Genomic DNA, 106,247 nt, shown 5'->3' on the forward strand with positions numbered 1-106,247 from the left:
CGGCGTCCGGCGTCCGGCGTCCTTAGCCTTCTCAATGGAACCCCGATGAGCCAAGTCATTATCCTGGTGGACGATCCGGCGGATTGGGCGGCGTACTATCCCGCCCGTAATCTGCTGTCCGCCCGTGATTACCTGCAAGCCACCGAGCCGGTCTGCACCGACAAGAAAGTGCAGGTGATCAATCTGTGCCGCAGTTATAAATACCTGTCCCCCGGCTACTACTGTTCGTTGCTGGCGGAAGCCCGTGGTCAACGTGTCATGCCCTCGGTGCGCACCGTCAATGATCTCAGCCACAAGGCGTTGTACGGCCTGCACTTCGAGCGCTTCGAATCGGCGCTGGACAAGGCGATGAAGAAGCAGGGCGGCGATGCCACCAAGGTGACGTTCAATATCTACTTCGGGCAAACCGAACAGGAAGGGCTGACGGAACTGGCGCGGCAGATCTTTGATCAGTTGCCATGCCCGATTCTGCGGGTGTCGTTCCGGCGTCGCGACCAGTGGGTCCTGGAGGCGATCAGAACGCCGAGTCTGAAACAGGTGAAGGGCGCCGAGGAGGACCAGTTCGCTCGGGCCCTGGAGCAGTTCAACGCGAGAGTCTGGCGCGGCCCACGCCGGCGCCGTGGCGAGCGCTACGATCTGGCCATGCTGGTGAACGAGCAGGAGGCCATGCCGCCAAGCAATCGCACCGCGTTGAAGCGCTTCAGGCAGGCCGGTCGCCAACTCGGCATCAAGGTGGAGCAGGTCGGCCGGGACGCCTATGCCCGCCTGGGCGAATACGATGGCCTGTTCATTCGCGAAACCACCGCCATCGATCATCACACCTATCAGTTCGCCCGCAAGGCTGAGCAGGAAGGCCTGGTGGTGATCGACGATCCGCGCTCGATCCTGCGCTGCACCAACAAGATTTATCTGGCCGAGCTGATGCAATCCAATGGCGTGCCGGTGCCGCCCACCGCCTTTGTGTTCAGCGCCAGCGCGGAGCAGGTGGACGGCCTGATCGGGGAATTGGGCTTGCCGATGGTGCTGAAGATCCCGGACGGCAGTTTTTCCCGGGGCATCAGCAAGGTGGAGGACCGCGAGACGCTGGCAACCGCGCTGCACGGCTACTTGAAGCAATCCGCCGTGGTGCTGGCCCAGGCTTTTATGTACACCGATTACGACTGGCGTATTGGCGTGCTCAACAACCGGCCGTTGTTTGCCTGCCAGTACTTCATGAGCAAGGGGCATTGGCAGATTTATCATCACAAGGACAGCGGCAAAACCGCCTCCGGCAACGCGCGCACGGTACCGATCCGCGAAGTGCCGCCGAAGGTGCTGAGAGTGGCGCTGAAAGCCGCCCGGCTGATGGGTAATGGGTTGTACGGCGTGGACCTGAAGCAATCCGGCGATCAGGTGGTAGTGATGGAGGTGAACGACAATCCCAACATCGACGCCGGTGTCGAGGACCTGTGGCTGGGTGAGGATCTGTACCGGCAGGTGATGCTGGAATTCCTGCGCCGCATGGAGGCGCGGCGGCTGGGGCTGCCGCTTTGACGGCTTGAAAAGGTCGCGGTCCGTGGGTCAGACGCCGTATTCGCTGCCCAGGCAGCTTCCCACGGAAGTGCCACGGAGCCGCTGTGGGAAGCTGCCTGGGCAGCGAATGGGCGCGGGGATTGAACGATCACGGTAAGGCTGCGCACCCAGCGTGCTAGCATGCTCTGGAAGCCCGCACCGAAAGGATTGGGAAGAACGTGATACGCAAAGACGCTCTGCGCCGGGAGCTGCGACAGTGGTTGGCCGAGGGGCTGATCGAGGAGGATCAGGCCCGGCGTATTCTGTCCCGTTATGGCACGGGACTGGAAACCAGCGGCGACTCCCTGGGGACGAGGGTGTTGACCGCCTGCGCGCTGCTGTTCATCGGCCTGGCACTGCTGCTGGTGGTGTCCGCCCACTGGGACGGCCTGCCCCGGGGCGTGCGCTTCGCCGGTCTGCTGGCCCTCACCGTGGCCGCCAACGGAGTCGGGTTGTGGCGCTGGGGGCGTCATGGCGAAGGGGGCGGCTGGCTGTTTCTCGGCGCCGTCTGCTATGGCGCCTCGATCATGCTGGTGGGGCAGATGTACCATCTCGGCGAGCATTTTCCCAACGGCGTGCTGCTGTGGATGATCGGCACGCTGCCGGTGGCGTTTTTCTCCCGGCGTTTGCTGGTGACGCTGCTGCTGGTGGCGCTCACTGCCGTATGGATGGTGATGGAAACCCCGTTCTCGCCGCCCTGGGCCGGGATCCTGTTTCTCGGCGTGGCGGGTTGGCTGGCCTGGCGCCGTCATGCCAATGTGGTGATGCTGCCGGTGCTGGCGACGCTGGCGCTGTGGCTCAATCTGATGCTGTCCTGGGTGTTCCATACCGATTTCGGGCCTCATTGGCGGGCCGGCCACCTGACGTTCAACCTTGCCCTGCTGGTGCTCGCCCAGGTGCTCTGCCAACGGCTGGAACGGCGTCACGATTCCCGCTGGGCCCCTTTGCCGTGGCTGGGACGGTTGTCGTTGCTGGTGTTGCTGCCGCTGACGTTCGAGGGGCTCTGGAAAGACTATTTGCACAGCCATTGGGGCTGGCTGGATCCGGGATTGTGGGCGGCGCTGCCGTTGCTGTTGGCGGCGATCGCGCTCAACCCCCGGGGCATCCTGCCCTGGCTGGCGCTGGCCGGGCTGGTACTGGGGCATGGTTGGGGGCGGCCGGAGCAGAGCCTGTACTGGACCGTGGCCGCCAATCTGGTGGTCCTGCTGGTGGCCATGGCCTGGATACGTGAGGGGCTGCTGCGCACCGACCCGCGCCGGTTCTTTGCCGGTCTGGGCACGCTGGCGGTGTTGGCGATACTGCGTTACCTCGATCTGATCGGGGATTACCTGGGCGCGGCTTTGTTGTTCCTGGTCATGGCCGCCATTCTCTACGGCGGTGCCCGTTATTGGCGCCGGCGCGGTCCGGAGGTGGCCCATGACTAGGCGCTGGCGGTTACGCGCCCTGGTGGCGGCGGTTTTGTTGCAGGTAGTGGTGCTGCTGGGCCTGCTGGGCTACGCGCGCTATCCGGTCTGGTTTGGCAAGGAGGTGGTGCTGCGTACCGTGCCGGTGGATCCCCGCGATCTGTTGCGCGGTAACTATGCCCGGTTGCGCTATGACATCAGCGAGGCGCCGATGCCGGAGGTGGGGGTGCCGAAAGTAGGGCGGGAGGTGTATGTGCAACTGCACCGGAAAGGTCAGGTATGGAAAGCGGTGGAGACCCGTTACTCACCGCCGCCGGGGGATTTCATTCGTGGCCGCATCCGCGCCGTGCGGGTGGGCTCGGTGACGGTGGAATACGGCATTGAAGCCTATTTCGCGCCCAAGGATAAGGCGCTGGAACTGGAACGGCGGCTGCGCCAGGGAGGTCTGGCGCGGGTGCGTATTGCCACTGACGGGCGCGCCGCCCTGGTATCCGTGGAGGACACCGGAGCGGACTCTGTTCAGGGAGCCGGAGAGCGGCCCTGATCAGCCGCCGAGGACCTTGGTGAGGAAGCCGCTTTCCTTGGCGATGGTCTGGGTGAACGGGTCCAGCGCGTGCAGGCGTTCCTTATGGGCGGCCAGGTTCGGGTAGGACTCGACGCCTTCGCCGGCATGCTGGAAATTCACCAGCTGACTGGCCACCGCGATGTCGGCGATGGTCAGACGTTCACCAACGAAGTAGGTCTTGCCTTCCAGTTCACGGTCCAGGTATTCGAGCAGTGGCGGAACCGCTCCCTGCAACGCTTTTTGTGCCGCGGCTTCATCCGCGTCCTTGCCCATCAGACGCCGTACCACCCGATTGAAGAACACACCGAAGGTGCAGTTGACCCCCAGCTCGTAGTCGCCGAATTTCTCGAACCACAGGGCGCGGGCGTACTCGTAGGGATCCTCCGGGTAGAGAGACGGTTCCGGGTGTGTCTTTTCCAGGAAAGCGCAGATCACCCCGGAGTCGGCGAGAATCTGGCCGTCGTAATCCAGTGCCGGGATGCGCCCCAGCGGGTTGAGATCCCGATACCAGTCCGGCGCGTTGCGCGGGTCCACGTTGACGGTCTCATGTTCCACGCCTTTGAGGGCCAGTACCACGCGGGTTTTGCGCACGAACGGCGACAGCATGGCGCCATACAGTTTGATGGTCATTGGGGTCTCCCGGTTTTCGTTGTCGGATTGGGTGGGCCGGAGCCCGTGCCTGCCGCCGCGGGCGGAGTTGAAAAAGTCCCGCGGCCGGCTGCAACAGGCATATAGCAGTGTCGAGGAAGGGTCAACAGGGGACCGCCCGGTCAGGTGAAAACCGTCGGAATCGCCGAGATTGGACGGATTATGAACGAACGGTGTCGACCAGGGGAATTTCTCCTTGACGCTACCGGCCCGGGTTTCTAGACTACGCGCCGCTTGACAGGGCAGTCCCGCAAGGGGATTGGCCAGCAAGTCCGGGTCCCCTTCGTCTAGTGGCCTAGGACACCGCCCTTTCACGGCGGTAACAGTGGTTCGACTCCCCTAGGGGACGCCACTCTTTCGTTCAGGCGAAGCAGTGACAAGCGGGAATAGCTCAGCTGGTAGAGCACAACCTTGCCAAGGTTGGGGTCGCGAGTTCGAATCTCGTTTCCCGCTCCATTTTCCTTTCGGGATTCATAAAGCATTGTTGCGCTGCCCCCGGCTTTCTGTTTGGTTGGGATCGCGAGCTGGAGCGCCAGACATCGCCGATATGCCTGGTCGCTATTCAGTAGGACTTACTCCTCACTCATCAAGGCTTCAATATCCCAGAGGGCACAGCGCTTCCGCACTAGCGGATCGTCCGCTTTCAGGTCGCTCACGCGAATAAGCCCGCGACAATAATCTTCCTGTGATAACTGCTTGCCGATGTAGATGGCCGGCACGGAAAACAGGACGAAAAGCGCCAGACCGGGCAACATGGTCCAGAAAATAATGCCGATCAGGCCGTCGATGCTTACTCCGTTATCCAGACGTCGTGCAATAACTGGCCAGACAATCTTCCAGCACCACCAGAGCATCGCCAGCAACCCCAATGGCAGCAGGATATACAGAGAGGCGTTGTAGGCAATAAGCAGTGCGTCGCGGGTCAATGAGAAGGCTCTCTATTCCAGCGTTGAAAGCAGTGGAGACTCTCGCAGGGTATAACACCCCGGCCACCGGAGGAATCCACGCTGGGGGTTACACACAAATCTGTAGCAATGCAATACTGTCACGGGGTGAACGATTTCGGTAAACAGTCTCACGGGAATGCGAGAGTCATGGGCGCCGTTTCGTTTGCAACGCATGAGTCGGACTCCACCTGGAAAGATGGCAAGGATGCGATATGCGTTCTTACATGGATTGATGGATCAGCGGAGCACCTGAATGAAGAAAATTCAATGACGAGTCCCCGCTTCTCTGGCGTTCTTCGCAAGCTGTGCGATCTTTTCGGATTGACTGAAGACACGCCACCGGTGTTAGACCGACCCGCCGACCTCGAATTGCCCTGGGCTCCGGGGAAGGGAAATGCCATTCAGGACACGCTGGACGGCATTGGTTTTCCCTGGCGGGCAAGTGGCCAGGAACTCATTGACCGCTTTGGTCTGGTTCGTCATCCTGCCTACGACTGGGAGCAAAGCCCGATCACGCCTTGCCCATTGGCACTCGACGGCTTGCTCTATCCCATATCTCCGCAAATATTCAGGGCGCCGTCTCGCCACCACGTGCCCCTATGGTTCAGCGGGGATGTATGGATCAAAAATGACCCGCTTGCCAACCTTCGTCATGCGCACCGCCGGATCACTGAGCTGCTGGGCCCGGCCCCGATCGGGGTGCGTAACAATACGATCTCGTCGATCTGGCGCGCCGGCCCGGCCCGTATTTCGCTCACTGTCTGGCCGCCAAAGCTGCAACCCCCGGGGTGGAATCGGAATGTTCCGGCCCATGAGCGGGACCGGCGACTGAAAACGGCCTGCTCGATTCTTATCGAGCCTGGCTATCGTCGCCCGATGAGTGTGCGGGAGAGAGAATGGCTGGGGTCTTTTACGCCTCTTGACGAGGTGCGAGGCATGGTGTCGGCGTCAACACTGAAGGCACTGTGGGCCAGCATCCCTGATGGCTACAGCCAGGATTTTGTCTGTCTGCCGCCGCTGGATCAGGATGATTTCCTGGGCCGGATAGGCTTGTCGTCGGACCATGAGGCCTTGATTGTTTGTGCGAAACAACTGCATATCGTACCGGTCGAGCGTATTGTCGCGCTCCGTCTTCAAAAGCTCAGACCCGCCAAGGGAGGCGGTGGCGCCTTCCTGGTCCTGCTCTTTCATGCCGCGCCTGGCGTGGAGCGAACATTGGGTATTTCCGAATCCTTCGGTGACATGGACGTACTGGACGATCTCGCTTCCCTTCTCAGCAACACCCTGAACCTTCCGCTGCGGGTGCCGGAACCGCAATACGATTGTTGAGCGCTCCGCCAGTTCCAGCCGGCGCTGCTCCAGACAACAATGAAAGGGAAAGGTTGCTACCAGCCGGAGGGACGCGTCGCGGTCCACTTTCTTCCGCGCATAGCCGCGACTCAAATAGGGGTTGTTGTTCGGGTAGGGTGGATTGTTCCAACACATACCGGTACAGGTCCATGATCTGACCGTGGATGGCGAACACTTCGTGGACCATGCCATGGTAGGGCAAATTTCCGCTGGAGTGGCCACACGCGCGGTCCGCCTCCATCAGCGCGTGTTTGCCGTAGTCATAGAGTAAGGTGAATAGTGCCTTGGGGCCGTCTCGGCTTCAGACCCTTCCACCAGTTTTGCCAACAGTGTTTCGTGGCGTTTCAGGTAAGCAAGCCGAGCCCCGGTTCTCTGGGCTGTTTGCTGTCGTAACCTGCTGCACTGCCTTGGCCAGTTGGCGGTGAGCGTTCCCGGTCCAGTCAACCATTGATTTGGTGGAGGTGATGTTCATGGTGGCTCCCTGACGTGGCCGTGGCCCGGCGAAGACTATTCGCCTTTCTTCAACGGCGCTATCAGCACCGGGCGCTGCGCGGCTTCGCACACTTCGGTGGCGGTGGTGCCGATCAGCTTGCTTTCCAGCCATCCCTGACCGTGCTTGCCGATGATGATCAGGGTAGCATCCCGTTCCGAAGCGATGCGCACTATGGTCTCCGCGGGGGAACCTTTTGGGGTCAGCACGCTGATCTGTTCCGGCTTGCCGGGCAGATAATCGCGAATGTGGTTCAACGCGGCGGCGGCCATCACTGGCAGGGCGGGGGTGTTAATCAGGCCATCCGGGGTTAGCACGGTTAACAGATCGATGCGGGTGGCTTCGGTGGATAACTCGCGGATAAGGTTTTCCGCGCCACTGGCGTATCGGGACAAATCCGTCGCCAGCAGCACTTGATTCAGCGCCGGTGTGACTGGCGGAGCCCCCTCGGTGCCGGTGTCTTCCGCATCCGGAGCAACCCATTCCAGAAACAACGACAGCGTGGTCTTGCGGATCAGATCGCGGGCGACGCTGCCCAGAAACAGAGTGCTGGCCCGGCTGTGTGCCCGTGACCCAACGAGCAGCAGGTCCGCGTCGAATTCACCGGCGATGGCCAGCAATTCATCCGCCACCAGTCCGGAAATCCGCACGCAGACGGTTACCTCAAGGCCCGCTTTCTTGAGCGGCTTGGCGCAACGTTCCAGCCATTCCCGGTAATTTTCGCCGTGGTCGTAGGCGGCGAACTGGTTATAACTGACTCGCACCACATGGGCCAGGATCACTTTCTTGATGCCCCAGGTGCTCAGGTCCGTGAGGCGTGCCAGCGTGGCGGGAGCGGCGGGCGATTGGTCCAGGGCGACGAGTGCGGTGGTGAACATGGAACCTCCTCCCGAATGGAATGGCGGGGCTGTTGACGGCGCCACCGTGAACATTCACGGGGCCACGCTCCAAAAGTACGCCGGTGGATGGAAGGTGAATTGATCCTGATCAAAGTCCCGGCCGCCTCCTGTTCCCGACAAGACGTTGGCTGCTGCCGGTCCAGCGATCAATATGCTTGGTGCGTTCAACCACATCCGTTTACTATTGGGCAGGCGCGGTTGCGCACCAAACCCGTTATCACCAATCGGCTTTCACAAACAGGGCAGGGACCGAATGAAATCCACATGGATCAGGTGGCTGGTGGGGATTCTGTTCGGTCTGGTTATCGGACGGGTCAGTTTTGGCATTGTCGCGCCCTTCCTTTCTCCCGTTCTTGGCGCCGAGCCTGATTGGTTGGCCGAGGACCCCACGGCATTTCATTATGTGATCATCGCGGCGCTGGTGATCCAGTTGCTGGTGGCCATTGCCATCGCCGTATGGTTGGCGCGGATCACCGTGATGAAACGCCTGATTGGCTGGGGGCTCGTGGCACTGGGCGCGGTATTGTTGATGAACATCGTCTCCACGCTGCTGTTTTCGGGGCTGAACCTCGGCGCCCTGATCAACCCGGGCTCCCGGGCGGAAAGCGATGCCTCCACCGCGTTCTGGTTCTGGCTGCTGGCCATGGCACTGCCTTACACGGTGATCGGCGCGGCCGGGCTGATCGTCGGCGGTATTCTGTTGCGCAAGACGCGCTGAACGCGGATCTGATAGGGAAAAGGGGAATCCGGGATGACGCAAAGGAAATTGCCGGCGGTGGCGGCCGCCATGTTGATGGCGCTGTCCACTATTGGCAGCGCGGATAGGGCGGCGGCACTGGACCGCTACGTGAGCCAGTATCCATGGGATGACGTCGATGGCGTGTCCTTCCTGGATGCGCCCTCGGTGAAAGCCGCGGTCACCACGGCGGTGGATGACCCCGGGATTCGCCAGGCCCTCCTGGTCGAGACCCGGGATGCGGTCGCCGGGAAAATCCTGGCGACGGACCATGGCCTGCTGATGCATGCCTTCGACCCCGCCAGTGGCGGTGACGTTAACTGGGCGTTGCTGATTTCACCGCGGGGCGGGTCGGCGGCGGCCTGTTTCTCCACCGGAGTTGAGCCGGGCGTGCGTGGCGCGGATTGGTATATGGAGGGAGCGCGTATCGCCACCCGGTACGAGCCTTGCCCCTCCGAAGCGGACCAGATCCCGGCGGCGATTCGGGCAAGGGTGGCGCCCGCCACGGAGCCGGGGGCTCTGCAATGGGCGGTCTGCTACGGCTATCCGAAAATGGCCTCCGGTGAGGCGGGGGCTGTCATCAAAGGCGACCATCACTGCGTTATCCCCGCCGACAGTGAGATCCTGAACCTGGTTGACGCGGCTTGCCAGGAGGACGCCCTCTGTAAAGTGGAAGCGATGGTGCTGGCGGACCCCCGGCGGGAACGGCGGGAGATTCGTCAGGTGTTGTCTGTTCAGAAGATCGATGACGTGCCCGATCCGGCGGAGCCGTACCGGCGACGGGCGGGCCGATTCCATGACGGGGTTTACGCGCGCGAGGACGGAGGCTGTGAACGTGGCGGCGCTGACGAGCGGGTGTCCCTGGATCTGTCACGACCGGCCGGCGGTGCGCTGCAGTGGTTCGACCAGTATTGCGCCGTGCTCGCGGCCGGGGGAGAAACACCCGCGCCCGGTGAATTCCAAAGCACCCTGCAACTGCGTTGCGGCGACGGCCCGGATCAGGACACCGCCTTGCGTGATGGTGCCACGGGGAGAGAGACCACCGCCGTGTTGCGCCATGAGCATGGCCGCGCCATCAGCATTGACGGCGATGCTCTGGTGCGCTGTCCGATCCGGCGCGCCGACACACCGCGATGGTGGATTCAGAGAGCCCCGTTCAACGGGCGCTATCCGTCAGACTAGACGGCGAACGCTGGCGGGTCGAGGAAACGCCGGGCTGTCCCGGCCAGCCCGGCCCTGCTCGCCGATGGCATCGTTTCAGCGTTGCCTGGCCTGGGCTACCAGGGCCGCCAGTGCCAGCCCCGCGCCCAACAGGCAGGTCAGGCTCCAGCCACCATGGGCCCAGGCCAGGCCACTGAGCGCGGAACCCAGGGCGCCGCCGACGAAGAACAGGCCTACGAACAGGGCGTTGATCCGTCCACGCACGCTATCTGGTTCAATCAAATTGATCACGCGCCGGCCCAGGGTTTGATCACCCGTAACACCGACATCCAGTAGCACCGCGCTGAAGGCCAGCAGACCCAGCCCGGGCCAGAACGGCAGCGCCCCGTTGCCGGCTCGGGCTGCGATCAGAAAGGCGGCGATGACCATCAAATGACTGGCCACGGTGCCGGGGCGAGTACCGCCACGGTCGCCCAGGCGGCCGAACCAGGGCGTGGCCAGGGCGCCGGTGACACCGACCAGAGCAAACAGGGCGACCTCCTTGTAGTCCAATTGAAACGGCGGCCGCACCAGACGCAGGGCCACGGTGGTCCAGAACAGACTGAACGTGGCCATCACCAGGGCTGCGGTCAGTGCCCGTTGGCGCAGTACCGGCTGCTCGCGCAGTAGTTCCCAGAGGGACAGAAGCAGTGCCGGATAGCGTTGCGGGTTGCCCGGATGGCGGCGGGGCAGGGCGCGGTAGAGCGCGGCCCAGAGCAGTAACATCAAGGTCGCGTTGCAGAGATAAAAAGCGCGCCACTGGTACAGATCGGCGATCAGGCTGGCCATGGGCCGGGACAGCAGAATGCCGAACATCAGGCCGGACATGACATTGCCGATGGTCCGCCCGCGTTGCGCCGCTGGCGCCATGGACGCGGCCAGCGGCACCAGCACCTGGATCGCCGAGCAACTCAGCCCCAGCACCACCAGCGCGACCAGCAACAGGGGCGCGTTGGGTGCCACCGAGCAGAGGCTGGCGGCGATGATGGCAATCAATAGCAGACGCAGCACCAGGGCACGGTTTTCCAGACGGTCAGCCAGCGGCACCAGCAACAACAGCCCGGCGGCGTAGCCGGCCAGCGGTGCCATGGCAACCAGTCCCTGCTGGCTTTGCGACAGCCCCAGTGAGCCGCCAATCATCCCCACCAGCGTTTGTGGCGCGAACAGATTAGTGACAATGATGCCCACCGCCACGGCGAACAACAGGGTAAGACGGCCGGTGATCGGCGTCGTCACCGTCGCCGTTGCCGTGGGAAGGTCCTTGTCCAAATGCGATGCCCCTGATCCCGGAAGCGTCAACCATAGCGGCGGCGCAAAGCCGGTATCAATGTACCAATACGCATGGTTGGCATGCGTCCCGGGCATGTCGGCCGCTGGTTATATGTAATAAGGTCTCCACCGGAGGTGCAGAAAAGAACCTCAGGCTCTAAGATGGTCCGGATAGTCAGGAAAAGGCCCCAACCCCGACCATGGCCCGATTACATCCGCGTTTATTGCACGCCCTGAATCTGTTGCCGACGGACCGGCCGGTGCATTTGTTGACCCGCCATTCGGTTCGCGAGCTGGCCAAGAACGGGTTTGCGGATTACCGGCTGCCGTTGACGCCGGAAGGCATTGAACTGGCCCGGGATTGGGGAGGGCAGTTGGCGCGCCCGGTGTCGGCGTTTTATTCCAGCCCGGTGGGGCGTTGCGTGGACACCGCCAAGGCCATGGCCGAGGGGGCGCTGCGTGCTGGCTTGATCGATCGCCCCATGGATGTGCTCACCGACAACACGCTGGTGGAACCGGGTTGCTATGTGCAGGACATGAACCGGGTGGGGCCCACCTTTCTCAAGATGGGCGCCATGCGATTCCTCAATCGCCATTTGCAGAATCCATTCGAGGGCATGCTGTCGCCGGCGGAGGGGTGTGCCAAACTGGCCAGCTATCTGCGTGACCGGGAACCGGACAGCGGCGAACTGGCGGTTCACGTGACCCATGACACCATTCTCGCGGTGTTGGTGGCGGAGCTGGAAGGGCGGCGCTCCATCAACCAGGACGATTGGCCCTGGATGATGGAAGGCCTCTGGGTCTGGTTCCAGGACGGCGGTATGCACTGGGTGTGGCGCGGCGAGCGCGGCCGTCGCGCGCTGCGCGCCTCCGCTTGATTTTGTCTTCGGCTACCCCCAATTAAGCTGGATTGGGCAACCGTCCGTTGCTGTGATCGCGTTATGGTGCGGCAGCCGGGGCGGGCGGTTATATCCTGATTGGGGGCACCCGGCACCGTCCTGTTTGTCCGCCACGCATCGATGAGTAAAGCATTCGGTTTAAAACCGTTTTCCGCCCCAGACCGGAAAGAGAGGTGATTTTTGTCGGCCTTGAGCATTCGTAATCTGACCAAAACCTACAGCAACGGTGTCCAGGCGCTCAAGGGCATCGACCTGACCGTTGAAAAAGGCGAATTCTTCGCATTGCTGGGTCCCAATGGCGCCGGCAAATCCACCACCATCGGCATTGTCAGTTCCCTGGTGAACAAAAGTGGCGGCGACGTCGAGATCTTCGGCCACTCGCTGGACCGGGAGCGGGCGCTGGCGAAAAAGAAGATCGGCGTGGTGCCGCAGGAATTCAATTTCAATCAATTCGAGAAAGTGTACGACATCGTCGTCACCCAGGCCGGGTTCTACGGCATCCCCATCGCCGAGGCCAGACGGCAGGCGGAGAAATATCTGCGACAGCTTGGCTTGTGGGAGAAACGCCAGTCCGCCGCGCGCATGCTCTCCGGGGGTATGAAGCGCCGCTTGATGATCGCCCGCGCGCTGGTGCATGAACCGGAGCTGCTGATCCTGGATGAACCCACCGCCGGCGTCGACATCGAGTTGCGCCGCTCCATGTGGGATTTTCTCATCGGCCTGAACGAACAGGGCCGCACCATCATTCTCACCACCCACTATCTGGAAGAGGCGGAGTCGCTGTGCCGGCGCATCGCCATCATCGACCATGGGGTGATCGTCGAGAATACGGATATGCGATCGTTGCTGGAGAAACTGCAGGTGGAGACCTTCGTGCTCGACCTGCAACGGCCGTTGCAAAGCGCGCCGGAATTATGCGGTTTTCACGTGCGCCTGCGTGACGCCGCCACCCTGGAAGTGGATGTGCCCAAAACCGAAAGTCTCAATCGCCTGTTCGGCGCCCTGGCGGAACAGGACATTCAGGTGCTGAGCATGCGTAACAAAGCCAACCGGCTGGAGGAATTGTTCGTGCGACTGGTGGAACGCAACGCGGATCTTGCCGGCAAGGAGGCCGCCTCGTGAGTTTTACCGAACAGTGGGTGGCGTTTCTCACCCTGGTGACCAAGGAAATTCGCCGTTTCGTGCGCATCTGGCCGCAGACTTTGCTGCCCCCGGCGATCACCATGTCCCTGTATTTCGTTATCTTTGGCAACCTGGTGGGCAGCCGCATCGGCGACATGGGCGGCTTCGATTACATGCAGTACATCGTCCCTGGTCTGATCATGATGAGCGTGATCCAGAACAGCTACGGCAACGTGGTCAGTTCGTTCTTTTCCACCAAGTTCCAGCATTCCATCGAGGAAATGATGGTGTCGCCAATGCCGGCCCACGTCATCCTCACCGGTTACATGGTGGGAGGGATCGCGCGGGGCTTGATGGTCGGTGGCATCGTCACCGTGCTGAGTCTGTTCTTCACCCACCTGACTCTCCAGCACGCCTGGATCACGCTGTCGGTGGTGGTGATGACGGCGGCGTTGTTCTCTCTCGGTGGTTTCATCAACGCGGTGTTCGCCCGTAACTTCGATGACATCAGCATTATTCCCAATTTCGTGCTGACGCCGCTGACCTATCTGGGCGGAGTGTTCTATTCGCTGGAGCTGCTACCGGATTTCTGGCGCGCGGTGACCCTGGCCAACCCCATCGTCTACATGGTCAACGCCTTCCGTTACGGTATCCTGGGGGTCAGCGACGTCAATGTGTACACCTCCTTGGGGACCATCGCGCTGTTCGTGCTGGGGTTCTATATTCTGGCCCTGTGGCTGCTGCGGCGTGGCACCGGTATTCGCGCCTGAGACAAGACCGATGAGCTATCTGAAAGACGCCCCGCTGGGGCAAACCAGTGACTACGTGGACCAATACGCACCGGAACTGCTGTATCCGGTGCCCCGGGCGCTGGCGCGGGAAAGCCTGGCCCTGGAAAACGGCGCCCTGCCGTTCCAGGGCGAGGACCTGTGGACCGGCTACGAGCTGTCCTGGTTGGACCAGGGCGGCAAACCCCGGGTGGCGCTGGCGGAAATCCGGGTGCCGTGTACCTCGGACAACATCATCGAATCCAAGTCGCTGAAGCTGTACCTGAACTCGTTCGCCAACAGCCGCTATACCGACGCCGATGCGGTACGGGAAATCATCACCGCCGATCTGGGCAAGGTGGCTGGAGAAAAGGTGACGGTACGGATTCTGTCTCTGGGGGACGCCGCGGCGCAACCGGTCTGGCATGGCGACGGCGTCTGCGTGGATGAACTGGACCTGACCATCGATACCTTCGCGTACGACGCGGCTCTGCTCACCGCCGGCACCGGCGAGGACCATCAGGGCGAGCTCTATTCGCACCTGCTGCGCAGCCATTGCCCGGTGACCAATCAGCCGGACTGGGGCACCGTGGTGGTACGTTATGAAGGTAGGCCCATCGATCCGGCGGGTTTTCTGCGCTATGTGGTCTCCCTGCGCAACCACCAGGGCTTCCATGAGCAGATCGTCGAGCAGATGTTCGTCGACCTGCAACGCCAATGCGCCCCCGCCAAACTCTCCGTCCTCGGCCGCTTCACCCGCCGCGGCGGTCTCGACATCAACCCGTTCCGCAGCAACTTCGAACCGGCGCCGGAGAACCTCCGGACAATAAGACAGTGAAATAAGGCAGTGAATAGTGAAGAGTTAAAAGTGAACAGTTAAAAAAGAGGGCTTGCGTATCCGCAACCCTCACCCTTTCCTTCACTATTCACTATTCACTATTCACTATTCACTGCTTTTTATGTTCCCAACGGCCACCCCACCGTGATCCAGACGCCGAGCAGGATCGACCAGCCCAGCAGCAGCGTGAGGCTGTAGGGCAGCATTAGCGCGATCAGGGTGCCGACGCCGGTGTCCGCCTGGTAGCGGCGGGCGAAGCCCAACACCAGGGCGAAGTAGGGCATCAGTGGGGTGATGATATTGGTGCTGGAATCGCCTACCCGATAGGCGGCCTGAGTGGCTTCCGGGTCGATACCGAGCAGCATCAGCATGGGGATGAACACCGGCGCCAGAATCGACCATTTGGCCGAGGCGCTGCCGATCAGCAGATTGATGGTGGTGCTCATCAACACGAACAGCAATAGCAGCAATACCGTGGGCAAGGACAGCGTGCCCAGCCAGGCGGCGCCGCGAATGGCAAGCACCAGTCCCAGTTGGCTGTAGTTGAACCAGGCCACGAACTGGGCGGCGAAGAACATCAGTACCAGATAACCGGCCATGGACGCCATGGTGGTTTCCATGGCGGTGATGACATCACCGGCGGAGCGGAATGCGCCGCTGACGCGGCCGTAGACCACGCCGCAGGCGGCGGCCACCAGCGCGATCAACACCACGATGCTGGACATGAACGGGGATTGCAGCAGAGAACCGGTGTCCGCATCACGCAGCGGCGCGCCCGACGGCAGCCCCAGCCAGGCCAGAAACGCCAGCCCGAGAATCAGCGTAACCAGGGTCCAGATCGCCGCGCGCCGGTGCAGGCGCGGCTGCTCGTCCCGGCTGCTCCCGTCCATCGTGCCGGCGGTCAGCCGGGGTTCGACAAAGCGCACCGTCACCAGGGTCACCAGCGCGGTCACCAGTACCGTGGAAACGATAATGAACCAGTAATTGCCGGCGGCGCTGACGTCGCGCTGGGGATCGATGATGTGCGCCGCTTCGGTGGAAATCCCGGCCAGCACCGCGTCCACCGGGCCCAGCAACAGATTGGCGCTGTAGCCGCCGGACACCGCCGCGAAAGCGGTGGCGATACCGGCCAGCGGGGAACGGCCGGCCAGTTGGAACAACAACCCGGCCAGCGGGATCAGCACCACATAGCCGGCATCGAAGGCGATACTGGACATGACGCCGGCGAACGCCACCGTGGCCACCAGCGTACGGTGGGACGCCCGGCGTACCAGCGCCGCCAGGCTGCCGCCCAGTAGACCGGAATGCTCGGCGATGCCCAGGCCAAGCATCGCCACCAGCACCACGCCCAGGGGGGCGAAACCGGTGAAGTTGCTGACCATGTGGCTGAACAGGTACCGCAAGCCCTCGCTATCAAGCAGCGAACGCACCACGATTTCCGTTTGCTCTTGAGGGTGGAAGGCGTTGGTGCCCAGCGCCGCCAGGATCGCACTCAGAGGCAGCATCAGCAGGCACAGCCAAACGAACAGAAGGGTGGGGTGGGGCAGCCGGTTGCCCAGCCGTTCCAGGCGGCTCAACCAGCCCGCCGATGCAGAAATCGCCATAGTCGCTCCCGGTGGTGTCCCTTTGTCCGGGTTGGAGAGCTCAGAGACGGAGCTGCTCCTGTACCCGCCGCGCCGCCCGCCCCATGAATTCCAGTACCCGGGGACGCTCCCGATGATGCAGGCGGCCGGAGTCCAGGTGCAGCACGAAGCCTTCCGCTTCGAAGTCCAGGGACACCGGTTTGTTGTCTTTCAAGTCCGTGGCCGAACGGGCCAATGTCCCGAGTATGCGTTTTTTGTCGAAATTGTGAATACGCTCGAGGTCCATATGCAAGGCGAACCCCTCGGTTTCGGCACTGACATAACGGCTTCGGGATCCGGCGTGGCGCTTCAGATCGCGGGCTTCGTAGACCGGAATCGGGCGGCTGAAGCCCTTGGCGCTGATGTCGCCGACGCTGCGACATTGAATCCGTTCCCGCACCAGTTCATGGGTGGATTCGGAAATCAGCACCTGGCCCGGACGGCAGGCGGATTCCAGCCGGCTGGCCAGATTCACATCGGTGCCGAGAATGGTGTAGTCCATGCGGCTATCGGTACCGAAGTTGCCGACCGTGACATAGCCGGTGTTGATGCCGATACGGATCTCCAGCGGCTGCTTGATGCCCTCGTGCTTCCAGCGCTGACGCAGCAGCCGCATATGGCGCTGCATCTCGATGGCCATGGCCACGCAGCGGAAGGCGTCTTCCTGGGCGCCTTCGCTTTTCGGGTCGCCGAAGAACACCATCACCGCGTCACCGATGAATTTGTCGATGGTACCGCCATGACGCAAAGCAATGCGGGTCATCTCGCTCAGGTAGGTATTGAGCATGGCGGTCAGCGTGTCCAGAGGCAGTTCCTCGGAGATCGCGCTGAACCCCTTGATGTCGGAGAAAAACACGGTGAGGCGTTTGCGCCGGGTTTCCAGTTTGGCGTCCCGTTTGCCGGTGAACAGCGACCCCCAGATCTGCGGTGGCAGATACTTGGCCAGTTTGCGCGACATATTCAGCGCCTGCCGCTGCTGCTCGCGCACTTGCTGCTGTGCCAGGCGCAGATACCGGGTCTGGCGCTGCGCGAAGAAGGCGCTGGCCCCCATGTACACCGCCAGCCCCAGCAGGGCGAGGATAATCAAGGATAACGGAGCCTGTGGTACCGGCTCGAAAGCGGGATCCAGCAGATAGAACAGAGCGCCGCCGACGCCCGCGCCCAGCGCGGTCATCACCACGCTGCCCAGCCAGGGACGCCAGCCCCCATGGCTCATGGCGTTGGCGTGCACAATGGCCAGCAACGCCAGACTGGGCACCACCGCGAACCATAAACAGGCACAGGCGAAACCAATGCACAGAGCGTCCGTCTGCAACAACGCCTGCGACAGCGTGGTCGCCGCCACACCGCGTTTTTCCGCCACCATCGCCAACAACTGGATCAGCAACGGATAGGCCAGCAGCGGCGCCACCGCCCACAATAAAGAGAAGGGATAGACCTGCAGGCCGATACCCGCCCCGAGCATGCCGCTGGCAACCAGAAACGCCAGTATCCGGGTCAGATGGGTTTGCCGGCGGGTCTGTTCCTTCAGATCCAGGAACTGGCGTGATGACAGGGCGGGGTCAGCCATGGACGGTGTCGATCCCGACCGGAAGCAAAGAAAATACCGCGAGAGCGGCGGCGGCACGGCGCATGGTTGACTCCTTGTCCTGGGGATAACCGAAGAGCTTATTAGAATTTTTTATAAGAAAAAAGAATGATTTTTGCCGGCGGACAAACGGCCGCCTCTGCCGCTTGCCCTGGTGGCGTCTCCGCGCCACGAGGCTACAATGGCGCTCTTATTAAAAAAGGAGATTGCATGGATACCCTCACTGCCTTGACCACGCGGGTGTCAGTGCCGCGGCTGACCGATCCCGGCCCCAGCGATGAGCAGATCGACCTGCTGCTGCGTGCCGCGATCCGGGCACCGGACCACGGCATGCTGCGACCCTGGCGATTCATCGTGCTGCGTGGTGACCGGCGTGAGCGGTTGGCGGACATCATGGAAAAACACGCCGCCGAGACCGTCGCCGAAGCGGACCCGTGCACCCTCGCCAATGCCCGCAACAAAGCACTGCGCGCACCGGCGGTGATCGTGGTGGCGGCGGAAGTGACCGAAGGCCACAAAGTGCCGGTCTGGGAGCAGGTGCTGGCGGCTGGCGCGGCGGCCCAGAACATCATGCTTGCCGCCCATGCGCTGGGTATCGGCGCCATGTGGCGTACCGGCGCCATCGCCGAGGACGCGGCGGTGAAGCGGCGTCTGGGCTTCGCCGACAAGGATCAGGTGGTGGCGTTCATTTACCTGGGTACGCCGGCCGGCGCGCTCAAGACCGTGCCGGACGAAACGCCGGATCGGTATGTACGGGAGCTGCCCGATGACTGATCTCACGGCCCTGGCCGGAAAAGTTCGCGCGGCGATCCCGCTGACCCGTCACCTGGCGTTCGAGTACCTGGATTTCGATGGCGAACAGCTGCGGTTGCGGGCACCACTGGCGCCCAACCATAACGACAAGGGTACCTTTTTCGCCGGCAGCCAGGCGGCGCTGGTGACCCTGGCGGGCTGGTCACTGACCTCGGTGCTGGCGGAACGGATCCTGCCGGATCAGAAGGTGGACGTGGTGGCGGTCACCTCGTCGCTGGACTATTTGCTGCCACTCGACATCGATATGGTGATCACCGCCGAATCCGAAGCCGCTGACCGGGAACGTTTCCGCGAGCGGCTGCAACGGCGCGGCAAGGCGTCGCTGCGCATTATGGCGCGGGCGGACAATGAACAGGGGCAGCCGGTCTGCCAGTATCAGGGCACCTTTCTTGCCCGGATACTGAAACCATGACCCTGGATACTTCCGCGTTGCTCTATCTGCTCGGCTTCGGTAGCTGGGCGTTGTTTCTGCTCTTCGCCCTGGTCGCCGGCCGCGGGCTACAAGTGATGTCCGGCCGCCGACGTGCCGATGCTTTCCCGCCGTATCACTATGAGCCGGCGGAATTTCTCAGCCGTCTCTCGCGCGCCTATCAGAACACCCTGGAACTGCTCGGTGTGGTGATTGTCATTGCCGGCGCGGCGATGGTTGTTGGCAACGACCTGGCCGGCCGGCTGCTGCCCTGGATTCTCGCCGCCCGTATCGGTCAGAGCCTGGTTCATCTGCTCGGGGTGAACCACTGGCTGGTGCAGATCCGCTTCGCCTTTTTACTGGTGCAGATGGTGCTGCTGGCCTGGCTGGCGGTGGATACCTTTCCGATCCTTTGTGATCTGATTAAACCCTGAACAGTCGCCCTCCCAACCCTTGCCTAACCCGCGCCCCTCCGGTACTCTACGCGCCCTCAGCCTACGGGCTGGGACGACAAAGAGTTTCCCCGGTGAGGTGTCCGAGTGGCCGAAGGAGCACGCCTGGAAAGTGTGTATACGGAAACGTATCGAGGGTTCGAATCCCTCCCTCACCGCCAAATAAAGAGCCCCGCGTAAGCGGGGCTTTTTATTTGGTGGTCGTGGGCGGCTTTGATAAGGGCCCTCCGGTTCGACCAGCCGGCCTTGGCCGGCGCAGGACGTCGCCCTTGGGCGACGGGGCGAAGCCCCGAGCGTCAGCGAGTCAATCCCTCCCTCACCGCCAAATTAAAGCCCTGATTTTTCAGGGCTTTTTTCGTTTTGGGCCGATCACTGGGGCAAAATTGGGGCAGAATCGCCGTTTCCCAGTCCGCCGCCGGACGCTCTAAACCTGATCATTTCCGAAACCATCCCCGCCATGCTCCGGGTGTCATTGAAGTGGCACGAACCCAGGGGAGGGCGAAGGCTGCCGTCCGTCGGCCACCCGGCGAGTTTTCGGGGAGAGTAGGGGTGCCGGGTTACTTGTTGTCTCCCTTGTCCTCTTTCGACGCCGCGGTTTTCAGTGCCGCATAGGCAAAGCCGATTAGCAGACCGGTGGGAATCAGGCGCCACATTTCATCGAAACCAAAGAAGAACCAGGCGGCGAGGATAACGGCGGCGAGGCCGAGAAGCAGGGCGACAAGTCGGGAGGCGGACACGGTGCTCTCATGAATCGGTAGTGGACGGAGCCGCAGAGGCTAGCCGAGAGGCGGGGGCAAAGCAAACCGGAAGCCGGGGCTTCCGGTTTGTCCGCGATGGTGCTCAGGCGCGGTAGGCGTAAGCCTCCTGGGAAATTCCGCCGTAGCCGTAGGCGGCGGCGCGGCAGTCGACGATGTGGATGTTGGAATGGGGGTGCACATCGCCGAGCAGCTGGCACATTTCCTTGAAAGCGAGCGCCTGGTAGTCCGCTTTCTGTCGCTTGGTATTGGTCTCGTCGGTGATGGTGACCACCAGCCGGAAGGAATCCTGATTCAGTTCGGCCAGTGAGCGCCCGCCGATGAACCATTGCTCCCGGGGGAGATAGCGGATTTGCACCATGGTGCGTTGCACTTCCTTGTCCAGTACCCGGCAGGTCAGGGTAGTGAGCGCTTGGGCGATACGTCGGGCCTGTTCGGGGTCGGGGTCGGGGCCAGCGGACAGGGTCAGATCAATCCCGGGCATGACTCGGGTCTCCATCGAGTGAGGTTTCAGGGGTGAGCAGAAGGCAGGTTAGAACAGATTTGGTCATCCGAATAACGGGAATATAAGATACTGTCCATCGGCCAGACCGATGGCTGGCGCAAGCTTGGAAGAATGCGTGGTGAAACGCTTTGATCTGGAGTTGCTGAACACCCTGGTGACGGCGGTGGAACAGGGCAGCCTGTCGGCGGCGGTGCCGATCCTGTGCCGTTCTCAGTCCACCCTTAGTGAGCAGGTGAGAAAGTTGGAGCAACAGTGCGGTGTGCCGCTGCTGGTGCGTGGCAAGCAGGGGGTGGTGCCGACACCGGCGGGAGAGCGGCTGGTCGACCATGCCCGCAAGCTGCTGGCGCTGAACGACACCGCCTATCAGGACATGCAGGGCCTGCTGCTGGCGGGGGACGTGCGGTTGGCGATCACCGATTATTTCCGGCCGGACTGGGTGCCCACCTTGCTGCGTCGCATCCGTGGCCGCTATCCGCGCCTGCGTTTGCATGTGGCGATTCTGAAGAGCGCCCTGATCGAGCAGGAAGTGACGGCGCGGGAATACGATCTGGGCATTTCCATGGTGCTGCCTGACGTGGTGCCGGAGTCCTTCGCTGATGCCGGACAACGACGGCTGTTGCGCCGTGAGCCCTTATGCTGGGTGGCCCATTCTTCTCTTGAGCTGACGTCCTCCGAACCGGTGCCGATAGTGGCGCTGCCGGCCAGCTGTGCCTTGCATCGGTACACGATGGGCATGCTGGAATCCCACCGGCGACCCTATTACATCGCCCATTCGGCGTCCGGCGTGGCGGGTATGCACCTGGCGTTGTCCGCGGGGCTCGGCGTTGCTTGCCTGAACGCCTCGGCGGTACCCGAGGGGCTGACACGGATCGCTGGCGCGCTCAACCTGCCCCGGCTGCCGCCGGTCCGTTTTCATATGACCTCGTCGACGCCGGCGGTGTCGGCGCTGGTGGCCGAGGTGCGCGGCATGTTGGCGCGATCCGCGCGCTGAAGGCCTCCCTGACCTGGTGTCAGGGGGACGCGTCCCAGGGGTATTCAAGCTGCATCGCGACCACCCGGGCGGTGCCTTGGCCATAGCGTTGACGGATCTCACGCAGGGTCTGGTCCAGTACTCCAGCCGGCGGCTGTTGTGCCGGCGGCGGCAGGCGCTGAGACCGTGGCCAGTCCCGCCGCACCTGATCGGCGAGCAGGCGGATGCCGCCGCGGCTGGCCACGCTGGCGCTGGCGGCGAAGGTGATCGCTGTGGAGCGATAGGTGCGCGACCAGGCGTCCAGAGTCAGGGCCAGGGACACTTCGTCCACGCCGTCGCGCAACGGCATGGCCCATTGGTCCCGGTTCCAGAACGCCAGGGTGTTGCCGATCACGGTGAGCGCGAATGGGCGGGTGAAGGTGAAGGGGCGGCTGTCGTGGCGTGCGTCCCAGCGGCTCACGCCGAGGCCCTCGGCAACCCGCCGGGCCCGGTCGGTACCGGCGATCGCCTCGATCAGTGTCAGCATCATCGGCATGGAGGCGGTGATGCCGGTGGTGGTGGCCACGCCCTGGTCGACCACGAAACGGCGATTCGGGACATAACGCACGGACGGGCTCCGCTGCAGCAGCGCCTCGAGATAGTACCAGTGTGTGGTGGCCCTTTTGCCATCCAGCAGCCCGGCGGCGCCCAACACTTTGGCGCCGGCGCAGACGCCGATGATGATCGCGCCGCTCCGCGCTTGCTGTTGAATCCAACGTAGCGCGACCGGATCGTCATCGCGGGTCATGGCGGGCACCACCACATAGTCGGCGCCGTTCGGGTAGCGCAGGTCGAAATCAGCGATGGTGGCCTGCGGTTCCAGTTTCAGTGCCGGATAGAGCCGCATCGGGCCGGGGCCGGTGGCCAGCGCCACCACATCCGCCACGTCGGCACGCTTCAGGATACCGTAGCTGGTCAGGTAATCGTTGGTTTCGGTGGCGTCATTGATGCCGATGATGGCGATCAGGGGGCGCGCGCGTTTCGGTGGCGCCAGAGCCCGGAGTGTGGCGTCGATTTCCTGCCGGGCGATCGGTGGCTGCGGGCTGGCGGCCGGTGTCGGTGGCAGGGACAGCAACCCGCCTCCGGCCAGGATAAGAAACAAACCGGCGGCGCCAAGGCCGCCCCATAACCCAAGTCGCCGAGTCATCGTGCCGTCTCCCATGGGATTGTTTGATCTTTACCCTAGACCGGCTAGGCTTTGTCTGAAATGTCATAAAACAGGCAAAAACCGCCATGATGCGAACCATTGCGGTGGTTATCCATACCGGTTTTCAGGTGTTGGACGCCACTGGCCCGGCCACGGCGTTCGAGATCGCCGAAAGGTTTTGCCCCGGTAGCTATCGGTTGCGCTGGCTGGCGCCGGAGGCAGGAGCCGTGATCAGTTCGTCCGGGGTCAGCGTGATGGCCGAACCGCTGGATGCCGGCCCTTTCGATACCGTCCTGGTGGCGGGGGGCGAGATCGTGCGCTCGCCGTCGGCGGTCGGGGCGCTGATCGGCTGGCTCGCCGGCGTGAGGGCGCGGCGTATCACCAGTGTGTGTTCCGGTGCCTTTCTGCTGGCGGAAGCCGGTTTGCTGGACGGGCGTCGCGCTACCACGCATTGGGAAGGGTGTGACGCGTTTCGTCGGCGCTATCCGCGGGTGCGGTTGGACACGGAATGCATCTTTATCAGAGATGGCCACATCTGGAGCTCGGCGGGTATTTCCGCCGGCATTGATCTGGCCCTGGCCTTGATCGAGGACGACCTGGGGGAGGAGCCGGCGCGTCGTACCGCGCAACAACTGGTGGTGCATCACCGCAGGCCGGGAGGGCAGTCGCAGTTCTCGGCGCTGGTGTCGCTGGGTGGGCGCAGCGGCCGTTTCGCTGAACTGATCCAGTGGATGCGCTTGCATCTGGCGGAGCCGTTGACGGTGGAACGTCTGGCCGAACGCGCCGCCATGAGCCCCCGGCACTTTGCCCGCGGCTTCATGGCGGAAACCGGAGTAACGCCGGCGAAAGCAGTGGAGCGTCTGCGCCTGGAAGTGGCGCGTAACGCGGTGGAAACGGGGTTCGCGTCGTTCGAACGGATCGCCGAGGAAGCCGGATTCAAGGATCCCGGGCGTATGCGCAGGGCTTTTCTGCGCGCTTTTGAACTGCCGCCCCAGGCGTTGAGGCGATCGGCAAGGCAGCGGCGTCACTGAGGACGCCGCGGCGGTTCGCTATTGTTCAAGCGTCCAGGTTCAAGCGTCCAGTTTGTCCAGAAAGGTTTTGAGATGCTGGTTGACCTGGTCCGGCGCTTCCATCTGGATCCAGTGCCCGATGCCGTCGAGGATGATGATATCGGTGAGATCATCCATCTGCGAGGGCATGCGCTCCAGCGCCTTGGCGGCGAATTGGATCACCGGATCCTCCTCGCCGCCAATGAACAGGGCGGTGGGCTGGATTCGTTGGCGGCCGTCGGCGTGCTGTTCTTCCCAGGAGGCGTCCATGGCCCGGTACCAGTTGATGGGGCCGGTCAGGCCGCTGTGCTCGAAACGCTGCACATAGACATCCAGGTCCGCCTCGCTCATCCAGGCCGGTTGCGGCCCTTTGGGCGGCTGCAGGATGTCGAGGAAACCGGTGACCGGCTTGGCGGCACGATGTTTCTCCCGCATGCCGGGGCCGGACAACGCGTGGTACATGCGACGCAGGAAATCCCGTACATCCGCTTCCAGCTCCCGCTCCGGGATTTCCGGTTGCTGAAAATACAGCTGATAGAAAAAGCGCTCGCCGAAGGCTTGACGCATTTGCTCGGTGGGATGACGGGGACCGATCCCGGGGTAGGGCACCGACAGACCCACCACCGCCCGCACCCGCCGGGGATTCTCGCGGGCCACCTGCCAGGCGAGGGCGCAACCCCAGTCATGACCGATGACCACCGCCTGCTCGGCGCCAAAAGCATCGAGTATGCCCATGACGTCCTTGACCAGTTCGCTCTGCCGATAGGCCATCGGCTCCTTGGGCGCGTCACTGTAACCGTAGCCGCGCAGATCCGGTACCAGAACGTGGTAGCCCAGCTCGGCGAGAAAGGGGGCCTGATAACGCCAGGAGTACCCGCATTCGGGGAACCCGTGCAACAGGATAATGGCGGGGCGGCCCCGTTCACCATACTCACCGACGTGGAAGGTGAGACCATTTGCTTCCACGCGCTGTTCTGTAGCGTTTGCCATGTTGAAATGCTGCCTGCTGTTATTGGAATGGGGGCGCGGCTGGTTCCGGCCCGACAGAATCGACAGCATACCGTGCCGAATGGGCGGAACAAAACAAAAACGCCGGGTGTTCCGCCCTAGGCTATTGCGCCTGAAACAAACCGGCGGTGATCAGACCATCGGCGATGGTATCGGCGAATTTTTCCGCGCCGGCTTCCAGACCGCGTTGATTCGCCGTCACCGTGGTGCCTTGCCAGACAATCGCCTGCTGCGCCACATCCCAGAAATCGGTGCGGGTCACATATAGCGTTTCAGTAATAAAAAAGTCCGGACCGAAGGTCTCCGGTTGCATGGTCAGGCCGGCGGTGACCGGCGCCTGGGAGGAGACTCCGCCCCCCACATGCAGGTCCTCGACTTTTTTATCGAGTAAATGAATCGCCACGGCACTGTCGAAGCCTTCGTCACGCATGCGCTGTGCCAGATAATCACGGCTTTTGCCTTCAATGCCTTTGTGGCCGTAGACATCCAGAGCCGCGTGGGCGTCGATACCCCGGTCGCGCAGCCGGTCGACGATGGCATGCTCCAACAGGGGCCGTATTTCATGGTCCACCAGCAGGCCCACCACCACCGATTGATAGGGGGGCCGCGCCGCCTTCTCGGTGTCGGGCTTCACGTCCACCAGTCTGGTGTTGCTGTACACCGAGAGACAACCGCTCAACAACATCAACAGCAGAGCGGGAAGGGCGTATTTCCTTGCTTTCATTGGTTTTCCTCTTGCTTGCCGGCAACCGCGGGCCACCGGCTTCCTTGTGAAACGGATCAGAAAGTCACGCTGGTGCTCAGTGCCACGTAATCACGATCGGAGACAGTGCTGTAGGCCTGATCATTATAGGTGGTGTAAGACAGCGTGGTGGTGCTGTTGCCATAATCGAACCCCAGCGACAGACCCAGCGAGCGCTGGTCTTCCTGCAGGGAATCATCGCTGGCGTAGCCGTCCACGCCGTGGCGGAATGACAAGCCCGGGGTCACGGTGACCGGGCCGAGCAGGTTGGCGTAGGTGGATTTCACCGACACCTGGTAACCCCAACTGAAATCGGTTACGTAACCTTTGTCGCCGGGGTCGCCCACTCCGTACTGGGTGTGGCGGCGGAAACGCATTTCGCTGGTGCCCGGCAGATCCGGAATCCATTCAAAGGCGGTTTGCAGGGACACGACGGTTTTTTGCGCCTTGAGAAGTTCGGGGATTACCGTGGTGAAGGTGAACTCGGCCCGTTGGATGTCGAATTCCCGGTAGCCGTGGACCACTTCGCCGTTTGCCACTGCGTTGATGTAATCCTGGGTGCCCGGGGGCACTTTGGCGTTGTTGCCGCCCAGGGTACTGTTGGCGGTTTGCGAAGTGAGGTCCGAGGTATTGATCTGGATCGGCATGTCCTTCAGGTAGCTCAGATTCATGGACAGATTGCCGATCCCGGCGAAGGTCTTGTCCGCGGTCAGACCAAAGACCTTGATGTCTTCCGGGTACTCATAAAAGTAGTGTACGCGGTTGAACGGCGACGGTTGTGGGCTGGGCGTATCCAGTTTACGGGTGGAGTAGATCGGCAAACGCATGTGATAGTTGAAATAGTAGGCGCCGACCTTGGCCTTGGCTTTAGCGAACTGGTAGTCGAACTTGAAGCCGTACTGACCGTCGTCGCGAGCGTCGTCGTCTCCCTCCCGCACGAAATACAATCCCTGTTCCTTGGCGTCCTGGCTCGGTAGCGGTGTGCCACCGGAGAAGGTGCCGTTACAACCGATGGCGGTGTTGTCCAGGGAAGAATAGAAAGTGCCGCAGCCGTCCAGCACGGCTTTCTCCCAGTCATACTGATAGAACGCCTTGGCGGAAAGCTGCTCGAATGGGCTGAATTCCAGACTCACCATGCCGGATGGAATCAGATACTCCTGATAGCCAGAACCCGGACGGTGCAGCGCGGCCAGATCCACCGCGTTCAAGGACGACAGTGAGCCGCGCGAGTACATACTACGGCCCCACAGCAGAAATTGATCTCCGACTTTTACCGACAGCGGGTGGCCGTTCAAATCAAAGTTGCCGTACACGTAGGCTTCCTGAACATTACCGCCGGAGAATCGCGCGCGCCGGTCGAAGTCATCGTCGTTGAGGGGGGTATCCGGTTGGTAGCCGTTGGGGAAATGGCCGTGGGGGACGTCCTGTTCCTTGAGGATGTAGTCGTACCAGGCCTTGGCGCTGATCACCGCGCCGTAATCCCGGTATTTGAAGTCGAAGCGGCCGAACAGCTGCGCCACGCCGTTGACCAGGTCGCCGGCGTCGTAATTCATGTTGCCGTCGTCGGCCACCGCCGAATTGGTTTGGCCGCCACCGGGCACGTCCGGGGCGAACAGCAGGTCCTTGTTGGCGGACTGCACCCGCATGGCGGTACCGAGGGCGCCCTTCACCGTCCAGGCGACACCGGCGTCCTCGTTCAGTTGGTTTTCTCCGGCCCAGGACGGCAGGCACAGGGGCAGGGTGCCAAGGGCGCAAGCCGCCCCGGCCAGGACTGTTATCCTCATTGTATTTCGCTCTCCGCTGGGGACCGGTCGAATGGTCCCTGATCGTTACTGTTTTTCTCTTGGTGTCACGACAAGCCGGGCTGTTCCGACCAACGGCGAAAACCGGACGACGTCACCGTCCGCACCGCGTGAACGATCCTTCGAAGTGGAGGCCGGTACCGGACAGGGCACCGGGGCTGGCCATTTCGGCCATGGCAGTCATCCGGCAAGATTGGGACGATCCGCATGGCACCGGAAATGGAGCAGGCAGGCGTTGTTCTTTTGGTTTGGCCGCCGTCCATGGCGGAGTGTTCTTGTAAATCAGTGTTTTAAAAAACGCCGGGAGTGATTCTTCACGTCACCGATGTGACCGCCCGGAGGGCGATCGCCATGGAGGGCGGCCGCATAAAACGATGCGCGGGCATTCAACCCGCCGCCGCCGTGAGGGTCAATAAGGGAAAGCGGGTTGAAATGGTTTAAAAGTGATCAGTGATGGCGGAATCTGCTCAAAAAATGCTCAAAAAGAGAAAAAAATAACAGACATGTATACCTTTTCTCCCCTGGTGTTACTTTGCGTAACGTCTCGGCGTCCGGTGGGGAGCGGCCGGGTAAGCCGGAAAGGCCTTTCATGGTACGGCCGTGCCACGGAAAAGCAAAGGCGAGGATCAGACAGGGTGAAGGCTGTTACTGTTTGTGGGAAAAAAAGTAACACGCCGAAAAAAAAGAGGCTGGTCTGCCGCGTAAAGGCGGTAAATTCGCCGAAACATAAAAAGTTTCGTTCAAAAAAACAGCAGCGCTGCTGTCTCCGTTCACTGTGACCAAACAGTCATCGGCGACAATGGGGCTGGGCGGGCTTGGGGATGACGGTTTTCACCGTATTTCTATCGGTTTTGGTGGTGGACGGAGTACAGCGCATTACTTTAAGAATAGAGGTGGAATTAGAAGAAAGATGAAGGAAAAACAGCAACTTAGTGTTCGTAAATTGGATATGCGATGGGGCTGGACAGGTAAAAAAACTTAGGAACATACTTAACGGCATGGCCGCTTTCGCCGGCCCTGACAGAAACATTGGAATTACATTGAATGCCTCCTTGGCATCATTCAAAGGAACGTCCCCGGCCTGTGAAACGGAAGGATGTTCCACGAAAGTGGATCGTCGCCTACTCGCGGCGATGAAATAAAACGGCAAAACAACAACAAAGTGGAGAGCCTAAATGTTGAAGTCCGTTCGTACCCTCGTCACCGCCTCCTTGCTGCTGGCAGGCACCGCTGTTAGCGCCGCGGAGACGGTGAAACTCGCTTTGATCGACCCGCTCACCGGTCCCATGGCCGCCGCCGGCCAACCGGCGTTCGAACACCTCAAGCTTGAAGCCGAACGCATCAATGCCAATGGCGGCCTGAACGGTGCCAAACTGGAAATCGTCGGTTTGGATAACAAAGTGAACCCGCAGGAGAGCCTGGTACAACTGCAGAAGGCCATCAATGATGGTATCCAGCTGGTGACCCAGGGCAACGGTTCCTCCGTCGCGTCCGCGCTGATTACCTCCGTGGAGAAACACAACCGCCGCAACCCGGGCGAGGAAGTGTTGTACCTGAACTACGCGGCGGTGGATCCGGCGTTCACCAATGATCGCTGCTCCTACTGGCACTTCCGCTTCGATGCCAACGCGGACATGAAAATGAACGCGTTGACCAACTATATCGCCAGTAATAAGGACATTCACAAAGTCTATCTGATCAACCAGGACTACAGCTTCGGTCACGCGGTGTCCAAGTCCGCTCAGGAAATGCTGAAGCAGAAGCGCCCGGACATCGAAATCGTCGGCAATGACTTCCATCCGCTGGCCAAGGTCAAGGACTTCACTCCGTATGTGTCCAAGATCCAGGCTTCCGGCGCCGACGCGGTGATTTCCGGTAACTGGGGTCAGGACATCACCTTGCTGGTGAAAGCCGCCGCCGAATTCGGTCTGAAAGCGCCGTTCTACACCTACTATGGTGCCAGCTCCGGCGTGGTGACCCAGTTGGGTGACAAGGGTGTGGACCGCATCTATCAGATCAACGAGTACTACGGCGATTTCGAAGATCCGGAGATGGCCCAGCGTCAGGTGGAAATGTATGAAAAAACCGGTTGGGACTTCTACTACCTGCGTTTGAGCACCATGCTCGACATGCTCAAGGCGGCCGCCGATAAAGCCGGTTCCACCGATCCGAAGGATCTGGCCAAGGCGCTGGAAGGACTGAGCATCGAAACGCCCACCGGTGAAGTGACCATGCGGGCCGAGGATCACCAGATCCAACTGCCGATGTTCATTTCCGTAATGCAAGACGGCATGAAATACGGCGCGGAAGGCACCGACTACAACTTCCACAAGGTGGCCGAGATCGCTCGTGAGGACGTGACCCTGCCCACCACTTGCCGCATGCGCCGCCCCAACTAAAGGCGGCCATGACTCCTTGTTGATGCAGTAAGGGCAGCGGAGATTCCGCTGCCCCGGGAGCCTGCTCATGCTCGAAATTATCCTCTTTTCGCTGCTGAACGGTATTTTGTACGGCCTTTTGCTGTTCATGCTGTCCAGCGGTCTCACCCTGATCTTCTCCATGATGGGGGTGCTCAACTTCGCCCATGCCAGCTTCTATATGCTGGGCGCCTATTTTGCCTACACCCTGGGTATGCACACCGGATTCTGGCCGGCTCTGATCCTGGCCCCCATTCTGGTGGGCGTTGTGGGCAGCGTGGTGGAACGTTTCGGTCTGCGCCGCGTGCACGCCAACGGTCACGTAGCCGAGCTATTGTTTACCTTCGGTCTGGCCTATGTCATTGACGAACTGGTGCAACTCACCTGGGGTACGGTGGCGGTGCCGTACCGCGAGCCGGAATACCTGCGTGAGCCCTTGTTTACTCTGTTCGGTACGGACTACTCCATTTTCCGCGGCGTGGTCATTCTGATTTCCATTTTGATGTTCGTCGCCCTCTGGTACCTGCTGAAGAAAACCCGGGTTGGCATGATGATCCGCGCCGCCCTCACTCATGGCGCCATGGTCGGACATCTGGGCCATAACGTACCGCGGCTGTTCATGCTGGTGTTCGGCTTCGGCTGTGCGCTTGCCGGGCTTGCCGGTGTTATCGGTGGTCCTCTGCTGGCCACGGAACCGGGTATGGCGGCCACTCTGGGCCCGATTGTCTTCGTGGTGGTCGTGGTGGGCGGCATGGGTTCGCTGCCCGGGGCGTTCTACGCCTCTTTGCTGATTGGCCTGCTGCAGACGTTCTTCGTGGCCATTGACGCTTCCATTGCCGACATTCTCGGTATCTTCGGATTGCAGATCGACCCGTATGGCGAAGTGGCGCGCATCACCCTGGCCAACCTGGCTCCGATGACTCCTTTCATTCTGCTGGTGCTGATTCTGATCTTCCGGCCCCGCGGTCTGATGGGGGAGCTTGAACCATGAGTGACGACATGACTGCTACCATGATCCGCTCCAATAACCGTTTTTCTCTGCGCGGGCTGGTGCCGTGGCTGGTGTTCGCCGCGGTGCTGTTGATCCTGCCTTTCATCTTTACCGATGGCTTCAGCTTCACGCTGATGAACGCTATCGGTATCAATATTGTTTTCGCGCTGTCCTACAACATGCTGTTGGGGCAGGGCGGTATGTTGTCCTTTGGTCATGCGGTATTTTTTGGCCTTGGCAGCTATGCCGCCATGCACGCGATGATCGCCATTGACGACGCCTCCTATGCGGGAGAGGGATTCTGGGCGCACGTGCCAGTGGTGGCCATGCCGCTGATCGGCATGATCGGCGGTGGCCTGGTGGCCTTGATTCTGGGCTGGCCGTTCTGCCGCCGTGCCGGTACCGCCTTTGCCATGATCACGCTCGGGCTCGGCGAGATGATCGCCGCCGCCGGCCAGATGTTCCCCTCCGTGTTCGGTGGTGAGGCGGGCATCTACGGTAATCGCATGGTCGGACCGCAATGGTTCGGTCTGGAGCTGGCACAGGCAGCGGATGTGTACTGGTTCATCGCGTTCTGGACCTTCGCCGCGGTTCTGGCCATGTGGGCTTTCACCCGCACGCCGCTGGGGCGTATGTCCAACGCGGTGCGGGATAACCCGGACCGGATGCAGTTCATCGGCTACCAACCACGCAATATCCGCTTCCTGGTGTTCATCGCGTCCGGCTCCTTTGGCGGTCTTGCCGGCGGTATGGCGGCGGTGAATTACGAGATCATCACGCCGGAGTCGTTGGGGCTGATTCCTTCGGGGCTGGCTCTGCTGATGGCCGCCGTGGGCGGACTGGGTGTGTTTTACGGTCCGATCGTCGGCGCGGTGCTGGTAACGCTGATGAACTCGTTGCTGAGCGATTACTCGGACGCCTCGATTTTGTATGTGGGGCTGATTTTCCTGGCCATCGTGATGTTCGCGCCGCGTGGTCTGGGCGGCGGTATCGAGCATGTTCGGACCGCTTACCGTGAAGGCCATTTGACGCGACGTCTGCCGGGCTGGCTCGGAGGTGCCGTAGCGGTCTTGTTGATCGCGCTAGGGTTGATCATTGCCATCGAGCTGATGTTCGCCGGCCATGGTGGTGGCGATACCGTGAACGTCTTCGGCATGCAATTCCAGGCGGGTGGCATCACCGGCTGGCTGGCCGCCGTGGCGGCGTTGGTGATCGGCGTGCTGGTAATGCGGGCGACCAAGAAAAACCGGGAGGTGAACGCATGAGCGCCTTGACCATCAAGGGGCTGAAAAAGCAGTTCGGCCCCGCGGAAGTAATCTGTGGCGTGGACCTGGAAGTGGAGAAAAACGAGGTCCACGCTGTTATCGGCCCCAACGGTGCCGGTAAATCCACGTTCTTCAATCTGCTGTCCGGCGCTTTTCCTCCCACCAGTGGAGAAATTCAGCTGTTCGGGGAACGCATCGACGGCCTGTCGCCGGAGAAGATTCAGCAACGGGGGCTGGCGCGTTCGTTCCAGGTGAGCAACGTATTTGTCAATCTCAGTGTGTTTGAGAATTTGCGTTGCGCCTGCTTCAAGCAAAGCCATGCCGGCTACGTTTTCTGGCGCCCGGCGGCGCGGGTACGAGAAGCCAATCGGCGTGCCGAGGAAGTGCTGGAAATGATTGGTCTGCAAGCACTGCGTGACGTGCCGGCCGGCTCTCTGCCGTATGCCAGCCAGCGGGCGCTGGAAATCGGCATGACCATCGCCTGCGATGCCCCGGTGGTATTACTGGATGAGCCCACCGCGGGGATGAGTAATAGCGAAACCGCCCAGGCCATCAAGTTGATCCGTCAGGTGGCCGAAGGCCGGACCCTGATGATCGTGGAACACGATATGGGGGTGGTGTTCGAACTGGCCGACCGTATCTCGGTTCTGGTGTACGGCAAAATCATCGCCACCGGCAAACCGGAGGACATCCGTAACGATCCCAAAGTACGGGAAGCCTATCTTGGCGAGGAGGCGGCATGATGCTGGAAGTCAACGATCTGCACGCTTACTACGGCAAAAGTCACATCCTCAACGGGGTGAATTTCCATCTCAACGAAGGCGAAGTGGTGTCGCTGCTGGGGCGAAATGGCGTTGGCCGTTCCACCACGGTGAAATCGATCATGGGCGAAGTGCCGCCGCAGGGATCGATCCGTTTCCGGGGCAAGGAAATCGCCGGCCTGCCCAGCCATGCCATCGCCCGCCGCGGGTTGGGGTATGTGCCGGAGGACCGGGATATTTTCCCCACCCTGACGGTTCGCCAGAATCTGGAGCTGGGCATAAAGAATCCGCGCAAACCAGGCAAATGGAAGGTTCAGCAGATGCTGGATATGTTCCCCAACCTGGCGCGCCGCGCGGACTCTCCAGCCGGAGTGCTCTCCGGCGGGGAAAAGCAGATGCTGACCATGTGCCGCACGCTGATGGGTGACCCGGAGCTGATGATGATCGACGAACCCACCGAAGGGTTGGCACCGTTGATCGTCAAGCAAATCGGTGAATTGATCAGTGACATCGCCAACGCCGGTGTGTCCATTCTGCTGGTGGAACAGAAACTCTCCATCGCCATGGATATTTCACACCGGGTGCTGGTAATGGGCCACGGCCAGATCGTTTTCGAGGGTACGCCGGAAGAACTGCGTGCCGATGAGGCGATCCGCAAGGAGTGGCTCGAAGTATGAATTTCGATGGCGGCCCTGGTCGCCATCGCTACCCTTTACGCATTCCATTGAGCTTTGAGCTGACCCGTCCTCTGGACGGGTTTTTTTGTCACGGTTCAGAGAAAAAGTGGTTGTTCTCAACGAAGCGGCTGAACCGCCTCACGGCTCTCCACGAAAAACCTCCGCTCGTCGCGCGCCTGACCTGAACTCACCGGTAGATCGGCTATTCGCACCTTTTCAGGCCTCCTGGGGCGCGAAAAGATGGTTGAGCGTCAGGAAAAGACGGTGCGGATGTTCTTCCCACATGCCTCCATCCACCCTGCCGGTGAAGGCTCGCCTCGAACGTGCCCGGTAATCACCGGCTTTCCCAGACGTAAAGACACGCTGCCCATGGAGCGCGTGCAGGCTTTTTTTCGGGAGACATACAATGAATAACCAACCCTGGCTGAAGTCCTACCCCCCGGGCGTGCGTTGGGACGCCGAAATCACCCCCAAAGCGGTACAGCGGATCCTGGCTGATGCGGTGGCTAATCACCCGGAGCAACCCGCGATCGACTTTATGGGGCGAAACATGAACTACCGCGAGCTCGGCGCGTTGACCGATCGGGTCGCCGCCGGGCTGCAGAAGCTCGGTGTCGGGCCGGGCGTTCATGTCGGCCTGTTCCTGCCCAACACGCCACATTACCTGGTCTGCCTTTTTGGCGTACTGCAAGCCGGCGGCACGGTGGTGAACTATTCGCCGCTCGACGCCGCCAATGTGCTCAAGCACAAGATCGAGGACAGCCAGACCGATTTTCTCATTACGCTGGATATGGCTGCTCTATACCCGCAGATGGCCGCCATGCTGGGCACGACACGGCTGAAAACGTTGATTGTCGGCAATCTGGCGGAAATGGCGGGTGCCCCGGAGCAGGTGGCGGCGGCGATGGCCGCCAGGGGAGAGACCGTGGCTATTCCCGCCGATGGGCGGCATATGTGCTTCGCCGAGCTGGTCGATAACGATGGCTGGTACCGGGCCCACGGCATCGACGATCCGCGCGAGACTCTCGCCATTCTGCAGTACACGGGGGGTACCACGGGGCTGCCCAAGGGGGCGATGCTGACACACGGTAATTTGTCCTCGGCGGTGGAGCAGGTGGTCACCACCGGACTGGGCACGCCGCCGATGTTCGAGATGGGCAAGGAACGCGTGCTCGCGGTGCTGCCGCCTTTCCATATCTACGCGCTGACCGTCAACCTGCTGCTGGCCGTGCGCCTCGCGGCGGAAATCGTGCAGCATGTGCGCTTCGATCCGAAGACGGCGCTGCATGATATCACCGAGAAGAAGCTCACTTTTTTCTGTGGCGTGCCGACCATGTTCACCGCCGTCATCAACGATCCCGATGCCGCCCGCTATGACCTGCGTACGCTCAAGATGTGCAATTCGGGTGGCGCGCCGTTGCCAGTGGAGGTGGGAAATCGCTTCAACGCCATTACCGGCACCCGGCTGGCGGAAGGCTGGGGTATGACCGAAACCTCGCCGACCGGGACTTTCTCGCCCATTCCAGGCAAGCGCAAGGCCGGTTCCTGCGGCATTCCACATCCTGGCGTGACCATCAAAATGCTCGATCTGGACGACCCGACGCGCTACGTGCCGCTGGGTGAGAAAGGCGAGATCTGCATCCAGGGGCCCAATGTAATGAAGGGCTACTGGAACAAACCGGAGGCCACCGTCGAGAGCACTACCTTCGACGGCTTCTTCCGCACCGGCGACATCGGCTACATGGACGAGGACGGCTTCGTTTTCATCGTTGATCGCTGCAAGGACATGCTGTTGTGCAGTGGCTACAACGTCTATCCGCGTGTGCTTGAAGAAGCTATCTACCAACACCCCGCCGTTGCGGAAGTGGCTGTTATCGGCGTGCCGGATGAGTACCGGGGACAGTCTCCCAAGGCTTTTGTCACGCTCAAGCACGGCGCCAGTCCCTTCACGCTGGAACAGCTGCAGGTTTTCCTCAAGGACAAGCTGGGCAAGCATGAGATGGTGCACGGCCTGGAGATCCGTGAGGCACTGCCCAAGACCGCCGTGGGCAAGCTGTCGAAGAAAGATCTGGTTGATGAAGACGCCCGGCGCCGTGTCGCCGTGTGACGCCTGTCGAGCAGCCCAACAACGATAAAACGAAAGAACAAAAAGGGAGACCTGTCATGGCTCACCATGCTCCGGATCACAAGGCGCCCACCGTTCAGTACAGCCCACGGGATGAGGCGTTGTTTTCCAAAATCAGTTGGCGTCTGCTGCCACTGTTGATCGTCTGTTACATCATCGCCTTCCTCGACCGCGTTAATATCGGTTTTGCACAGTTACAGATGAAGGAGTCGCTGCCATTCAGTGATGCCGCCTACGCCTTTGGCGCGGGTGTCTTCTTTGTCGGTTACTTTCTGTTCGAGGTGCCCAGCAACCTGATTCTCGAGCGGATCGGCGCGCGTAAAACCCTGCTGCGTATTATGTTCTGCTGGGGCCTGGTCGCTTCGGCCATGATGTTTGTGCAAACCACCACGGTGTTCTATGTCCTGCGCTTCTTGCTGGGGGTCTTCGAGGCCGGTTTCTTTCCCGGCATCATTCTGTATCTGACCTATTGGTATCCGGGGCCGCGGCGTGGCAAGGCGATCGCCCTGTTCATGACCGGTGCCACTATCGCCTATCTGCTCGCGGGACCCATGTCGGGTGCCATCATGAAGTACATGGATGGTGTGATGGGGTATCGGGGTTGGCAGTGGCTGTTCGTCATGCAAGGCCTGCCCGCCACATTTCTCGGCGTTTTTGCTTTCTTTTATCTCAAGGACAAACCGGAAGACGCCAACTGGCTGTCCGCTGATGAAAAGTCCCGTTTGCGCCAACTGCTTGACGATGACGAGGCACAGGCCGGCCAGGGAACCTCGCACGGTTCATTTGGCACACTGCTGGCCAGCCCCCAGGTCTGGGTGATGTCGCTTGTGTATTTTTTGGTTCTGGGCGCCACTTACGTGATGGTGTTCTGGGCGCCGACACTGATCAAAAGCTGGGGCGTGAAGGATGTTTTCACCGTCGGTTTGCTTTCGTCCATCGGCCCGGCGATTACTGTCTTCGCCATGGTATTCATCGGGCGCAGCTCCGACAGGCATAACGAGCGGCGCCGGCATTTCATGTTCTGCTGCTCATTGTGTGCGATCGGTGCGGTCGTTCTCGTCTTCACTCAAGGCACGCTGGTGTTGTCGCTTCTGGGCCTGGTTATTCTCACGGTTGGCCAGTCGTCAGCGACGCCGCTGTTCTTTGCCGCCACCAGTGAGGTCATTCCCAAGAAGATCGCGGCCGGAGGTATCGCGCTGGTCAGCAGCCTGGGCAATCTGGGACCCGCGGTCATGCCCTCGGTGGTGTCTTTCGTCAACACCGCCACGGGGACGCCCAAGGCCTCGCTCTACCTGGTGGCGGGCTTCTGGCTGGTGGCCGGTCTTATTCTCATGGCGGTGGTGAAGACCAGGATTGTGGCGCGGCCGGCGCTCGCGACCACGTGATGCGGCCTTCCTGACGGGCTGAAAACGCCATTGCCAGCAGGCTGGTTCCCACGGCAATGGGCTACGAAGCCGCTGTGGGAGCGTGCTTGCAAGCGAATGGGCAACGGTCCGGGGGTATTCGCGGCCAAGGCCGCTTCCCACGGCAATGGGCTACGAAGCCGCTGTGGGAGCGTGCTTGCAAGCGAATGGGCAACGGTCCGGGGGCATTCGCGGCCAAGGCCGCTTCCCACGCTACTCCGTGGGAGATGCTATCTGGAGAAAGTAATGGTGGCGAAAAAAACCGCACCAGCGGCCCTCATGATGTGGTCGTGCCCGGGGAAGGGTACCCAGAGAGGGTAGGGGCACGGCCAACGCGGACGGCCGGTTGGGAGGCCGTCCAGGCTGGTGCGGTAAAACCGGGAATCCGGCGGCCGGGGAGGACCGCCGGAGAGTTATCGAGGGGATGGGATCAGAATACCTCGAACAGACCGGCGCCACCCATGCCGCCGCCGATGCACATGCTCACCACCACGTACTTGGCGCCGCGACGCTTACCTTCGATCAGCGCGTGGCCGACCATGCGGGCGCCGGACATGCCGTAGGGGTGGCCGATGGAGATGGCGCCGCCGTTGACGTTGTATTTTTCCGGGTCGATGCCCAGCTCGTCACGGCAGTACAGACACTGGCTGGCGAACGCTTCGTTCAGTTCCCACAGGCCGATGTCATCGATTTTCAGACCGAAGCGTTGCAGCAGCTTGGGAACGGCGAACACCGGACCAATGCCCATTTCGTTCGGATCGCAGCCGGCCACGGCCATGCCACGGTAGGCACCCAGCGGGGCCAGACCCAGACGCTCGGCTTCCTTGGCTTCCATCAGCACGCTGGCGCTGGCGCCGTCGGACAGTTGGGAGGCGTTACCGGCGGTGATGAAGCGGCCTTCGCTCACCTGCTGGCCATCCTTGAACACCGGCTGCAGTTTCTGCAGGTCTTCCAGTTTGGTTTGCGGACGGTTGCCCTCGTCCTTGGACAGGGTCACTTCCTGATCGGAAACCTCTTTGGTCTCCTTGTTCATGACCTTCATGATGGTGGTCATGGGCACGATTTCATCGTCGAACTTGCCGGCTTCCTGGGCGGCGGCGGTACGCATCTGGGACTGATAGGCGTATTCGTCCTGAGCTTCCCGGGAAACGTTGTAGCGGTCGGCGACGATCTCAGCGGTTTCCAGCATGGACATGTAGATGTCCGGGCGGTGTTCCTTCAACCATGGATCCGCGGCGCGGTAGCGGTTCTGCTTGTCGTTCTGCACCAGGGAGATGGATTCCAGGCCACCAGCCACGGCCACGTCCATGTTATCCACCATGATCTGCTTGGCGGCGGTGGCGATGGACATCAGGCCGGAGGAACACTGACGGTCCATGGTCATGGCGGAAACGGAGGTCGGCAGGCCAGCGCGCAGAGCGGCCTGGCGAGCCACGTTGCCACCGGTGCTGCCTTGCTGGAGGGCGGCGCCCATGATCACGTCCTGGATGGTTTCCGGATCGATCTTGGCGCGCTCCACGGCGTGCTTGATGGCATGGGCACCCAGCGCCTGGCCCTGGGTATCGTTGAAGGCACCCCGGTAGGCTTTGCCGATGGGGGTACGGGCGGTGGAAACAATGACAGCTTCTCTCATGATGGGCCTCGTTGCTCAAATAAAAGGGGGTTCAGGTTAGCCCAGTTTAATGCCTTTGGCCTGGGCGGCTTTGGTCAGGATCTTGGAGACATGTTCGCCGCCGTTGTGCATTTCACGGGCGTTGCTCATGTCCGCGAGTTCCTCGAAATGGGCGGCGATGGCGTCCGGCGTGCGCTCGCCTTCCCGCAGATAGATACCTTCACTCTCCATCAGACGCACGGTGGCGTAGCAGCCGGCGCCGGCCAGCAGGATGCGACGGTTGGGGGCCTGATCGCTGGCCAGGAACAATACCGCGGGAGTGATCTCGCTGGGTTCCAGCAGAGCCAGCACTTCCTTGGGCATCAGATCCTCGGTCATGCGGGTGGCGGCGGTGGGCGCCACGCAGTTGATCTTGATGTCGTACTTCTCGCCTTCCAGACAGAGGGTGTTCATCATTCCGGCCACGCCCATCTTGGCGGCGCCGTAGTTGGTCTGGCCGAAGTTGCCATACAGACCGGAGGTGGACGTGGTCATGATCACCCGGCCGTAGCCTTGTTCACGCATTACCGGCCAGACCGCGCGGGTGCAGATGGCGGAGCCGGTGAGATGCACGGCGATCACTTTGTCCCAGTCGCTCATTTCCATTTTCGCGAAGCTTTTGTCGCGCAGGATACCAGCGTTGTTGACCAGGATGTCGATGCGGCCCCACTGGTCCAGGGTCTGCTGGACCATGGCCTGCACCTGTTCCTTATTGGACACGTCGGCACCGTTGGCGATGGCTTCGCCGCCGGCTTCGACGATTTCCGCCACCACTTTTTCCGCGGCTTCGCTGGAGCCACCGGTGCCGTCGCGGGCGCCGCCGAAATCATTGACCACCACCTTGGCGCCCAGCCGGGCCAGTTCCAGCGCGTGGGAACGGCCCAGGCCGTTGGCGGCACCGGTGACGATCGCCACCCGGCCTTCAAAATTAATGCTCATCGATGTTCTCCTGATTTGTCCTGGTGCACCGGGTAAATGCGGCGCTTACCCCAACACCACCAGGCTCAGCCATTCGCAGGCGATGGCGGGCTTGTCCACGCCTTCGATCTCCACGGAGATGGCATAGCGGATCAACAACTGGTTGTCGCCCCGGGGTTCCACCTGGGCCAGTTTGAAGTGGCCGCGCACCTGGGAGCCGGAGCGTACCGGGTTGAGAAAACGGATCTTGTCGAACCCGTAGTTAATGCCCATCACCGTGCCTTGCACGCCGGGTACCACGTCCATGGCCATGGCGGACAGCAGGGACAGGCTGAGGAAACCGTGGGCGATGGTGCCGCCGAAAGGTGTTTCCTTGGCGGCCCGTTCCGGGTCGATGTGGATCCACTGCGGATCCTCGGTGAGGTCGGCGAATTGATCAATGCGTTCCTGGGATACCGGGAACCAGCGGGAGGTACCCAGATCCTCGCCCACCTTGGCCCGCAGTTGTTCGACGCTGAGTTTGTTGTTGAACATATTATTATCTCCTGATCGTCACTGGAGGAGCGGGCGTACCCGCTCCCATCCGGGCTCAATAACCGCCAAGCGTGGCGAAGCGGTCAGCGCAGAAGTTGGCGTCACCGAGGGTTTCGCCACCGGCGCGGGCCCGCTTCAGGAAGAAGCCGATATCGAACTCGTCGGTCATACCGATACCACCGTGCATCTGCACGCCTTCCTGACCGGCCAGCAGGGCGGTGCGGGCGGCTTTGCCCTTGGCGGCGAACACCTGGGCATCGGCGTTGTCGGCGTTGTTGTCGCAGGCATCCAGGGCCTGAAGCGCCAGCGCTTCGGTCATGGTGACATCGATCATCAACTGCGCGGCACGATGCTGCAATGCCTGGAAAGTACCGATCAGACGGCCGAACTGCTTGCGTTCCTTCAGGTAGCCCAGGGTGCGTTCGAACACCTCCCGGGACAGGCCCGCCAGTTCCGCGGCCAGTACCGCGCGGCCGGCGCGCAGAGCGGCCCGCAGAGCGGCGGCGCCGTCGGCCATGGGTTCGGCGTCAACGTTATCGAAGTGGATGCGGGCGGCGTTACGGCTGTCGGCCATGATGGTCCGCTCGATGGTGACGCCGGACGCTTTCGGGTCTACCAGGTAAAGGGCGATATCCTGGCCATCGGTGGCGGCGACCAGCAACAGGTCGGCCACGTGGCCGTCCAGGACCAGCAGTTTGTCGCCGCTGATCTTGCCGCCTTCATAACGGGTGCTCAGGTTGTCGGGACGATGCTTGGCGCCTTCGTCCACGGCCAGGGCCACCAGCGCGGTGCCTTCGGCGATGGCCGGTAGCCATTGGCTTTGCTGCTCGGCGGTGGCGCCGGTGCTCAGCGCGGTGGCGCCCAATACCGCGGTGGACAGGAACGGAGTCACCGAGAGATTGCGGCCGATTTCCTGGGCCACCAGGCCGGCGCCGACCAGGCCAAAGGCGATGCCGCCATGTTCCTCGGGCACCAGAATGCCGGTCAGGCCAGCTTCCACCATGGCTTGCCACAGGGGCTGGTCATAGCCTTTCTCGTCGCGGCTGTCACGCAGCTCGCGCAGGCGGGACACCGGGCCCTTGTCGGCCATCAGCCGGGCCACGGAGTCCTGGAGCATCTGTTGTTCGTCGTTCAGTCTCATAGTCTTTACTCCCAGAAAAGGGGCTCCTTAAGCGTCCGGCAGACCCAGTACCCGTTTGGAAACGATGCCCAGCATCACCTCGGAGGTACCACCTTCAATGGAGTTACCCTTGGAGCGCAGCCACTCACTGGCGAACATGCCGCCCTGAGTGCGCTCGCTTTCCCATTCCAGACCTTCGGCGCCCATGGCGTCCATCATCAACTCATAGCGGCGTTTGTTGAGTTCGGTGCCGTAGTACTTGAGTACCGCGGACAGAGCGCCGACTCCTTCGCCGGCTTCCGCTTCCGCGCGCACCTTGGCGACCAGAGCGCGGAACGCCATGTGATCGGTTTCCAGGCGGGCGATGTCGGCGCGCAGGGCGCTGTCCGCCAGCTTGCCGTTCTCGGTGCCCACGTGCTCGGCGGCCAGCGGCCCCAGGGCGCGCCCTTTCAGGTAGCCCGGCGGCTCGCCGCCGATGTTGTTGCGCTCGTGGGTGAGCAGATACTTGGCCACGTCCCAGCCACGGTTCAGTTCACCGACCACGGCGTCTTTTTCCACTTTGACGTCGTCAAAGAAGGTTTCACAGAACGGTGATTCGCCGGAGATCAACTCGATCGGACGAGTGGTCACGCCCGGGGTTTCCATATCGAACAGCACGAAGGAAATGCCGTTGTGCTTGGTGGCGTTGGGGTCGGTGCGCACCAGGCAGAAAATCCAGTCCGCTTTGTCCGCGTAGGAGGTCCAGATTTTCTGGCCGTTGACGAGGAAGTGGTCGCCTTGGTCTTCGGCGCGGGTTTGCAGGCTGGCCAGGTCGGAACCGGCATTCGGTTCGGAATAACCCTGGCACCAGCGGATCTCGCCGCGGCAGATCGGCGGCAGGTGCTTGCGCTTGAGTTCGTCGCTGCCGAACTTCAGCAGAGCCGGGCCGAGCATCCAGAAACCGAAGTTGCTCACCGGGGAACGTGCGTTGATGCGCTTCATTTCTTCGTCGAGGATCGCCGCCTGTTCCGGGGTCAGACCACCGCCGCCATATTCTTGCGGCCATTGTGGCGCGGTCCAGCCTTTTTCGGCCATCCGCTCCATCCAGACGCGCTGGGCGTCGGATTGGAATTGCCATTTGCGACCGCCCCAGCAGTGGTCCTCGGGGCCGCGTACGGGTTGGCGCATCTCTTCGGGACAGTTGGCTTGCAACCACTCCCGGGTTTCCGCGCGGAACTGTTCAAGGTCCGACACCGTCCACCTCCTGTTTTGAAATAGTTTTTCATTTATGGACACGGCCGAAAGTATGTGAGGCGGGTTGTGGAGCGTCCAGTGTGAAAAACGCCATTGGCAAAGGCAGTTGTGTCATTGGTGAAAAGCGACATGCCGCCCGATGGAGGCGGGAGAGCGTATTTAAAGGCCTCAACGCCAGATGAGCGTAGACCTTAGGCCAATGCAAAACTTGGAACGAATAGGTCATAATGTCCGTTTTCGCCAATAATATGTCGGTCCTCACCGGCTGTGGCAGAATGAGGCCTTTCCAACGCCCCAACAGGGAATAACCAGAACCATGACGGACATCGACCTCACCGCGAGCCCCCGCGATACCATCCTGGATGCCGCCGCGCGCTGCTTCATGGATCGTGGCTTCAACGCCACCAGCATTGACGACATCGCCAGTCGCCTGGGCGCTACCAAGGGCATGGTGTATCACTACTTTTCCTCCAAGGCGGATCTGTTCTTCGAGATCCACCAGATCGGCATGGACGCCTTGTTCAAGGCCGTGGAGCCCTTGTCCGAGGGCACGGGGGACGCGGTGAGCAAACTGCGGGCCATGAGTGCCGCCCACGTTCATTCCCTGATTCAGACCCAGCATTATCAGCGCGCCGTTGCCGAGGGCGTGCAAATGCATTTACGCATCAGCACCACTCGTGCCCAGCGGGCGCAACTGACCCGGTTGCAAAACCGCCGTCGCCGCTATGAACAAATGTTCCTGACGGTATTGGAGCAGGGCATCGTCGAGGGCAAATTGCGGGCGGAACAGCCGCGTATTGCCATCAAGCCCTTGTTCGGAGCGCTCAACTCGGTGATCAATTGGTACCAGCCGCGCCGGGAAAGCGGACCGGGGGCGCGTGATGAGGTCGTCGAGGAGGTAGTGCGGGTGGCCCTGGCCGGCGTCGTGGTGCCGGGTAAGGGGTAGCCCGCTGACTTCGCGGCCAAGGCCGCTTCCCACAGAGGGCACTACGGAGTCGCTGTGGGAAGCGGCCTTGGCCGCGAATGGGAGGGTGCCGGCGTTACTTGTTCAGGAACCGGTCGAAAATCGCCCGGGTCTCGTCGCTGAACAGGCGCTCACCGAACAAAACGGTTTCTTTCTTGATCTGCTCACGGATGGCGTCAGCCCCGTGGCGGGTCAGCTGCTTGGTGTACCGCATGGCCTGCGGCGGCTTGGCCGCTACTTTCTTGCCCAGTTCCAGAGCGCGCTCGCGCAGTTCTTCATCACTCACCCGGTAAGCGATCAGGCCCATGCGCTCGGCTTCCTCGGCGGTCAGGGTGTCACCGGCGATCAGCAGACGGTTGGCGTTCTGGCGGCCCAGCAAGCCGGGAAGAATCAGGCTGGAACCGGCTTCCGGCACCAGGCCGAGATTAATGAAGGCGGTGTAGAAGCGGGCGCTGTCGGCAGCCATCACCAGGTCGCAATGCAGCAGCAAGGTAGTGCCGATACCGGTGCAGTTGCCTTGGACGGCGGCGAGCACGGGCTTGTCCAGCTCAATCAGGCGGTGCACCACCTCCATGGCGGGACTGATCTTGCCGTTCTTGCGGGCTTCCGGATCGGCGTTGAGGAAATCACCGATGTCGTTGCCGGCACAGAACGAACGGCCATCGCCGTCGATCAGCAGGGCATTGAGATCATCACGATCACGGAAATGGTCCACGGCGCGGGCCAGGTCCCGGTACATCTCGGCGGTGAGCGCGTTCAACTTGTCGGCGCGATCCAGGGTGACTTGCATCAGGGCGTCGTGCTCGGTAATGCGGATGTGGCCGCTTTTCAGCTCCAGTGAACTCATTTCGGTCTCCCGGTTGGCATCATTTGTAGGGGGCAGGGCTTGGGAAAATATCGGAATTCGGTTTCGTTTTGCAACAGAAAAGAGCGCTAGCACGCAACACGCCGGCACGCTGGCACGCAAATGAGGGGACGACCTGTCGGTCGCGCTGATGTTGATCTCAGCGGGGTTGACAGGTAGTGAGGCCTGGCAACGCTATTTGTTGCGTGTTGCGTGTTGCGTGTTGCGTGTTGCGTGTTGCGTGTTGCGTGTTGCGTGTTGCGTGTTGCGTGTTGCGTGTTGCGTGTTGCGTGTTGCGTGTTGCGTGTTGCGTGTTGCGTGTTGCGTGTTGCGTGTTGCGTGTTGCGTGTTGCGTGTTGCGTGTTGCGTGTTGCGTGTTGCGTGTTGCGTGTTGCGTGTTGCGTGTTGCGTGTTGCGTGTTGCGTGTTGCGTGTTGCGTGTTGCGTGTTGCGTGTTGCGTGTTGCGTGTTGCGTGTTGCGTGTTGCGTGTTGCGTGTTGCGTGCAAGCGTCTTGTCATGCACCAAACTAATCCGCTGACATTCAAAATATCAATTTCACTAACTTTCCCCCCTGTTCTAGGCTGTGACCATCATTTGCTCACAGGCAGAGTCGTTACATGGCCCGTTTCTACCTCATCCGGCATGGTCAGGCGTCCTTCGGCGCGGCCAATTACGACAAGCTCTCTGATCTGGGGCACCAACAGTCCCGCTGGCTGGGTGAGTATTTTCGCGAGCGGGGCACCGGGTTCGATGCCCTGATCACCGGCGATCTGGTGCGCCATGTGGAAACCGGCGCCGGCATCTGCGAAGGGCTGGGGCAGGACCTGCCCACCGACCGGCAGCCTGGCCTCAATGAATTCCAGTTTCATGCCCTGGTGGACGCCTATCTGAGTGCCTATCCGGAGCAGATGCCGGAGCCCGGTGCGCCGGTATCCGCCTTTTACCGCCTGCTCAAGCGGGCCATGGTGGAATGGCGGGAACAGCGTCTGAGCGGCAATTTGCCGGAGACCTGGCGTCAGTTCTCCGATCGCGTGGCCGCCGCCATGGCCCACCTGCAGGGTCGTTACAGCGATCACGACCGGGTACTGGTGGTCAGCTCCGGTGGCGCCATTGCCATGTGGATGCACCACTTACTCAAAACCGCCGACGAAACCGTGGTGGAGCTGAATCTGCAGATACGTAACACCAGCGTCACGGAAGGCTTCTTCAACCAGAAGGCGTTTCGCCTGTCCGCGTTCAATCAGGTTCCCCACCTGGACCGCGAAGACCGGCAGGACGCCGTTACCTATACCTGAAATCAGTGGCACGGGGCAGTAACCCCCGGGGAGAGAGAAATGAACTTCGAGTATTCCGACAAGGTTAAGGAACTGATCGCCCAGGTGCGCGACTTCATCGACAGTGAAGTAATCCCGGCGGAACCGACCTATGAAGAGCAACTGGCGAAAAGCCCGTGGGAAACGCCGCCGGTGTTGGACCAGTTGAAAGAGAAAGCCAAGGCGAAAGGGCTGTGGAATCTGTTTCTGCCGCGTGAGCACGGAGATTTCACCGCCGGCCTGACCAACCTGGAATACGCACCGCTGGCCGAACTGATGGGCCGCCACCACATTGCTTCCGAGGCGTTCAACTGCGCCGCCCCGGACACCGGAAACATGGAAGTGCTGGCCAAGTACGGTAACGCCCAGCAGCAAGAACAGTGGCTCAAGCCATTGCTGGAAGGCAAGATCCGTTCCGCCTTCGCCATGACCGAGCCGGAAGTGGCTTCTTCCGACGCCACCAACATTGAAACCTCGATCACCCGCGATGGTGACGATTATGTCATCAATGGCCGCAAGTTCTATATCAGTGGCGCCATGCGCAAGTCTTGCGAAATCATGATCGTGATGGGCAAGACCGATCCGGACAACCCTAACCGTCACCAGCAGCAGTCACAGATCCTGGTGCCCACCAATACTCCGGGTGTTACCGTTAAACGTCCGATGTACGTGCTCGGTTCCGCTGATGCACCGGAAGGCCACGCCGAAGTGATCTTCGAGAACGTGCGCGTGCCGAAGGAAAACATCATCCTGGGTGAAGGGCGTGGCTTCGAAATCGCCCAGGGGCGTCTCGGCCCGGGCCGGATTCACCACTGCATGCGTTTGATCGGCGCTTCCCAGCGCGCGCTGGAACTGATGTGCAAGCGCGCCAACGAGCGAGTGGTATTCGGTCAGCCGATGATCAAGCATGGCTCCGTGCGCGAGGACATCGCCAAGAGCGCCTGCGAGATCGAGCAGGCCCGTCTGCTGACTCTGAAAGCGGCGGACGCCATGGACCGCTATGGCAACAAGGAAGCGAAGGAACTGATCGCCATGATCAAAATCATCGCTCCGAACATGGCGTTGCGGGTGATCGACCGTGCCATGCAGATTCACGGTGCCGTGGGTCTGAGCCAGGACACCCCGCTGGCCGGCTTCTTCGCCTACGCCCGTACTCTGCGTCTGGCCGACGGCCCGGATCAGGTGCACATGATGCAGTTGGGTCGTAACCTGGCCAAACAACTCGGCTGAAACCGGACAACCGGTTATCACTGAGTTACGTTGAAACAAACGCCGGCGGCGTCGCTTAGCGACGTTGCCGGCTTTTGCGTATCGGCATAAGGAGGAATCGCATGTCCCAGGTGGATACCCTGGATACCCAACGTCTGGCGGACTATTTGCAACAGCATGTGGACGGGTTCAAAGGCCCGGTCACCGCGGAAAAATTCGCTGGCGGTCAGTCCAATCCCACGTTTCGAATCAAGGCCGGTTCCGGCGAATACGTACTGCGCCGGCAACCGCCGGGCAAACTGCTCAAGTCCGCCCATGCGGTGGACCGGGAGTACCGGGTGATGGCCGCGCTGAAGGACACCGAAGTGCCGGTGCCGAAGGTATTCCATCTGTGCGAGGACCGCGACGTGATCGGCTCCATGTTCTACTTGATGGAGTTCTGTGAAGGCCGGATCTTCTGGGACGCGGCCATTCCCGAAGTGGACAATGCCGAGCGCACCGCCATGTATGACGAAATGAATCGTGTGCTGGCGGCGCTGCACAGCGTGGACCCGGCGGCGGTGGGGCTGGCCGACTACGGCAAGCCCGGCAGTTACTTTGAACGTCAGTTGGGCCGTTGGGGCAAACAGTACCGCGCCTCGGAAACCCACCGCATCGAAGCCATGGAAGAACTGATGACCTGGCTGGAAGCGAATCAGCCCGCCGATGACGGCCAGGTTTCGCTGGTGCACGGCGACTATCGTCTGGACAACATGATGTGGGCTCCCAAGGAAAGCCGCGTTATCGCGGTGCTCGATTGGGAACTGTCCACTCTGGGGCACCCGCTGGCCGATCTCGCCTATCAGTGCATGCAGCTGCGCATGCCGCCGAAGAGTGGAAACCTGTCCGGGCTGCAGGGCAAGGACCGGGCGGCCCTGGGTATCCCCTCGGAAAAAGAGTATGTGGCGGCGTACTGCCAACGGCGCGGTATTGACGGCATAGACCATTGGGAATTCTATCTGGCGTTCAGCTTCTTCCGGCTGGCGGCGATTGCCCAGGGCGTGGCCAAGCGCGCTCTTGACGGTAACGCTTCCAGCAAAACCGCTGGGTGGGCCGCCCAGGTGGTGGAGCCACTTTCGCAAATGGCCATGCAGGTGGTCCGCGAGGGCGCTTGAGACAGCACCTCGCTGATGCGGGTTTCGAAGCCGCTGTGGGAGCTGGCCTGCCAGCGAAAGGGCGGCTTTGCCGCCCGGCGGGATTCCAGAGACCTTTCCAAAGGTCCTTCCAAGAATTTTTAAGGAGAGCATGAATGAGCACCAACCTGTTTGATCTGACCGGAAAAATCGCCCTGGTCACTGGCGCCAGCCGTGGCATCGGTGAGGAAATCGCCAAGCTGTTGGCGGAGCAGGGCGCTCACGTGATCGTCTCCAGCCGCAAGATCGACGGCTGCCAGGCGGTAGCGGACGTGATCAACGCCGCCGGCGGCAGTGCCGAGGCCTTCGCCTGCCATATCGGTGAGATGTCGCAAATCGAGGCCATCTTCGCCTTCATCAAGAAAAAGCACGGCAAGCTGGACATCCTGGTCAACAATGCCGCCGCCAATCCGTACTTCGGCCACATCCTCGATACTCCGGTCACCGCGTTCGACAAGACCGTGGACGTGAACCTGCGCGGCTATTTCTATATGTCCGTGGAAGGCGCCAAACTGATGCGTGACCATGGCGGCGGCGCCATCGTCAACACCGCCTCCATCAATGGCCTGTCACCGGGCAACATGCAGGGCATCTATTCCATCTCCAAGGCGGCGGTGATCAGCATGACCAAATCCTTCGCTCAGGAATGCGCTCAATTCAATGTGCGGGTGAACGCTTTGTTGCCCGGTCTGACCAAAACCAAGTTCGCCGGGGCGTTGTTCGAGCAGGAAGAGATCTACAACAGCGCCATTGCTCAGATCCCCATGCATCGTCACGCCGAGCCGCGTGAAATGGCCGGCACGGTACTCTACCTGGTGTCCGACGCGTCCAGCTACGTCACTGGCGAATGCGTGGTGGTGGACGGCGGCTTCACCATTTAATGCGAACGGGTGAGCCATAGAGGCAGGTGATTAACCAAGGAGAGAATGCATGGATCCGATGCTGGACTTCACCGGCAAGGTGGGACTGATCACCGGCGCCGCCAGCGGCTTCGGCAAGATGTTGGCCGAGGAACTGGGGCGCCGTGGCGCTTCCCTGGTGATCGGGGATATCAATGAAGCCGCCTTGCAACAGGTGGCGGAGGAACTGGCCGGGCAGGATATTCCGGTGCGTGCATTGCGTTGCGATGTATCCCGGGAAGCGGACTGCAAGGCCATGGTGGACACCGCCGTGACGGAGTTCGGACGGCTGGACATGGCGGTGAATAACGCCGGCATCGCTCATGATTTCGTCGCCATGCACGATATCGATGAAGCGCTGTTGGACCGGCAGATCAACGTCAATGTCAAAGGCGTGATCTTCGGCATGAAATACCAGTTGCCGGCGTTGATCGAAGCCGGCGGTGGGGCGGTGGTCAACACCGCCTCCATGGCCGGTATCGGCGGCGCGCCCAAGCTGGCGCCCTACGCCGCCGCCAAACACGCGGTGATTGGCGTAACCCGCACCGCGGCGGTGGATTACGGCCGGCGCAATATTCGCGTCAACGCGGTTTGCCCCTATTACACGCTGACTCCGATGCTGGAGGGCAATGAGGGTATCGCCGCCGGTGAGGATGCTGAGAAGACACTGGCGATGATGGCTTCCGGTACACCGATGAAACGGTTGGGCCGCCCCGAGGAAATCGTGGCGGTGATGATGATGCTGTTGTCGCCGGCCAATACGTTTATGAATGGTCAGGCGTTGGCGGTGGACGGCGGCGTTTCGGCGTTTTGATTAGAAACTGCTTGCACGCGACACGCTTACACGCTGGCACGCTAAAGGCGGTAGTCGTTCGCCGACCTTGATTACAGGCTGGAATCTTGACGCCGTAACCTGGATGCATACGCTTTTGCCGGCGTGCAAGCGTGCAAGCGAAATAACAGGAGAACAATCATGAGCAATCGTTTGGCGGACAAAATCACCATCATTACCGGCGCCACCAGTGGCATTGGTGAAGCCACCGCGCGTCGCTTCATCGAGCAGGGCGCCACCGTGGTACTGGCCGGCCGCTCCGAGGAGAAGGGCCAGGAACTGGCCAAGGAACTGGGTGAGCGCGCGGTGTTCAAACGCACCGACGTCATGAAGGAAGAGGATATTGCCGCCCTGGTGGATTTCACCGTGGATCGGTTCGGCCGTCTGGACGCGCTGTTCAACAACGCCGGTGCCGGTGACCGCACCACGTATGAATCCTTCGATGAAGAAGAGTTCGCCCGCATTATGCGATTGCTGGTCGGCGCTCCGGCGTTCGGCATCAAGCATGCCGCCCGGGTGATGAAGGACAGTGGTGGCGGGGCCATCATCAACAACGCCTCGATCGCCGGGTTACGCCGCAATCAAGGTGGCTACCTGTATTCCTCCGCCAAGGCGGCGGTGGCGCACATGACCCGTTTGGCTGGCGCGGACCTCGGCCCTTATGGTATCCGCGTCAACGCCATTTCCCCGGGGGCGGTGGCCACGCCGATCTTCTGGGGCGGCTCCCAGCGTGCTCAGAATCTCAGTGACGAAGAGAACGACAAGAAAATGGCCAAGTTGCAGTCCAACCTGGCCAAGGCCACGCCGATGCCGCGCTCCGGCTTCGCCGACGATATCGCCTACGCGGCGGTGTTCCTGGCCAGTGATGAAGGTTCTTTCATCAACAGCCATGATCTGGTGGTGGACGGCGGCCGGATCGCCATGTTCAACGAGAACCCCTGAGGCTCCTGTCGATTCCATAACAAAGGACGAGCCGTATGTCCGAGATGACCGTGATTGCCGAGGGCCTGAAGTTTCCCGAAGGCCCCATCGCCATGCCCGATGGCAGTGTGATTCTGGTGGAAATCGCCGCCGGACGCCTGACCCGGGTATTACCCGATGGCCGTAAGGAAGTGGTGGCCGAGCCCGGCGGTGGCCCCAATGGTGCCGCCATCGGCCCCGACGGCGCTTGTTACGTGTGCAACAATGGCGGCATGCGTTTCCACGAAAAGAACGGCCTGCTGTTTCCCGGCGACATGCCCAAGGATTACAGCGGTGGCCGTATCGAGCGCATTGATTTGAACACCGGTAAGGTGGAAGTGCTGTACACCGAGGTGGACGGTGAACCGCTCAAGGGACCCAACGATATTGTTTTCGATAAAGCCGGCGGCTTCTGGTTCACCGATCTGGGCAAAGGGCGTGGCCGCACTCAGGACCGGGGTGGTTTGTACTACGCCAAGGCCGACGGTTCCATGGTCAAGGAAGTGGTGTTTCCCATCGTCAGTCCCAATGGGGTGGGCCTGTCACCGGATGAAAAAACCGTGTTCGTGGCGGACACGATCCCCGGCCGCCTTTGGGCTTTCGAGATCGCCGGAGAAGGAGAGATCAAACGGGCGCCCGGACCTTTCCCCGGCCGCTTCGTCGGTTCCCCCGAGGGGCTGAACTTCTTTGACTCCCTGGCGGTGGATGGCGACGGCAATGTCTGTGTGGCCACCATCTTCAACCCGGGTATCACCATTTTCGCTCCCGACGGCTCCAGCATTCGTCATTTCCCCACCGACGATGCCATCACCACCAACATCTGCTTCGGTGGTGAGGATCTGCGCATCGCTTACATCACCTTGTCCAGTTCCGGAAGGCTGGTGGCGGTGCCGTGGGAAAGGCCCGGTCTGGCGCTGAATTTCCTTAATAAATAAGGGCTATTCGCCGCTCCTGCGGAGGTCTCCAAGGAGTCCTTGTAGGAGCCAGCCCCGCAGGCGAACCCAATAAGTCAAAACGAACTTATTGAGCCGAAAACGACTCTTTTTGATCGTGCCCCTCATTCTGGCATGACCCCGTCTTGAATCTCTTTCCGTGCCCCTGAAATCAAACCAAAAGCAGTTCGATTCCGATAATGAAGCCATCGCACACCGGCCGCTAAGCTCGAATGATTCAACAACAAAGACGAGCGAGGTCGACGATGAAACACAAGATAGCCACGGTGATTGCGTCCCCGGTGATCTTCGATCTGGAAGCCACGGCGAAAAAATGCCGTGGCATCATTAACGAAGCGGCGGACAAAGGGGCGTCGCTGGTGGTGTTTCCGGAAACCTTTCTGCCCATGTATCCCTGGTGGATCTGGATGGCGGTGGATAACGTCAAGCGCCTGGAACTGTACGAACGCCTGGCGGGGGAGTCGGTGGATGTACATGGCGATGCGTTCAAGTCCATCTGTTACCAGGCACGCCGCCGTAACGTTCACGTGGTCATCGGCCTCAACGAAATCGGCGGCGACACTTTGTACAACAGCCAGGCGTTCATCGATAACCGTGGTGATCTGATCGGCTTGCGCCGCAAGCTGGTGCCCACCGGTGAGGAGCGCACCTTGTGGGGCAGGGGGGATGGCAGCGATCTGATGGTGCTGGAGACCGAAATAGGACGGCTGGGCGGTCTGATCTGCTATGAGAATTCCATGGCGTTGTCCCGTTACGCACTCTATAGCCAGGGGCTGCAGATCCATGTGGCGAACTGGCCCGGTTCCAACTTCAAAAGTCAGCCCCGTGACCGGACCCGCACCATTGATACCGTATGCCGATTTATCGCTTTCGAGGGGCAGACTTTCGTGGTGGCGTCGTCCTCCTGCATTGGCGAGGAGGAAGTGCGCTTCTACCACCAGCTGTGCCCGGAGTTGAAGGAGAGCTTTGCCGCCGGCGGCGGTATCGCGGCGGTGTACAACCCGTTCGGCGAGCCGGTCGGCACGCCCATGACCGACCGGGAAGGCATTGTCTACGCGGATCTGGACCTGGGGGATATTCGCAAAGCCAAGCACATGATCGACTGCGTCGGGCACTACGCCCGCCCGGACGTGGCGCGACTGGTCATCGATGACGGTGGCAAGCAGCCGGTGACGGGGTTTACCAATGCCCGTCCCCAACCGCTCGGCTTCGAGTTTGATGATTGACGTCAGGCCAGCCCGGGGCGTCCTGGCTGGCGCACTTTGATGGCGTACTTGCGCGCTTTTCTCACCGCGGAGGTCTGGCTGATGCCGAGCGCATTGGCCACCCCGTAGGTGGTTTCGTATCGCGAGTAGGCTTGCTGCAGGACGCGCCGCTCAGTGTCTTCCAGGATCTGTTTCAGCGACGTGGCTTCGGGCCTCCCCCGGGCGCTGACGGCCCCTTCCGCCGATGACAGGCCGCCAACAATGGTGTGGCCTTCGCTGTTCACATAAAGGCGTTCCATGGTGTTGCGCAGTTCGCGGATATTGCCACTCCAGGGTGCATCGCGAAGTTTCGCCAATAGCGCGGTGGAGATGCCGATTTTTCTGCCGTAGCGTTTCGCCAACTGGTCGAGGAACTGACGGGCCAGCAGTGGGATGTCCTTGCGGCGCCGGCGTAGCGGCGGAATATCGATACGGTACACGTTGACGTGGTAGTACAAATCGTCGCGAATACGGCCATCACGGCGTTGCTGTTCAAGATCGTCGATGCTGGAGGAAAGCACCCTCACATCCAACTCAACCGGTTTGTCGCCGCCGTGGCGATAATGGACTCCGCAGGCGAAAGCGCTGGCCAGCTTCATCTGGATCGCCACGGGCAGGGCCGCGATATCCTCAAGATAAAGCGTCCCGCCCCGGGCCAGCTCCAGTAGTCCCGGCCGTACTCGCGGGGAGCCCTGGGTATCGCCGGTCTCCTCGCTGCCGAACAGTTCCCGCTCCATCCGCTCCTCGGGCAAAGCGCCGCAGCCGAGTTTGATGAACGGTTGGTGCCGCCGCTCACTGTGATCATGGATCCAGCGGGCCAGACGATGCCGGCCGGAACCGGGTTCGCCATGCAGTAACACGGGCGTTTCAAAGGCCGAGATGCGTTCGGCCTGGTGCATCACCGATTGCATGCTCTGATCTTCGGCGATTAGTTTGCCGTCTTCGTCGAGCCGGGATTTCAGGTGGGCGATTTCGTTCTGATAGGCCAGGTTGCGGGCCTCGGCCCGTTCCAGCTTTTCTTTCAGCGCGCTCAGTTCGGTAATGTCGCGCACGTTGGAAATGACTTTGTCGATAGTGCCGTCGGTATTGAATACCGGTGTCGCGGTGACGATGGTCTCCACTCCGGTGCTGACGTGTTGAAGGATGGTAACGACGTCCTGCTTCTCCAGTGCCAGCAGAGTGGCGCTGACGTCGAACATTCCCCGCTCGACCAGGGTTCGCATGTTCAGACCGATCACATTTTCCCGCTTGAGGTGGGTGATGCGGCAAATCGCTTCATTGATGAACAGCGTGGTGCCGATGGCATCGGTGATCCAGATACCGTCGTAAGAGGATTCCACCGCTCTGGTGATATCGGACAGAGAGACGGTCATGGGACGCCTCCGTTACTCATTATTGTGAAAAGAGATGTGAAAAAGAGATGTGAGAGAGGGGCGTGAAAGAGGGATGAGGAAGGGGGATGGCGCCCCCTGAAGCATTGCTGTCCCACGGTTTGAGGGCAGCCCGCGTACACCACCACGCTGACACGCAAATCGCTGCTAAAGCTTCCCACAGCGGCCTTGTCGAGACCTCTGAATGGATCTTTCCAAGGCCCGCTGTCCGGCATTGAACATAGCGTGCCAGCGAATTTTGGCGCTCCGCTCACGAACCGCCCCGACTATCACAGCATGATCGATTTCACCTCGGTGAACTCCTCCAGACCATGGCTGCCCCACTCACGGCCGACGCCGGAATGTTTGTAGCCGCCAAACGGCGCATTGAGATCCAACTGGGCGCCGTTCAGATGCACCATGCCGGTACGCAGGCGGCGGGCGATGGCGGCGGCCTCGTCCTTATCCGCGGCGTAGACATAGCCGGACAGCCCGTAGTCGGAATCGTTGGCGATGGCCACCGCCTCGTCGAGGGTGTTGTACGGCAGCATGGTCAGCACCGGCCCGAAGATTTCTTCACGGGCGATGGTCATCTGATTGTTCACCTCGCTGAACACGGTGGGACGGGCGAAGTAGCCTTTCTCCAGACCTTCCGGTTTGCCCGGACCACCGCACACCAGCTTGGCGCCTTCATCGATGCCGCGCTGGATCAGCGTCTGCACGCGCTCGAATTGGCGGGCGTTGGCGATCGGTCCCATCTGCGTCTCCTTTTCGGCGGACGGTCCCACCTTTATGGACGCACAGACCTTGGCGGCGATTTCCTCGGCCTGGGCCAGCTTGTCCGCCGGCACCAGCATACGGGATGGGGCGTTACAGCTCTGCCCGGTATTGGTCATCATCGACATGACGCCATGGGTCACGGCCTTCTCCAGGTCGCAGTCCGGGGTCAGGATATTGGCGGACTTGCCGCCCAGTTCCAGCGACACCTTCTTGAAGGAGTCGGCGGCCTCCCGGCTCACCGAGGCTCCGGCACGGGTGGAGCCGGTAAGGGACACCATGTCCACACGGGGGTCGGAGGAGAGCATCGGGCCGATCTCGGCGCCGTCACCGTAGATCATGTTGAAGACGCCGGCGGGCACTCCGGCTTCGTCCATGATTTCGGCGAACACGCAGGCCGACAGCGGCGCGAACTCGCTGGGTTTGAGAATCATGGTGCAGCCGGCGGCGATGGCCGGGCCGACCTTGCAGGTGACCTGATTCATGGGCCAGTTCCAGGGCGTGATCATGGACACCACACCGGCGGGTTCATGGCGGATCAGGGTTTTGCCGGTGTTGGTTTCGAATTCGAAATTGCGTGCCACTTCCAGAGCGGTGGCCAGGTGACCGAGACCGGTGGGGGCCTGCACTTTAGCGGCCAGACCGTGGCGTGGCGCGCCCATTTCCCGGCTGATGGCGTCGGCCATGTCGTCCAGACGGCGCTTGTAGGCGGCCAGGATTTTTTCCAGCAGCGCCAGACGCTCTTCCACCGGCGTGGCGGCGAAGTCATCGAAGGCGTCGCGCGCGGCCTGTATGGCACGGTCGGTGTCACTGTTGCCGGCCAGATACAGAGTGCCCTCGGAGGCTTCGGTAGCGGGGTTGATGACGGGATATTCGCGGGCGTCGTCGCCGGGTTTTACCCAGGCGCCGTTGATATAAAACCGAGCCAGGTTTTCCATGAGAGTGCTCCTTGTTATTTGGTGGACCGTTCTTCGTGAGAGGACAGGGACAATACAATGCCCCCGGGGCGGCCAGAGGGTCAAAACAAATTAATGAAACACTATTCCAAAATGTTGACCGGCCGGCCCGCTCATGTCATCTTCCTGGAAAACGACAATCCAAGGAACCCCCTGAACGAACCGGTGGCCGTTTTTGCCCGGCTGCGCTCTTTCCCGGACGCTCCCAATCCGAACCGTTCCGCCGGCCAGGTCGTGGCAACGGCGATATGTCGTGGTTTTCAGTGGGTTCCCAATAACAAATGAGGAGAATGCATGAACCGCTTCGATCAGAAGACTGTCCTGATCACCGGTGCCGCCAGTGGCATTGGCCGTGCCGCCGCCCTGCGCTTTGCCGAGGAAGGCGCGCGCCTGGTACTGGTGGACCGTAACCTGGCGGGGCTCGAGGAAACCCGGGCCGCGCTGCCCGCCGGAACCGAGGCCACGCTGCGTGAAGTGAATGTGGCCGACGAGCAGGCGGTGAAGGCGCTGGTGGATGACATCGCCGCTTCCCACGGCGGCATCCAGGTTCTGATCAACAACGCCGGTACCGCCGGTAACGACCACTCTCCAGTGACCGAGAACAATACCGACAACTGGAACACCATCCTGTCCGTGAATCTGCTCGGTCCCATGTTCTTCATCCGCGCGGTGGCGCCTTATATGAAAGAGCAGGGAGGCGGTGCCATCGTCAATACCGCCTCGGTGGCGGGCATTCGTTCCGGAGCTGGTGGTAACGCCTACAGTGCTTCCAAGGCCGGCGTGATCAGCCTGACCAAAACCACCGCCTGTGATCTGGGCGGCTATAACATTCGCGTCAACGCGGTCTGCCCGGGATTGATCGAGACCGGCATGACCAAGCCGGTATTCGATTACGCCCGCGAAAACAACAAAGAGGAAAAGCTGGGCAGCCGTTGCGAACTGCGTCGCTATGGGCGCCCTGCGGAAATCGCCGCGGCCATGGCCTTCCTGGCCAGCGACGACGCCAGTTACGTCACCGGTCAGGCGTTGGCGGTGGACGGTGGCAATACCGCCTCGTTGAACCTGCCTGGTATGAAAGTCTGATTGACGCGAATACCGGGTCAGTCTGGTATATTTGGCGCTTTTATCGACAACTATAAGATTCATTCATAAAGAAAGAGCGGGATAAACCCGCTCGCCATAATCCCGAAGCCTGACCGAGGAAAGAACACAATGCGACGAGCCCCTATGGGTAAAGAGGCCCAGTCGGCGGAGAAAGACCGGAACTTCGTCACCGCCCTGGCGCGGGGACTGGAGATCCTGCGTTGTTTCGGCCCTTCCGACGATTACCTGGGTAACGCGGAATTGGCCAAACGCACCAATATTCCCCGCCCCACGGTATCGCGAATGACCGCTACTCTGACGCAATTGGGCTACCTGCGTTATGTGGAGCGATTGGAAAAATACCGCCTTGGCCCCGGCGTGCTGGATCTCGGTTACCGTTATCTGGCCGGGGAGGGCGTCCGTGATATCGCCCGTCCATTCATGCAGGATCTGGCCGATGCCACCGATTGCATGGTGGCGATCGCCGCCCCTAATGGTCCGTGGATGAGCTACATCCAGGTGTGCCAGGGCAGTGGGCCGCTGGTGCTGCGATTGACCGTGGGGTCACGGGTGCCGATGGCGGGGTCGGCGGTGGGCCGGGCCTATCTGGCCGGTCTCTCCGAAGAGGATCGCGACACCCATCACCGCCTGATCCGCGAGCACGATCCGGAAGGCTGGCCGGAGTGGGAGAAAGGCTTGCGGAAGGCTTATCGCGAATATGAAGAATACGGTTTCTGCACCTCCGATGGGGAATGGAACCGCGATATCAGCGCCGTGGGGGTTCCCCTGGTGCTGGACAACGATTCCACCGTGATCCCCTTCAACTGCGGCGGCTCCTCGCTGCGTTTGAGCCGGCGGATTCTGGTGGAAAATCTCGGCCCCCGGCTCAAGGAGCTGGTGGGACAAGTCAAGGAAATGTTGCAGGGCCGGGACGTGTGACGATCGGTGAGCCGACTCCGCGTCCGGTCCGGGAGAGCAGTGAGTGAGCAGTAGCATGACGCCGGACGTGGTGCCGGCCCTGAACCAGGCCGCGGAGAAATTCAAACACGGGTTTCTGGGGACCATTGGTTTCCACTTTCTGGAATGGGAAGAGGACCGGGTGGTGCTCGGACTCAACGTGGAAGATAAGCATCTCAACCTGGGTAACGTGATTCACGGCGGTGTGCTGGCCACGCTGCTGGATGTGTCTGGAGCCTGCTCCGGCACCTATTGCCCCTATCCGGGGCGGGTGCGCAAGGCGTTGACCCTGTCGCTGACCACCACCTTCACCGGTCAGGCCGGCCCGGGTCTGGTGCGTGCCATCGGCGTGAAGCGGGCCGGCGGTAACCGTATCTTCAACTCGTCCATGGAGGTGTTGGATGCCAACGACCGGTTGCTGGCGTTTGGCGAAGGCACTTTCCGCCTGCGTGGCGGTTCCGAGGATCCCAAGGGCGTGGTGGTGGATTACTAGGCGAGGTGACCGGACGCCGGACGCTTTAGGTAAGAGGCTGGACGCCGGACGCTTTAGAACACCTCCTCTTCGAACATTGCGGAAATAAAAAAAGCGTTTTAGTGCTTGTCAGGGCGTTGGGTCTGGTTTTGCGTTACCGGCGTCCGGCGTCCGGCGTCCGGCGTCCGGCGTCCGGCGTCTTATCCCTAAGTCCCGTCTTTATAGTACTTTCGGCTAATTCCCTCATTTGATGGCGGGGACCGTCAAAACCCTGTGCTATGCTCCTTGGTATAAGTGTCTCCGGCCGATGGCGGGAGACACCGACCTTGGACCGATTGAGGCAGGAGCGGAACCCCATGTATCAGGTTCTGGTTGCCGACGATCATCCGCTGTTTCGTGAAGCTATCGCCCGTGTCATTGACGATGGTTTCCCCGGCACCACATTGCTGGAAGCATCGGACCTGGATTCCACGCTGCGCCTGGTGGCCGAAAACGACGACCTGGACCTGGTGTTGCTGGATATCCATATGCCGGGTATGCAGGGGCTCAGCGGCCTGGTACGGCTGCGTAACGAGTTTCCCACGGTACCGGCGGTGATCGTCTCGGCGGAAGAAGAAAAAAGCGTTATTTTGCAGTGCATCACCTATGGCGCGGTGGGTTTCATCACCAAATCCTCGCCCCGTAAACAGATGATTCAGGCGCTGCGTCAGATTCTTGATGGTTCGGTGTATCTGCCTTCCCACATTATCCGAGCTGAGGGCGCCGGGGCGGCGATGGGGCGTTACGATCCCTCGTTCCTGCCGGCATTGCTGGAGACACTGACTCGCAAACAACTGCAGGTTTTCGAACGCATGGCTCAAGGCGAGTCCAACAAGGTCATCGCCTATAAGCTCAATATCGCCGAGAGTACCGTGAAGGCCCACGTTTCGGCGATACTGCGCAAGCTCGGCGCCACCAATCGGGTGCAGGCGATCCTGTCCGCCAGCGATATCGATTTTTCCGCCTATCTGAAAGCGCCTTCGGTAGCGGCGCGGGATTCGGCGGTGAGTCCCCGTTAGTCCTGGCCGCCGGAGTGCATGAACCGGGTAACGAAGGCCGGGTAAATAACAACAAGTATCCGGGAGTAGACCATGACCGCTGCCCCGCCACAGGCGGTGTTGACCGCCTACAGCGACGCCCGCGACGAACAGGTGGCGGCGCGTCAGATCGCCGAGAGCCTGATTCACCCCAATCTGGGGTTCGTGCTGTTTTTCTGTTCGATCGAGTATGACCTGGACCGTCTCGCCGATGCCCTGAACGGTGAGTTTCGGGATTTGCCCATTTGCGGTTGCACCTCCGCCGGGGAAATCACCGCCCGTGGCTATGACCGCAATACGCTGGTGGCAATCGGCTTCGATGCCCGCTTCTTTTCCGCCGGCCATCATCTGATCGAGCACATGGACGGCTTCGGCCTGCTCGATGCTCAGCAACTTACCGACGGCCTGCTGTCGCAATGCCGGGAACGGGCCCAGGGGCTCACGCCGAATGAGGACAATACTTTTGTATTGACGTTGCTCGATGGCCTGTCGGTGAACGAGGAAATCGTCATCGCCACGCTCAACGCGGCGCTGGGGTCGATTCCCAGCTTCGGCGGTTCCGCCGGCGATGATTACCGGCTCGCGCAAACCTATGTCTATTGCGGGGGGCGCTTCTACAGCGACGCCGCCATTGTCGTAATGGTCAGCACGGTACTGGATTTCGAAGTGTTCAGCACCCATCACCTGCATCCGTCCACGCCGAAGCTGGTGGTCACCGCCGCTGATGCGGAACGACGGGTGGTGCACGAGTTGGATGCGGAGCCGGCGGCTCTGGCCTATGCACGCCTGGTCGGGGTGCCGGTGGAGCAGCTCGATGACGTGGTGTTCGCCCGCTACCCGCTGGCGGTGCGCATCAATGATCACTATTACGCCCGCGCCATTCAAAAGGCCAATCGGGACATGAGCTTGTCGTTCTATTGCGCGGTGGAAAACGGCATCGTGCTGACCGCCATGCGCAACGCCTCACTGCATGACAACCTCACCAATACCCTGGATGACATCGAGTCGCGTCTGGGACCGCCCTGGGTGGTGATCGGCTGTGACTGCTGTCTGCGGCGGGCGGAACTGGAGGCCGATGAGGAGATTCCCCAGGCGTCGGAGCTGTTGCGTCAGCACCGGGTAGTGGGTTTTTGTACCTACGGTGAGCAATATAATGGCATGCATATCAACCACACCCTGACCGGCGTGGTGATTGGACGCAAGATGGGCGCCGGTAATGGCTGATACCAGGAACGGTTCCGACAACGCCCGTCAGTCCCCTTGGGATCTGCACGAGGCACGCCTGATGGCGGAGAATGCCCGCCTCCGGCGGATCTGTGATGCCCTGATCGAACGGGTGGAGGGCAGTGGCATGGCGCCCACGGCCCCTTACGCGGCGTTTCAGCATTCGGTGGTTCTGGCCCAGCAGGTGCGTGAACGTACCCAGGCGCTGCGGGAAACCAATAGCCAACTGATGGCGGAGATCGAGGAGCGCCGCCGGGTGGAACAGCGGCTGCGCGAGGCCACCGATAAAGCGGAACAGGCCAATCTGTCGAAAACCAAATTCGTGGCGGCGGTCAGTCATGACCTGATGCAACCGCTCAACGCCGCCCGTCTGTTCACCAGCGCCTTGCAGGAGGACTCCGACGAGCGGGCGTCGCCAATGCTGAATCATATCGACACCGCGCTGCGCGATCTGGAATCACTGATCACCACGCTGTCCGACGCCTCCAAACTGGATGCCGGCGTGGTCAGCGCGGAGACCATGGCGTTCCCTCTGAGTCAGCTGCTGGATGTGCTGGCGGAGGAGTTCAGACAGATGGCGGGGTTGAAGGGGCTGCGCTTCCGCTACGTGCCCACCTCCCTGGTGGTGCGTTCGGATCCGCAGTTGCTCAGCCGCATCATGCGTAATCTGCTCTCCAATGCCATTCGTTACACCGACCGGGGCACTGTTTTGCTGGGCTGCCGGCGCCGCGGCGCCGAAGTGGAGGTGTGGGTGGCGGATACCGGCATTGGTATCGGTGAGGATCAGATCGGCTCCATTTTCCAGGAATTCAAGCGTGGCAAGCGGGCGGTGGAATATCACGAGCGCGGCTTGGGGCTGGGCTTGTCGATCGTGGAAAAGATCAGCCGTATTCTTGAACATCCGCTGTCGGTGACTTCCCGGGAAAACCAGGGCTCCCGGTTTCTGCTGCGCCTACCGGTGAGCAACGTGAGCCAGGCCCGCCAGCAGGCCCTGGCGCAGTCCTCCGAGGAACACTCCGCTTTGACCGGCCTGCGGGTCTGGGTGGTGGACAACGACAGAGCCATCTGCGCCGGTATGCGCACCTTACTGGAACAGTGGGGCTGCCAGGTGGTGGCGGCGGAATCCCTGCCGGAACTGCGCCAGCAGGTGGATGTTGGCGCGGGAGATGCTCAGGTGTTGATCATGGATTACCATCTGGACCCGGACACCGACGACGGCTTGACCGTTGCCGGACAGATCAACGCGGCACGCAGCGAACCCTTGCCGGTGATCATGCTCACCGCCGATCGTGAACAGGCGTTGAAGCAGCGCTGCGCGACGCAGGGCTATATGTTGCTGTATAAGCCGGTTAAACCGATGAAACTGAAGCTGGCGCTGCAGCATGTTCTGACGGGATGATGGGTTGATTCGCTTGCAAGCAAGCTTCCCACGGCGGCTTTGTAGCATGATCTGTGGGAGACCAGCTTGCTGGCGAACGCGGCCTTTGTTGGGGGATTGGCTCGCGGGCAAACGCCCAAGCGGCTTCGTAGCCCATTGCCGTGGGAAGCGGCCTTGGCCGCGAATGCCTCCCGGGGCGTTGCCATTCGCTTGCAAGCAAGCTTCCCACTGCGGTTTCGTAGCATGATCCGTGGGAGCCAGGCGTGCTAGAGCTCGCAAGGCACCATAGAATCTCCCTCAGCGGCTTTGTAGCTGCCTCTGAATTCAGAGAAGGGGCTCTGGCCGCGCCGCTTCCACCTTGCCGCCGCCTTCCCGCCAACCGTCCACGCCATTGCGATACCAGTACACCGAAGTGTAGCCATCGGCCGCGGTACGTTTCGCCACATTCCAGGACAACCAGCAATCCGCGCGGCAGAAAAACACCAGAGCGCGATCCTTATTGTCTTCCGTGAGCCGTTGCAGATGCCGATCCAGATAGTCCCGCCAGCGATGCTCCAGCGGTGTGTTGCCGGTGTTGGGTAACCAGGTTGCTCCGGGCAGCGTCCAATGCGGAGTGTCCTGCAAAAAACCGCCGTTGGCGTAACCAACATTGTAGACGTCGATCAGAACCACGCCGGGTTCGGTGGACAGTATGGTTTTCAATGCCTTGGTATTCAGCGTCACGGCACCTTCCACGGCCTCCGGGGTGGGGGAGCGGTAGGGCGGCAGACGATATCCTTTGGCATCGAAACCGCCGCTACCGGACGCCGGCAGCGCGACGGTAGCGACGAATAACATGATCAGGAAACGAGTGATCATCTCACCAGTCCTGCGGGCAGCCGCTGCAGTTCTTCATGTAGGTGCCCTGGAAATTGGTGAAGCGTAGGCGCGCGCCAGTGACATCGGCGCCTTCCAGAGTGGACAGGTTCAACTTGGTTTCCTGCAGGTTGGCGTCGCGCAGGTCCGCATTTTGCAATTTTGATTTATTCATCCAGGCCATTTCCAGATTGGCGGCGCGCAATGTGGCGTGTTGCCAACTGGCCCGGGTGAGACGGCCGAACTGCAGATCCGCGCCGGTGAGATCGGCGCCGTCGAAACGCGCGTTCTGGGCGAACAGGTTCCAGCTTTGTACCGCCACCAATTTCGCCTGACTGAGGTTGGCGGAGCGCAGGTTGGTGCTGTACAGCGTGGCACGGGTCAGATCGGCGCCGCTCAGATCGGCGCGCTCCAGATTGGCGCCGCGCAAATCCGCATGACGCAGATCGGTGCCGCGCAGATTGGCGTTGCTGAAATCGGCGCCGCGTAAATCCAGGTTGGAAAGGTCGGCGCCGGACAGGTCAGCACCGGGACAATGGGTTTGTGCCTCGAGAACACAACCGTTGTGTTCCGGTGGCGTCCAGAGGTCGTCTTCGGCGGCGTGCGGGGTATTACCCAGCGTCATTGCGCCGGCGGCCACCAGAAGACTGCTTAGCAGGAGTTTGGAACGCAGTGCCATGACATGCTCCCTGGGCCCGGTTTGTGGCGGGCCGGTGTTATTGTTGTGGTGAAGGAGCGGCACCTTGAAGGGCCGCTCCTTCGCGGGTTGACGACCGCCGTTATTTCTTCGCCATGTCCTTGGCGAAGTCCGGTAGTTTGAACACCCAGAAGGAACCGCCCTGGGAGATCGGCCGGGTCAGATCCGCCATGTCGCCGCCCCACAGCGGCACCGCGCCACCGTAGCCGGCGGTCACGCCGATGTATTGCTCGCCGTCCATTTCCCAGGTGATCGGCGGAGAGATGATTCCGGTGCCCACCTGGAATTTCCACAGCTCCTTGCCGGTCTTGGCATCGAAGGCCTTGAAGTAGCCGTCACCGGTACCGGTGAACACCAGATTACCCTTGGTGGCCAGCACGCCGGCCCACAGCGGCATGTGTTCCTTATGCTGCCAGACCACCTTGCCGGTCTTCGGATCCATGGCGCGCAGGATGCCGACGTGATCGTCAAACAGGCGCTTGATACGGAAGCCCATGCCCAGGTACGCGGAGCCGGGGGTGTACTCCACTTCCTCGGTCCAATAATCCTCTTTCCAGTGGTTGGCGGGCACATAGAACAAGCCGGTGTCCTGGCTGTAGGCCATCGGGTTCCAGTTCTTGCCGCCCAGGAACGGCGGCGAGACTTCCACCGCTTCGGAACGGGTTTCGCCTTTCTTCAGGCGTGCCGGCCGCTGGCCTTTGTTCTCGATCGGGCGTCCGGTTTTCAAATCGATGCCCTTGGCCCAGGTGATTCCGTCGACAAATGGGAACGCGTTCAACAGTTTGCCGCTGGTCCGATCAGTGACGTAGAAGAAGCCGTTACGGTCGGCGTGGGCGCCAGCCTTGTGGAGCTTGCCTTTCTTGTCGACGTAATCGAACAGCACGATCTCGTTGTTGCCGGAGAAATCCCAGGTGTCGTTGGGCGTGTGCTGATAGAACCACTTGATCTCGCCGGTGCTCGGATCCACGCCCACCTGCCCGGAAGTGTAGAGGCTGTCGTAGTCCTTGGGATCACCGTCGGGCGCGGTGCGAGCCCAGCCGTTCCAGGGCGCGGGGTTGCCCGCGCCGATAACGATGGTGTTGGTTTGCGGATCGAAAGTGGCACTCTGCCAGGGCGCGCCGCCGCCGTGACTCCAGGCCTTGGCCTTGCCGGTTTCGGTGTTGGGATCGTCCGGCCAGGACGGCGCGCGTGGATCACCACTGGGGGTGCTTTCCTTGCCGTTGAGACGGCCCATGTGGCCTTCCACGAATGGCCGCATCCAGATTTCCTCACCGGTATCCGGGTCGCGGGCGAACAACTGGCCGACGACGCCGAATTCATCGCCGGAGGAGCCGTGAATCAGCAGGACTTTCCCGGTTTTCTGATCCTTAACGATGGTCGGTGCGCCGGTCATGGTGTAGCCGACCTTGTGGTCGGCGAACTTCTTGCGCCAGACTACTTTGCCGGTGTCCTTGTTCAACGCCACGATGCTGGCATCCAGGGTACCGAAGAAAATCTTGTCGCCGTAGATGGCGGCGCCACGGTTGACCACGTCACAGCAGGGCCGGATGTCATCCGGCAGGCGGTGAGAATAGTCCCACAACTTTTTGCCGGTGCGGGCGTCGACGGCGAATACCCGGGAGTAGGAGCCGGTGACGTAGATCACGCCATCGTGGACCAGAGCCTGGGATTCCTGGCCGCGTTGTTTCTCATCGCCAAACGAGAAAGACCAGGCCGGTGTCAGCATGGAGACGTTGTCGGCGTTGATGTCGTTGAGGGTGCTGTAGCGCTGGGCCTGGATGCCCAGGCCGTACATCAGCACATCATCGGTGGTGGCGGCATCGTTGGCGATGTCTTCCCAGGTTACCGCCTTGGTGGCGGAATGTGCGGCGCCACTTACCCCGATCGTGGCCCCGATCATGGTGGCCAGGGTAACCGCGCCGGCAAGGCGCTTGGCCTTTCCGGAAAACGGTGTGTTGCGGCTTGTTGTTTTCATACCTGTTCCTCGGCTTGTTGGTATCGGTCGCGGAGTGTTCCCGCCCCGCTGCGAATGAAGACAGCATCAGAGTCCCCGAGGGCGAGCTTGGCCGCTACCGACAGCAGGCCGAGAAATCTAGCCAATTGGGTCTAGTACCAAGGATGTAGACAGGTTTGGTCCAAGGACGAGTAGGTCGATGGAGAGCGGGCCGCTAGATTGAAATACGGCGTGAAGTCCTGGAGTTGTCTTCACGCTTTACCGCCGTATTGCAATCCCCGATTTGAAGGACCCCGACGATGACCAGAACAAAAGTTATTCTCATCATTACCTCCCTGTTGTCCCTGGCCGGTCTGGCCTGGGGACACGGCAACGTCACGCCGCAGTCAGTCAACACCCGAGGCCTGGAAGAACTGGGCGAGGAATGGCGCGACACCAACCCTTACCGCGAATCGCATCCGCAACACGATCTGGCGGTGGAAGTGGGGGAGTCCGCCTATAACCAGAACTGCGCCGCCTGCCATGGCCTGGAAGCCAAATCCGGCGGTATTGCCCCGGATCTGCGCGAACTGGAAAACGGAGATTACGGTGACGAATGGTACAAGGAGCGGGTGGTCAATGGTGCCAGCCGTGATGGCCGGGTGCTGATGCCGCCGATGGCCAATTACCTCAGCCAGGAAGCGCTGTGGGCGATCCGCACCTGGCTGGAAACCGTCAGCCTGGAAACCACCGGCGGCAATTAAGCGGCCGCTGAGCAAAAGGAGGGGTGGCCATGGCCGGTTACCTGAAACCGCTACTGGCGGTGCTGATACTGCTTGGCGCACCCTGGAGCGTGGCCGAGGAAGCACGGGAAGACCCGCTGGGGTCGTTCATGTGGGAACGCTATCGTGAGCGTTTTCTTGGCGATACACCGGTGCGTTTTGATTCGCGGGTCGGTATCCAGGCGCCGGCGTTCGCCGAGGATTCCGGGCAGGTTCCCATCGATGTGGACGCCTCGGACTTCAATGGCCGCTTTCAGCGCATGCTGTTGTGGGTGGAGCTGAATCCGATCCCGCTGGTGTTCGACTATCGGCCCTTGAGTGACGGCCTGGGCCGTCTTTCCATCAATGTGCGTCTGGAGCAGTCCTCGGCGGTGCGGGTGGCGGTGCTCAGTGATGGCGTCTGGCACGTCGGCAGTACCCGTATCGAAGGCGAGGGCGGCGGCTGCACTACACCGGGTATCGCCAAGACCGAGGACAACTGGTCAAAGGACTTCGGCAGGATCAAGGCCCGGCGTTTCGGGCATGAGTCGGGCAGCCGGGTACGGGTAAAGCTCTCTCACCCCATGGACAGTGGTCTGATTCCGAGCACACGGCCGTTTTATGTGGAGCAGGTGGCGTTTGTTCACGGCGACGAGCCGGTGGCAAGCATGACATGGCAGGCTTCGGTCAGTGAGAACCCGGAACTGGCGCTGACCCTCAAGGGCGATGCCGGCACCGCCTATCGGTTCCAGGCCCGGGACAACAACGGTAATGAGTTTGATCATGTCATCCCCTGACGGTGCAACGCGTTCGTGGTTGGTGAAGGCCGTGCTGTCCGTCGGCCTGGCGCTGTTCGCCGGCCCGGCGCCGGCCTTCGACTATCACCTCAAGCCAGTGGCCGTGGCGGAGCGCACCTGGATGGTGCAAGGACGGCGCGAGGAGCTCTCCGAGGACAACGGCGGTGATATCGCCAATGCCGCGTTCATCGCCACCGGTGACGGCGTCATCGTTATCGATACCGGCAGCACACTGAGTTACGGCCGGGCGTTGCGGGCGGCCATCGCCACGGTCACCGACCAGCCGGTGCGCTGGGTCATCAACACCCATCATCACCCGGATCATGTGTTCGGCAATCAGGCCTTCGAGGGTGCGGAGATTTCCGCGTTGCCGGCCACCATAGCCGCGCTGAAACGGGACGCCGACAGCTTCCGCACCACACTCTATCAACGGCTGGGTGACGCCGTGCGAGGTACGGAAACCGCCTTGCCGACCCGCGTCCTGGAGGCAGGGGAATCCCGTTTCGGTGACTACCCATTGCGACTGTTTGCCTTCAGCGGTCATTCCGGCGCCGACCTGGTGGTGCTTGATCCGGCCACCGGGGTGTTGTTCACCGGCGATCTGGTGTTTCACCACCGGGCGCCGACCACTCCTCATTCCCCCGGGATCGGAATCTGGCGGGAACAACTCCGGCAAGTGCGCGCGCTGCGGTTTGACGTCCTGGTGCCAGGCCATGGCCCGGCGGCCAAGGATGAGTCCCCGGTGGTCGAGACACTCGACTACCTGGATTGGCTGGATCGACGCCTCACCAATGGGGCGGCCAGCGGCGCCACCCGCAACGAAGTGATTCAGGCGCCGTTGCCGGAACGCTTCGCCGACATGGCGCTGGTGCGTTACGAGCTGACCCGCAGTGTCAGCCATTTCTACGCCGACTACGAGGAAGCGCTGTTGTGGGCGGATCCGGATACGACCAAATAAGGGCCGAATTAGTACCTTGGTAGCATGCGGGCGCTACCGGCCCGGCACTAATCTGAATATCCAGACAGTCCGCCCGAGAGTGTGGCGGAGACACTCAGGATCAGCATAAAAAAGCGAGGAAGTACGGCTATGATTTACGACAATCCCGGTAGTCAGGGCGCCCTGGTCTCCTTCAAAGAGCGCTACCAAAACTACATTGGCGGTGAGTGGGTGGCTCCTGTTAAGGGCCAGTACTTCGACAACATCAGTCCGGTCAATGGCAAGGTGTTCTGTCAGGTGCCCCGTTCTTCCGCCGAAGACATTGATCTGGCACTGGATGCCGCTCACCGTGCCGCGCCAGGCTGGGCACGCACCTCGGTGGCCGAGCGCGCCAATCTGCTGCTGAAAATCGCCGACCGGATCGAAGGCAGCCTGGAATCCCTGGCCGTGGCGGAAACCTGGGATAACGGCAAGGCGGTGCGTGAAACCCTCAACGCCGATATTCCCCTGACGGTGGATCACTTCCGCTATTTCGCCGGTTGTATTCGCGCCCAGGAAGGGACCCTCGCGGATATCGACGCCAACACAGTGGCCTACCATTTCCATGAACCGCTGGGTGTGGTCGGGCAGATCATCCCCTGGAATTTCCCGATCTTGATGGCCGCCTGGAAACTGGCGCCGGCGTTGGCGGCGGGCAACTGCGTGGTGTTGAAACCGGCGGAGCAGACCCCGGTATCGATCCTCAAGGTGATGGAACTGATCGGTGATTTGTTGCCGGCCGGCGTGGTGAACGTGGTCAACGGTTTCGGCGACGAAGCCGGCCAGGCCCTGGCCACCAGCAAACGCATCGCCAAGATCGCCTTCACCGGTTCCACCCCGGTGGGCTCGCACATCCTCAAATGCGCCGCGGAGAACATCATCCCCTCCACCGTGGAGCTGGGCGGCAAATCGCCCAACATTTACTTCGCCGACATTCTCAATGCCGAGCCGGAGTTCATCGACAAAGCGGTGGAAGGGCTGGTGCTGGCGTTCTTCAATCAGGGAGAGGTCTGCACCTGCCCGTCCCGGGCGCTGATTCAGGAAAGCATGTACGACGACTTCATGGAACGGGTAGTGGCACGCATCGCCACCATCAAGCGCGGCAACCCGCTGGATACCGAGACCCAGGTCGGTGCTCAGGCTTCCCAGGAGCAGTTCGACAAGATCATGTCCTACATGGAAGTGGCCCGTAGCGAAGGTGCCGAGTTCCTGTCCGGTGGTGACCGTGAGTCTCTGGCCGGTGAACACGGTGACGGTTTCTACATTCAACCGACGCTGCTCAAGGGCCACAACAAGATGCGGGTGTTCCAGGAGGAGATCTTCGGCCCGGTGGTGGCGGTGACCACCTTCAAGGACGAGGCGGAAGCACTGGAAATCGCCAACGATACCGAGTTCGGTCTTGGTGCCGGGGTATGGAGCCGGGATATCAATGTGGCGTTCCGCATGGGCCGCGGTATTCAGGCTGGCCGGGTCTGGACCAACTGTTATCACGCCTACCCGGCCCACGCCGCCTTTGGCGGTTACAAGAAATCCGGTATCGGCCGGGAAACCCACAAGATGATCCTGGACCACTACCAGCAGACCAAGAACCTTCTGGTCAGCTACGACGTAAACCCGCTTGGCTTCTTCTGAAGCCAATGGATAAACCGGCGGAAGCAGGAGGGGAAATGTTCTCCCGACCTCTCCGCCGGTCCCGCTGCTTTCCCTGCCCATCCTCCCTCTCCGTTGCTTGATTGCGATCAAGGCTCCCGCTTGCACTACACTGGATCATGGGTGCGCTATTCCAACAACAGCGGAGGTTCCCATGCGAGCCATGAGCTTGCGAAAGATCGGCGAGCCGCTTGAATTGATCGATTGCCCGGCAGCCCGTCCCGGCCCCGGCGAGCTGCGCCTTCAGGTCGAAGCCTGTGGGGTCTGCCGCACCGATCTGCACGTGGTGGACGGCGAGTTGGAGGACGTCAAGCTTCCTCTGATTCCCGGTCATGAAATTGTTGGCCGGGTGGTGGAACTGGGGCCCGGCTCAAGCCGCTTCTCCCTCGGGCAGCGCGTTGGTCTCCCGTGGCTCGGGCATAGCTGCGGGCAATGCCGCTATTGCCTGGCCGGCCAGGAAAACCTGTGTGACACCCCCGGATTTACCGGCTACACCATGGATGGTGGTTACGCGGAACACTGCGTGGCCTCGCAGGACTATGCCTTTGCCCTACCGGAAGAGTCTGACGCCGTCAGCCTGGCGCCGTTGATGTGCGCTGGTCTGATCGGTTACCGCTCCTATCGGATGGCCGGGGAGGCGCCGCGCCTGGGCCTCTACGGTTTTGGCGCGGCGGCGCACATTCTCACCCAACTGGCCTGTTGGCAGGGGCGCGAGGTCTACGCATTCACCCGTCCTGGAGACAGTACCGCGCAGGCGTTCGCGCTGGAAATGGGGGCGAGTTGGGCCGGTGGGTCGGATCAGGCGCCGCCGATGGAACTGGACGCGGCCATTCTATTCGCTCCGGTGGGCGCGTTGGTGCCGGTGGCGTTGCGCGCCGTGCGCAAAGGCGGTGTGGTGGTCTGCGGCGGCATTCATATGAGTGATATCCCGGCGTTCCCCTATGCCGATCTGTGGGGCGAACGGGTGATCCGTTCCGTCGCCAACCTGACCCGGGAAGATGGCGAGCAGTTCTTGCACCTTGCGTCGCAGGCCGGCATCGAGGTGGCGACCCGGGTCTATCGGTTGGATGAGGCGAACGAAGCGCTGGACGACCTGCGTGCCGGCCGCCTCAACGGCGCGGCGGTGTTGGTGCCTTGAGCAGGAAGCCGCTGTGGGAAGTTTGTTTGCAAGCGGATATCCAACGCCGGAAGGGCCGATTCGCCAGCAAGCTGGTCTCCCACAGCTTTACTACAGGGCTGCTGTGGGAAGCTTGCTCGCAAGCGAATATCCTGAGCGGAATTTGTCAGCAGGCGTGGCTGCCACGGCGGCCTTGTAGCTGCCTCTGAGTTCATATCAACGGCGCTGATAAAAAAGGCCGCCCCAGGGGCGGCCAAATGGCACAGTGGAATGGATCCGCTCGGCGGATCTACCAGGAGAGTGCGGCCCCCACTGCCAGAGTGTCGGTGGATTCAATCTCGCCGGCCTGCTTGTCATCGATTTCGAAGCGGCTGAAATTACCGAGCAGTTTCAGGCTGTCGTTGACCGCGTAGCTGAGCAGAACGGCTTTGTTCTCATAGTCGGCTTCACCGCCGAGCAGATTGCCGTCGTCCTCGCTACGGCCATAGGACAGCGCCAGCCGGAATTTATCGATCTGCTGGCCGAACTGGAGCAGGTACCCCTTGCTGTCGATCTCCCTCAGGTTGGCCTGGCCCAGGTTGTTGGAGAACAAGGGATGCATGCCCTCCGCATCGAAGCCCGAAGCGGTGATGGAGGTACCGCCGAGTTTGGCCTGAACGCCGTAACCCAATCCCCGTGAGGTCACATCCTCAATGGTACTGTCGGTGTTTTCCGAGGTCTGATAAGCGCCGTTGATCCAGGCATACAGTTCGGTGGCGCCGAGGCTGGTCTGGTAGCTCACTTCGGTTTCGAAACGCGGTGCCGATTGATAGGCCTTGCCGGTGCCGCCGACGTCGTTGCTGTCATAGGGATCGAGAACGCCCACGGCGACTTTCAAGGCATGTTGTTGGGGACTGCGGTAAGTGATCTGGGCGCTGGGGAAGGGGTAGGGGTAGCCGGTGCCGATATTGCCAAAGGACACGCCGCCGCCGTCCATCAGGCCGAGGGTATCGCTGGCCTGGCCGAAACCCGACAACAGTTCGTCGCGCAGAATATTGGAACGGGCGAACAGACCAAAGTCCTTACCGATCAACACCTGACCCCAGCCGCCGTCGATGGTGCCGTAGAACTGCCGCACGTCGATGCCGGTTTCGGTACCGTTGGTTTCACTGTCATTGATGGTGACCCAGAACGAGGACCGGGCGCCGAGTTTCAGGTCGCCGGCCTGGCGGGACACATTGAAGCCGATCCAGTTCGGCAGAAACCCCATCTTTACCCGGGACTGGCGCCGGTCGAACTGGTCGCCAGGGCGGTCCACGTCGTTGTTTACGTAAAAGGCGTTGATATAGCCATCGGTGGAGAAAGTAGTCTGATTATCATCGTAGAGCTTGATTTCCGCCTGCGCGGCGGTACTGGCAAACGATGCCAGCAGAGCACAGATGAGAGGTAGCCTTTTGTTGTTGTGCATGGTTCGCTCCATGTTTTTTTGCGTCGTTCGGAGCGGGCAGTATGGAAAGAGGCTGGCGACGGCGAATCCCGCTTTGGTCGGGAAGGCGTCTTAAGACCGGGAAGACCTGTTGGGGGGCACGAAAGTCGTGCGCGGGTGTGGGGTCGGGAACTAGAACGAAGAGAGGGGGGAGGTGGGAGAAGGAGAAGCCCGGCGTGGTCGCGCCGGGCGGATGCACTCAACCCTGGGTGCCGGAAGCGTCGTTGTCTTCCTGCTCCGGGGCGGTGTTGATCACGGTGGCCTGATCCTCCAGCCAGCCGCCACCCAGGGCCCGATACAGGGTGATCTGATTGGCAAGCTTGCTGAGCGTGATGGACACCAGCTCCTGGCGGGCGGTCAGCAGACTGCGCTGCGCGTCCAGTACCGCCAGATAGTCGTCCGCGCCCAGTTCGTAGCGTTGCTGGGACAGTTCCAGTGAGCGCCGGGTGGCGTCCACCAGCGCCTGTTGGGCGATTTCCTGTTCCAGCAGGGTTTCCCGGGACACCAGCGCATCCGAGACCTCCTGGAAGGCGGTCTGGATGGTTTGTTCGTAGCTGGCCACGCTCTGGTCCCGGCGTACTTCCGCCACGTCCAGGCTGGCGCGGTTGCGCCCGCCAGTGAAGATCGGCAGGGATATGCTGGGGGAGAACGACCAACTGCGCGACCCGCTCTCGAACAGCCCGTCCAGCTCGGCGCTGCTGGTACCAAAGGTGCCGGTCAGGGAAATACTCGGGAAGAACGCCGCCCGGGCTGCTCCGATGTTGGCATTGGCCGCCCGCAGCAGATGTTCCGCGCGGATGATGTCCGGCCTTGCCAGCAGCACATTGGAGGACAGCCCGGAGGGCACCTCCGACAGTTCCACCAGCCCGGATTCCTCCAGATTATCGTTGGGCAGCGGCGGCAGCGGCGCGCCGACCAGGGTGGCCAGGGCGTTCCGGTCCTGGGCCACCAGGCGGGCGAAGCGGGCGCGATTGGCGCGGGCGGTTTCCAGCGCGGTCTGCGCCTGACGCAGTTCCAGTTCGGAGCCGACACCGAGGTCGAAGCGACGCTGGGTCAGGTCCAGGGAGGACCGGTAGGCCTCCATGGTCTCCTCGCTGATGCGCAGGTTTTCACGGTCCGCCACCAGAGTCAGATAAGCGTTGGCTACTTCCGAGACCAGCGTGATATGGGCGCTGCGCTGGGCCTCTTCACTGGCCAGATAATTCTGCAAGGCGGCGTCCTTGAGACTGCGCACCCGGCCGAACAGATCCAGCTCGTAGGCGGAGATGCCCACGTTGGCGCCGTACTGACTCTGCACCTGGCTCTCGCCGGTGTTGTTCAGGTCGCCGGGCACCCGCTGGCGGGTGCCGGTGCCGTTGAGGCCGATATCCGGAAACAGGTCGGCCCGTTGAATCCGGTACTGGGCGCGCAACTCTTCCACATCCAGCATGGCCAGACGCAGATCCCGGTTGTTGGCCAGGGCGGTCTGGATCAGTTGCTGCAGTTCCGGTTCGGCGAAGAAATCCCGCCAGCCGGGCAGGGTGACCTGCGTGGCGTCGGCGCCTTCACGGAACTGATCCGGTACCGGGGACGGGGGCTGTTCATAACTGGGCGCCAGCGTACAGCCGCTCAAGGCCAGAGCGACGGCCAGCGCCATGGAAGCGGGCTTCAAAGTCATCCGCGGATCTCCTCGGACGGCTCGTTACGGTCACCTTTGCCGTTCAACGGCACACCGGACAACTTACGAACCACCACATAGAACAAAGGAATGAAGAAAATAGCCAGGGCGGTGGCGGTGAACATGCCGCCAAACACGCTGGTGCCGATGGCGTTACGGGCACCGGAGCCGGCACCGCTGCTCAGCATCAGCGGCGTCACACCGAGCATGAACGCCATGGAAGTCATCAGGATCGGGCGCAGCCGCATTCGTGTGGCCTCCAGCGTGGCTTTCCACAACGAGTAGCCCTGATCCTCCAGGTCCTTGGCGAACTCGGCGATCAGGATCGCGTTCTTCGCCGATAGCCCTATGGTGGTGAGCAGCCCGACCTGGAAGAACACATCATTTTCCAGGCCCCGGCCCAGCGAGAACAGGACCGCGCCGATCACACCCAGGGGCACCACCAGCATCACCGCGAACGGAATCGACCAGCTTTCGTACAGAGCGGCGAGACACAGGAACACCACGATCAGGGACAGCGCATACAGCGCCGGCGCCTGGTTGCCGGACTGACGTTCCTGGTAGGACAGGCCGGTCCACTCGTAGCCGAAGCCCTCGGGCAGATCCGCGGCCAGGCCTTCCAGCGCGGTCATGGCGTCGCCGGTGCTGTAACCGGGCATGGCATTACCCTGGATGTTCACCGAGGATACGCCGTTGTAACGCTGCAGTTGCTGCGGACCATATTGCCAGTCGCCAGTGGCGAAGCTGGAGAAGGGCACCATCTGGTTATTGCTGTTGCGCACGTACCAGGTGCCGATGTCCTCCGGCAGCATGCGGTCTTCCGCGTCGCCCTGGACATAGACCCGCTTGATCCGGCCGCGATCGAGGAAGTCATTGACATAGGTGGAACCCCAGGCCACCGACATGGTGTTGTTGATGTCGGCGATGGAGACACCCATGGACTGTGCCTTCAGGTGATCCACATCGACCTTGTACTGCGGCGCGTCGGGCAGGCCGTTGTAACGCACCTGTACCATGGACGGATCCTGGTTGGCCTGACCAAGCAACTGGCCCATGGCCTGATTGAGGGCGTCATGGCCCAGGCCGGCACGGTCCTGGAGCTGGAAGTTGAAACCGCTGGCCACACCCAGAGCCGGGATCGACGGCGGGTTCAAGGCGAAGATGATCGCCTCGCGGATGCCGCCGAAGTACCCCATGGCACGGCCGATGATCTGATCGATGCCATCAGTGCCGAGGTCACGATCCTCCCAATCCCGCAGCCGGACGAACGCGATCCCCGAGTTCTGTCCACGACCGGCGAAGCTGAAGCCGGCCACGGTGAAGATCGATTGCACCGCGTCTTTTTCCTCCTCCAGGAAGTAGTACTCCATCTTCTTCAGTACTTCGATGGTCTGCTCCTGGGTGGCCCCGACCGGCAACTGAACCTGCGCCAGCATGATGCCCTGGTCCTCTTCCGGCAGGAAGGCGGTGGGCAGACGGGTGAAGGTGAACGCCAGCACCGCCACCACGGCCACATAGATCAGTAGATAGCGGCCACGGCGGCCGAGAATTTTCTCCACCTTGTCGTGATAGCCGTGGCTGGCGCGATCAAAGTTGCGATTGAACCAGCCGAAGAAGCCCTTCTTGTCGCCGTGGGAGGCGTCCTGCTGCTTGAGCATGCTGGCGCACAACGCCGGCGTCAGGATCAAAGCCACCAGCACCGACAACACCATGGCCGAAACGATGGTGATGGAGAACTGGCGGTAGATGGCACCGGTGGAACCGGGGAAGAAGGCCATCGGGATAAATACCGCGGACAGCACCAGGGCGATACCGACCAGAGCGCCGGTGATCTGTCCCATGGATTTGCGCGTGGCCTCACGGGGAGGCAGCCCCTCTTCCGCCATCACCCGTTCCACGTTTTCCACCACCACGATGGCGTCGTCCACCAGCAGACCGATGGCCAGCACCATGCCGAACATGGTCAGGGTATTGATCGAGAAGCCGAAGGCGAACAGCACCGCGAAGGTCCCCAGCAGCACCACCGGAACGGCGATGGTGGGGATCAGGGTGGCGCGGAAATTCTGCAGGAACAGGTACATCACCAGGAACACCAGCAGAATCCCCTCAAACAGGGTCTTCACCACCTCCATGATGGAAATTTCCACGAACGGCGTGGTGTCGTAGGGGAAATCCATCTGCATGTCTTCGGGGAAGAACTGACTCAGATCGTCGAGCGTGGATTTCACCCGTTCGGCGGTATCCAGAGCATTGGCGCCGGTAGCCAGGTTGATCCCCAGGCCGGTGGCGGAAGTGCCGTTGTAACGCCCGGTGATATCGTAGCTTTCCTTGCCGAACTCGATGTTGGCGACGTCCTTGAGCCGTACCTGGGAGCCGTCATCGTTGACGCGCAGCAGAATCCGTCCAAATTCCTCCGGGGTCTGCAGCAAGGTCTGCACGATGATGGAAGCGCTCAGTTGCTGACCTTCCACCGCCGGGTTGCCGCCAATCTGGCCACCGGTGATCTGGTTGTTCTGCACCGTGATCGCCTGGGTGACGTCCGCCGCGGTCAAACCGAACTCGGTCATTTTCTGGGAGTCGAGCCAGACCCGCATGGCGTACTGGGTGCCGAACAGCTGGGTGGTACCCACGCCTTGCACCCGGCTGATCGGATCCTGGATGTTGGCCGCCACATAGTCGGCGAGGGCGGCGTTGTCCAGTTCGCCGGATTTGGAGTTGAACGCCACCACCATCAGGAAGGTGTCGGAGGACTTGCTCACCTGCACCCCTTGCTGTTGCACCACCTGGGGCAGGCGCGGGGTGGCCAGTTGCAGTTTGTTCTGCACCTGGACCTGGGCGATATCCGGATCGGTACCGGCGGCGAAGGTCAGGATGATCTGCGCGTTACCGGAGGAATCACTGGTGGAAGACATGTACAGCAGGTTATCGATGCCGTTCATCTGCTGCTCGATAACCTGCGTCACCGAATCTTCCACCGCTTTCGCCGAAGCCCCCGGGTAGGTGGCCTCGATAGTGACTTCCGGCGGTGCCACGGTGGGGTACTGTTCCACCGGCAAAGTATTGATCGCCAGGGCGCCCGCCATCATCAGAACGATGGCGATCACCCAGGCGAAAATGGGTCGATCAATAAAGAAATTGGCCATGTTGCTCCCCGATTACTCGGCGTTGGCGTTATTCGGGCCGTTGTCCTGGGCCTGGGTTTGCTGCGCTTGCTGTTGTTGCGCCTCGACGTCCACACCTTCCACCGGCATGCCGGGGCCGATTTTCTGCAGGCCGTCGACGATCAGTTTGTCGCCGGCGGCGAGACCCTCGCCGATCAACCAGCGGTTGCCCACCGTGCGCACGGTTTCCACCTGACGTTTTTCCACCGTGTTGTTGTCGCCGATGACCAGGGCGCTGGCGGTGCCCTGCGGATCACGAGTGACCGCTTTCTGTGGCACCAGGATGGCGTTGTCACGTTGTCCCTGAGGCAGCTTGGCGCGTACGAACAGACCGGGCAGCAGATCGCCTTCGGGATTGGGGAACAGGGCGCGCAGGGTGATCGAGCCGGTGCTTTCATCGACGGCGTATTCCGAGAACTGCAGGGTCCCGTTCTGGTCGTACTCGGTACCGTCCTCCAGTACCAGAGTGACGCGCGCCTTGTCTTCGCCGACTTGTTCCAACTGTCCGCTTTCCATGGCCACGCGCAGTTGGCGCAACTCACGGGCGGACTGGGTGAGGTCCACATAGATCGGGTCCAACTGGCGAATGGTGGCCAGCGCCTGGCTCTGGTTGGCGGTGACCAGAGCGCCGGCGGTAACGCTGGAACGGCCGATGCGTCCGGAGATCGGCGCCTTGACGCTGGCGTAATCCAGGTTCAGGCGAGCGGTTTCCACCGCGGCCTGAGCGGCGGCGATCTGCGCTTTGTTGGTAGCCAGGCTGGCCTGGGCGTTGTCGTACTCCTGGCGGCTCACCGCGTTCGCCTCCACCAGCTTCTTATAGCGCTCGGCCAGCAGCTGGTTGGACTCCAGCGTGGACCGGGCGCTGGCCAGATCGGCCTGGGCGCTGGCCAGTGCCGCCTTGAATTGGCGATCGTCGATGCGGTAGAGCACCTGGCCGGCTTCGACCTCGGCGCCTTCATCGAACAGGCGTTCCTTGATGATCCCGCTCACCTGGGGACGGATTTCCGCCACCTCGTAAGGGGTGGTGCGGCCAGGCAGCTCGTTAACGACGGTATAGGGCTCCGATTTGACCGTGATGAAACCCACCTGTGCCGCGCCGCCGGCACCTTGCTGCTGAGGCGCGTCGTTTCCGCAGGCGGTCAGGGCGAGGGCAAAAAAGAAAAGGACAGAAAAATGGACCGATCGTGCGCGCATAGAAACCTCGGTTTCCTATGAAAATCAATGAATTTTGGTTGCTTCCGTTACGGCGAGAAAGCGCGGATACCCGATAATTACATAAAAGCGAAAAGAGTATACATACATTCGTAGATGTATGTATAGTTCTCTCACCAACTGAATCACAGGAGTCCGGCCATGAGGCGCACCAAGGCGGAAGCTCAGGAGACCCGTGAGCAGATACTCGACGCGGCGGAACGCGTCTTTCACGAAAAAGGTGTATCGAGGACCTCCTTGAATGACATTGCCAGCGCGGCGGGGTTCACTCGTGGCGCCATTTATTGGCATTTCAAAAACAAACACGATGTTTTCGCCGCCATGCTGGAGCGGAAGCGTTTGCCACTCGAGGCTCTGGCGCAGCGGGCGGAGCACCCTGAAGAGAAGGACCCGCTGGGACGCTTGCGGGAGTTTCTGATCTATATGCTCTGTGAGACCGTCCGTGATCCAAGCCGTCGGCGGGTATTGGAGATCATATTCCAAAAATGTGAATTTACTGTGGAAACCGACCCCCTGATGACCCGTCAGAAGGAATCCTTTCTGGAAGCCTCCAGGTCCATGCGGACCATCCTCGGTCGCGCAATCGAGCGCGGGCAGCTGTCGGAAAGCCTGAATATCGAGCGTGCCGTTAACCTGCTGCATGTGCAAGTGTGCGGCCTTCTTTATGTCTGGTTGCTGATCCCGGAGACCTTTGATCTTGAGCAGGAAGCCGCCCACCATGTGGACTGTTATCTCAATACGCTGAAACTGTGCCCCTCCATTTCCGGATGTCCGGACTCTCCTTCCTGATTTGCCTTTCTGATTTCGGAACGTAATTTCGAAATAATTGACGCGATCCAAGCAGCGTGTCACATTCTTTGCCCCCGCACGGACAGTGCCGGATGCCCGCCGGGCTGGTGGCGAATTGCCTTGGCTGCCCGGGCATCAACCGATAAAACAAAGCCATGCCGGCAACACAATACGTGCCTGGAACCGCCAGGCCAAGTCGTTTCCAGGGCTTCGTCCATTGCCGCCGTCGTGACCGGAAAAAGACCGGAACAGGAGAATAACGATGAGTAAACTGTTTGATCTCACGGGAAAAGTCGCTCTGATCACCGGATCCACCCGGGGTATTGGTAAAGCCATCGCCGAGGAAATGGCCCGTGCTGGTGCCAGGGTGGTGATCTCCAGTCGCAAGCCGGAGCCTTGCCATGAAGTGTGCGAGGCAATCAAGGCGGAAGGCCATGAGGCCATTGCCGTGCCCTGTAACGTGGGCAGCAAGGACGACTTGATGAATCTGGTGGATGAAACCCTTTCCGCCTTCGGCAAGATCGATATTCTGGTCTGTAACGCCGCCACCAACCCGGTTTATGGCCCCACCGCGGAAGTCAGCGATGAGGCCTGGGACAAGATTCTCGATACCAACGTCAAGGGCACGTTCTGGCTGTGCAATCGGGTGTTGCCGATCATGGCGGAGAATGGCGGCGGTAACGTGGTGATCATTTCCAGCATCGCCGGCCTGCGAGGCAATACCGTGATTGGTACCTACGGGGTATCCAAGGCGGCGGAAGCCGCGCTGGCTCGTAACCTGGCGGTGGAATGGGGGCCGAAGAACATTCGTGTCAACGCCATCGCCCCCGGTCTGGTGCGCACCGATTTCGCCAAGGCCCTGGTGGAAGACCCGGTCCGCCGCCAGCGTGCCGAGGAGCGCACCCCGGTGCGCCGTATTGGCGATCCGGTGGACATCGCCGGGGTGGCGTTATTCCTGTCCAGCGCGGCCAGTGCCTACGTGACCGGGCAGACCATCGTGGCGGATGGCGGCGAAACCATTTGTTGATGGCGGCGGCACGCTTGTGAGCCAATCGCTGTGAGCCAATCGCGGCTTGTGGATCGCTGCTGTCGGGTCAATTTTCGCGGATTGGGCGCCTGGCTCAATTCGCGAGCAAGCTCGCTTCCCACAGAGAGGGCTACTCATGCCGCTGTGGGAAGCTGCTTTAGCAGCGAATGGCGTGTTAGCGCCGATTTGATTTGAGGTTCCTTATGGAAGGTCAACCGGAACTGGTGCCGGTTCTTGAGGCGCATCGTTTCGATGAATCACGTCTGGCCGGGTATCTGGAGCAGGCCGGACTGCTGGCCGGAACGTTACGGGTGCGGCAATTCCAGGGCGGACAGTCCAACCCCACCTACCTTCTGGAAAGCGGTGAGCGCCGTTATGTGCTGCGCAAAAAACCACCGGGGAAGGTGTTGCCGTCAGCGCATCAGGTGGACCGCGAATACCGCGTGATGAAAGCGCTGGGCGAGCACAGCGATGTGCCGGTGCCGGCCATGCGCGCGCTCTGCGAGGACGATGACGTTATTGGTACCAGCTTTTATGTCATGGATTACGTGCCCGGACGCGTGTTTTCCGAGCCGTTGCTGGAATGCCTGCCCACTGATCAGCAACGCCGTGCCGTCCATGAAGCCATGGTGGACACGCTGGCCAAACTACATAGCGTTGACTACAAGGCCGCCGGTTTGGAGGATTTTGGACGTCCTCAAGGGTATGTGGCGCGGCAGGTGAAGCGCTGGCGGGCGCAATATGAAGCTTCCAAGACCGATGATCTGCCGGCCATGGATAACTTGATCGACTGGCTTGAGGAACACATTCCCGAAGACGGCAGCGCCGCCATTGCCCATGGCGACTTCCGCATGGGTAACCTGCTGCTGGCCCCGGATCGGCCTGAAGTCGTGGCGGTGCTGGACTGGGAGCTGGCCACTATTGGGCATCCGCTGGCGGATCTGGCTTACTTCTGCCTGCCGTACCATTTGCCCCATGGTATTCAGGGCGTGCGTGGTCTGGATGGTCTGGATCTGGGCGAGCGCGGTATTCCCGACGAGCATGCCTTGCTGGAGCGTTACTGTCGTGGTTGCGGTCGCGATGGCATCAACGACTGGCCGGTGTTTCTGGCTTTCGCGCTGTTCCGTACCGCGGCGATCCTGCAAGGGGTTTATGCTCGCGCGCTGCAGGGCAACGCCAGCAACCGCGATGCGCTGGAAGTGGGCAAACGGGCCGGGTTGATGGCCGAACGTGGCTGGCAAATCGCCCGTACTCACCAGTAGCGCCAACGGCGTCATCATCGCTTCACGCCGACCGCACAGCATAGGAGCGGACGGTACACAAGAATTCGGACAATACAGGAGCCACCATGAAGCCTTTCCAACGTATCCTTCTCACCAACGACGATGGCATCGACGCCCCGGGCCTGAAAGTGGCCGAGGTGATCGCCGGGGAACTGGCCGAGGAGGTCTGGGTGGTGGCGCCGGAACATGATCAAAGCGGGGTGGGGCAGAGTATTTCCCTGCACAGTCCGTTGCGGGTCTACCACCACGGCGAGCGCCGCTATGCCGTTTCCGGCACGCCGGCGGACTGCGTCCTGTTCGCCATGGCTGAATGGTTGGAGGAAACGCCCCCGGATCTGGTGTTGTCGGGAGTTAACTGTGGCGCCAATCTGAGTGACTCGGTGATGTACTCCGGTACCGTCGGCGCGGTGCTGGCGGCGGCCCATCTGGGACTGCCCGGCGTGGCGTTGAGTCAGGCTTTTCTGGATCGGGATGCCATTAACTACACGCCGGTGAGCGAGCTGGCGGTGGGTCTGATCCGGGAGTTATGGGAGCGTCATGCCGGACATTGTTGCTGGAATATCAACTTTCCCGATCTGCCGGTGGCGGAAATCGAGGGTAATCGCATCACCCGCCAGGTGCCGGGCAGCATCCGCCGGGCCCGGCTGATGGCTGGCCGTGACGGCCGCAATCTTTCCTATCACTGGCTCTCCTTTGAGCGCGACCCGGATTCCATCGATCATCCGCAGTCCGATGTGGTGGCACTGCGTGATGGGCGTGTGTCGGTGATGCCGCTGCGGCCGTCCCGCTGCGATGAGGATCTGGCCGATGCATTGTGGGAGAAAGGAGAGTGGCCACTGGCCGGGCAGGACTGAGTGGTTGTATTCGCGAGCAAGCTCGCTTCCCACGGAGGCAGCTACGGAGCCGCTGTGGGAGGCTGTCTTGGCAGCGAATCAGTGTATGGGCGCGCCCGTCAGATCATTCGCCGCCGAAAATATGAAACCATATTCCGAAATAGTATTGACGCCCCGCGGGGCGCGTGTCAGATTCTCCGGCTATTCCATTTGGCGGGCCATGGAGTTCGAAAGCGCCCCGGTCGCCGAAGGTTAGCGACGTATTCCGAAGCATTTCCGCTCCCGGCGGGAGTGGCGGTTTCGTCGTATCACCTGTTGCGTACGCAGCAACAACAAGCGGGTACCAGCCTCCAAGACGCGGGCCCCAAGAAAAAAGTGGCCTATGTCGCCACAGTCGAATCGTAGGGAGAGTTAGCATGTTTGATCGGCATTTTGCCGTTTGGCCTGAAAACCTGCCGCATCACCTGACCATTCCGGAAACCAGCCTCTGCACCAACCTTGATGTCTCCGCGCTGCGCTATCCGGAAAAACCGGCCATCATTTATTACGACCATACCATCACCTACCGGGAACTGAAGCGCCAGGTGGACGCTCTGGCCGGCTACCTGCAATCGCTGGGCGTGGACAAAGGTGACCGCGTGCTGCTGTACATGCAGAACGCTCCTCAATTCATTATCGGTTACTACGCCATTCTGCGCGCCAACGCCATCGTCGTGCCGATCAACCCGATGAACCGCACGGCGGAACTGGAACACTACCTGGAAGACACCCAGGCCACGGTGACGCTGGCGGCGCAGGAAGTGTTCGCCAATATCGCGCCTCTGATCGGTACCCGGGAGCTGCGTCACGTCATCGTGGCGTCCTACAGCGACTACATTGATCCGCAAACCGATCTGGACCTTCCCGCGGAAGTGCGGGCTCCGGCGCAGCCCCTGCAAACCGAAGGCGCGATCGCCTGGCGCGACGCCATCGAGGCTGGCAAGACACCCGGCGAGCTGCTGGTGGGACCGGACGATCTGGCGGTGTTCCCCTACAGTTCCGGGACCACCGGTGCCCCCAAAGGCTGCATGCATACCCACCGGTCGGTGATGGCCACCTGCGTGCACGGCGTGGCCTGGCGCTCCGGCGGCGGCAGTGAGGGCATCATTCTCTCCACTCTCCCGTACTTCCATGTCACCGGCATGCAGGGCGCCATGAACGGGCCCATCTACACCGGCGCCTGTATCGTGTTGATGACCCGCTGGGATCGCCGCACCGCGGCCACCCTGATTCAGCGTTACCAGGTCACCAGTTGGACCAACATCGTCACCATGGCCATCGATCTGCTGTCCGATCCGGAGGTGGAATCCTTCGATCTGTCCAGCCTGCAGAATATTGGTGGCGGTGGCGCGGCCATGCCGGAAGCGGTCTCCGACAAGTTGTTCAAGCTCACCGGCCTGCGCTACATCGAAGGGTATGGCCTCTCCGAGACCATCGCCGCCACTCACATCAACCCCGCCGAGAAGCCCAAGAAGCAGTGCCTGGGCATTCCGGTCTTCGACGTGGATTCCCGCGTCATCGATCAGGACACCGGCAAGGAGCTGGGGGTTGGGGAAGTGGGAGAAATCATTTCCCACGGTCCACAGATCTTCCAGGGGTACTGGAACCGTCCGGAAGAAACCGAGAAGGCCTTTATCGAACTGGACGGCAAGCGGTTCTTCCGTACCGGTGACATGGGCTACTACGACGAAGAGGGCTATTTCTTCATCGTTGACCGGGTGAAGCGCATGATCAACGCGTCCGGCTTCAAGGTCTGGCCCGCTGAAGTGGAAAGTCTGATGTACCGGCACCCCGCCATCCAGGAATGCTGCATCATCTCCGCGCCGCACGAGCGTCGTGGCGAGACCGTGAAAGCCTGTGTGGTTTTAAACGCCAAGGATAAAGATAACGTCAGCGAGGACGATATCATTACCTGGTGCAAGAACGAGATGGCCGCTTACAAGGTGCCGCGGATCGTTGAATTCCGCGACGAGTTGCCCCGTTCTCCCACCGGCAAGGTGATGTGGCGGGCGCTGCAAGAGCAGGAATGGGCGAAAGAAGAAAACGCATCCTGACCTTTTGAGCAACAGCAATTCCCGCCTCGGGATTGCTGTTGCTATTTTCACCATGCGAAATACTGTTCCGAATATTGACGCTTCGGTGAGGTGCTGTTAGCGTCTTGCCTTTCATGCACCATCGTGCATGAAAGTGTGCCGGCGAGAGCGTCCGTACCATAACAACCCAGAAAGTGAAGCGTGCGAATCAGCAGTGGAGAGTGGCGGTGGAGCGTCACTGATAACGACACAAAGCGCGTTTCATTATTATTATAAGGAGTCGCAGTTTTGGACTTGTTTCTGCAGCAAGTGCTCAATGGCCTGACCCTGGGAAGCATTTACGGCCTGGTTGCCCTGGGCCTGACCCTGGTCTATGGCATTCTCCATGTTCCCAATTTCGCCCACGGTGCGCTGTATATGGTGGGAGCCTATGTGGCTTACTTCACCATGGTGGACCTGGGGCTGAACTACTGGCTGGCGATGATCGCCGCTGGCGCGGTAGTCGCCTTCCTTTCCGTTCTCTGTGAGCGTCTCGTTTTTCACCCGCTGCGCAATGCGCCGCCCATTCACGACAAGATCGCCGCCATTGGCATCTTGTTGTTCCTGGAAGCGGTGGTGCAGATGTATTGGGGTGCGGATTTCCGCCGCATGCCCACGCCCTATACCGAGATCCTGCATTTCGGCGGTCTCACCATTCCGGCCCAGCGTCTGTTGATCATCGCCGGTGCCTTCGGCCTGATGGGCGCGTTGCACCTGTATCTGAAAAAGACCATGACCGGTGCCACCATCATCGCCATGGCACAAAACCGGGAAGGTGCCTTCCTGGTGGGTATCGATGCCAACCGCGTGGCGATGATGACGTTCGCCATCGCCGGTGTGCTGGCGGCGGTGGGCGCGACCTTGTTCGCCCCGATCAACCTGGTCTACCCGGCCATGGGCCACCTGCTGATCATGAAAGCGTTCGTGATCATTATTCTCGGCGGTATGGGTAGCATTCCCGGCGCTATCGTCGGCGGTCTGATCATCGGTTTCGCCGAAGCTCTGGGCGGTTTCTATATCTCCAACGAGTACAAGGACGTCATCGCCTTTGCCTTGCTGGTGGTGATTTTGTCGGTGAAACCCACCGGGCTGTTCACCAAGGGGGTGCGCTAATGGATCGCCTGATGAATTTCTTTGTCAGCCCGGTACTGAAATGGGCCTTGCTGGTGTTGGCGGTGGTGTTTCCGCTGATCTCCGATAACGAGTACCACATCTACGTGATGGCCACCGCCTTTATCTGGGCCATCGCCGTCTACGGTATGAACATCATCACTGGCTATTGCGGCCAGCTGAATCTGGCCCATGGCGGTTTCTTCGCCATCGGCGCCTACGTGGTGGCTATCCTCACCGTGGATCACGGGTGGGCGTTCTGGCCGGCGTTCATTGCCGCCGGTCTGGCCGGTGCCATCTTCGGTTTCCTGGTCGGCGTGGTGTCGCTGCGCCTGAAGGAACACTACTTCGCCATCTTCACCTTGTGCGTGGGCTTCATCATTTACCTGCTGCTGGAAAAGTGGGAGGCACTGACGCACGGCTCCCTGGGCATCATCAATATTGCCCCGCCGGAAGGGTTCGGCTTTGTCGATTTCACCGAGACCGTGCCGTTCTATTACCTGGTGCTGGCGTTCCTGGTGTTGTCGGTGTGGCTGGTAAGTCGCCTTTCCCGTTCTCTGTTGGGCCGGACTTTCCTGGCCATCCGCATCAGTGACGACCTGGCGCAATCGCTGGGCATCAACCTGATGCGCAACAAGGTTCTGGCGTTCGTGCTGTCCACCGTTTACGCCGCCTCGGCTGGCGCCTTGTACGCTGGGGTGGTGCGTTTCATCGGCCCGGCGGAAGCGGACGTGGTGCATACCTTCGACATGATCACCTATCTGCTGGTGGGTGGCATCGGCACCTTGATGGGGCCGCTGCTCGGTACCCTGGCGATCACCTGGCTGACGCAGATGCTGCAGTCCCTGGAAGAGTACCGCATGATCATCTTCGGCCCGATGCTGGTGATCCTGGTGATCTTCTTCCCGCGCGGTATCGTCGGCGGTTTCCTGACCTGGCGCGGACGTCGCCTGGCCAATAAAGCGTCTCAACAGGACCAGGGCGGGGAATCCCAAGCCTCGACCCAGACTTCCGGCACGCCCGGCGCGGACAAACAGGAGGCCGGCAACAATGCTTAAGATCAGCAATCTGACCAAGCGTTTCGGCGGCCTGGCGGCGGTCAATAACGTCAGCGTGGAATTTCCCGCCAATCAGGTGAACGCCATCATCGGCCCCAACGGCGCTGGTAAAAGTACTTTTTTCAATCTGGTCGCCGGAGCGATGCCGCCCAGCGAAGGCCGGATCGAATACCAAGGCATGGACATTACTGGCATGGCGCCGGACCGGATTGCCCGTCTCGGCGTGGCCCGGACGTTCCAGACCACCATGCTGTTCGATCAGTCCACCGTGCTGGACAACCTGATCGTCGGTCACCGGCTGCGTACCCAGTCGCGCCTGTGGGATGTGATCATCAACTCCAAGCGCCTGCGTGACGAGGAGAAGAAGTGCCGTTCCCGCGCCGCCGAGGTGCTGGACTTCGTCGGGCTGTCCCATATCGGCCACCGCTACATCGCCGACATCAGTCAGGAAGAGCGCAAACGGGTGGCTTTTGCCCTGGCCATGGCCACCGACCCGGAACTGGTGTTGCTGGACGAACCGGCCGGCGGTATCAACCCCGAGGAAACCGAGAACCTGGCGGACCTGATTCGCAAGATGGTCAAGCACGGCATCACCGTCTGTCTGATCGAGCACAAGATGGACATGATCATGAGCCTCGCGGACAAGATCATGGTGCTGGATCACGGCGAGAAGATCGCCGAGGGAACCCCGGAGCAGATCAAGAATGATCCGGTGGTCATCGAGGCTTACCTGGGGAGTGAACAAGATGTTGAAGCTTGAAAACGTCGATGCCAAGTACGATAGCTTCAAAGCCCTGGATAACGTGTCCATGACCGTGGGGCAGGGGGAGCTGGTGGTGCTGCTGGGGGCCAACGGTGCCGGCAAGACCACCTTGTTCAATACCATCAGTGGTCTGCTGAAGCCTTCCGCGGGCAGCGTCACCCTCAATGGCGAGGACGTGACCGGACGGCGGCCCTCCGCTCTGGTGCAGGCTGGTGTGGTGCAGTGCCCGGAAGGCCGTAAGCTGTTCCCGGAAATGTCGGTGATGAAGAACCTGGTGCTGGGTGCCTACGTGCATCGCCGTGACAAGGCAGGCATCAAGAAAACCCTGGACCACGTGCTGGAGATGTTCCCGATCCTGGAAGAGAAGAAAAACCAGGCGGCGGGATCACTCAGTGGCGGTCAGCAGCAGATGGTGGCGATCGGCCGCGCTCTGATGGGGCGCCCGAAGCTGTTGATGCTGGACGAACCGTCCCTGGGGCTGGCGCCGTTGGTGGTCAAGCAGATGTTCGAGACCATTCAGACCATCAATCGTGAAGGCACCACGGTGTTGTTGGCGGAGCAGAATGCCTTTGCCGCGTTGAAAATTGCCACTCGCGCCTATGTGATCGAAAACGGTCGCCTGGTGATGGAAGGGGACCGCGACACCATGCTCGGTAACGAGGCGGTGCGCAAAGCCTATATCGGCGCCTGATCACAATCCGATTAGCGGCCTCTGGCGGCCTCTGCTCGGTGCTTTATGATCGTTAACGTGCGTTAGCGTAATGTGCTACGTCTATAACTGATCCCTACAATAAATGGGAGTGAAGTAATGAAACTGAAGAAAACGTTTGTTCGCCTGGCCACCGCCAGTGCTTTGGTTATGGGTATGGGGGCCGCCAACGCCGCCGAAGTCAACATCGGCTTTACCGGTCCGCTCAGCGGCGGCGCGGCGCTGTATGGTGAGAATACGCTGGAAGGCCTGCGCATGGCGGCCGAGGAAATCAACGCCGCTGGTGGTGTGAAAGTCGGCGGAGAAAGCTACGAAGTCAACATCGTTTCCCTGGACGACAAGTATTCCCCGAGCCAGGCGGCGGTGAATGGCAAACGCCTGGTGCAGCAGTACAAGACGCCGGCGGTATTCACTCCGCATTCCGGCGGTACCTTCGCGCTGCAGGCCTTCAATCAGCGTGATGGCTTCATCGTCATGTCCTACACCTCGATCCCGTCCGTGACCGAGAAGGGCAACAAGCTGACCGTGAAGATTCCGCCGTCCTTCACCGACTACATCGAGCCGTTCTCCAAAATGGCGATGGAAACGTCGGGCAAGAAAGTAGCGGTGGCCAACGCTACCCACGACTATGCCAAGTACTGGACCAAGGCGTTCGTGCCGAAATGGGAAGCCATGGGCGGTGAAGTGGTCGCCGACAACCCGATGGACTACAACAAATCCGCGGACTTCTACACTGGCGTGAGCAAGGTGCTGGCGGCCAACCCGGAAGTGCTGTTCATTGGTGGGGCCTCCGAACCCACCGGTCTGGTGGTGCGCCAGGCTCGTGAGCTGGGCTTCAAGGGCAGCTTCATCCTGATGGACCAGGCCAAGATCGATGAAGTGGCGAAAGTGGCTGGCGGTTTGCAGGCACTGGAAGGTTCCGTGGGGGTGACGCCGCTGGGCAGCTCCGAAATCGAAGGCGCGCGCAAGTTCGTCGAAAAATACCAGAAGAACCACAAAAACGTAGCCACCTCCGAAACCGCTTACAACTACTTCGCCATGCATATGCTGGCGCAGGCCATGCAGGAAGCGGGTTCCGTGGATGACCCGGCCAAGATCCGTGCCGCCATGCCGGCCGCTCTGGAAAAGATTCCGGCCGAGTACAACCCCTACGATGTGCACGGCATTTCCGAAAACGGCGCTCTGGAGACCGACGTGCAATTGGCCCAGGTGGTCGATGGCAAAGTGGTGCTGCGTCGCCTGTCTGATGTGCTGGGTCAGTAGTTCTTCCTAGCGCGTCTATCCTTGACCACATATTCAAGGGCACCCGGCGGGTGCCCTTGTCGTTTCCGCCCCATGCCCATGGCGTGGTTGGCTCTGTGCCATGGCATGGGTTGGGGGTATGGTACTCAAACGGAATGGTATTGCGCCGGGGCCCGGCGACTCGGAGTCATCCGCTTTCAAGCCTTGCTCCGATAAATGAAATGATATTCCGAAATAATTGATAATGGGCCGGGTTTTCTTATACTGGGAGCCCCCCGGGATCTATCCCGCGCCCGTATTCCCATGGTTTCCGTGACGCTCGTCGTTCAGCACGGAGGCCGACCTTTAGGTAAGGAGGAACCATGAGCGAGGTTGTCAGCTACCGCCGTGAAGGCGAAATCGGCGTTATCAGTGTGAATTACCCCCCGGTGAACGCCCTGGGACAAGGGGTGCGCGAGGGCCTGCGGAGCTGTCTGCGGGAAGGGCTGGCGGATGATCAGGCCAAAGCCCTGGTGGTGATTGGTGAAGGCCGTACCTTTCCCGCCGGCGCCGACATCCGTGAATTCGGCAAGCCGCCGGCTGGTCCGGCGCTGCCCGACGTGATCAACGAATACGAAAGCAGCGAAAAGCTGGTGATCGCGGCCATCCACGGCACCGCCCTGGGTGGTGGTCTGGAAGTGGCTCTGGGCTGTGACTATCGCGTCGCTCTGGATTCCGCCAAGGTGGGTCTGCCGGAAGTGAAACTGGGCCTGCTGCCCGGTGCCGGTGGTACCCAGCGTCTGCCCCGTCTGGTGGGCGCCAAGGCCGCTCTCGACATGATCGTCGGCGGCAACCCGGTAAAAGCCAAGAACGCCTTGCAAATGGGTATTGTCGACGATGTGGTCAGCGGCGATCTGCTGGAAGGCGCTCTGACCTACGCCCGCAAGCTGGTTGCCGACAACGCGCCGCTGCGTCGTATTCGTGACCTGGACGTGCAGACCGAGGAAGCGGATCTGTTCGCCAACTACGAGAAATCCATCGCCCGCAAACAACGTGGCTTCAAGGCCCCGTTCCACTGCATCAAGGCGGTACAGGCGGCGGTGGAACTGCCGTTCGAAGAGGGCATGAAGCGTGAGCGCGAGCTGTTCGGCGAACTGCTGGTGAGCTCCGAATCCGCGGCACAGCGCCATGTCTTCTTCGCCGAGCGCGAAGTGGCCAAGGTGCCTGGCCTGCCCAAGGACACCCCCAAGCGTGACGTCAACCTCGCCGCCGTGATCGGTGCTGGCACCATGGGTGGCGGCATCGCCATGAACTTCGCCAATGCTGGTATCCCGGTGAAGATTCTGGAAGTGAAGGAAGAAGCCCTGGAAAAGGGCATCGCGATCATTCGCAAGAACTACGAAAACACCGCCAAGAAAGGCCGTCTGACCCAGGAGCAGGTGGAACAGCGCATGGCGCTGATTCAGCCGACCCTGAGCTACGATGATCTCAGCGACGTGGACGTGGTGATCGAAGCCGTGTTCGAGAACATGGACGTGAAGGAGGCGGTGTTCAAGGAATTGGATCGGGTCTGCAAACCCGGTGCCATCCTCGCCACCAACACCTCCACCCTGGACGTCAACCGCATCGCCAGCTTCACCAAACGTCCACAGGACGTGATCGGCATGCACTTCTTCAGCCCGGCCAACGTGATGAAGCTGCTGGAGAACGTGCGCGGCGAGAAAACCGCTGACGACGTCATCGCCACCGTGATGGACCTGAGCCGCCGCATCGGCAAGGTCGGTGTTCTGGTTGGCGTCTGTCACGGCTTCGTCGGCAACCGCATGCTGCACAAGCGTCAGGCGGAAGCGGTGCAACTGGTCAACGAAGGCGCTAATCCCGCGCAAGTGGACAAGGTGCTGTTCGACCTGGGTTTCCCAATGGGACCGTTCGCCATGTCCGACCTGGCCGGCATGGATGTGGGCTACCGCATTCGCGAAGAGCTGCGTAAGGAAAACCCGGAAAACGCGCCGGCGCGTAACTGGACCGATGAGCTGGTGGAAAACGGCCGCATGGGGCAGAAAACCCAGGCCGGGGTTTTCGATTATAAAGAAGGCGACCGCACCCCCGTGCCGTCCGCCGAGGTGGACAAGATCATCGCCAAGTTCCGTGAGGACAATGGCATCGCCACCCGTGAGGTGACGGATCAGGAAATCCTCGAGCGCTGCATGTACGTGATGGTCAACGAAGGCGCCAAAATCCTGGAAGAAGGCATCGCCGCCCGTCCGTTGGACGTGGATGTGATCTGGATCTACGGCTACGGCTTCCCGGTTTACCGTGGCGGCGTGCTGTTCTGGGCGGATCAGGTGGGCCTGAAGACGATCCACGACAAAGTCAGCCAGTTCCACCAGGAAACCGGCGATGACGTTTGGAAACCCGCGCCGCTGCTGGAAAAACTGGCCAAAGAAGGCAAGGGCTTCTACAGCTGAAGCAGACACTGAAGATCGCGGCCCGTGGATGGCGGGGCCGCGATGCCAGAGTCGTTGCGAGAACAACGAGAGGACGTTATGGATATTAACTTTACCGCTGAGGAAGCCGCTTTCCGCGACGAGGTCCGCGCCTTCCTGAAAGACAAGTTGCCAGAGGATATTTCCCGCAAGGTCAAGGAACACAAGCGCCTTGGCAAGGAAGACACGGTCCGCTGGCAGAAGATTCTCAACGAACAGGGCTGGCTGGCTCTGCACTGGCCGAAAGAGTATGGCGGTACCGGCTGGAGCCCGATCCAGAAGCACATCTTCGAGGAAGAATGTGCCGAGGCCGGCGCCCCCACGGTACTGCCGTTCGGTGTCAACATGGTGGCTCCGGTCATCATCAAGTTCGGTACCCAGGAGCAGAAGGACTACTACCTGCCGCGCATTCTCAAAAGCGAGGATTGGTGGTGTCAGGGGTATTCAGAGCCGGGCGCCGGCTCTGACCTGGCCAGCCTGAAAACCCGCGCCGTGCGCGAGGGTGATCACTATGTGGTCAACGGCCAGAAAACCTGGACCACCCTGGGCCAGCATGCCGACATGATCTTCTGTCTGGTGCGCACCGACCCGGATGCGAAGAAACAGGAAGGGATCTCCTTCCTGCTGATCGACATGAACACCCCCGGCATCACCGTGCGCCCGCTGATCACCCTGGACGGTGAGCACGAAGTGAACGAAGTGTTCTTCGACGACGTGAAAGTGCCGGTGGAAAACCTGGTCGGCGAAGAGAACAAGGGCTGGACCTGCGCCAAGTACCTGCTGACCTTCGAACGGACCGGTATCGCTGGCGTCGGCCAGTCCAAGGCTGCCCTGGCGCACCTCAAGCAAGTGGCCGCCCAGCAGATCAGCAACGGCCGTCCGCTGATCGAGGACCCGCATTTCCGCCGCCGTCTGGCCGATGTGGAAATGGAACTGATGTCCCTGGAAATGACCAACCTGCGTACCGTGGCCGCCGCCGAAGCCGGTGGGGTACCGGGCGCGGAAAGTTCCTTCCTGAAAATCATGGGCACCGAGCTGCGTCAGGAAATTACCCATCTGTTCCGCGCCGCCGCCGGTCCGTATGCGCTGCCGTTCCTCAATGAAGCACTGCACGATGATTTCGACGGCAATTATGTCGGCCCGGAGTTTGCCGCTTCGGTATCCGCCCGTTACTTCAACTTCCGTAAGCTCTCGATTTTCGGGGGCTCCAACGAAATTCAGAAGAACATCATCTCCAAGATGATTCTCGGTCTGTAAGGAGGCGATCATGGATTTCAAACTCAGCGACGAGCAGCGCATGCTCGAAGAGACCGTCGGTCGCCTGGTACGTGATACCTACACCTTCGAGACCCGCAACAAAATCCTCGAGTCCGAGCAGGGCTTCAGCGCCGACGTATGGCAACAGTTCGCCGAACTGGGCCTGCTGGGCGTGCCGTTCTCCGAGGAAGCCGGCGGCTTCAACGGCGGCGGCGCGGAACTGATGGTGGTGGCGGAAGGTTTCGGCCGTGGTCTGGTGGTGGAACCGTACCTGGCCACCGTGGTGCTGTGCGGCACTCTGGTGGACAAGCTCGGCAGCGACCAGCAGAAAGAAGCACTGGTGCCGGCGATCATCGGTGGTGAAACCCGCCTGTCCCTGGCCTTGTACGAGCCGCAGGGCCGCTACGAGCACAACCGCGTTGCCACCAGCGCCAAGAAAGACGGTGAAGGCTATGTGCTGAACGGCGAGAAAGCGGTGGTGATCAACGGTGACAGCGCCGACCAGTTGGTGGTCATCGCCCGCACCTCCGGTGCCGAGGATGATCGTGACGGCCTCAGCGCCTTCCTGGTGGATGGCAACGCTGCTGGCGTCAGCCGTCGCGGTTACCCGACCATCGACGGCCTGCGTGCCGCCGAAGTTGTTCTCAAGGATGTGAAGGTCGGCGCCGACGCCTTGCTGGGCGCGGAAGGCCAGGCCATTGACGCCTTGGAAGACTCCCTGGCGCTGGGCCTGGTGGCTCTGTGCGCGGAAGCGTCCGGGGCCATGGAAGTGGCTTGTGACCAGACTCTGGAATACATCAAGGAACGCCAACAGTTCGGTGTGCCGATCGGTAAATTCCAGGCGTTGCAACACCGTATGGTGGAAATGCGCATGGAACTGGAAAAAGTGCGTTCCATCACCATGCTCGCCGCCTGCAGCCTGAACGAGTCCCGTGAGCTGCGTGACAAGCGTTTGGCCGCGGCCAAGGCGCAGGTCGGCAAATCCGGCCGTCGCGTGGCGGAAGAAGCGATCCAGCTGTTCGGCGGCATGGGCATGATGGAAGAAACTCCCATCTCCCACTACGCCAAGCGCATCGTGATGATCGATCATCACCTGGGTGACAGCGAATACCACTTCGGCCGGCTGGAAAGCCTGCTGGAGGTGGAGTAACAAAAAGGGCGGCCGCAAGGCCGCCTTTTTTCGGTTAATAGTTAATAGTGAACAGTTAACAGAGAAAGAAAAAAGACAGGCCGTTACCTATCCACTATCAATTGATTAAATAATAAAATTCGGGAGAGTTTGTATGACCGTGAATCGCCAGATCATTCTCGCCAAGCGTCCGGAAGGCATGCCGGACGAATCCAACCTGGTCCTGCAGGAAGGCACCGTGCCGGAATGCGGTGATGGCCAGGTGCTGGTACGTACTATCTATCTGTCCCTGGACCCGTACATGCGAGGCCGGATGAGCGCGGCTAAATCCTATGCCGCCAGCGTCGAGGAAGGCGCGGTGATGGAAGGCGGCACCGTGGGGCAGGTGGTGGAATCCCGCCACCCGGATTTCAAACCGGGGGATTATGTGCTCGGCCGTGGCGGCTGGCAGGAGTATTCCCTGGAGCAGGGCAAGGCGCTGCGCAAGCTGGATCCGGCGCAGGCCCCCATCAGCACCGCCGTGGGTGTGCTCGGCATGCCCGGGTTTACCGCTTACGCCGGCCTGGAAGAGATTGGCAAGCCGCAAAAAGGCGAGACCGTGGTGGTGTCCGCCGCCGCCGGCGCGGTGGGACAGGTGGTTGGTCAGATCGCCAAAATGAAAGGATGTCGCGTGGTCGGCGTGGCCGGCGCCGAGGACAAGTGCCGCCAGGTGGTGGAGGCCTACGGCTTCGATGCCTGCGTCAACTACAAGGACGATGACTTCGAGAAACAGCTGGCCGAAGCCTGCCCCAATGGCATCGACGTTTATTTTGAAAACGTAGGTGGCAAGGTGTTCGACGCGGTAATGGGACTGGTCAATGATTTCGCCCGGATCCCGGTCTGTGGTCGGATCGCCCACTACAACGACACCGGCCTGCCGCCGGGGCCGGATCGCCTACCCGCGTTCATGGGCAAGATTCTGGTCAAGCGGCTGCTGCTCAAAGGCTTCATTCAGTTCGATTACATCCACCGCGCGGCTGACTTCCAGCGCGACATGAGCGCCTGGATCCGCGAAGGCAAAGTGAAGTACCAGGAGGATGTGGTTGAGGGCCTGGAAAACACGGTATCCGCGTTCCAGGGCCTGCTGCAGGGCAAGAACCGTGGCAAGTTGCTGATTCAGGTGGGAGAAGACCCGACCCGCTGATAGCGGAGTTGCTGCCACGCAAACACGTCAGGCTGTATTCGCGAGCAAGCGGAGCGACGCCCGGCTCGCTTCCCACGGAGGCGGCTACGGAGCAGCTGTGGGAAGCTGGCTTGCCAGCGAATCGATGTGTAAGCGTGCAAGCGGATTTATGCCCACGATAGAACAGCTTTTCGAACGTCATGGTCCCCGCTATCGCTGGCTGGCCACTGCCACCGTGATGCTGGGCACCTTGTCCATGGTGTTGACCTCCACCATCATCAATGTGGCGGTGCCGGCGATCATGGGTGAATTTCATCTCGGCCAGGATCAGGTGCACTGGTTGTCCACCGGGTTTCTGGCCGCCATGACCGTCGGTATGTTGGTGAACGCCTGGTGCCTGGCGCGTTTCGGTTCTCGCCGTACCTTCCTGTGTGCCATGACGATCTTTATCGTGGCGTCGGTGATGGGTGGGTTCAGTCAGAACTTCGAGGTCCTGGTGGCGGTTCGGGCGGTGCAGGGCGTCATGGCCGGCCTGATTCAACCTCATGCCCTGGTCACCATCTTCCAGGTATTTCCCTGGAACAAGCGCGGGCAGGCCATGGGTATCTATGGCATGGGCGTGGTCCTGGGACCGGCGGTGGCGCCGGCGCTTGGCGGTATCCTGGTGGACACGTTGTCTTGGCGGGCGGTGTTCTTCGCCGTGCTGCCCAGCTGTCTGCTGGCGCTATTCATGGCATCGCGTTTTTTGCCCGGCACCGCTCACGCTCGTAACCACCGCCTGGACTGGTTGGGCATGATCCTGCTCGGCGGCGGCTTGACCGCGTTGTTGTGGGCATTGGCGGGATTGGCCCGGCGTGGCCTGGATGATCCGCTATTGCTTACCGCCTTGTTCGGTGGTCCGCTGCTCATGGGGGCATTCGCCGCCTGGCAGTTTCGCCACCCTTATCCGTTGTTCGATCCGAGGGTGTTTCGTTATCCCGGTTTCGCCGGTGGTTTTTTTGTTGCCATGGTGATGGGAGCGGGTGTATTCGGCTCCACCTATTTAATGCCGTTGTACTTTCAGCAGGTACAGGGCATGACGGCCACGGACGCGGGCTTTATATTGATCCCCGCCGGCATCGCCATGGCGGTTATCTTCCCTGTGTCCGGCCATCTTTCCGACCGCCTGCCAGGCGCGGTGATGATTGGCGGCGGGCTGCTGTTGATGCCGCTGAGTCTGTTGTGTTTGCGGGCGGCGGATATCGGCACCGGCATGGTCTGGCTGATGCTCTGGGTCGCCCTGGGACGAGTGGCGCTGGGATTGATGATGCCGCCGGTGAATACCGGATCGCTGGCATTGCTGCCGCCGGAAATGATCCCGCAGGGATCCGGGGTGGTGAACTTCGCCCGCCAGATTGGTGGCGCTCTGGGCGTGAACCTGAGTGCCATCTGCGTACAATTTTTCAGTGACCGTCACTGGCATGCTCACCCGGAAGCGGGCCATCCCCACGCTTTCGAGGTCGGTTTTGACGACGCTTTTTTGATTACGGCGTCGCTGTTCATTCTGGCGCTGTGGCCGCTCGCGCGAATGTCGCGTGGACAGCGCCTTAAACGCACGGAGACCTCATAATGAGTCAACAACCCCATGTTCTGATCATCGGTGCTGGCGCCATTGGCAGCTTCTACGGCGCCATTCTCAAGCGCGCTGGCTGTACGGTAAGCGCCGTGGTGCGTTCCGAGTACGAGGCTATCCGCGACGGTGGTTTTCAGTTCGAGAGTCCGCTGGGTGATATTTCCTGGCGGCCGGATCATCTGTATCGGGACGGCGACCAGGCCGACAGCAAGCCGGACTATGTGATTCTCGCCACCAAGGTGCTGCCGAACTCGGACCGCGCCGCGCTGATCCGCCCATGGCTGGGGGAGGGCACTGGTATCGTGCTGATCCAGAACGGCCTGGATATCGAGCGGGAATTGGCGGAAGCCTTCCCCAACAACCCGATCATCAGCTGTCTGGCATTTATCGCGGTCAGCCGGGTGGCGCCGGGCCAGATCAAACACAACGCCTACGGCCGCCTGGTCATGGGACGTTTCCCGGAAGGTATCGACGAACACTGTTCGCGGCTGCGGGATCTGTTCGTGGAAGGCGGCATTGACATCAAACTCACCGAACAGGTAGTGGGAGAACGCTGGCTCAAGTGCGTCTGGAACACGCCCTTCAACCCGCTGTCGGTGCTGGCCAACGGGGCCGACACCTACACTATCCTGGACACCCCGGGCGGGGAACAACTGATCCGCGATCTGATGGCGGAAGTGATGGCGGTGGCGGAAGCCGACGGCCACCCGTTGCCGCCGCATCTGCCTGACAGCAATATCGCCGGCACCCGAAAAATGCCGGCCTATAAAAACAGCATGGCGCTGGATTATCTCAATGATCGTCCGATCGAGTTGGACGCTATTCTGGGTAACGTCGTGGCGATTGCCCATCGCCTGAACGTTCCAGTACCGCGACTGGAAACCGTCCTGGTGACTCTGCGCATGCGTCAGGGCTGATCGAAAGCGCGCATCGCGGCTCGTCAGCCGCGATGCCGCATGTCCTTTCATATCGCCCTGTATCGCCTTTGTTGTTGATGAGAATCAATACTATCTATACAATTGAGAATTATTATCAACCGTTAATAATTCTTCCAGATTGATCTCAGGACACACCAATGCGTATCTGGCGTTCCACGGCGGCCACTCGCGGCGCCGTCATGTTGTCTTTTGCCGGCTGTCTCGGCCTGGTTGCCAGCGCCGTATCGGCGCAAACCTCTGAATCTTCCTACCATCATCAGCACCAGCGGGTGCGGATCGCGCTGCCGGCGCAAAAGCTGGGTCCCTCCCTGGCCGCGCTGTCCCGCCAGACCGGCATCCAGATCCACTATACCGCCGGCGTCGAGAGCGAGGTCGGCAATGCCGTCAATGGCACCATGTCGTTTGACCAGGTGTTGCGCACACTGCTTTCCGGGTCCGATCTCACCTACACCTTCACTGAAAGCGGTGTGGAAGTAGGACGCCAGGGCGAACCCCACCGGATCGAGGCGGTGGAGGTCACCGCGGACACGCCAATGGAGGAGTACGCCTGGGGAGCGGCAAGCATGGGGTACATCGCTACCCATTCGGCGTCCGGTACCAAGACCGATGCGGCGGTGCTGGAAGTGCCTCAATCCATTTCCGTGGTGACCCGCCAGGAAATGGAAGACCGTGGCGCCGATAGTGTGATGGACGCGGTGCGTTATACCGCCGGCGTCAGCACCGAGCTGCAGGGTATCGACAGCCGGGTGGACGACATCACCATTCGCGGCTTCGATGCCAGCAGTTGGTCCAGCAACATGTACTTGGACGGCCTGCGAATGCCCAAGGGCGGGCAGTGGACCACGCCACAAGTTGATGCTTACGGCCTGGAAAGGGTGGAGATTCTGAAAGGGCCCGCAGCGGTGCTTTACGGTCAGGTGGCCCCTGGTGGTCTGGTCAACATGGTGGCGAAGCGGCCCTCTTTTGATCACCAGAACGAAGTGACCGTCTCCCGCGGCAGTTTCAATCAGACCGAGGGCACTTTCGATCTGGGGGCGACGTTGGATAAGGACGGCCGTTGGCTGGGGCGTATTGTTGGTTCCTACAACGATGGCGATTCACAGGTGGATGAAACCGAACTGAGCCGGACCTATATCGCCCCGAGCGCAACCTGGTTTATTTCCGATAACACCGACATCACTTTCCTCAGCTACTATCAAAAGGATGACGGCGGGTCCACCTACCAGTTTCTGCCGTTGAGAGGGCTAAAATACCGTACCGACAGAGGCTATATCGATCGCGATACTTTCCTCGGTGAGCCGGATTGGAACGTCTATGACAGGGAGCAGTGGGCGGTGGGTTACGATTTCAACCACCGTTTCAATGAGGTCTGGGCGTTCCGCCAGAATGCCAAGTACAACCATGTGGAAAGTCTGTTCAAGACAGTGGTGTCCGCGACTTTTACCAACGGAGGGTGGAAGGACGACGATGGCAACATCGCCCGGCGCGGGGTCAAAGGCGTGGGGGACCTGGACAGCTATGCCGTCGATAACCAATTCATCGCCGATTTCGACAGTGGCGCCGCCCGTCACAACCTGATCTTCGGGGTCGATTATTTGCATACTGATTGGACCCATGCCCGCTACGGTGTGACCGCCACTATTTCCGACATCAATGTATTCGATCCGGTGTACGGCGGTGCCGCTGGCTTTGGCGACAACATGAGAACGCAAAGTGATTATGACGTCAGTGAACGCCAAACCGGCCTGTATCTCCAGGACCTGATCTCCATCGGTAACTGGCACTTCACGGCCGGTCTGCGTCAGGACTTTTACGATAACACCACCTATGACAAAGCGTCGGCGAACAATGACAACAGCGATGATACGGACGATCACGCCCTGACCTGGCGGATCGGCGGTGTGTATGAATTCGAGAATGGGCTGGCGCCTTACGCCAGTTACGCCACCTCTTTCGAGCCGATGGCCGGCGTCGCTTCCAACGACAAAGCATTTGATCCGTCGGAAGGGAAGCAATATGAAATCGGTGTGAAGTATCAACCGCCACGCAGCAACAGCCTGGTCACGTTGTCCGCCTTTGACCTGCGTCAGACCAATCTGACCGCGGGCGATTTGAATCCGCCGGATGGCGCCAGCTGTATTGATAATACTGATCCGGCCAATCCGGACATCAGTGGTTGTCAGCGCCAGACCGGCGAAACCCGTACCCGTGGGGTCGAGCTGGAAGCGAAAATGTGGCAACGGCAAGGCGCCAGTGTGACCGCCAGCTATACGTTGCTGGATACCGAGGTGGATGATTCCGACGCCGACGTCGACGGTAACGAGAAGACCTATACCCCACATAACATGGCCAGCCTCTGGGTCGACTACAAATGGCGGCAGGGGCTACTGGCTGGTCTTGGTATTGGCGTTGGCGCCCGTTATATGGACCGGGTCTACGGCGATGCGGAAAACCTCTACAGTGTGGACAGTTATACCTTGTACGACGCTTCTATTCGTTATGACATGGGTGCCATCGGCTGGCGTGGCGTGGAGCTGGCCCTGATCGGGCGCAATCTCAAGGACGAGGAATTCCTCTCTTATTGTAATTCCTTCGGCTGCTCCTACGGTTCCGCCCGTAACATCACCGCCAGCGTCAAATACCGCTGGTAAGTCGAAGAGATCGGGGAGTCAGGGAAATGGGAGTGTTCGGTTGCATGGTGTTGAGTCTGCTCGCGGTGGCCTTGTTGTATCTGCGCTCGCCGAATCAGCGTTGGCTGGCCCGGCCGTTGACCGGCGTTGTGTGGCGGGTGTTGTCCTGGGCGCTGTTGCTGCTGTCCTGGCCCGCCTGGATGATGGTGCTGGACGCCAAGGCGGGCTTCTTCGCCGCCTTGACTCTGTTGATGCTGCTGCTCGGCACTCTGCCGTTGTTGTCACTGCTCAAGGAGGGGCGTGCCTGATGGCCAAGCCGAAACGACCGCCGATTCAACCACACTGGTGGAGCAAGACCCTGGCCGGTTGTGTGCTGGGGTTCAGCCTGGCGCTGGCGCTGATGGGGCTGTTCGCCTGGCTCGGGCCGGGCGGCATCGAGGCGCCCAACAAAGTGCAATTCAATATGTGGCTGGTGCCGGTGATCTGGATGGCGGTGTTTGCCTTCGTCTATCTGTTTCGCACCGGCTTGCGTGCGTGGCTGTGGCTGGGCGCCGCCAATGTGGCGGCCTTTTCCGCGTTGCTGGTGGCGCGTTTGATCCTGGAAGGCGGTTGATATGCGTAGCGATGTGATACGGACCTACAAGACGCTGCACACCTGGACCGGACTGATCGCCGGCATGATGCTGTTCATCGGCTTTTACGCCGGCGCCTTGACCATGTTCAAGGAGCAACTGGATCGCTGGGCATCGCCGCCCATGGCGGAGCAGGGTGAATGGCAATGGGCTGGCCCGCAACGTTGGCCGGAGCTGATTGGCGCGGTGTTGCGAACCGATCCGGACGCGGCACGGGGTTTCACGTTGCATGTGCGGCAAAGCGAGAATGCCCCCGTGCCACTGACCTGGCAGCAACAGGGCGGGCGGCATCTTCCCGGCGTCACCGGGCGGGCCTCGCTGGACGACAACGGCACTCTGCGCACGGAGTCCTATCAGCCGTCGGCCATGGCCGAGCTGATTGATTTGCTGCACCAGACTGGCGGCATTCCCGGACAGGGACACCACTACTTCGGCGTTTATGTCATGGGCGTGGTCTGCGTGCTCTATGTCTTGGCCCTGGTGTCCGGCGTGATCGTGTTGCTGCCCACCCTGATCAAGGATTTCTTCGCCCTGCGGCCGGGCAAGAACCGCAAACGGTTCTGGCTTGATGCGCATAACGTGGTGGGCATCACCAGCCTGCCGTTCCATCTGATCATCGGGCTGACGGTCATCGTGTTCGCCTTTCATGACCAGATTTACGACGGCCTGGGCAAGGTGGCGTATGGTGATCGGCCGCTGTTTTCGCGGCCAGCTCCCTCCGGGGATGGTGTTCCCCGGGAGGTGGATAATCTGGTGGCACCGGAAACACTGTTGGCCACGGTGCGGGATTATGACCCTGACTTCGAACCCCGGGAAATGATGTACTCCGACGTGCTCGGGCCGCGGGCCTCGGTACGTATCGCCGGTGAAAATCCGGCGCACATGGTGCGCGGCGCGGACCGGGGATTCGTCGTCATGAATCCCTACACCGGCGAGATCACCGACACCGATTACATGCCCGGGCATGAGGATCCCTGGGTGGATATCATCACCACCTTCTTCAGTTTGCACTTCGGTAACTTCGGCGGCTCGTTGATGCGCTGGGTCTATGTGCTGATGGGGCTGGGTGGGGCCTTTCTGTTCTATACCGGCAATTTGCTATGGGTGGAGACGCGGCGCCGCAAGCAACGCCGCAACGAGGCACCGGTATCCCAGCGCCGCACCACCGAACTGATGGCGGCGGCCACCGTCGGCGTCTGCTGGGGCTGTGTGGCGGGGGTCTCCGCCGCCATGGTGACGGGAAAATGGGTGAGCGCGGGAACGGGGGCCACCACGGCCTGGTACCTCGGCGCCTATTACATCGTGTTCCTGGGCTGTGTGGCCTGGGCCTTCTGGCGCGGCGCCGCGCGCGCGGTGGTGGAACTGTTGTGGTTCTCGGCGCTCGCCACCCTGGCGATTCCGCTGACCGGGTTGCTGGTGCTGCTACTGCCGTCCCTGCCGCCCTGGCTGCATCTCTCCCCGGCGACACTGGCGGTGGAAGGGACGGCGCTGATCGTGGCGGTACTGTTGATGCTGGCGGCGAAACGCACCGCCCGACGGGTGAGGCAGGGGCCAGCGGACAGCGTCTGGGCGGCGCCGGTGGGCGATAGTGGATAGTGACGGTCTTGACGCCGTGTCCCAGGTGATATATATCGACGGTATGTATCAGGGTTCTTCGGAGGGTTTGTCATGACCCAGTTCGCTAAAATCTTCATGTCCGGCCGCAGTCAGGCGGTGCGGCTGCCCAAGGACCTGCGCTTCGAAGGGACGGAAGTGATCGCCCGGCGTTTTGGTAATGGTGTGTTATTGCTGCCGGTGGAACGCCCTTGGGACATCATGCGCGAGGCTCTCGAGGAGTTTGACGCGGATTTCCAGATGGAACGGGAGCAACCGGCGGCACAGGATCGAGAGTCAATGGAGTAAGGCCAATGGAAGGGCTGCGCTATTTGCTGGACACCAATATCTGTATTTACATCATCAATCGGCGGCCCGAGAAGGTCTTTCGCCACTTTGAGTCACTGCGCGCGGGTAACGTTGGTGTGTCCAGTATTACCGCCGCGGAATTGGCATTCGGGGTGGCTAAGAGTGGTTCGAAGCGCAATCAACAGGCGCTTGGCAAATTCCTCGCTCCCCTTGAAGTGATGCCCTTTGGCGAAGACGCGATTGAGTTCTATGGCCAGGTGCGTGGGCGCCTGGAGGCGCGAGGCACGCCAATAGGCAGTCTGGATATGCTCATCGCGGCTCAGGCGCTCGCTTTGGGAGTGACCCTGGTGACCAATAATCTCCGTGAGTTCCGGCGGGTTCCGGATCTGGCCCTGGAAAATTGGGTGTCCTCCTGACGCGGTAACCTGGGAAGGGATTGACCAAACCGAATTGTAACAGTTGGCGAAATGTAACAGTTCGGTGGGTTCCAGAGGCTTTACTCGCTAGTGTGATACCGGTGGGGAGCAGTACACTGGTTCGCTCAATCTTCCAGGAAAAGCCAATAAGGAGACCTGACCTTGGCCACCGACAGCCGTCGTGCTGCACTCGATTACCATGAATTCCCCGTTCCCGGCAAAACCGCCGTCGTCGCCACCAAACCGCTGACCAACCAGAGTGATCTGGCGCTGGCTTATTCGCCCGGCGTGGCCGCCGCTTGCGAAGAGATCGTCGACGATGCCAACAACGTGTTCCGGTACACCGGGCGCGGCAATCTGGTGGGGGTGATCAGTAACGGCAGCGCCGTGCTGGGGCTGGGCAACATTGGCGCCCTGGCGTCCAAGCCGGTGATGGAAGGCAAGGCGGTCCTGTTCAAGAAGTTCGCCGGTCTGGATGTATTCGATATCGAGATCAACGAAAGCGATCCGGACAAACTGGTGGAGATCATCGCCGCTCTGGAGCCCACTTTCGGTGGCATCAACCTGGAAGACATCAAGGCGCCGGAATGCTTCATCGTCGAGCGCAAGCTGCGTGAGCGCATGAGCATCCCGGTATTCCACGATGACCAGCACGGTACCGCCATTACCGTCAGCGCCGCGTTCATTAACGGTCTCAAAGTGGTGGGCAAGCCCATCGATCAGGTCAAGGTGGTCACTTCCGGCGCCGGCGCCGCGGCACTGGCATGCCTGGATCTGATGGTGGACCTGGGTCTGCCGCAGGAAAATATCTGGGTCACTGATATCGAAGGCGTGGTGTATCAGGGGCGCGAAGTGCTGATGGACCCGGACAAGGCCCGCTACGCGCAGCCCACCGACGCCCGCACCCTGGGCGAAGTGATCGACGGCGCCGACGTGTTCCTCGGTCTGTCCGCCGGCGGTGTGCTGAAGCCGGACATGGTACAGCGCATGGCGGCACGCCCGCTGATCCTGGCGTTGGCCAACCCGAGCCCGGAGATCCTGCCGGAAGACGCCAAGGCGGTACGCGACGATCTGGTCATGGCCACCGGCCGTTCCGATTACCCGAACCAGGTCAATAACGTTCTCTGTTTCCCCTATATTTTTCGCGGCGCGCTGGACGCCGGCGCTACCACCATCACCCGGGAAATGGAAAAGGCGGCGGTGTACGCCATCGCCGGTCTCGCCCAGGAAGAACAGAACGAGGTAGTGGCCGCCGCCTACGGCACCTATGACATCAGTTTCGGTCCGGAATACCTGATTCCGAAACCGTTCGATCCGCGCCTGATCGTGCGCATCGCACCGGCGGTGGCGAAAGCGGCCATGGCCGACGGCGTCGCTACCCGGCCGATCGCCGATCTGAACGCCTACGCCGAACAGCTGGAGCGCTTCGTCTACCACTCCGGCGCCTTCATGAAGCCGTTGTTCTCCGCCACCAAAGCGCTGGTGCGCGACGGCGGCAAGGCCCGCATCGTATTCACCGAAGGTGAGGAAGAACGGGTGCTGCGCGCGGTGCAGGTGGTGGTGGATGAAGGGTTGGCGTTCCCGGTGCTGGTGGGCCGCCCGGAAGTGCTCGCCATGCGCATCGAGCGCTATGGTCTGCGTCTGCGTCTTGGCGAGGATGTGGAAGTCACCAATCCGGAGCAGGACGAACGCTTCCACCGCTACTGGAATGAGTATTGGGAAAAACTCTGCCGCCAGGGGGTCACCAAGGAAGTCGCCCGTACCGAGATGCGCCGCCGCATGACGCTGATCGGCGCCATGATGGTTCACCTGGGCGAGGCCGATGGCATGGTGTGCGGTACCGTGGGCCGGTTCGCCGAGCACTTGCGCTTTGTTGATCAGGTTATCGGCCGCAAGGAAAACGCCCGTACTTACGCGGCGATGAATGTGCTGTTATTGCCGGAGCGTACCGTGGCGGTGGTGGACACCCACGTCAATGAAGACCCCTCCGCCGAACAGATTGCCGAGTTCACGGTGGCCGCCGCCGAGGAAATGCGGCGCCTGAATCTGGAACCGAAAGCGGCGTTGTTGTCGCGCTCCAACTTCGGGTCCGAGCGGTGCGCCGCCAGTGAGAAGATGCGCCAGGCGCTGGCATTGATTCGCGAGGCGGCACCGGAGTTGGAAGTGGATGGGGAAATGCATGGCGACGCCGCGTTGGAGGAATCGATTCGGCAGGGCATCCTGCCGGATTCCACTCTGAAAGGATCGGCCAATCTGCTGGTCTGTCCCAACGGTGATTCCGGCAACATTGCTTACAATCTGCTGAAAACCGCCGCCGGCAGCAATGTGGCGGTGGGCCCGTTTCTGCTCGGCGTCAACGCGCCGGTGACAATTCTGACGTCCAGCGCCACGGTACGGCGCATCGTCAACATGGCGGCGCTCACCGTGCTGCGGGCGAATCTGGAAGGGAAGGGGTAGGGCAACCGGAACCATCGCCGTAAGGCAGCTTCCCACAGAGAGGGCTGCAAAGCCGCTGTGGGAAGCTTGCTGGCAAGC

93 protein-coding genes and 3 tRNA genes are annotated in these 106,247 nt (G+C 61.1%); 69 read left to right on the forward strand and 27 right to left on the reverse strand.

The genetic code is table 11. The features are described from left to right. Nucleotides 1-45: 45 nt before the first annotated feature. From A6D6_RS08645 to A6D6_RS08655, 3 genes are all read left to right on the forward strand, one after another. Nucleotides 46-1,533 carry a RimK family ATP-grasp domain-containing protein gene (locus A6D6_RS08645; protein WP_159660499.1) on the forward strand — a complete coding sequence of 496 codons (1,488 nt, stop codon included), beginning with the start codon at nt 46-48 and terminating at the stop codon, nt 1,531-1,533. 197 nt (nt 1,534-1,730) lie between these two features. Next, nucleotides 1,731-2,975, forward strand: a complete 1,245-nt coding sequence (locus tag A6D6_RS08650) for a DUF2157 domain-containing protein (protein WP_159660500.1) — start codon at nt 1,731-1,733, stop codon at nt 2,973-2,975. Beyond that, the gene (locus A6D6_RS08655) at nt 2,968-3,498 is read left to right on the forward strand and encodes a GDYXXLXY domain-containing protein (protein WP_159660501.1); all 531 of its coding nucleotides are present in this window, start codon (nt 2,968-2,970) and stop codon (nt 3,496-3,498) included. Before A6D6_RS08650 ends, A6D6_RS08655 begins: the two co-directional genes overlap by 8 nt. Here the strand turns inward: A6D6_RS08655 and A6D6_RS08660 are convergent, their stop codons facing one another. Continuing rightward, nucleotides 3,499-4,149, reverse strand: coding sequence for a glutathione S-transferase family protein (locus tag A6D6_RS08660; RefSeq protein ID WP_133492699.1), 651 nt, complete (start codon nt 4,147-4,149; stop codon nt 3,499-3,501). A gap of 294 nt (nt 4,150-4,443) precedes the next feature. Here A6D6_RS08660 and A6D6_RS08665 point away from each other — a divergent pair. Continuing rightward, nucleotides 4,444-4,519, forward strand: a tRNA-Glu gene (locus tag A6D6_RS08665). Between the two features lie 28 nt (nt 4,520-4,547). Continuing rightward, a tRNA-Gly gene (locus tag A6D6_RS08670) sits at nt 4,548-4,623 on the forward strand. Between the two features lie 116 nt (nt 4,624-4,739). On the opposite strand, the gene A6D6_RS08675 is transcribed toward A6D6_RS08670, so the two are convergent. Then, nucleotides 4,740-5,093 carry a hypothetical protein gene (locus A6D6_RS08675; RefSeq protein ID WP_133492698.1) on the reverse strand — a complete coding sequence of 118 codons (354 nt, stop codon included), beginning with the start codon at nt 5,091-5,093 and terminating at the stop codon, nt 4,740-4,742. Between the two features lie 168 nt (nt 5,094-5,261). Here A6D6_RS08675 and A6D6_RS08680 point away from each other — a divergent pair, with 168 nt between their 5' ends. Then, the gene (locus A6D6_RS08680) at nt 5,262-6,443 is read left to right on the forward strand and encodes a hypothetical protein (RefSeq protein ID WP_159660502.1); all 1,182 of its coding nucleotides are present in this window, start codon (nt 5,262-5,264) and stop codon (nt 6,441-6,443) included. 528 nt (nt 6,444-6,971) lie between these two features. Here A6D6_RS08680 and A6D6_RS08685 read toward each other — a convergent pair. Continuing rightward, entirely contained in the window at nt 6,972-7,832 is an 861-nt protein-coding gene (locus tag A6D6_RS08685; RefSeq protein ID WP_159660503.1) for a universal stress protein, read from the reverse strand. A gap of 274 nt (nt 7,833-8,106) precedes the next feature. On the opposite strand from A6D6_RS08685, the gene A6D6_RS08690 reads away from it, so the two are divergent. Together A6D6_RS08690 and A6D6_RS08695 are read left to right on the forward strand one after the other, a co-directional pair. Continuing rightward, the gene (locus A6D6_RS08690; RefSeq protein ID WP_159660504.1) at nt 8,107-8,571 is read left to right on the forward strand and encodes a hypothetical protein; all 465 of its coding nucleotides are present in this window, start codon (nt 8,107-8,109) and stop codon (nt 8,569-8,571) included. A 33-nt stretch (nt 8,572-8,604) separates the two neighbouring features. Continuing rightward, nucleotides 8,605-9,771 carry a hypothetical protein gene (locus tag A6D6_RS08695; protein ID WP_133492694.1) on the forward strand — a complete coding sequence of 389 codons (1,167 nt, stop codon included), beginning with the start codon at nt 8,605-8,607 and terminating at the stop codon, nt 9,769-9,771. 75 nt (nt 9,772-9,846) lie between these two features. On the opposite strand, the gene A6D6_RS08700 is transcribed toward A6D6_RS08695, so the two are convergent. Beyond that, nucleotides 9,847-11,058 carry an MFS transporter gene (locus tag A6D6_RS08700; RefSeq protein WP_201303738.1) on the reverse strand — a complete coding sequence of 404 codons (1,212 nt, stop codon included), beginning with the start codon at nt 11,056-11,058 and terminating at the stop codon, nt 9,847-9,849. A 200-nt stretch (nt 11,059-11,258) separates the two neighbouring features. On the opposite strand from A6D6_RS08700, the gene A6D6_RS08705 reads away from it, so the two are divergent. The 4 genes from A6D6_RS08705 to queF all read left to right on the forward strand — a co-directional run bounded on the left by A6D6_RS08705 (nt 11,259) and on the right by queF (nt 14,684). Continuing rightward, a complete protein-coding gene (locus tag A6D6_RS08705) occupies nt 11,259-11,936 on the forward strand; it encodes a histidine phosphatase family protein (RefSeq protein WP_133492692.1) in 678 nt (225 codons plus the stop codon). Between the two features lie 201 nt (nt 11,937-12,137). Continuing rightward, nucleotides 12,138-13,079, forward strand: coding sequence for an ABC transporter ATP-binding protein (locus A6D6_RS08710; protein WP_133492691.1), 942 nt, complete (start codon nt 12,138-12,140; stop codon nt 13,077-13,079). Then, a complete protein-coding gene (locus A6D6_RS08715) occupies nt 13,076-13,849 on the forward strand; it encodes an ABC transporter permease (protein WP_133492690.1) in 774 nt (257 codons plus the stop codon). Before A6D6_RS08710 ends, A6D6_RS08715 begins: the two co-directional genes overlap by 4 nt. A gap of 10 nt (nt 13,850-13,859) precedes the next feature. Next, nucleotides 13,860-14,684, forward strand: coding sequence for an NADPH-dependent 7-cyano-7-deazaguanine reductase QueF (queF, locus tag A6D6_RS08720; RefSeq protein WP_159660506.1), 825 nt, complete (start codon nt 13,860-13,862; stop codon nt 14,682-14,684). 119 nt (nt 14,685-14,803) lie between these two features. Here queF and A6D6_RS08725 read toward each other — a convergent pair whose 3' ends face one another. Both A6D6_RS08725 and A6D6_RS08730 read right to left on the reverse strand, forming a co-directional pair. After that, nucleotides 14,804-16,288 carry an AbgT family transporter gene (locus A6D6_RS08725; protein WP_201303739.1) on the reverse strand — a complete coding sequence of 495 codons (1,485 nt, stop codon included), beginning with the start codon at nt 16,286-16,288 and terminating at the stop codon, nt 14,804-14,806. A gap of 40 nt (nt 16,289-16,328) precedes the next feature. Further along, a complete protein-coding gene (locus A6D6_RS08730) occupies nt 16,329-17,876 on the reverse strand; it encodes an adenylate/guanylate cyclase domain-containing protein (protein WP_159660507.1) in 1,548 nt (515 codons plus the stop codon). Between the two features lie 228 nt (nt 17,877-18,104). Here A6D6_RS08730 and A6D6_RS08735 point away from each other — a divergent pair, with 228 nt between their 5' ends. The 4 genes from A6D6_RS08735 (at nt 18,105) to A6D6_RS08750 (ending at nt 19,729) form a co-directional block, all read left to right on the forward strand. After that, the gene (locus A6D6_RS08735; protein ID WP_133492687.1) at nt 18,105-18,668 is read left to right on the forward strand and encodes a nitroreductase family protein; all 564 of its coding nucleotides are present in this window, start codon (nt 18,105-18,107) and stop codon (nt 18,666-18,668) included. Next, nucleotides 18,661-19,119, forward strand: a complete 459-nt coding sequence (locus A6D6_RS08740; RefSeq protein WP_133492686.1) for a YiiD C-terminal domain-containing protein — start codon at nt 18,661-18,663, stop codon at nt 19,117-19,119. The genes A6D6_RS08735 and A6D6_RS08740 overlap by 8 nt, the downstream gene beginning before the upstream one ends. Beyond that, the gene (locus A6D6_RS08745) at nt 19,116-19,550 is read left to right on the forward strand and encodes an MAPEG family protein (RefSeq protein WP_133492685.1); all 435 of its coding nucleotides are present in this window, start codon (nt 19,116-19,118) and stop codon (nt 19,548-19,550) included. The genes A6D6_RS08740 and A6D6_RS08745 overlap by 4 nt, the downstream gene beginning before the upstream one ends. 91 nt (nt 19,551-19,641) lie before the next feature. Next, a tRNA-Ser gene (locus A6D6_RS08750) sits at nt 19,642-19,729 on the forward strand. 396 nt (nt 19,730-20,125) lie between these two features. Here the strand turns inward: A6D6_RS08750 and A6D6_RS08755 are convergent. Beyond that, the gene (locus A6D6_RS08755) at nt 20,126-20,305 is read right to left on the reverse strand and encodes a hypothetical protein (protein WP_133492684.1); all 180 of its coding nucleotides are present in this window, start codon (nt 20,303-20,305) and stop codon (nt 20,126-20,128) included. A gap of 103 nt (nt 20,306-20,408) precedes the next feature. Then, nucleotides 20,409-20,807, reverse strand: a complete 399-nt coding sequence (locus A6D6_RS08760) for a tautomerase family protein (protein WP_133492683.1) — start codon at nt 20,805-20,807, stop codon at nt 20,409-20,411. A 136-nt stretch (nt 20,808-20,943) separates the two neighbouring features. On the opposite strand from A6D6_RS08760, the gene A6D6_RS08765 reads away from it, so the two are divergent. Beyond that, nucleotides 20,944-21,819 carry a LysR family transcriptional regulator gene (locus A6D6_RS08765; protein WP_236564043.1) on the forward strand — a complete coding sequence of 292 codons (876 nt, stop codon included), beginning with the start codon at nt 20,944-20,946 and terminating at the stop codon, nt 21,817-21,819. Between the two features lie 19 nt (nt 21,820-21,838). Here A6D6_RS08765 and A6D6_RS08770 read toward each other — a convergent pair whose 3' ends face one another. After that, nucleotides 21,839-22,984 (reverse strand): DJ-1/PfpI family protein, encoded by a 1,146-nt coding sequence (locus tag A6D6_RS08770; protein WP_159660508.1) that lies wholly within the window; start codon nt 22,982-22,984, stop codon nt 21,839-21,841. 86 nt (nt 22,985-23,070) lie between these two features. On the opposite strand from A6D6_RS08770, the gene A6D6_RS08775 reads away from it, so the two are divergent. Continuing rightward, on the forward strand, nt 23,071-24,015 hold the full coding sequence (locus A6D6_RS08775) for a GlxA family transcriptional regulator (protein WP_159660509.1): 945 nt from the start codon (nt 23,071-23,073) through the stop codon (nt 24,013-24,015). 39 nt (nt 24,016-24,054) lie between these two features. Here the strand turns inward: A6D6_RS08775 and A6D6_RS08780 are convergent, their stop codons facing one another. The 3 genes from A6D6_RS08780 to A6D6_RS08790 form a co-directional block, all read right to left on the reverse strand. After that, nucleotides 24,055-25,023 carry an alpha/beta fold hydrolase gene (locus tag A6D6_RS08780; protein ID WP_236564044.1) on the reverse strand — a complete coding sequence of 323 codons (969 nt, stop codon included), beginning with the start codon at nt 25,021-25,023 and terminating at the stop codon, nt 24,055-24,057. 121 nt (nt 25,024-25,144) lie between these two features. Further along, nucleotides 25,145-25,765 carry a hypothetical protein gene (locus A6D6_RS08785; RefSeq protein ID WP_159660511.1) on the reverse strand — a complete coding sequence of 207 codons (621 nt, stop codon included), beginning with the start codon at nt 25,763-25,765 and terminating at the stop codon, nt 25,145-25,147. 56 nt (nt 25,766-25,821) lie between these two features. After that, the gene (locus A6D6_RS08790) at nt 25,822-27,567 is read right to left on the reverse strand and encodes a DUF1302 domain-containing protein (RefSeq protein WP_236564045.1); all 1,746 of its coding nucleotides are present in this window, start codon (nt 27,565-27,567) and stop codon (nt 25,822-25,824) included. Nucleotides 27,568-28,760: 1,193 nt separating this feature from the next. Between A6D6_RS08790 and A6D6_RS08795 the strand changes: the two genes are divergently transcribed. From A6D6_RS08795 to A6D6_RS08830, 8 genes are all read left to right on the forward strand, one after another. Next, nucleotides 28,761-29,984, forward strand: a complete 1,224-nt coding sequence (locus A6D6_RS08795) for a branched-chain amino acid ABC transporter substrate-binding protein (RefSeq protein WP_159660512.1) — start codon at nt 28,761-28,763, stop codon at nt 29,982-29,984. Nucleotides 29,985-30,051: 67 nt separating this feature from the next. Continuing rightward, nucleotides 30,052-30,993 (forward strand): branched-chain amino acid ABC transporter permease, encoded by a 942-nt coding sequence (locus tag A6D6_RS08800; protein ID WP_133492677.1) that lies wholly within the window; start codon nt 30,052-30,054, stop codon nt 30,991-30,993. After that, nucleotides 30,990-32,258, forward strand: a complete 1,269-nt coding sequence (locus A6D6_RS08805) for a branched-chain amino acid ABC transporter permease (protein WP_159660513.1) — start codon at nt 30,990-30,992, stop codon at nt 32,256-32,258. The genes A6D6_RS08800 and A6D6_RS08805 overlap by 4 nt, the downstream gene beginning before the upstream one ends. Further along, complete coding sequence (locus tag A6D6_RS08810; protein ID WP_159660514.1) at nt 32,255-33,001, forward strand: ABC transporter ATP-binding protein; 747 nt, start codon at nt 32,255-32,257, stop codon at nt 32,999-33,001. Before A6D6_RS08805 ends, A6D6_RS08810 begins: the two co-directional genes overlap by 4 nt. Further along, nucleotides 32,998-33,696, forward strand: a complete 699-nt coding sequence (locus A6D6_RS08815; RefSeq protein WP_201303740.1) for an ABC transporter ATP-binding protein — start codon at nt 32,998-33,000, stop codon at nt 33,694-33,696. Before A6D6_RS08810 ends, A6D6_RS08815 begins: the two co-directional genes overlap by 4 nt. Continuing rightward, on the forward strand, nt 33,693-33,881 hold the full coding sequence (locus A6D6_RS08820; protein ID WP_133492674.1) for a hypothetical protein: 189 nt from the start codon (nt 33,693-33,695) through the stop codon (nt 33,879-33,881). Before A6D6_RS08815 ends, A6D6_RS08820 begins: the two co-directional genes overlap by 4 nt. Before the next feature lie 221 nt (nt 33,882-34,102). Continuing rightward, nucleotides 34,103-35,803 (forward strand): long-chain-fatty-acid--CoA ligase, encoded by a 1,701-nt coding sequence (locus tag A6D6_RS08825; protein WP_159660515.1) that lies wholly within the window; start codon nt 34,103-34,105, stop codon nt 35,801-35,803. 56 nt (nt 35,804-35,859) lie between these two features. Then, nucleotides 35,860-37,206 carry an MFS transporter gene (locus A6D6_RS08830; RefSeq protein WP_159660516.1) on the forward strand — a complete coding sequence of 449 codons (1,347 nt, stop codon included), beginning with the start codon at nt 35,860-35,862 and terminating at the stop codon, nt 37,204-37,206. A gap of 448 nt (nt 37,207-37,654) precedes the next feature. Here the strand turns inward: A6D6_RS08830 and A6D6_RS08835 are convergent, their stop codons facing one another. The 5 genes from A6D6_RS08835 to A6D6_RS08855 are packed head-to-tail and all read right to left on the reverse strand — an operon-like array spanning nt 37,655 to nt 42,680. Then, nucleotides 37,655-38,857 carry an acetyl-CoA C-acyltransferase gene (locus A6D6_RS08835; RefSeq protein WP_133492671.1) on the reverse strand — a complete coding sequence of 401 codons (1,203 nt, stop codon included), beginning with the start codon at nt 38,855-38,857 and terminating at the stop codon, nt 37,655-37,657. Nucleotides 38,858-38,893: 36 nt separating this feature from the next. Next, the gene (locus A6D6_RS08840; protein ID WP_159660517.1) at nt 38,894-39,814 is read right to left on the reverse strand and encodes an SDR family oxidoreductase; all 921 of its coding nucleotides are present in this window, start codon (nt 39,812-39,814) and stop codon (nt 38,894-38,896) included. 45 nt (nt 39,815-39,859) lie between these two features. Beyond that, nucleotides 39,860-40,327: a MaoC family dehydratase gene (locus A6D6_RS08845; protein ID WP_022994025.1), complete on the reverse strand. Its 468-nt coding sequence runs from the start codon at nt 40,325-40,327 to the stop codon at nt 39,860-39,862. Nucleotides 40,328-40,382: 55 nt separating this feature from the next. Beyond that, entirely contained in the window at nt 40,383-41,468 is a 1,086-nt protein-coding gene (locus A6D6_RS08850; protein WP_133492669.1) for an acyl-CoA dehydrogenase family protein, read from the reverse strand. A gap of 27 nt (nt 41,469-41,495) precedes the next feature. Further along, nucleotides 41,496-42,680 (reverse strand): acyl-CoA dehydrogenase family protein, encoded by a 1,185-nt coding sequence (locus tag A6D6_RS08855; protein ID WP_133492668.1) that lies wholly within the window; start codon nt 42,678-42,680, stop codon nt 41,496-41,498. A gap of 316 nt (nt 42,681-42,996) precedes the next feature. Here A6D6_RS08855 and A6D6_RS08860 point away from each other — a divergent pair, with 316 nt between their 5' ends. Beyond that, nucleotides 42,997-43,626: a TetR/AcrR family transcriptional regulator gene (locus A6D6_RS08860; protein WP_159660518.1), complete on the forward strand. Its 630-nt coding sequence runs from the start codon at nt 42,997-42,999 to the stop codon at nt 43,624-43,626. Nucleotides 43,627-43,720: 94 nt separating this feature from the next. Here A6D6_RS08860 and A6D6_RS08865 read toward each other — a convergent pair whose 3' ends face one another. After that, on the reverse strand, nt 43,721-44,491 hold the full coding sequence (locus A6D6_RS08865; protein ID WP_159660519.1) for an enoyl-CoA hydratase/isomerase family protein: 771 nt from the start codon (nt 44,489-44,491) through the stop codon (nt 43,721-43,723). A gap of 614 nt (nt 44,492-45,105) precedes the next feature. Between A6D6_RS08865 and A6D6_RS08870 the strand changes: the two genes are divergently transcribed. The 8 genes from A6D6_RS08870 (at nt 45,106) to A6D6_RS08905 (ending at nt 53,052) form a co-directional block, all read left to right on the forward strand. Continuing rightward, nucleotides 45,106-45,783 (forward strand): histidine phosphatase family protein, encoded by a 678-nt coding sequence (locus tag A6D6_RS08870; protein ID WP_133492665.1) that lies wholly within the window; start codon nt 45,106-45,108, stop codon nt 45,781-45,783. 39 nt (nt 45,784-45,822) lie between these two features. Next, complete coding sequence (locus A6D6_RS08875; RefSeq protein WP_159660520.1) at nt 45,823-47,031, forward strand: acyl-CoA dehydrogenase family protein; 1,209 nt, start codon at nt 45,823-45,825, stop codon at nt 47,029-47,031. A 101-nt stretch (nt 47,032-47,132) separates the two neighbouring features. Continuing rightward, nucleotides 47,133-48,164: a phosphotransferase family protein gene (locus tag A6D6_RS08880; RefSeq protein ID WP_133492663.1), complete on the forward strand. Its 1,032-nt coding sequence runs from the start codon at nt 47,133-47,135 to the stop codon at nt 48,162-48,164. A 134-nt stretch (nt 48,165-48,298) separates the two neighbouring features. Continuing rightward, on the forward strand, nt 48,299-49,063 hold the full coding sequence (locus A6D6_RS08885; protein ID WP_159660521.1) for an SDR family oxidoreductase: 765 nt from the start codon (nt 48,299-48,301) through the stop codon (nt 49,061-49,063). 49 nt (nt 49,064-49,112) lie between these two features. After that, nucleotides 49,113-49,895 carry an SDR family NAD(P)-dependent oxidoreductase gene (locus A6D6_RS08890; protein WP_159660522.1) on the forward strand — a complete coding sequence of 261 codons (783 nt, stop codon included), beginning with the start codon at nt 49,113-49,115 and terminating at the stop codon, nt 49,893-49,895. A gap of 159 nt (nt 49,896-50,054) precedes the next feature. Continuing rightward, the gene (locus A6D6_RS08895; RefSeq protein ID WP_133492660.1) at nt 50,055-50,855 is read left to right on the forward strand and encodes an SDR family NAD(P)-dependent oxidoreductase; all 801 of its coding nucleotides are present in this window, start codon (nt 50,055-50,057) and stop codon (nt 50,853-50,855) included. 35 nt (nt 50,856-50,890) lie between these two features. Then, the gene (locus A6D6_RS08900) at nt 50,891-51,808 is read left to right on the forward strand and encodes an SMP-30/gluconolactonase/LRE family protein (RefSeq protein ID WP_133492659.1); all 918 of its coding nucleotides are present in this window, start codon (nt 50,891-50,893) and stop codon (nt 51,806-51,808) included. Between the two features lie 263 nt (nt 51,809-52,071). Next, entirely contained in the window at nt 52,072-53,052 is a 981-nt protein-coding gene (locus A6D6_RS08905; protein WP_133492658.1) for a carbon-nitrogen hydrolase family protein, read from the forward strand. 2 nt (nt 53,053-53,054) lie between these two features. Here A6D6_RS08905 and A6D6_RS08910 read toward each other — a convergent pair whose 3' ends face one another. Further along, nucleotides 53,055-54,443 (reverse strand): sigma 54-interacting transcriptional regulator, encoded by a 1,389-nt coding sequence (locus A6D6_RS08910; protein ID WP_159660523.1) that lies wholly within the window; start codon nt 54,441-54,443, stop codon nt 53,055-53,057. Between the two features lie 287 nt (nt 54,444-54,730). Beyond that, nucleotides 54,731-56,155 carry an aldehyde dehydrogenase family protein gene (locus tag A6D6_RS08915; RefSeq protein ID WP_133492656.1) on the reverse strand — a complete coding sequence of 475 codons (1,425 nt, stop codon included), beginning with the start codon at nt 56,153-56,155 and terminating at the stop codon, nt 54,731-54,733. Between the two features lie 312 nt (nt 56,156-56,467). On the opposite strand from A6D6_RS08915, the gene A6D6_RS08920 reads away from it, so the two are divergent. The 6 genes from A6D6_RS08920 (at nt 56,468) to A6D6_RS08945 (ending at nt 62,384) form a co-directional block, all read left to right on the forward strand. Further along, nucleotides 56,468-57,256, forward strand: a complete 789-nt coding sequence (locus A6D6_RS08920; protein WP_159660524.1) for an SDR family NAD(P)-dependent oxidoreductase — start codon at nt 56,468-56,470, stop codon at nt 57,254-57,256. Nucleotides 57,257-57,385: 129 nt separating this feature from the next. Beyond that, a complete protein-coding gene (locus A6D6_RS08925) occupies nt 57,386-58,195 on the forward strand; it encodes an IclR family transcriptional regulator (RefSeq protein WP_236564046.1) in 810 nt (269 codons plus the stop codon). Between the two features lie 43 nt (nt 58,196-58,238). Next, entirely contained in the window at nt 58,239-58,706 is a 468-nt protein-coding gene (locus A6D6_RS08930) for a PaaI family thioesterase (protein WP_236564047.1), read from the forward strand. A 335-nt stretch (nt 58,707-59,041) separates the two neighbouring features. Further along, nucleotides 59,042-59,743: a response regulator gene (locus tag A6D6_RS08935; protein ID WP_133492654.1), complete on the forward strand. Its 702-nt coding sequence runs from the start codon at nt 59,042-59,044 to the stop codon at nt 59,741-59,743. A gap of 72 nt (nt 59,744-59,815) precedes the next feature. Next, the gene (gene nosP / locus A6D6_RS08940; RefSeq protein ID WP_133492653.1) at nt 59,816-60,985 is read left to right on the forward strand and encodes a nitric oxide-sensing protein NosP; all 1,170 of its coding nucleotides are present in this window, start codon (nt 59,816-59,818) and stop codon (nt 60,983-60,985) included. Beyond that, nucleotides 60,978-62,384 (forward strand): ATP-binding response regulator, encoded by a 1,407-nt coding sequence (locus A6D6_RS08945; protein ID WP_159660525.1) that lies wholly within the window; start codon nt 60,978-60,980, stop codon nt 62,382-62,384. Before nosP ends, A6D6_RS08945 begins: the two co-directional genes overlap by 8 nt. Nucleotides 62,385-62,687: 303 nt before the next feature. Here the strand turns inward: A6D6_RS08945 and A6D6_RS08950 are convergent, their stop codons facing one another. The 3 genes from A6D6_RS08950 to exaA form a co-directional block, all read right to left on the reverse strand. Further along, nucleotides 62,688-63,221, reverse strand: coding sequence for a rhodanese-like domain-containing protein (locus A6D6_RS08950; RefSeq protein ID WP_236564048.1), 534 nt, complete (start codon nt 63,219-63,221; stop codon nt 62,688-62,690). Between the two features lies 1 nt (nt 63,222). Continuing rightward, nucleotides 63,223-63,897: a pentapeptide repeat-containing protein gene (locus A6D6_RS08955; protein WP_159660526.1), complete on the reverse strand. Its 675-nt coding sequence runs from the start codon at nt 63,895-63,897 to the stop codon at nt 63,223-63,225. A 100-nt stretch (nt 63,898-63,997) separates the two neighbouring features. Next, the gene (exaA, locus tag A6D6_RS08960; RefSeq protein WP_236564051.1) at nt 63,998-65,815 is read right to left on the reverse strand and encodes a quinoprotein ethanol dehydrogenase; all 1,818 of its coding nucleotides are present in this window, start codon (nt 65,813-65,815) and stop codon (nt 63,998-64,000) included. Between the two features lie 353 nt (nt 65,816-66,168). On the opposite strand from exaA, the gene pedF reads away from it, so the two are divergent. The 5 genes from pedF (at nt 66,169) to A6D6_RS08985 (ending at nt 71,170) form a co-directional block, all read left to right on the forward strand. Then, complete coding sequence (gene pedF, locus A6D6_RS08965; RefSeq protein ID WP_133492649.1) at nt 66,169-66,612, forward strand: cytochrome c-550 PedF; 444 nt, start codon at nt 66,169-66,171, stop codon at nt 66,610-66,612. Between the two features lie 29 nt (nt 66,613-66,641). Continuing rightward, complete coding sequence (locus A6D6_RS08970) at nt 66,642-67,406, forward strand: quinoprotein dehydrogenase-associated SoxYZ-like carrier (RefSeq protein WP_014993997.1); 765 nt, start codon at nt 66,642-66,644, stop codon at nt 67,404-67,406. After that, nucleotides 67,393-68,364 carry a quinoprotein relay system zinc metallohydrolase 1 gene (locus A6D6_RS08975; RefSeq protein ID WP_236564049.1) on the forward strand — a complete coding sequence of 324 codons (972 nt, stop codon included), beginning with the start codon at nt 67,393-67,395 and terminating at the stop codon, nt 68,362-68,364. The genes A6D6_RS08970 and A6D6_RS08975 overlap by 14 nt, the downstream gene beginning before the upstream one ends. 129 nt (nt 68,365-68,493) lie before the next feature. Then, nucleotides 68,494-70,014 (forward strand): acetaldehyde dehydrogenase ExaC, encoded by a 1,521-nt coding sequence (gene exaC, locus A6D6_RS08980; RefSeq protein WP_133492648.1) that lies wholly within the window; start codon nt 68,494-68,496, stop codon nt 70,012-70,014. 172 nt (nt 70,015-70,186) lie between these two features. Next, the gene (locus A6D6_RS08985) at nt 70,187-71,170 is read left to right on the forward strand and encodes a zinc-dependent alcohol dehydrogenase family protein (RefSeq protein ID WP_159660527.1); all 984 of its coding nucleotides are present in this window, start codon (nt 70,187-70,189) and stop codon (nt 71,168-71,170) included. Nucleotides 71,171-71,438: 268 nt separating this feature from the next. Here A6D6_RS08985 and A6D6_RS08990 read toward each other — a convergent pair whose 3' ends face one another. The 4 genes from A6D6_RS08990 to A6D6_RS09005 form a co-directional block, all read right to left on the reverse strand. Then, complete coding sequence (locus A6D6_RS08990) at nt 71,439-72,596, reverse strand: porin (protein ID WP_133492646.1); 1,158 nt, start codon at nt 72,594-72,596, stop codon at nt 71,439-71,441. 217 nt (nt 72,597-72,813) lie between these two features. Continuing rightward, nucleotides 72,814-74,271: an efflux transporter outer membrane subunit gene (locus A6D6_RS08995; RefSeq protein WP_133492645.1), complete on the reverse strand. Its 1,458-nt coding sequence runs from the start codon at nt 74,269-74,271 to the stop codon at nt 72,814-72,816. Continuing rightward, entirely contained in the window at nt 74,268-77,414 is a 3,147-nt protein-coding gene (locus A6D6_RS09000; RefSeq protein ID WP_133492644.1) for an efflux RND transporter permease subunit, read from the reverse strand. Before A6D6_RS09000 ends, A6D6_RS08995 begins: the two co-directional genes overlap by 4 nt. Before the next feature lie 12 nt (nt 77,415-77,426). Next, nucleotides 77,427-78,626 (reverse strand): efflux RND transporter periplasmic adaptor subunit, encoded by a 1,200-nt coding sequence (locus A6D6_RS09005; RefSeq protein ID WP_159660528.1) that lies wholly within the window; start codon nt 78,624-78,626, stop codon nt 77,427-77,429. Nucleotides 78,627-78,785: 159 nt separating this feature from the next. On the opposite strand from A6D6_RS09005, the gene A6D6_RS09010 reads away from it, so the two are divergent. From A6D6_RS09010 to A6D6_RS09120, 23 genes are all read left to right on the forward strand, one after another. Continuing rightward, nucleotides 78,786-79,433, forward strand: a complete 648-nt coding sequence (locus A6D6_RS09010) for a TetR family transcriptional regulator (RefSeq protein WP_133492642.1) — start codon at nt 78,786-78,788, stop codon at nt 79,431-79,433. 262 nt (nt 79,434-79,695) lie between these two features. Then, the gene (locus A6D6_RS09015; protein WP_133492641.1) at nt 79,696-80,460 is read left to right on the forward strand and encodes an SDR family NAD(P)-dependent oxidoreductase; all 765 of its coding nucleotides are present in this window, start codon (nt 79,696-79,698) and stop codon (nt 80,458-80,460) included. A gap of 203 nt (nt 80,461-80,663) precedes the next feature. Then, nucleotides 80,664-81,722, forward strand: coding sequence for a phosphotransferase family protein (locus A6D6_RS09020; RefSeq protein WP_133492640.1), 1,059 nt, complete (start codon nt 80,664-80,666; stop codon nt 81,720-81,722). A gap of 86 nt (nt 81,723-81,808) precedes the next feature. Further along, nucleotides 81,809-82,597: a 5'/3'-nucleotidase SurE gene (surE, locus tag A6D6_RS09025; RefSeq protein ID WP_159660529.1), complete on the forward strand. Its 789-nt coding sequence runs from the start codon at nt 81,809-81,811 to the stop codon at nt 82,595-82,597. Between the two features lie 395 nt (nt 82,598-82,992). Further along, on the forward strand, nt 82,993-84,669 hold the full coding sequence (locus A6D6_RS09030; RefSeq protein WP_133492638.1) for a long-chain fatty acid--CoA ligase: 1,677 nt from the start codon (nt 82,993-82,995) through the stop codon (nt 84,667-84,669). 267 nt (nt 84,670-84,936) lie between these two features. Then, nucleotides 84,937-85,800: a branched-chain amino acid ABC transporter permease gene (locus tag A6D6_RS09035; protein ID WP_133492637.1), complete on the forward strand. Its 864-nt coding sequence runs from the start codon at nt 84,937-84,939 to the stop codon at nt 85,798-85,800. Further along, nucleotides 85,800-86,855, forward strand: coding sequence for a branched-chain amino acid ABC transporter permease (locus tag A6D6_RS09040; protein ID WP_133492636.1), 1,056 nt, complete (start codon nt 85,800-85,802; stop codon nt 86,853-86,855). Before A6D6_RS09035 ends, A6D6_RS09040 begins: the two co-directional genes overlap by 1 nt. After that, entirely contained in the window at nt 86,848-87,615 is a 768-nt protein-coding gene (locus A6D6_RS09045) for an ABC transporter ATP-binding protein (RefSeq protein WP_133492635.1), read from the forward strand. Before A6D6_RS09040 ends, A6D6_RS09045 begins: the two co-directional genes overlap by 8 nt. After that, a complete protein-coding gene (locus tag A6D6_RS09050; protein WP_133492634.1) occupies nt 87,602-88,309 on the forward strand; it encodes an ABC transporter ATP-binding protein in 708 nt (235 codons plus the stop codon). Before A6D6_RS09045 ends, A6D6_RS09050 begins: the two co-directional genes overlap by 14 nt. 117 nt (nt 88,310-88,426) lie before the next feature. Then, nucleotides 88,427-89,590 carry an ABC transporter substrate-binding protein gene (locus tag A6D6_RS09055; protein WP_133492633.1) on the forward strand — a complete coding sequence of 388 codons (1,164 nt, stop codon included), beginning with the start codon at nt 88,427-88,429 and terminating at the stop codon, nt 89,588-89,590. Nucleotides 89,591-89,931: 341 nt separating this feature from the next. Then, on the forward strand, nt 89,932-92,016 hold the full coding sequence (locus tag A6D6_RS09060; protein ID WP_159660530.1) for a 3-hydroxyacyl-CoA dehydrogenase NAD-binding domain-containing protein: 2,085 nt from the start codon (nt 89,932-89,934) through the stop codon (nt 92,014-92,016). A gap of 78 nt (nt 92,017-92,094) precedes the next feature. After that, the gene (locus A6D6_RS09065; RefSeq protein WP_133492631.1) at nt 92,095-93,291 is read left to right on the forward strand and encodes an acyl-CoA dehydrogenase family protein; all 1,197 of its coding nucleotides are present in this window, start codon (nt 92,095-92,097) and stop codon (nt 93,289-93,291) included. Between the two features lie 10 nt (nt 93,292-93,301). Next, nucleotides 93,302-94,441 carry an acyl-CoA dehydrogenase family protein gene (locus tag A6D6_RS09070; RefSeq protein ID WP_159660531.1) on the forward strand — a complete coding sequence of 380 codons (1,140 nt, stop codon included), beginning with the start codon at nt 93,302-93,304 and terminating at the stop codon, nt 94,439-94,441. A gap of 133 nt (nt 94,442-94,574) precedes the next feature. Beyond that, nucleotides 94,575-95,603: an NADPH-dependent curcumin/dihydrocurcumin reductase gene (gene curA / locus A6D6_RS09075; RefSeq protein WP_133492629.1), complete on the forward strand. Its 1,029-nt coding sequence runs from the start codon at nt 94,575-94,577 to the stop codon at nt 95,601-95,603. A 148-nt stretch (nt 95,604-95,751) separates the two neighbouring features. Beyond that, complete coding sequence (locus A6D6_RS09080) at nt 95,752-97,191, forward strand: DHA2 family efflux MFS transporter permease subunit (protein WP_133492628.1); 1,440 nt, start codon at nt 95,752-95,754, stop codon at nt 97,189-97,191. Further along, entirely contained in the window at nt 97,191-98,111 is a 921-nt protein-coding gene (locus tag A6D6_RS09085; RefSeq protein WP_133492627.1) for a ketopantoate reductase family protein, read from the forward strand. Before A6D6_RS09080 ends, A6D6_RS09085 begins: the two co-directional genes overlap by 1 nt. Nucleotides 98,112-98,269: 158 nt before the next feature. After that, nucleotides 98,270-100,783, forward strand: a complete 2,514-nt coding sequence (locus A6D6_RS09090; protein WP_159660532.1) for a TonB-dependent siderophore receptor — start codon at nt 98,270-98,272, stop codon at nt 100,781-100,783. A 26-nt stretch (nt 100,784-100,809) separates the two neighbouring features. Next, nucleotides 100,810-101,070 (forward strand): hypothetical protein, encoded by a 261-nt coding sequence (locus A6D6_RS09095; protein WP_133492625.1) that lies wholly within the window; start codon nt 100,810-100,812, stop codon nt 101,068-101,070. Next, entirely contained in the window at nt 101,070-101,375 is a 306-nt protein-coding gene (locus tag A6D6_RS09100) for an MFS transporter (protein WP_133492624.1), read from the forward strand. The genes A6D6_RS09095 and A6D6_RS09100 overlap by 1 nt, the downstream gene beginning before the upstream one ends. 1 nt (nt 101,376) lies before the next feature. After that, nucleotides 101,377-102,990 (forward strand): PepSY-associated TM helix domain-containing protein, encoded by a 1,614-nt coding sequence (locus tag A6D6_RS09105; RefSeq protein WP_159660533.1) that lies wholly within the window; start codon nt 101,377-101,379, stop codon nt 102,988-102,990. 72 nt (nt 102,991-103,062) lie between these two features. After that, nucleotides 103,063-103,296 carry an AbrB/MazE/SpoVT family DNA-binding domain-containing protein gene (locus A6D6_RS09110; RefSeq protein ID WP_063142050.1) on the forward strand — a complete coding sequence of 78 codons (234 nt, stop codon included), beginning with the start codon at nt 103,063-103,065 and terminating at the stop codon, nt 103,294-103,296. Nucleotides 103,297-103,301: 5 nt separating this feature from the next. Next, entirely contained in the window at nt 103,302-103,712 is a 411-nt protein-coding gene (gene vapC, locus A6D6_RS09115) for a type II toxin-antitoxin system tRNA(fMet)-specific endonuclease VapC (protein WP_236564050.1), read from the forward strand. Nucleotides 103,713-103,874: 162 nt separating this feature from the next. Next, the gene (locus A6D6_RS09120) at nt 103,875-106,169 is read left to right on the forward strand and encodes an NADP-dependent malic enzyme (RefSeq protein WP_133492622.1); all 2,295 of its coding nucleotides are present in this window, start codon (nt 103,875-103,877) and stop codon (nt 106,167-106,169) included. Nucleotides 106,170-106,247: the final 78 nt, after the last annotated feature.

This window comes from Alcanivorax xiamenensis, from assembly GCF_009846745.1.
Classification (GTDB): Bacteria; Pseudomonadota; Gammaproteobacteria; order Pseudomonadales; family Alcanivoracaceae; genus Alloalcanivorax; species Alloalcanivorax xiamenensis.

Coding starts and splice junctions, on each gene's coding strand:
- A6D6_RS08645 (WP_159660499.1), top strand. CDS start 46: ATGAGCCAAGTCATTATCCTGGTGGACGATCCGGCGGATTGGGCGGCG.
- A6D6_RS08655 (WP_159660501.1), top strand. CDS start 2,968: ATGACTAGGCGCTGGCGGTTACGCGCCCTGGTGGCGGCGGTTTTGTTG.
- A6D6_RS08660 (WP_133492699.1), bottom strand. CDS start 4,149: ATGACCATCAAACTGTATGGCGCCATGCTGTCGCCGTTCGTGCGCAAA.
- A6D6_RS08680 (WP_159660502.1), top strand. CDS start 5,262: ATGGGCGCCGTTTCGTTTGCAACGCATGAGTCGGACTCCACCTGGAAA.
- A6D6_RS08685 (WP_159660503.1), bottom strand. CDS start 7,832: ATGTTCACCACCGCACTCGTCGCCCTGGACCAATCGCCCGCCGCTCCC.
- A6D6_RS08690 (WP_159660504.1), top strand. CDS start 8,107: ATGAAATCCACATGGATCAGGTGGCTGGTGGGGATTCTGTTCGGTCTG.
- A6D6_RS08695 (WP_133492694.1), top strand. CDS start 8,605: ATGACGCAAAGGAAATTGCCGGCGGTGGCGGCCGCCATGTTGATGGCG.
- A6D6_RS08705 (WP_133492692.1), top strand. CDS start 11,259: ATGGCCCGATTACATCCGCGTTTATTGCACGCCCTGAATCTGTTGCCG.
- queF (WP_159660506.1), top strand. CDS start 13,860: ATGAGCTATCTGAAAGACGCCCCGCTGGGGCAAACCAGTGACTACGTG.
- A6D6_RS08725 (WP_201303739.1), bottom strand. CDS start 16,288: ATGGCGATTTCTGCATCGGCGGGCTGGTTGAGCCGCCTGGAACGGCTG.
- A6D6_RS08730 (WP_159660507.1), bottom strand. CDS start 17,876: ATGGCTGACCCCGCCCTGTCATCACGCCAGTTCCTGGATCTGAAGGAA.
- A6D6_RS08735 (WP_133492687.1), top strand. CDS start 18,105: ATGGATACCCTCACTGCCTTGACCACGCGGGTGTCAGTGCCGCGGCTG.
- A6D6_RS08740 (WP_133492686.1), top strand. CDS start 18,661: ATGACTGATCTCACGGCCCTGGCCGGAAAAGTTCGCGCGGCGATCCCG.
- A6D6_RS08745 (WP_133492685.1), top strand. CDS start 19,116: ATGACCCTGGATACTTCCGCGTTGCTCTATCTGCTCGGCTTCGGTAGC.
- A6D6_RS08760 (WP_133492683.1), bottom strand. CDS start 20,807: ATGCCCGGGATTGATCTGACCCTGTCCGCTGGCCCCGACCCCGACCCC.
- A6D6_RS08770 (WP_159660508.1), bottom strand. CDS start 22,984: ATGACTCGGCGACTTGGGTTATGGGGCGGCCTTGGCGCCGCCGGTTTG.
- A6D6_RS08775 (WP_159660509.1), top strand. CDS start 23,071: ATGATGCGAACCATTGCGGTGGTTATCCATACCGGTTTTCAGGTGTTG.
- A6D6_RS08780 (WP_236564044.1), bottom strand. CDS start 25,023: ATGGCAAACGCTACAGAACAGCGCGTGGAAGCAAATGGTCTCACCTTC.
- A6D6_RS08785 (WP_159660511.1), bottom strand. CDS start 25,765: ATGAAAGCAAGGAAATACGCCCTTCCCGCTCTGCTGTTGATGTTGTTG.
- A6D6_RS08790 (WP_236564045.1), bottom strand. CDS start 27,567: ATGAGGATAACAGTCCTGGCCGGGGCGGCTTGCGCCCTTGGCACCCTG.
- A6D6_RS08795 (WP_159660512.1), top strand. CDS start 28,761: ATGTTGAAGTCCGTTCGTACCCTCGTCACCGCCTCCTTGCTGCTGGCA.
- A6D6_RS08800 (WP_133492677.1), top strand. CDS start 30,052: ATGCTCGAAATTATCCTCTTTTCGCTGCTGAACGGTATTTTGTACGGC.
- A6D6_RS08805 (WP_159660513.1), top strand. CDS start 30,990: ATGAGTGACGACATGACTGCTACCATGATCCGCTCCAATAACCGTTTT.
- A6D6_RS08810 (WP_159660514.1), top strand. CDS start 32,255: ATGAGCGCCTTGACCATCAAGGGGCTGAAAAAGCAGTTCGGCCCCGCG.
- A6D6_RS08815 (WP_201303740.1), top strand. CDS start 32,998: ATGATGCTGGAAGTCAACGATCTGCACGCTTACTACGGCAAAAGTCAC.
- A6D6_RS08820 (WP_133492674.1), top strand. CDS start 33,693: ATGAATTTCGATGGCGGCCCTGGTCGCCATCGCTACCCTTTACGCATT.
- A6D6_RS08825 (WP_159660515.1), top strand. CDS start 34,103: ATGAATAACCAACCCTGGCTGAAGTCCTACCCCCCGGGCGTGCGTTGG.
- A6D6_RS08830 (WP_159660516.1), top strand. CDS start 35,860: ATGGCTCACCATGCTCCGGATCACAAGGCGCCCACCGTTCAGTACAGC.
- A6D6_RS08835 (WP_133492671.1), bottom strand. CDS start 38,857: ATGAGAGAAGCTGTCATTGTTTCCACCGCCCGTACCCCCATCGGCAAA.
- A6D6_RS08840 (WP_159660517.1), bottom strand. CDS start 39,814: ATGAGCATTAATTTTGAAGGCCGGGTGGCGATCGTCACCGGTGCCGCC.
- A6D6_RS08845 (WP_022994025.1), bottom strand. CDS start 40,327: ATGTTCAACAACAAACTCAGCGTCGAACAACTGCGGGCCAAGGTGGGC.
- A6D6_RS08850 (WP_133492669.1), bottom strand. CDS start 41,468: ATGAGACTGAACGACGAACAACAGATGCTCCAGGACTCCGTGGCCCGG.
- A6D6_RS08860 (WP_159660518.1), top strand. CDS start 42,997: ATGACGGACATCGACCTCACCGCGAGCCCCCGCGATACCATCCTGGAT.
- A6D6_RS08865 (WP_159660519.1), bottom strand. CDS start 44,491: ATGAGTTCACTGGAGCTGAAAAGCGGCCACATCCGCATTACCGAGCAC.
- A6D6_RS08870 (WP_133492665.1), top strand. CDS start 45,106: ATGGCCCGTTTCTACCTCATCCGGCATGGTCAGGCGTCCTTCGGCGCG.
- A6D6_RS08875 (WP_159660520.1), top strand. CDS start 45,823: ATGAACTTCGAGTATTCCGACAAGGTTAAGGAACTGATCGCCCAGGTG.
- A6D6_RS08880 (WP_133492663.1), top strand. CDS start 47,133: ATGTCCCAGGTGGATACCCTGGATACCCAACGTCTGGCGGACTATTTG.
- A6D6_RS08885 (WP_159660521.1), top strand. CDS start 48,299: ATGAGCACCAACCTGTTTGATCTGACCGGAAAAATCGCCCTGGTCACT.
- A6D6_RS08890 (WP_159660522.1), top strand. CDS start 49,113: ATGGATCCGATGCTGGACTTCACCGGCAAGGTGGGACTGATCACCGGC.
- A6D6_RS08895 (WP_133492660.1), top strand. CDS start 50,055: ATGAGCAATCGTTTGGCGGACAAAATCACCATCATTACCGGCGCCACC.
- A6D6_RS08900 (WP_133492659.1), top strand. CDS start 50,891: ATGTCCGAGATGACCGTGATTGCCGAGGGCCTGAAGTTTCCCGAAGGC.
- A6D6_RS08905 (WP_133492658.1), top strand. CDS start 52,072: ATGAAACACAAGATAGCCACGGTGATTGCGTCCCCGGTGATCTTCGAT.
- A6D6_RS08910 (WP_159660523.1), bottom strand. CDS start 54,443: ATGACCGTCTCTCTGTCCGATATCACCAGAGCGGTGGAATCCTCTTAC.
- A6D6_RS08915 (WP_133492656.1), bottom strand. CDS start 56,155: ATGGAAAACCTGGCTCGGTTTTATATCAACGGCGCCTGGGTAAAACCC.
- A6D6_RS08920 (WP_159660524.1), top strand. CDS start 56,468: ATGAACCGCTTCGATCAGAAGACTGTCCTGATCACCGGTGCCGCCAGT.
- A6D6_RS08925 (WP_236564046.1), top strand. CDS start 57,386: ATGCGACGAGCCCCTATGGGTAAAGAGGCCCAGTCGGCGGAGAAAGAC.
- A6D6_RS08935 (WP_133492654.1), top strand. CDS start 59,042: ATGTATCAGGTTCTGGTTGCCGACGATCATCCGCTGTTTCGTGAAGCT.
- nosP (WP_133492653.1), top strand. CDS start 59,816: ATGACCGCTGCCCCGCCACAGGCGGTGTTGACCGCCTACAGCGACGCC.
- A6D6_RS08945 (WP_159660525.1), top strand. CDS start 60,978: ATGGCTGATACCAGGAACGGTTCCGACAACGCCCGTCAGTCCCCTTGG.
- A6D6_RS08950 (WP_236564048.1), bottom strand. CDS start 63,221: ATGATCACTCGTTTCCTGATCATGTTATTCGTCGCTACCGTCGCGCTG.
- A6D6_RS08955 (WP_159660526.1), bottom strand. CDS start 63,897: ATGGCACTGCGTTCCAAACTCCTGCTAAGCAGTCTTCTGGTGGCCGCC.
- exaA (WP_236564051.1), bottom strand. CDS start 65,815: ATGATCGGGGCCACGATCGGGGTAAGTGGCGCCGCACATTCCGCCACC.
- pedF (WP_133492649.1), top strand. CDS start 66,169: ATGACCAGAACAAAAGTTATTCTCATCATTACCTCCCTGTTGTCCCTG.
- A6D6_RS08970 (WP_014993997.1), top strand. CDS start 66,642: ATGGCCGGTTACCTGAAACCGCTACTGGCGGTGCTGATACTGCTTGGC.
- A6D6_RS08975 (WP_236564049.1), top strand. CDS start 67,393: ATGTCATCCCCTGACGGTGCAACGCGTTCGTGGTTGGTGAAGGCCGTG.
- exaC (WP_133492648.1), top strand. CDS start 68,494: ATGATTTACGACAATCCCGGTAGTCAGGGCGCCCTGGTCTCCTTCAAA.
- A6D6_RS08985 (WP_159660527.1), top strand. CDS start 70,187: ATGCGAGCCATGAGCTTGCGAAAGATCGGCGAGCCGCTTGAATTGATC.
- A6D6_RS08990 (WP_133492646.1), bottom strand. CDS start 72,596: ATGCACAACAACAAAAGGCTACCTCTCATCTGTGCTCTGCTGGCATCG.
- A6D6_RS08995 (WP_133492645.1), bottom strand. CDS start 74,271: ATGACTTTGAAGCCCGCTTCCATGGCGCTGGCCGTCGCTCTGGCCTTG.
- A6D6_RS09000 (WP_133492644.1), bottom strand. CDS start 77,414: ATGGCCAATTTCTTTATTGATCGACCCATTTTCGCCTGGGTGATCGCC.
- A6D6_RS09005 (WP_159660528.1), bottom strand. CDS start 78,626: ATGCGCGCACGATCGGTCCATTTTTCTGTCCTTTTCTTTTTTGCCCTC.
- A6D6_RS09010 (WP_133492642.1), top strand. CDS start 78,786: ATGAGGCGCACCAAGGCGGAAGCTCAGGAGACCCGTGAGCAGATACTC.
- A6D6_RS09015 (WP_133492641.1), top strand. CDS start 79,696: ATGAGTAAACTGTTTGATCTCACGGGAAAAGTCGCTCTGATCACCGGA.
- A6D6_RS09020 (WP_133492640.1), top strand. CDS start 80,664: ATGGAAGGTCAACCGGAACTGGTGCCGGTTCTTGAGGCGCATCGTTTC.
- surE (WP_159660529.1), top strand. CDS start 81,809: ATGAAGCCTTTCCAACGTATCCTTCTCACCAACGACGATGGCATCGAC.
- A6D6_RS09030 (WP_133492638.1), top strand. CDS start 82,993: ATGTTTGATCGGCATTTTGCCGTTTGGCCTGAAAACCTGCCGCATCAC.
- A6D6_RS09040 (WP_133492636.1), top strand. CDS start 85,800: ATGGATCGCCTGATGAATTTCTTTGTCAGCCCGGTACTGAAATGGGCC.
- A6D6_RS09045 (WP_133492635.1), top strand. CDS start 86,848: ATGCTTAAGATCAGCAATCTGACCAAGCGTTTCGGCGGCCTGGCGGCG.
- A6D6_RS09050 (WP_133492634.1), top strand. CDS start 87,602: ATGTTGAAGCTTGAAAACGTCGATGCCAAGTACGATAGCTTCAAAGCC.
- A6D6_RS09055 (WP_133492633.1), top strand. CDS start 88,427: ATGAAACTGAAGAAAACGTTTGTTCGCCTGGCCACCGCCAGTGCTTTG.
- A6D6_RS09060 (WP_159660530.1), top strand. CDS start 89,932: ATGAGCGAGGTTGTCAGCTACCGCCGTGAAGGCGAAATCGGCGTTATC.
- A6D6_RS09065 (WP_133492631.1), top strand. CDS start 92,095: ATGGATATTAACTTTACCGCTGAGGAAGCCGCTTTCCGCGACGAGGTC.
- A6D6_RS09070 (WP_159660531.1), top strand. CDS start 93,302: ATGGATTTCAAACTCAGCGACGAGCAGCGCATGCTCGAAGAGACCGTC.
- curA (WP_133492629.1), top strand. CDS start 94,575: ATGACCGTGAATCGCCAGATCATTCTCGCCAAGCGTCCGGAAGGCATG.
- A6D6_RS09080 (WP_133492628.1), top strand. CDS start 95,752: ATGCCCACGATAGAACAGCTTTTCGAACGTCATGGTCCCCGCTATCGC.
- A6D6_RS09085 (WP_133492627.1), top strand. CDS start 97,191: ATGAGTCAACAACCCCATGTTCTGATCATCGGTGCTGGCGCCATTGGC.
- A6D6_RS09090 (WP_159660532.1), top strand. CDS start 98,270: ATGCGTATCTGGCGTTCCACGGCGGCCACTCGCGGCGCCGTCATGTTG.
- A6D6_RS09095 (WP_133492625.1), top strand. CDS start 100,810: ATGGGAGTGTTCGGTTGCATGGTGTTGAGTCTGCTCGCGGTGGCCTTG.
- A6D6_RS09100 (WP_133492624.1), top strand. CDS start 101,070: ATGGCCAAGCCGAAACGACCGCCGATTCAACCACACTGGTGGAGCAAG.
- A6D6_RS09105 (WP_159660533.1), top strand. CDS start 101,377: ATGCGTAGCGATGTGATACGGACCTACAAGACGCTGCACACCTGGACC.
- A6D6_RS09110 (WP_063142050.1), top strand. CDS start 103,063: ATGACCCAGTTCGCTAAAATCTTCATGTCCGGCCGCAGTCAGGCGGTG.
- vapC (WP_236564050.1), top strand. CDS start 103,302: ATGGAAGGGCTGCGCTATTTGCTGGACACCAATATCTGTATTTACATC.